Below are 95,115 nucleotides of genomic sequence, written 5' to 3'. Positions count from 1 at the left end.
TGACGCGGTCTCCAAAAGAAACATCGCAGAAACTATTGCCCCAACAAAACCATTGTGAAAAATTGATAAAAACGATCAAACAATAAAACAAACCTATACATCCAAACAAAATCAAACCCATGGGATACAGCCAACTCAAAGCATTCCACAACGTCGCAGTCCTGAAGAGTTTCTCCAGGGCTGCGGAAGCGATGCTACTGACCCAACCGGCAGTGTCGGAACAAGTGAGAAAACTGGAGCAGCACCACGACGTTCTGCTGTTTCACCGGGAGAAAAAGAAGGTCTGGCTGACCGAGGCCGGAGAGAAACTGTATCGCCTGACCAAGCAGTTCTTCGAGATCGAACAGGAAATCGAGGATTTCCTGTCGGAATCCAGTCAGGCAGTGACCGGTGAATTGCGCATCATCGCGGATTCAGCGCACCACGTCACTGCCATCCTGCGCCGGTTCCAGAAGCGGTACCCGGATATCACGATCTCGCTTCGGGTTGGAAACTCGGAAGAGATACTGGATGAACTGCGCAGTTACGACGCGGAAATCGGAGTCATCGGCAATCCTTCCCCTGGGCGTGATGTCGAAATCCTCAATCTTTCGACAACCGAGATCGTCGCGTTTGCCGCCTGCGATCTTTTGCCAGATGAGAAAACCACGCTGACGATCAAGGAACTTGCCGAGTTTCCCCTGATCTATCGCGAGCAGGGTTCCAAAACGCGGCAGAAGTTGGAAGAGACCGCCGCAGCACAAGGTGTGTCGCTGCACCCATCAATCGTGGCCGAGGGGCGGGAGGCAGTTCGCGAAGTCGTCGCCTCAGGCGCAGGTATCGGATTTGTATCCCTTGCGGAGTTTGGCAATGACGAACGTGTCCGGCCGTTGCGCCTGGTAGGAGCGGATATCGAGATGAGCGAGACACTCGTGTGCCTCAAACAACGGCAGGATGTGAAAATAATCCGGGCATTTATGGCTGTTGCGCACGAAGTCATCAGGGAAACGAACGCCTCTGCCCAATACTGAAACTGTCGAAGGCGGTCACATCTATCGGCTGCGCCAGGCCTGCGTTCGCCGCAATATGCCCCTGGACGCCATCTGGTGAATGATGCGCGCCGCCGCGTTGGTGTAGAATATCATCATACCCATCGCCGCTGCCGGGGCGATGTCTCCTGCGTCATCCATATTGAGCACCGCAATCGAAGCAAGTGACGTTTTCGGAGAATACAGGAACACGACTGCAGACACCGTCGTCATCGCGTTGACGAAGAGGTAGATCGAAATATCCAACACAGCCGGCAAGCAAACGGGAACAGTCACCCGTGCAAAAAGCTTCATTGTCGGCTGTTTCAAAGATGCGGAAACGGATTCGAACTCCCGATCCATCTGTTTCAACGCGGTAACAGCCGTAAGATGCGAAACAGTATAAAAGTGTGTCACCGAGCAGATGACCAAAATCGCCATTGTCCCGTAAATTGTGTTCAAGGGGTTTGAAGGATTGTTGAAGAAGAAGATATAGGACAGACCCAGAACCATACCGGGGATCGCCATCGGCAGCATGGCGAACATCTGAAACAGGGATCGACCCGTTCTGAACCCGTTGGATTTTTCAACCAGATAGGCGCCAAAAAACACGATCACGGTGCCAAAGAAAGCTGTCAGCAGCGCCATTCTGATCGAATTGAAATACGAGGCCCAGCCGCCGCCATCCATCCTGTTGAACTGATAGTTTTTAACGCTGAGGCTGAGGTCGTAAGGCCAGAACTTGATCAGGGCCGCGAATTGACAAACCGCCAATAGCCCGATGATGAACAGCCCGATCAGGCAACAATAGCCCAACATCAGACGATCCATTCCGGGACTCGGAGACGGCTGATACGGCACGGATCTGGCCGAGAGTAGCGCCACCTGTTTTGATTGCACCATTCGATCGATTGCAAAGGCCAGAATTGCCGGAATGACAAGTACAACCGACACCACGGCCCCCATTTCAAAGTTTTGTTGGCCGATCACCTGTTTATAGATGTCGACCGCCAGAACGTTGAACTGTCCCCCAATCACCTTGGGCAGGCCGAAATCGGTGATCACCAGGTTGAAGACCACGAACGTCGCCGAGATCAGACCATATCGCGCACCGGGAATGGTTACGGTCCAAAAAGTGCGCCACGGGGTCGCCCGCAAGCTGACCGCGGCTTCGTAGAGGCGCGCATCAGAGATGGCGAGTGCGGTGGAGATGATAAGAAAGGCATGTGGAAAAGTGAAAAACACCGATCCGATAACGATGCCAATGGGCCCATAGATACTAGCCCCAAACAATACCTCCTTGATCATTCCCTGGTTGCCGAAGAGATATACCAAGGCAATCCCAGGCAGAAGTGACGGGACAAGGATCGGCGCCATCGCAATCAGCCGGAATACACCTTTGAAGCGCATGCAGCTTCGGTTCAGAGCATAGGCAAACCAAAAGGCAAGCGACACGGTTACGACGGTACTGACGACAGAGATCCACAAGGAATTCTTGATCGAATTGAACAGGGCGGGTGTCGAGAAATAGTTGACGAAGTTGCCGACCCCCGTCGATTTCACCGGACGAAGTTGGACCCTCCGGAATGTATTGGAATCCAGCGTGATCCAGTCCGTGCCTTCCTTGAGTGTCGAACCGACAAGGAACCGTCCCGTATCCGTAGTATTGCGCACTTGGTACATGACCGGACTGCGGAAACTGAAATCGGGAAAAAACTCTGTCACGCCCACACGCCCATCTGACCCGGTGACCAGATCGGTGTCGCTGTAAACGTCAAGCTGCGTATTCAGGTCAGCCGCATTCAATATCGTTCCATCAAAAACACCGCTTTCGTCACTGACCTGGAACTCGTATTGGGACAACTCGACCCGATAAGTTGAAAAGGACTTGGACAGCATCGCATAGAGCGGAAAGGCCAGAGTCACGACAAGGTAAAGTGCGATGACCATCATGCTGGCGCGCATGATGATGTCGTCCCTGCTCAGCTTTCCTTTGACATTCGGACCTGGCGGCAGGGATTGCGTATCAGGGGAGGATAGGGCCATCAATCAACCTCCGAAGTATCAAAGGCCATCAACCGGCTTTCCGGGAGTTCGATCACCATCGCTTTCCCCTCGCCCAGTTCGAGGCGGCGCACGGCGTTGATCGAAAAATCGGCAATCAACTCGGCGCCCCCGAACCGTTGATTGTGGACCCGGCAGCGCCAGAAAGACCCCAAAAATTCCATCTCGGCCAGCACCACGTCGATGCAATTCCTATTGGCCCCGGTCTCCATATATCCGGCCTCGTGTGGAATGATGTCTTCGGGGCGGATCGCGGCAATTACCGGTGCTCCATCCGGAAAGCTGTGTTCGACACAAGCAAACGTCTTTTCGCCGATACTCAGACGACCACCGTCGCTGACCGACGAGTTGATCTGATTCATTTCACCGATGAAATCGGCCACGAACAAGTTAGCTGGCTCGCGATATACTTCGGTGGGCGAACCAACCTGCTCGATCACGCCATGATTCATGACGACGATGCGATCCGCCATGGCCAGAGCCTCTTCCTGATCGTGCGTCACCATCACTGTGGTTACGCCAAGCTTTCTTTGCAGCTCCTTGATTTCATGCCGCAAATGAACTCTCACTTTCGCATCCAACGCAGACAAGGGCTCGTCCAGCAGCAAAAGACCAGGGTTGGTCGCGATGGCCCGCGCCAGAGCAATGCGCTGCTGCTGGCCGCCTGAAAGCTGCGCAGGGTATTTCTTGCCCTGATCCGGCAGTCCGACAAGCGACAACAACTCTTCGACCCTGCTAACGATCTCGGGCTTGCTGCGCCCCGTGTTCTCCAAACCAAATGCGATGTTCTTTTCGATCGTCAGGTTTGGAAACAGCGCATAGGACTGGAAAACAATGCCGAAGTCCCGTTCGGACGGCGGCAGTTGGGATATGTCTTTCCCTGCCTGCTCAACAGTCCCTTTTGTCTGCAAGTCCAACCCGGCGATTGCCCGCAACAGCGTGGTTTTTCCGCAACCCGATGGTCCAAGAAAACAGATGAATTCACCTTCGAAGATTTCCAGCGAAATATCCTTGAGCGCCAAAAACTCACCGAAGGCTTTCCACAAATTCCGGATGCTTAGATACACCTGTCCTGACGGGGCGGAAGATTGGTCTTTGGGCACGAATTTGGTCCTTACAGCATTGAACCGAGTGCCGCAGTCCCCGAACAGCGGGTGGCACCGGTCATCATTATCACGTTTTGGCGGATGTAGCTGAGTGGAGGGGCGGCATCGCCCCTCCTTGTAAGCGCCTTATTTCGGCTCGGACTTACCGTCATAGCGGGCTTGCCATTCTTTCAGAATTTCGGCTCTGTTGTTCGCGGCAAACTCGAAATCGTTGTCGATCATCGCATCCAGCAGACCTTCCGGGAAGAACTCGACCGGCTTTGCAATGCCTGGATAGGCAACCACGGCATAGCCGGTGTTGTACATGACGTTGGCTTCTTTTGTGACAGTGAAATCGACAAGTTTTTGTGCGGCTTCCAAATCGTCGGTTCCTGCTACGATTGCAGTTGCTTCCATGTCCCAACCGACACCTTCAGAAGGCACTATGATTTCCAACGGTGCGCCGTCAGCCTTGGACTTGGCGCCACGGAAGGCAAAGGAAATCCCGATCGGCACCTCACCAGCGGCAGCAAGCTTGCACGGTTTCGAACCCGAATGCGTGTAGCGCGCGATGTTTTCGTGCAGCGCGTCCATATATTCCCATCCGCCTTCTTCCCCAAACATCTGCAACCAACTCGAGACGTCAAGGAATCCTGTACCCGATGAATTCGGGTTCGGCATGATCACGTGGCCTTTGTATTGCGGGTCCGTCAGATCCTTCCACGAAGCCGGTGGTGTAAGGCCTGCCTTCTCGGCTTCAACCGTGTTGTAGCAAACAGAAGCGACCCACGCGTCCATACCTACCCACGCCGGAGGATTGTCACCATCAACGAATTTTGGATCCAGGTTTTCGACGCCAACCGGGGAATAGGACTCCAGCATCCCCTCGGATTTCAGCAACAACAAAGAGGTAGCAGCCAGTCCCCAGATCACATCGGCTTGGGGATTGTCCCGTTCGGCGAGAAGCTTCGCGGTAATTATTCCGGTCGAGTCCCGCACCCAATTGACTTTTATGTCTGGGTGAACCTTGTTGAACTCCTCAGCATATCTGGCAAGATCTTCTGCCTCGACTGCCGTATAAACAGTCAATTCCGTCTCTGCCACCGCAGCAGTTGCGGTCACCAGACCAGCCGCCAATGCGGCAAAAGCATGTGATTTCAGCTTCATTAATTCTCTCCTCCGTTGGGCTGTTTTTGAACCGTTTTTTTGTGCCTTCTTCGAGGCCGGCTAATCTTTAGAGCTATCCACAGTTTCCCGAGTTTTCTCTCTAGGAAAAATCGATAATACCTACCATGTCATAAGCTCAACCTATGAAATAGGAATTCCTTTTACGGCCTCAGCATGGAAATGATACCTCGCAAAAATTTGTGACGCTTGGATGAAGCCAGGTGGGTAACGACATTGAACAAAAGCAAACCTTCCGGGCATGTGTTTTTTTCGGGCGCGAAAATCGGCCGGGCAAGGCTCGGTTGAGTGCTGACGGCTCAAGCTTTCGGCAGGTTCGGTTCCAGCTTTGCCGCGATTTCCTTGACCGCTATCTGCATCTTGACGTGAAGATTGTTTTCCTTGTCCATCGGAGAATAAGCCAACATCGACTGATGCAGTGCCTGCGCCAATGGTTCGATCTTGGTTTGATCCTCACCGTCATTGATGGCCTGTTCATACTTCACCAACTTGCTTTCGATGTAATCCGTCTTGCAGGATTTGTCGCTGAGCGCCGGGTCAAGTCCACGAGCGGCGGCTTTGATAATGTACCAGTTTTTTAACTTAGGCTCCGCCTCGCACGTCATCCAGTTGGCGGAGGTGGAGTGATCTCCAATAATCTCGAATTCAGAATCCATGATTCGAGCACGCAGATAGTCAATCGCGGACTGACACACGTCATCGTCGTTTTGCAGAACCTCAGGCGTCAGCCCGCAGGCTTGCATCGCGCTTCGGGCCTGAGGGTCGCCGTCGATGCAGGCGCCGTAAGCCAGCACGCACTTGCCCAGGGTCGTATTGGATCGGATTGCCTGTCGCGCCGCCCTTCGATTTTTCGGGTCTTTTTCAGCTTTCTTGAACGCATGCCACCCGTCGTGAACCACCTTTCTTTTATGGATCATGAACCAGGCATTGTTCAGGGCATGAATGGATTTTTCCACAGTTGCCGCTGAAGCAGTCGTGATCTGAGACTGGTCAACCAACTTGGCAGTCTCTGACACAACACCGGCAACATCGCCTGCGACTTTGGTCCAGTCATACCCCGTCGCTGCGCCCAATTTGTCGACCTCACCCTGCGACGCATATTCGTAGACCGAATAGTTTCCGCTCATCTTCTCGACCTGGCTAAGCCACAACCTCAGATCCTGCGTCCGTTTGGACGCCTTGCAGATATCGGCAATCAGATTGCGAACTTTGACCATCAATCCGCCACCAGGCGCAGCAGCCAAAGCAATTCCAAATACGCCTTTGGTCGATTGGTCAGCAATCTTGAGATACATCTCGGCCTGCCTGAGTTTTTGTGTCAACTCGCCAATGGCCTGAATCGCCTTCTCTCTCTCCTTCGGGCGATCTTGTTCCGGCACTGAATCCAAACGCGACAGGTCTGCTTTTTCCTTCAGCAACTCGATCTCGATGTCTGATTCACGCTGTTCCGCCTGAATGCTGGCAAGCATCCTGGAATCCTTCAGCATCTCGTCGCGGATTTTCTTGAATTCCCGCTGCACTTTCTTCGGATCGGGCGGGTTGTTGTCGTCGGCGTTGTCCAGCAGGGCGTCGAGTTTCGTGACTGACGCCTTCAAGCTGTCCTTGTCGACCACCGGGCTGAGGCGATCAATGATCTCGTTGTCGGTCTTCTTGGCGTTCTGCCGCGCAGTCTCAAGCGCATCCTTGAGCATCTGGTCCAGCTTCTTCAGAGCTTTTTCCAATTGGTCCTTGTCGATCTTTCCCCTGTCATCGACGCTAAGCCACTTCAAGAAATCCGGATCTTTGTCTTTGTTCAGACTCCGCGCGGTTTGGCGCGCTTGGGCGAGTTTCTCTTCCAACTCCTTTCTATGCGCATGCTTGGCGGACAGATCATCAATGCCTTCCACCAGATCCTGAATATCCTCTATCACGCCACGCTGATCGTTGATTGTGGCCCGGTCGCTGTTCATCCCCATATCGGTCTGGCCACCCGCGCCGCGAACTTCTTCATCCGGAGCCACCCATTGTCCGTTCTCGGCACCGTTTTCCCAGCGCTTCTCGAATTCCGAAAGCTCCATTTCAGGCCTGGTCTTGTCGCCGATGTCGCCAATGTAATACCCGAACGGAGCAGCCGAGACGGTCAGGGATATCTCGGCGACCAATGCCTTCATGTCACCTCGCTTGGCCGCGTCCACCATCTTGTCGATATTGCGGGTCGCAACTGCCGAAGATTTGAAGATCGCCCCTAAAGCGGCATAGTCATCTCGTAGGTCGCCATCGTCATCAAAGATTTTCTTGCCGCCTTCCTTGCGGCCATCTCCGTCTAGATCCGTCTGACCACCTTCAATATGACCCGAGGCTGCGATAGCCTCGCCCGATGCATCGATCATGTCAGCAATGGCATCCAGCAGGTATTCCTTGCGGCTCTTGTTCTCTCCTTGCGGGGGTTTGATCGCCTTTGACAGTTGCACGGCACCACGGGCGAACAACTTGGCCCCCAGCGCACCGAAATGTCCCTCGTGCTGTTGCTGGAGGTTTTTCGATTCCAGCGTCAAATCATCGCCGGTTTTAAGACCTAAGCTGGGACCATCCCCATCAAAAGGGTTGAGCTCGCTGAAATCGGTTACCACCACCATCTTGCTGATCGCATCCGTCAGACCCTCGGACAAATTGACCAGTACGTCCCTTTTGGCAGCGCGTTGGCGACGTTTCTCAACCGCTTCAAGCCCACTTGTGACGAGAGCGGAAGTCGCGTCCACAATCGCGTTTTTCTTGAGGTATTCGCCGTATTCGCTGACCAGAGCCGCGCCTTCATAGCCATTGATCTGCTGGGTGATTTCATCTCGGTCGGCCTGCAACTCAAGAAGCGTGGGATCCTTGGCAATCTCTTCCTCGGACAGCCCCTGTTCTTCAAGCAGTTTTATCTGATCCTCGATCTGGCCATCTATTTCATCCCTGTCTTCGGTCAGTGTCTCGATCTCGCCATCTATCCATTCGGACTTTGAAAGATTCCCACCGTTCTGCTCCCATTCTTCGTGAACAAGTTCGGCAACGCTCGTTTTGCCGACTTCATCGGATTCGGCTTCCAGAATGTCGGCGCCATCGCCGTCTTGATCCAGCGCATTCGCCATGCCTTCAAGTTTGGCAACATCCTTAAGGTAGTTCTCATGGTCGGCCATGAGCGCCTTGGCCTCATCCGGGGATTTGATGCCAAGTTCGTTAAGCTCATCTTTCTTGAGTTCGTAGAACTCTTCGCTGGTCAACTTTCCGTCGCCGTCGGCCTTATCCGCCTCCTTCGCGCTTTCGATGAGTGCGCCCACCTCCGTCATTTTTTCCTGGTTTTCAGTGCTGATATCCACCCCATTGCGAGCTGAGATGAATTTCGCAAAATCCATTCTACTGGGCGTCGACACCTCGATATGCATGTGCCGAAAAACCTCCTTGGTGGCGGTCTTGCCAATATTCACTGCGGTTTTTGCAATAGCCGCCGCCGCACCGAGTTTGTCGGATGCCATCGACGTCCCTTCTTCGCGCTCGGCAAGCTGGCGATAGGCGGCAACGCCATTGTGAAAAATGATTGCAGTTTCAGAGAACTTATCTGGAACTAAGTTGGACGGGATGATCCCCTGCCGAACCAGAGGGGTCCAAAGCTCTTTTTCAATGTCCCGGTCCGTAAACACGCGCCCGGTTCCGTCCGAACGTTGCTCATCCGCCATTTTTTGGGACATTTCGATGATCGGCTTCAGCGCTTCTCCAAGCCCCAGTACCAGATTGCGGCCTTCTTCCGTGTTGAACTTGATCTTTTTATTTTTCCCGCCTTCGCCCTTGATCACAATCCGTTTTAGCGCCCCGGCGCGATCAGCCTGGGTGTCGTATTCATCGTCCATCGTTCCGAAGTCCACCGGCTTACCTTCGGCGATGGTCGTAAGAATCGTGTTGTTGATCCCTTCCTTTCCCGACAGTTTCAGCCCTTGCAAAGCTTTTTGAACGGCAGTTTTCGCCTTTTCGAAATTCTTGTCAAAATTGGTGTCGAAAAAATCCTTCTTGTCCTGCAATGTCTGAACTTCGCCGGAAAAATCCTGCGCTGATTTCCCTGCGACCTTGACCAGCCAGTCATGGCATTCCTCGATTTTCATCACATTTTCCTCAACGCCACTTAACCAGTTCCATCAGATCACTTTCGGCCTTGGCCAGCGCCGCGACCATCACCTTGACAGGCGTGCCCTGGTCAAACGGGTTGGCGACATATGTCGCCGTAAGCGGAGACGACTCCAGAAACGTGCGGTATCGTTTCAAAGCTCTGACCGTCTCTTCGCGAATAGCAACTTCGGCCGCGGCACCTTGAGCCGCAATGAGGTTGGAGCGCAGCTTTTCGATTTCCGATTTGTCCAAAGCACCGCCAATCTGCTCGGCAAAATCCGAGATGTTCTTACCCTTCTTTTCGATCAGGCTGACAACCTCACGGGCCTTCTTGATCAACTCATCATCTCCGGGAAACTTCTTTTCCTTGTCCTTCCTTCGCTTTGAGATGGAGTCTCTTTGCTGCTTGAATTCGTCGAGGTGTTTCTTGACCCTTTTGTCAAAGAAGTTGGCCATGTCCTGTGTGAAGCCCTCGATGCTCTTGATGCATTGCTTCAACGAAGCGGCCGCACGCAGCACGTCTTTGTTTTTCCCGTCCGGCGCATCAGCCGGAACTTCGAGCTTTTTGTAGGTTTTCACAAAGGCTTCGACAGTTTTTTTCAAATCCTTGGCTTCATCTATCAGGTGTCGCCATTCAGTGGATTTTGCGATGGTTTTGGTGCGTTTTTTCAGCACGTCCCGCATCACTTTGTAGTTGCCCAAGGTCGGTTTGTAGTCCGGATCAATGGTCTTTTTTCCATCATCGATGGACGTAGTGATTTTCTCGATCAAGTCGTCGAATTCGTCATTCAAGGATTTCCGATCATGGATTTCCTTACCCGACGCGTTGTAGTCATCGATGAATGTGTTGACTTTCCTTTTGATCCTTCTTTCAGAAAGCGCGTCCTCGGCTTTTGACGGATCGTCCTTCTTTTTTGCCTTCAGGTGCGCTTTGATGTCGGTTAACAAACCACGGATCGTGGTACTTTTCTTGTCCAGGTCCTTTTCAAGGCGGTCAAGTCGCTTGCCAGTGTCTTTTCGCGACGCCGGATCGCCTGACACCAATGAGGACCGGATCATGTCCAGATCATCCGCATAACGCCCTTCATATGCTCTGAGGCCGCGGATGCGGTCGCGGAACCGTCGTGAGACTTCGGTATTGGGATCGACGGGGCTCTCTGTATCCAGATCGGTGTAGTGTTTGATCAGGTCATGCAACAGCTTGGAATACCCGTTGATCTTTCCCGTGCGCAGACCGTCCATCCGTTTTTCAAGCGCCTTGAACTCATCCTCTGCTGCCTCGAAAGTCTTGGTTTTGGCCTTGAGGTCCTTTTCTATTTCACCCAGATCATTCAGTGCATCATTAAGCTTGTTGGCGCCCGGCTTGCCAGGAGCAGGTAAATCGGAAAGCTTGGTGGACAGCAGACCTTCAGCATCGTCGATCCTCTGAAGGAAGTCGTCAAGCTCGTCATCAAGGTATTGGAATTTCGACTTCGTCAGCGTGTCACGCAAATCACCAACTTTTTCCGAAATCTTCTGGTACGTCTTCAGGTTCGCAGTGACCTTTTTGATTTCTTGCCGTGCTTCGTTGTCGATTTCCGCCATGGCGTCGTAAGTATCACCAAGCAAGCCGCCAATTTCATAGAAAGATTTTAGGGCATCCACTCGCCCGCCAATCTGGTTCAAGATCTCCTTTGGAACTCCGCGCGCCCTGCGTTTGCTCGCCACGTCCCCGCCACCATCAAAGTCGCCGCCTTTGTGTTTCAGATCATGTTTGCTGTGTTTGGCCAAATGGCCGAAATCCTCGATACGTTGTGCGTGAACCTTTTCCAGAAAATCCTTCAGTGGTTTTTCCGCCTCATCCACCAACGCCAACAACTTACCGGTGCGGTCTTGAACGCCCCGCAATGCGGCTCTGTTTTCCTTCGTCGGAAGCAGTTCACTGTGATCCTTGGCGTCTTTTTCCGGCATGGTCAGCGAAAACGCAGCCAGCGAGGCCGATTGGTAAAGATCATCGAAGCTTTTCTTTTGGGCATCAGTCATGCCCTTGTTCTGCTTCAAGGAGTTCGCAAACTGATCAAGAGAAGTAACCCGCGCTTTGGCCGCAAGCAAACGGTCGCGCGTATCCTTCCACTCCTGTGATAAATCCTGTTCTGCCGACTTTTGGGAAGTTTTATTGTCTTCAACCGTTCGCTGCCTCGTATCCTCGCGCGCGAGTTTGACATCATCAAGTTTCTGGGCCGCCTTGGCGATCCCTCCCAACGCTTGGGCAGATTCCAGAAACTCAAACCCCAACTGGTGGTTTCCTTCGCCCATAAGCTTGCGAGCCAATTTGGCATATGCCAGCCTTTCGTCGGCAAACTTCTCATTGTCGCCCTGAGCTTTCTTGCAAGCAGTCAGTTCCGTATCAATCTGCTCACTGATGTCATTTACGACCTGATCCTTGAGCGTTTCCCCCGGGCGCAGGATATGTAACGCGCGCCCCAGCCGCTTTAGACGGGAGGACGGCTTTGCCTGGCTTTCATCGATATCTGACAGCAAAATTGTGGCGGTCTCGAACAGCAGACCTCGCAAATCGTCATTAGACGCGTTGTCAAACGCATCCTCGTCTCCAAGCAAGGTCTCGACGGCTTGTCCCCGTTGATTGACAGCGGCAGAGAATTTCGGTGAAACCGCCTTACCCTGAAGCGCAAAGAACAGTTTCTCGCAATAGTCAGGGTGACTTGCATCTTTCTTGGCAGCACCGGGAGGTGCATTTTGCGGAGCCTGATCGTTGTGATCACCGGGCGGGTGGTTCTTTCGGGATTTGTGGCGTTTGCTGGGTGCCTCTTTGCGATTGTCGCGAGACTTCGAGGGCTTCTTTGCTACGTTGACCGGGCCATCGCCCTGCCCGTCGTCCGCAACGTCATCGACGCCATTGACCATCCGCTTCACCTTTCACTCTTTTCACGCCTGAAGAACCGTTTTCTCCATCTTCTTCAGAGCCCCAGCCAGAACCGAACTTAGTTCAACAGTTTCGTTCCACGGATTGTTTTCGATTGCTTCGACGGCCGGATGGAACTCCAAGAAATCGGCATAGGCACGAATTGCTTTTGCCGTTTCTTTCCGAATACCATCAGTCAATCCGTCGGGAGGCGTCCTTTCCAAGTTTAGGATCGCTACCATGAGCTTTGTTTTGGCCCCTTTCGACCATGCCGAAAGCCCCAAGCCGGTCACGCGTTGGGCCTGTTCCGAACCGTCTGCCCCGATACGCCGCAACAGGGCGTCCAATTGCCTGTCGGTTCGCTGCGCCGCCTCATCCCAGATGTCTCGCAACGAAACGGCTATTTGTTTGGGGCTTTCGCCTTCCTGATCCATACCGGCCAAGACCGACGCGGCCTTGTCCAAAGCTTCAAGCGCATCGACCGCCTGCTTGGCGCTAAGTGCTGCTTGCGCCTGCTTCAACAAGGGAAGCAGGCTGGATTGCAGTTCCGGTTTCTTCGGCAAAGTCTCTCTGGCGTCCGCTACCATGTCGCTGTAGCGCTGTCTGGCCTGTTCTAACTCGTCTATTTCCGCGCTTGCGGGCGGGGTGCGCAGCGACTCAATCAGCTTCGCTATTTTCGGAATCGGCCCCAAAGCCTCAGCATACCGTCCTGCCTGAGCCATGGTTTCGAGTTTTTCCCAAACAGCACAAATCTTCACTGCATCAGGCCGTGTGTCAGCCCGCAACTCCGCCACCATAGGGGCAATCTTGGCTGCAACCTTTTCCCATTTCGTTTTATCCGGTGAAGCTTCTTTCACTGGCGACGACGGGGGGACGACCGCTGCCGCCTCATTGGCTTTCATCAATCCCAGAAGCGACTTGGCCGCCTGAAAAGCCGACGGATAGTCCTCCGCTTCTGCCTTGTTTTTTGCCAGTTCCCATACGGATCGAACTTTGTGGCCTGCCTCTCCTCTGCCATCCGCGAATTGTAACACAACCGGATCAAGACGCGCACTGAGCGCCTGCCATTTTGCCAGATTAGGATCGTCCGCACTCTGCGGCGGCTCGGTGGGTCGTTGACCTTCGTCCGGCTCTGTCTCGTCTTCCAGTTCACTTTCCAGAATGTTTCCATCGGGATCCAAAATCTGGACACTCAGGCTGACGCTTTCCAATTTCAGGTATCGTCGGACTTTTTTGGCAAGGCCCGGCAACAACTTGTCGCACGTCAGGGACATGAGCCGACCATCAACCTTCGCAGTACCAAAAGCAACCTTTGGTCCGGGGCCTTCCTTCTTGGCAGATTTGCGCAAAACTTCGACCGGGCGCTTGCGGTCCATGGCAAGATAATGGTCGGTGTCTGTTTTGCCAGGGTTGAATGCGAAGGCGACAGGCTGATTGCGGGCGACCTTGATCATCATTCTCAGATCCGATCCACCTACCTGATATGTCCCCATGTCGCCCCCTTTGTGTACAACCAGACTGTTTACCTGACGTCACGAAAGCTTAACGACCGGATGGTTAGGCTGTAAAGTTTGAAGGTGCAAAAGGATTTGCCCACACTAGATTTCCGGATTCTTGTAGCCACAGTCCTCAAAGCCTGATTGCGAGGCTTACTCAGAGAAGAATCGAGAAACCGATGCAGTCCCGGATTGCCTCAGACAACCTTCGCAAAGTGACCCCGAAAGTGGGAAATCTTGCCGAGACTTGAGAGGCAGGCTTTCAAAGGCGCAGAGCGCAGGTTAATATCCCGAACATCGAAAAAGGGGCCGTTGGGTAACGACCGGAAAACCGGCAAACAGGGAGCAAAAATGCGACCTGAGATCAGGCAAGGGGCGAGAGAATGAATCGAGCAAACGCGAGACGAAACACCTCAGTTCGACTGGTGGTGCTGGCCTTGGTATTCGGAGCGCTGGCCGGCTGCGAAGAAGGAGCTGAGTTTTCACTTTTCAAACCGAGTGATGGGTCTGCTTCTGAAACAGAAACGACCAGACGCAAAGGCGAAACCGTAGAACGGGATGTCGAAGCACCGGAAGTATTTCAAACAGTCGAAAAAGGGCTTTGGGATGGACGTCCTTCCTTGGGAGGAGCGTGGGTTGCGCATCCAAACGTAGAAAAGGCCCAAAGGGTAAGGATTACAAATACCAAGAACAACAAGACGATCGAAGGCGCGTTATTCCGGCGGGAACGCGACTTGCCGGGGCCGCGTCTGCAAGTATCATCGGACGCGGCGGCAGAGCTTGGTATGTTGGCGGGCTCGCCGGTAGAATTGAATGTGGTAGCTCTCAAACGCGAGGTGATTGAACCTGAGCCCGAGCCGGAAATTGAGGAAGTTGCCAATGCTGAAGAGACCGACGATGCAGGCTCGGAAATTACTGCGACCAAGCTTGATCCGGTCGCCGGAGCAGCGGCGGCTATCGAGGCAGCTGACGTAGCGACGGATACAGCCTCGGCAGAGGCTCCCAAAACCGAACCCGCCTCACCCCCATTGTCGCGCGGATACATTCAAGTCGGAATATTCACTGTCGAGACAAATGCCAATCAGTCCGCGGAAAAGCTGCGCAAAGCAGGGCTGAACGCGGAAATCAAGGAAGGCTCCAAAGACGACAAACCTTTCTGGCGGGTTCTTGCCGGACCGGCGGCGACAAAGGCCGAGCGCAAGGATCTGATGAAACAGGTTCGCGATTTGGGGTATTCCGACGCTTATATCGTGAAGAACTAAGGAGGAACCCGGATGCTGACAGTGCTGCGCTCGACCGTTCTTTCGCTGGGATTTGCTATGCTGGCACTTCCCGCGATGGCATTCGATACATCGGCAAAAGCGGCCTATGTGCTGGACCAGACCACCGGTACGGTCCTTCTGTCAAAAGAGGCGGATCAACCCCTGCCTCCTGCTTCGATGTCTAAACTGATGACACTCTATGTCGCGTTCGAGGCCTTGCGTGACGGTCGTCTGACACTGGATGAAGAATTGCCGGTATCAGAGCACGCCATGAGTTACGGCGGCTCAACTATGTTCCTTAACACGCAGGATCGCGTTCGCGTCGAAGACCTGTTGCGCGGGATCATTGTTTTGTCCGGTAACGACGCCTGCGTCGTAATCGCCGAAGCGCTTAGCCCGGATGGGACCGAAGCAGGATTTGCACGATACATGACCCAGCGCGCCAAACAGATGGGGATGGATAATTCTACTTTCGCAAATTCGAATGGCTGGCCAGCTGCCGGGCACATGATGTCGGTAAAGGATCTTGCTATACTGGCGGATCATCTGATTTCGGATTTCCCGGAGTATTACCCGCTATTTGCCGAGGAAGTGTACGAGTTCGATGGGCGCGCACCGTCCAATACGCGTAACCGCAACCCGTTGCTCAAACTCGATATCGGCGCCGATGGCCTCAAGACCGGCCACACCTCCGAAGCCGGATATGGCCTGGTCGGATCAGCCAAACAGGGTGATCGTCGTGTGATTTTCGTTCTGACTGGTCTCGACAGCCAAGCCAAACGCGCCGAAGAATCTGAGGCCATCGTGAACTGGTCCTTTCGTCATTTTGTCGAAAAAACCATCGCCAGAGCCGACACTCCGATCGCAGACGCAAAAATCTGGATGGGAGCTAAACAATCGGTAGGTTTGGTTCCGCAGGGCGACCTAAACTTGCTATTGCCCATTCTCGGGGACAAAAAGGTCGAAGCAGAGGTGGTTTACCAAGGTCCGATCAATGCCCCGGTAGCTCAGGGACAGCAACTGGCTGAACTCGTGATCAACCCCGACGGTTTACCGGAAATCCGCCGCCCTCTTTTAGCAGCCGAAGCGGTACCGCTGGGTGGTTTCGTTGTCCGGATCAAGACTGTGGCAGGTATCTTGATGAAAGAGTTCATCAGTGGCCCGTTGGAGGTAATGTGACGGGCCGGGGTCTGTTTCTGACCTTCGAAGGAATCGACGGATCAGGCAAGTCAACGCAGGCACGAATGCTGGCCGAGTTCTTGCGGTCTCAGGGACACGAAGTCGTCCTGACACGCGAACCGGGAGGTTCGCCCGGGGCCGAGGAAATCCGGCGCCTCGTGCTTGAAGGCGATCCTGATCGCTGGTCGGCGGAAACAGAGATTTTGTTGTTCACAGCGGCCCGCCGGGATCATTTGGAACGTACTATTGCCCCGGCTCTGACTGCGGGAAAGATCGTGATATGCGACCGCTTTGCCGACAGTACCCGTATGTACCAGGGGCTGTCTCGAGGCAAATTGCGCTGTGTGGTCGATACCTTGCACAGCCTGATGATCCGGCAAGAGCCTGACTTGACTGTCTTAATTGACATGGACCCGAACACCGGTCTGTCCCGCGCCAAGGGCAGGCAAGGCACCGAAGAACGGTTCGAGGATTTCGGACTTGAATTACAACAGCGGATGCGAGCTGGGTTTCTGTCTTTGGCCGAGGAATTTGCCGAACGTTTTCGCGTCGTCGACGGCAATCGGGACATAGACACGGTCGCAAGGGATGTGTCAAACATCGCGATGCAGGCATTGCGATAGGCACGAATGACCGACGAAACTCCCACTCCAGACAAGGCGCCCGGCGCCCCTCATCCGCGTGACACAATGTGTGTGTTCGGGCAATCCGAAGCGGAGCTGACATTTCTGTCCGCGTTCAACTCGGAAAGGCTGCATCATGGATGGCTTCTCACTGGCCCCCGCGGCATTGGCAAAGCCACTTTGGCCTGGCGGATCGCGCTTTTTCTGCTGGCAACTCCTCCAGCAGATGACGGCTTGTTTGGCGGTCCGCCAAAGCCGACGTCATTGGGGATCGATCCGGAACATCCGGTTTCTCGCCGAATGCGAGCCGGGGCTGAGCCGGGATTGGTATCGGTCACCCGTTCGCTCAACGATCAAGGCAAGCTGCGCAACGAAATCGTTGTCGACGATATCCGTAAGCTTGGCCGGTTCTTTGGTTTGACTTCGGCAGATGGCAGGCGAAGGGTTGTGATCGTCGATAGTGCCGATGAATTGAATGTCAGCGCGGCAAATGCCTTGCTGAAAATGCTGGAGGAACCTCCGGCACGCACGACGCTCTTGCTTGTCTCACACCAGCCGTCGCGCTTGCTGCCAACTATCCGGTCGCGCTGCCGTACACTAAGGTTGAGACCGCTGAGTTCAGACGACATGCAGGCTGCCCTCGCACAGTGCGGCGCGAATATTCCATCACTGCCCGACAACCTGGTAGCACTTTCTGGCGGTTCGGTTGGTGAAGCGGTTCGGCTTTTGAACCTGGGCGGGCTGGACATATACTCAGATCTGATCGCAATCTTGGGTAGCCTTCCCCGGTTGGACCGCCAGCGCGCCCTGGCTTTGGCCGAAGCCAGCGCGCAACGAGGTGCGTCGGAGCGGTTTGATCTGCTTCTATCCCTGATCGACATTTTACTGGCCCGGCTTTCCCGAACAGGTGCGACCGGCACACCGCCTTTCCCCGAAGCCATCCCTGGCGAGGCCGAAATACTGAAACGATTGGCATCAACACCGCAATCGGGACGATCATGGGCCGAGGCCGCCGCCATGATAACCGCCCGAACCCGGCAAGGGCGGGCGGTGAACCTTGACCCTGCTGCTCTGGTCCTAGATACGGTGTTCAAAATACAGGAAACCGCCGGTAAGAGCAGATGAGCGACAGCACGCCCCCCCCTGTCATAACCGACAGCCATTGTCATTTGGATTTTCCCGATTTCGAAGGGCAATTGGCCGAAATCATAAACCGCGCCGTCGAGGCAGGCGTGACGCGCATGGTGTCGATTTGCACCCGATTGTGCAATGAACCGACGGTACGTGCCATTGCCGAGGCACATACGCCGGTTTTCTATGCAGCTGGAACTCATCCTATGAGCGCGGTTCAAGAGCCGATGGCGACGGTGGAAGAACTGGTAGCGCTGTCACAACATCCGAAATTCGTCGGGATCGGTGAGACCGGGCTGGATTATCACTACACCGCTGAAAGTGCCCAGGTTCAAAAAGTCTCGCTGCGTATCCATATCGAAGCTGCGCAACAGACAGGACTGCCCCTGATCATACATGCCCGGGCGGCGGATGAAGACATGGCCCGTATTCTCGCCGCAGAATACCGCAACGCACCTTACAGCTGTGTCATGCACTGTTTTTCGTCGTCGGCCAAGTTGGCCCGTGCTGCACTGGACCTGGGTTTTTATCTGTCCATGTCCGGCATTGCAGCCTTCCCCAAAAACCAGGAATTGCGGGATATCTTCGCCGCAGCACCCTTAGACCGCATCCTTGTTGAAACAGACGCCCCCTATCTCGCGCCGCCTCCCCACCGCGGCAAGCGAAACGAACCGGCTTATACCGCCCATACCGCTCGAAAAGGAGCCGAGATATTCGGCATCCAGTATTCCGAATTCGCGGCGAAAACGCAGGCTAATTTCGACCGGCTTTTCACAAAAGCCGCCACCTACAAGGCAATTGCATGAGGGGCGAGTTGCGCTTTACCATTCTCGGATGCGGCTCATCCGGAGGCGTGCCACGTCTTGGTGGGCACTGGGGTGATTGCGATCCATCCAATCCCAAAAACGTGCGGCGGCGCTGTTCCTTGCTGATAGAACGTGTCGGTTTTGAGGGTACCACGACGGTTTTGATCGACACGTCGCCGGACATGCGCAACCAGTTGCTGGATACCGGCACCGGTCGGCTGGATGGCGTTATCTATACCCATTCTCACGCCGATCACGTGCACGGCATCGACGACCTGCGCATGATCGTATTCAACATGCAGTCGCGTGTACCGGTCTGGGCCGACGGTGACACGCAAAACGCCCTGCTCAGCCGCTTTGGTTACGCCTTCATACAGCCCGAAGGCTCTCCCTATCCGCCGATTTTGGATCTCAAGACAATCAGCGGCCCATTCGAAGTCAACGGCCCTGGCGGACCGATCCCGTTCCGACCGTTCACCGTTGGACATGGCTCTATCGATTCTCTGGGTTTCCGCATCGAAGGTGTCGCCTATCTGCCGGATGTCGCAAAAATCTATGACGAGGCATGGAACGAGCTTAAAAACCTCGACTGTTGGATTCTGGATGCCCTGCGCCGCAAGCCGCACCCTACGCATGCGCATCTGGAGCGTTCATTGGAGTGGATTGAATTGGCAAAGCCCAAACGCGCTGTTCTCACCAACATGCATATCGATCTTGATTATGAGACGGTGGATGCAGAAACTCCAGACTATGTGTCACCCGCCTATGACGGCATGGTGATCCGGTATCCATTTTAGGCGGTATCGCTGACTCTCTGGCACCCAATAGCCATGACAAGGGCAGCCACGGCCAACCAGACAAGAGATTGGCCATGTTTCAAAGCCTGATTGACGTTATCCTGCCTGTTTTTCTGGTAATCGGCGCGGGCTATGTCGCCACTAGATCAGGATATTTCCGACCCGAGCATGTCGATGGTCTGATGCGTTTCACACAGGGCTTCGCAATTCCGTGCCTGCTGTTCAAGGCTGTTGCTACCCTGAACTTGCAGACCAGTTTCGATCCGAGACTGCTGGCCAGTTTCTTCAGTGGGGCCGGTTTGTGCTTTGCCGCCGGAATGGTTGGCGCGCATTACATCTTCAAACGCGATTGGGAGGATAGCGTCGCCATTGGGTTCTGCTGCCTTTTTTCGAACTCGGTATTGTTAGGTCTGCCGATCACTGAACGCGCCTATGGTCCGGAAAACCTGACCGGCAACTACGCGATCATCGCGTTCCATTCACCGTTTTGCTATGGCGTCGGTATCACCGTTATGGAGATCGTTCGAAACCGCGGTGGCGGTGGCCGCCGGATGATCGGTGCCGCCCTGAACGCCATGTTCCGCAACGTTCTGATCCTGGGCATCGCCCTTGGCTTTGTTGTAAACTTGACCGGCGTTCCAATTCCCGCAGTCGCCAACAACGCATTGGACCTTATCACTCTTGCCGCCTTGCCGGGCGGCCTCTTTGCGCTTGGCGGTGTACTGGTTCAATACCGCCCTGAAGGCGACCTGCGCACTATTTTCTTCGTGTGTTGCGTCTCGCTGATGCTGCATCCCTCCCTCGTGTGGCTGTTTGGAAAAACGCTGTCTTTGCCACAAGATTTGTTCCGGTCCGCGGTGCTGAACGCTTCGATGGCCCCGGGCTTCAACGCATATATCTTTGCAAACATGTACGGGCGCGCCAAGCGGGTTGCAGCATCCTCGGTGCTGATAGCGACCGGGGCTTCAATTATGACTGTGTGGGTCTGGCTGACCGTTCTGGGATAGACAGCAATCCGGCACGATTGACATTTTTAGAACGGACAACACATTTGCCGGAGTGAAAAAGGAGCCAACATTGCAGCATGCCCTGATTGTCGCCCACGGCCAGCCATCTGACCCATTCCCAGCGGAGGAGGCCTTGCGCAGCCTTGCCGCGCGTGTTGACGCTACGATTCCGGATATAACTGTCCACTCGGCCACTCTGGCCACGCCTGACCGATTGGAGAAAATGCTTGCTCAGCTTCCGGATAGCACTGCGATCTATCCTCTCTTCATGGCGCGGGGCTGGTTTGTAAACAAAGCCCTGCCCGAAAGACTGGGGAGCAGACCACTGCACATTCTTGAACCGTTGGGTACAGATGCTGACTTACCCGGATTGGTGGCAACGGCCCTGTTACAAGAACTGGAACGTTTGAAATGGGAGCCGGAAGCGACTGATCTGGTTCTGGCAGCGCACGGCTCGGGGCGGAGCCGCAATCCTGCGCGCGTTGCGACAGAATTTGCGGACAAGTTGACAAAGACCATCAGATTCAAGTCCACCCGCATAGGATTTGTGGAAGAAGAGCCAAGTATCGCTCAGGCCGCAGCGGGGATGTCTGCGCAATCGCTATGCCTGCCTTTTTTCGCCTGTGCCGGAGGACATGCCCTAGAAGATGTCCCCCAAGCCCTGAGCGAGGCTGAGTTCAAAGGAAATACCATGCCGGTGATAGGAGAACTTTCTCCAATTCCCGCGCATATCGGGCGTCGGCTGAAGGCGTATTTCTCCGTCTGAAACGGTTTCCAAAAGTGCACCGGGCGGGACCCTCCGACCCCGACCGATATTCATTGCGCCAATATCAATCGCTCGACGTCGTCGAGAAGATCGGCAAGGTCGAAGACGCTGCGCCGCCGCCCGTTGCTTCGGAAAGAACCGCCACACGTTGCGGGGTTTGTCCAAGTACCGGAGAACCGGAGTCTGCTGCGCTTATCGCCATTTGCATCCACTCCTGCGGTTGCGATCCCGCAGCCTTGGCAACTCCGATGCCCTCACGCAGTTGATGGCTGACAATTTCGGCATAGCCCTTTTGCCCCGCCGCCACGAGCAACACCGCCGACGCCAACGCCATTTCAGCATCGTCCGTACGATATCCGACACCCAAACATACCTTTCCGCCGGATGCGAGTTGATCGACCGAGTTTCCCGATTGAGTCAAAACTGCCGAAGCGTCCGCAATGACTTGATCAGGGGATTGCGAATCTATTCCGACAATTTTCGGCGCTATCGCATCGGTTAGCTGCTGGCATTGCGCCTCAATCTGGGGTGCCGTCATATTGGGGATGGCCTCTTCCAGCTTTGACGCATCGGCAATGGCCTGAATCCGCGCTTGGCAAAACTGCTCGTTCAAAGCAAGTTCCGTATTGCTGACCGCTCCGGGCTGCGTTGCACCGCCATTTGACGCGGTCTGAATACTTATGTCATTGCACAGCTCGTTCGCTGATTTTCCGCCTGGTGCAAAGCCGAAAGTTGGCAGTTGGCCGCCCGTATCGGCGCGTGCGGCCACTGTTTCACCGCCCAGAACAGGTGCTGCGATCGGCTGCGGAGCCTGTGCTTGCGGTACTGCGGCCAATTGCGGTTGGGTGGCTGTCTGTGGCGTTGCTATGCCAAGCTGTTCGTTGCGATAGCTGCGCAACAGACCTGCAGTTCCTTGGCTGGCCACAATCTGGTTGTAGGGTGCGACATGCGCGCTGGAAAGCGCCCTATTGTATGACGACAGCAGAAAATTCTGCTCGTAGTCGTCCAGATAGCCGTCGATATTGTAGCCCATGTCGGCCTGATATTGGGAAATCCCGGCACGGCTGCGTCGGCCAAGTTGGCCGTCAACAACGCCGACATTGTAACCGAAATAGTTCAGCGCGGTCTGAACTTCTCGATTTTGCTGGCGCTGTGCAGAGGAAACGCCCGAAGACGAATAGGTCGAGCGACTTGCCTGCTGTTGTTTTCGTTGCTTGCTCTTGTGCACTTCGTTGACCACCAAGCCACCGAGCAGCGCTCCGCCCAAGAATGCGGCCGCTTCATCAGATTGGGCCTGGCGTGCCGGAACCAAAGCGACACTGGCAACCATCGCTGTGGCGCATAGATACTTTGAAAACATGACTATAACCTCGCTTTTCGCCGGGCCACCAAAGGGGTTTCGCGCCCGGTTTCGCTGAATACGCTTCATTATAGCACAAGCCGAGCATTCCCCATATTATTTGTCAAGAAAGCCTCAACCCATCAGATAAAGTTGGGCGAAAAGGCGCACAGTGGTCTGGCCGTTTTATCACCGGAGAACTAGCTCATCAACGCTCCGACAGCCTCGCCAGCGGCTCCGCCAAATCAGCAGAAAAAAACCGATGATGTGCCCGCCCTCCGCGTTTGGCGGCGTATAGCGCCAAATCGGCGGCGTGTAGCAACAGATCGGGGTCAGGCCTTTCGAATTGCAGGGAAATCACCGTACCGATGCTTGCGGATATCCTGCAAATACGCTCGCCGAAAGGTAGCGGTTTTTCCAGTTGTGCAATTAGTCTCTTGGCTATGGCTTCAAGCCGGACCCGATCCACCAGCTCCCTAAAGATCAGAACAAACTCGTCACCTCCAATTCGAGCAACCGTGTCTTCCGCCCGTGTTTCTTCGACCATAATCCTCGCAACATTTTGAAGAACGTGGTCGCCGGCAGCGTGTCCCAATGTGTCGTTGATTGCCTTGAAGAAATCCAGATCAAGATGCATTAGTGAAAACGGTGTCGCCGAACTTTGGTATCGTTTCAGGATATGATCCATCGCTCTTCGGTTCTTCAGGCCGGTCAAAGTGTCCGTATACGCCTGTTCCTCTGCCGCGATTCGGGCGCCCTGAAGGCGAAGGTTGAGCGTTCTGGATGCCTCCATCGCTGCCGATTTCGCTTCGACGAGATACAGCAGCTCTATAGCCATGTCCGTGCTGGAAAAATCTGAACTGGTAAGATCATAGTCGCGAACGGCATCCGGAATCGAGATTCCAAAGGACAGGTTGACAACTGCCAACCCTGACTCCGGCAAGGGCACGATCAATCCCTTGAATACGGTCCTCGGAGCATCGTCGAACCGGAGATGCAGTTTTCCCCCGGCAACACCCAGCAATCCAGACATTGATTTCACGGATCGTGGCCTGACCAAAACGAACCGTTCAAGAAACGACTTTCCTTCAAATTTCTCGCTTGGCCGCAGCTTTTGCAGTGTCAAACCGGTGCGTAAGATTCGGCTGTCTTGATCCAAAAGAACGTACATCGGGCACAGCTTGTCCAGCAGAGCAATCAGATCTTTTTGACACATCACGACGCCCGCGCTCCCAAGACAAACTGCCGACCTTTGGAAAAAGCGGTTTCGATCAACCTTATGGAGATGATTTCACCTTTTTCGTGCTCGCCCATGTGTTGAAACACCGCCAGGACACCATAGTCATCAGCCATAGCGCGTAGCACACCGATCATTACATAGGCATATCCCGGAAGGCCGCGGTGGCAAGTCAGACGATAATCCGCCGGATCGTTTTCCCACAATTCCAAAGCCGGGAGCTCCAGATCAGAAACGGCCAACCGGACCCGATCCTCCAAATCGTCCAGAGAATGTAGAAACTCGACATAGTTGACTCCGCCAAATCGCAACAGACGCCTTAGCGCTTCGGTATTTGGGTCCGACACCAGAAATGTACCTAAATCCTCGAGGATTTCGTTCTGAGGCCGCCCAAGTTCCCGGCACATCGCCGTCAACACTCGATTTGTTAATTCATCGGGGTACACCAGCATGGCTTCGAATTCGACAAAACCCAGATTTGCCGCTTCGGCCACGTTGATCCAACGCGTTGTCCCGTAGCTATGGGTGACGAACGATTGAATCGCCTTGTTGATTAACCCGTGCATTTGTTACCTCAACTCACTGTCGAGACAACTTGCGTTGGAAAAGGTTAAGGAATCGCCAAGAACCCTACTAACCCAAAGCATTGGCACTTGATCTATTGTAGGCAACCCTGCGGCAGATCAGAAATCGGTCGGGGCGCCCCCTTCAGCCTTCCTACGGGCGACGAACTCTGCCAGTTCCTCGCGAATCGAGGCATCCATAGGCGGCGCTTCGAAACTGCCAATGATTTCCTTGAACAGGTGATGGGCACGCTCGGGCGTCCACAAACCACCCGCAGCTTCCCAGCCTTCGAAATTCTTCCAGTCGCTCAGGAACGGCTGGTAGAAAGCGGTCGCATACCGATCCTGAGTGTGCTGGATGCCAAAGAAATGCCCGTCATTTCCAACAGCTTTGATTGCATCCAAGGCAATTTCATCTGGCCCCGTCGCCATGATTTCGGGCTGCATGTAACGTTGGATTTGCTGCAGTATCTCGCAATCCATAATGAATTTTTCTGGCGATGCGATAAGGCCGCCTTCTAGCCAGCCTGCCGCATGGTAGACCATGTTCGTACCGGATTGCACCGCCGCCCATAGCGAGTTTGAGGTTTCCCACATCGCCTGTCCGTCCGGCACGTTGGCCGCACAAACGCCCGAAGACCGCATTGGTAGCTTGTAGAAGCGGGCCATTTGGCCGGTCATCTGGGTTGATCGCATGTATTCCGGCGTGCCAAAGGCAGGTGCGCCCGACTTCATGTCGACATTCGACGTGAATGTGCCAATGACACAGGGTATTCCCGGGCGCACATATTGGAACAATGCAATTGCGCACAAGGCTTCGGCCAGGGATTGTGCAACCGCGCCCGCCATTGTGACTGGGGCCATAGCTCCCGCCAAGGTGAACGGTGTGACTACGATAGCCTGACCGCGACGCGCAAGCCGCAAGCACCCGTCGATCATCGGATGGTCGTGCTTGAGCGGCGACGTGGAATTGATGTTGGTATACAAACGGGGAGACGCTTCGAATTCCTCATGGGACAGGCCGCCAGCGATACGGACCATTTCCATCACATCTTCGACCCGCTCCTTACCCAGTGAATAGGCGTGCATTACCTTGTCGCTGATCGTCAGTTTGTCATAGACCACATCGAGGTGCCGAACACTTGCATGAATGTCAACTGGTTCGACCGGATATCCTCCGGCGAAATGGATGCAGTTGAAATACTGTGTCAGTTTCAAGAGGTTTCGGCACATCTCGCGATTGCCGGGAACCTTCCGGCCAATTTCCATGTCCCAGTAATTCGGGGGGGATGAGACATTGCCAAACAGCATCGTCTTGCCACCAACCTCAATAGTTCGATCTGGATTTCGAGGTGTAATGGTGAAACGTTCCGGCGCCTTTGCGACCATTTCCATGACGAAGTCGCGTCCCATGCGCACGATATCACCGTCGACGGCACAACCGGCCTCGCGCAGGATCCCCTTAGCTTCTTCATTGTAGAACGCGATTCCAATTTCTTCGAGTATGCGCATCGCGCCTTCGTGAATCGCCTCAATTCCGTCCTGATCAAGAGGCTCGGTCGGCCGATCGATGTTGACCGGCGGGTTCCACGGCATTTGCTCGATAACAGTACCACCACGACGCGCCGCGGCACCAGAACGACCGCCACCTCGGCGTTTACGGGTTGATGTATCGGACATGGGTTTCTCTTTCGCTTGTTTCACCTCTAGCAAGGCATCAAGCAAAGGTGAAAAGCCGCTCCGTCCGCGACAACAGATGTCGCTTTCGACAGTCCAATTTCGATAAGTGAGTACGCCAGCGTCAATGTCCCAACCAAGCCGGAATGTATCCGACATTCGGAAAAATGACATCCGCGAGGTCGGCCAGATCTTCAGAACGAGCCATCCCGGTCAATACACCAACGGTTGTCATCCCCGCGGCGCGTCCGGCTTCGAGATCGTGCCGACTGTCTCCGACCATAGCGATCTTAGACGGTTCCATACCGATATGCCCGGAAAATGCCAGCAACTGCCCTGGGCCGGGTTTGCAGCCATGACCACTGTCGAAGCCGGCGATGAAATCAAATAGTCGCTGCACCCCGACCGAACCCAAATGCGCCATCGCCGGTGCGTGAGCGTCGTTCGTCGCAACCCCCAGCTTCAGTCCCTTTGCCCTCAGCCCTTCCAGGAAAGGAGCCAGCGGAACGGCTTCGTGTTGCGGTGCCTTGGATGCCTCTTCATTGATGATGGTTACCAGTTCCAAGTGGGACATGCCGGGCATTTCCGGCAGCAGAGCCTCTGCAATCTCGCCAGGGGTTCCTGCAATTACGACGCTGTCCATGCTGAATGTCTTGCTTTCATAATCGAACCCGATCACCTGCCCAAGGTAGGACGCCCTAACGTCATTGTTCGCGCCGATACGTGACAAGAATGTGTGCGCAAATGTCCCCCAGGTTGCGGCAAAATCGAACAGCGTCCCATCTTTGTCGAACAAAAGAGCTTCAATAGTCATTCGCCTACTCCGAAAACGGGCAATCAGGTTTCACGTCCAGTGCGTATTTGTCTCTCCAGTCAGCACCATGTGGGCCATGGCCGGGCGATCATATGACACCGAATGCGCGTCACAAAACGCCACAATCCAGGCGTCGTCAAGCATCAGAAAACCGAGGACAGACGTCAGAAAGTCGACATCTGTTGCCAAAGCGCGCAGATCCGCAGCCGAAGCCCCGGTTGAGCCCAGAAAAACTGACAACAACTCCTCGTTCCCGACCAACCAGGTCAAGGCATTCAAGGCCAGAGTTTCGGCCGCTTCGGCAGGAATTGGCTTCATTCGCTCTCACCAAAAGCTATTGAAAGGTTTTGTTAACCAGAATTACCGAGACTTTTTTATCGCTAGACGGAAACAGAGGAAAGGCCATGTCTGTACAGAGAACAATTCTGGTACTGGACGGCGTATCGACCAACCGGATCATGTTGAACGTTCAACTTTCGTCAGCCTGTTATCAAGTGATCCAGCGAGCCCGAGTGGAAGGCCTGGAGACTATTCTTCAGCACAATCACCCGGACATCATCCTCATGGCCGAGACTCTGCCCGACGGAAACGTGTCTTCCGTCAGGAGATTGTTAAATGGACGCGCAAGACATTCCGATACGCCGATCGTCGCAATCACTCCGCAAAACGATACAGACGCCAGAAAACGTGCCCTCAGATCCGGCGCTGATGACGTTTTGGAACAACCTTATAGTGACAGCCTTCTGCTTGCTCGGGTCCGTAGCTTCATGCGGGTGCGATCAGAAATCGACGACCTCAACTGGAACAAGGAAGCCAGTGAACTTGGCTTTGGGGATGAGGGGCAGCCGTTTCAGCCCAAAGCACCGCTCGCTTCCGTTGCCATCGTCACAAAAAACAAGGAGTGTCGCCGCAACTGGCTTCGCCGTTTGCAGCCGCTGACATCCCATTCGTTGGGAAGCTTCACACTCTGTCAGGCATTCACGCTTTTCAGAAATCCTGCGCCTGACATCTTTATTGTTGAGATACAGGAGGATGGCGAGGGCTTGAGCTTGCTTACAGACCTGCGTGCCCGGCTCGCAACACGCCGATCGGCTTTGATCGCGGTGATACAGGGTGACAACACCAATCGCACGGTGGAAGCTTTGGATCGGGGCGCGGACGTTGCAATGATCGGCCCATTTTGCGCTGAGGAACTTGCCCTTCACTTGGAAATACAAGCCAAGCGCAAAGCCCGGCACGATAGGCGCCACACGTCCGTTCAGGAAGGATTGAAAGCCGCTTACTTTGACCACTTGACCGGATTGCGTAATTCTCGGTACGCACATTCCGCACTAAAAAACATGGTCCGCAATGCGTGCAGGTCACAAAAAGATTTGTCGGTCATCATAGTCGATCTGGATCACTTCAAGGCCGTCAATGATCGATTTGGACATTTGGCTGGAGATTGCGTTCTTACCGAAACGGCGCGTCGCATCCGGCGAGAGTTGAGCGCCAGGGATTTGGTGGCCCGCTTGGGTGGCGAAGAATTCCTTGTTGCGCTGCCCGATGCCGGACCAGACAAGGCCATGCAGGTCGCAAAACGATTGCGACGAGGCATCAGTGATGCACCCTATGATCTGCCCATGTGCGGCGAAAGGGTGACCGTTACCGCCAGCTTTGGATTGCACACATCCATTCCTTTGGCCGGCAACACAGACGATGAATTCGAAGGTATGTCCGCATTTATCGACACGGCGGATCGCGCGCTTTATGCGGCCAAAAACTCGGGACGAAACCAAGTGATCATGCTGTGAACATCTTTGCGATCGGATCTCAGTCGTGCCTTCGTTTCTTCCACTTACCGCGTTTGACATAGGTATCCAGACGATCAGCATAGCTTGAGCGCTGTGCGTCCGTCATTTTTTCGACCACGACCAACCAAGCCTCGCCAAGGGATTGTTGAGTATGCACGCGTAAAGCTGTCTGCTGCTCTACTATGCCGGCCAAGGCATCGGGGTCAAAGGGAACTGCCCGCAATGCCAAAGTCAGATCCTTGAAACCTTCTTGGCGTGTTTGACGGTCGCCTCGGTCTGCCTGATGCATCCGTTCCCGCAATGCTTTGCGGTCCGCGTCGGGCAAAGCCCGGTACAAGGCCGGTCCGAAACTCGGCGGCGACCGATCGCTCTTACCGTGAAATCGCAAGGCCATTCCGGCAATCAGACCGACAACCAAAAGATTGAGGGTCAGGGATGCCCCTAGAAGAATCGCTAGCCATCTGCGCTTGGTTTTTTGATGTTCTTCTTGCATCTATTCCTCCTCGATAGGCAGGTCCAAAAGGCCCAACTCGGCCATCAGATCGCCCTCAGAATTTTGCACAAACAAATCCACCGGGTCCGGCAAGAATGCCGGCGGTGCCAGACCAATCCAGACACCTGCCGCACAGGCGGTCGCCAGGCCTCCGACACCGCGCCAACCACCCAGTATGCCCACGATCACAGATAGAATCGGTCGCTTTGGATAGAATTCGGACGCGAACCGATTACCCTGAACCTTCGAAGCATCCGAAATCATCCGCGCCATCAGGTCTTTGGGCACTACGCCTCGTCTTTGTCGAGCAGCCTGAAACAGATTTTCGAGCCTTTTTTCGTTCTCATCCATCCAGATACCCCAATTCTTCTCGTCTCCCGGACAACGCCTTGACCAAAGCCCGCTTTCCCCTTGCGGTCAGGCTCTCCACTGCCTCGACAGAGATTTCCATGACTTGCGCGATTTCGGGATTGGTCAGTTCCTCTATATGGCGCAGTATGACGGCTTCTCTTTGGCGATCCGGCAGTATCATCAAAGCCGCCTGCAAAGCATCGGCCCGGGCCGTGTCCTGCAATTGGTCAGGCGCAGTAGGCCGACCATCTTCGGGTTCGGGTACTGCACTTAGCGGTTCGGCCGATTTCTTCCGTCTCAAGTCGAAACACAGGTTTAGAGTAACGCGATAGAGCCAGGTTGACACTTTTGCCTGCCCTCGCTTCCAGTCCGGTGCCATCTGCCACAGCCGGAGCATTGCCTCTTGCGCGACATCTTCGGCTTCCGCCCTGTCCCCCAGAACCCGCAATGCCAAAGAAAAAGTACGCGGACCTAGCCGTGCCGTCAGTTCCCGGGCAGCTTGCCTATCGCCATTAGCGAACAACATCAACAACGCGTCATCGCTGATATCGCCCGCGGCCGTGTTTTCGCCGCGGGACGACTTGGACATGGGTCTCATGTCCTCAATCCTGGCTCAGTCTTGAATTTTGCAACCTTGGCGGTGTTTCTTTCCATGACTACCCATGCGGCTTCCCATGTCGGCAAACTCCTGCTCTGAAATCGAGCCGCTGTCATCCGAGTCAACCCGGTCAAAAAACCTGCTTTCTTTGCGCGGCTTCGGCATTTCGTCGCTTGTCAGGAAACCATCTTTATTAGTGTCCTGACGTTCGAACATCAACTTAGACCGTTCCTTTGCCCGCTCTACCGCAACGACCTGCATTTCTTCCAAACTCAGCTTTTCGTCACCGTCGGAATCGGCTTTATTAAACCGCGTGGTTCGATAAGCCCCCATTTCGGTTTTGCTTAATTCTCCGTTGCCGTCTGCATCCAGCTCTTGAAATGTCACCGGCGATACGCCCTGAGGCCCCATTGCCAGACCAGCGGACCCCACCACGGCAAATGTAGCAAGTACGATCCCCGAGAGAATGCCTGTGTGTTTCATATCGGTTTTCCTTGTTTTGCAGCAACCCCATGTTGCTGCCCATACTTCTGAAACGTGATGCAAAGCGTTTTCCGTCGCAGCGTAGAAAAGAAACTTACTGCGGGTGCACTTTTAATCTGACTCCCAAAGCCCTATTTTCGCGGCATCCCGACGCAATGAAGTTATCCGCAATTCCAATTTGGACATAACTGGTCCAAAAACTGCGAACCATAGTATGAGCGACCAGATGACAGACCAGACCATTGAGACCACCGTTCAGCAGGAACGTCCAACATGGCCCGCTGTGCGAAAAGGGTTTCTTGGAAAATGCCCAAATTGCGGCAAGGGGAAACTTCTGCATAGTTACCTTAAGGTCAACGATACATGCTCACATTGCAGTCAGGAGCTGTTTCACCATCGTGCTGATGACGGACCAGCTTATCTGACCATTCTCATCGTCGGGCACCTGATGGCTCCTGCTTTGCATGTTTCCTATGTGCAATGGCGTCCAGAACCATTGACCTTGTTTCTGATCTTTGCGCTTGGTTGTCTGGCTTTGTCACTCTACCTTCTGCCCAGATTAAAGGGATTAGTCATCGCCTATCAGTGGGCGCGCCGGATGCATGGTTTTGACAAGGCCGACTGACGCCTTCGAAACGAGTCGGAGAGGCAATGAGCAACGATAAGACTGCGATCAGAAACGCTGCGACTGTGATCGTCCTGCGCGATCGGGTGGAATCCCCATCCATCCTGATGGGTCAACGCGGCGCCAAAGCGGCGTTCATGCCCAACAAGTTCGTTTTTCCAGGCGGCGCTGTTGATCCTGCAGATTCTGATGTTGCACTGGCCTCACCCCTGCCAGCGGTTTGCGCAGAGCGGTTGACAGAAAAGGCCCCCGCAGACCTGCAGCACGCGCTTGCCGTCGCGGCGATCCGTGAGCTTTGGGAAGAAACCGGCCTGATCCTGGGCAAACCCGGAAACTGGGCCGGATCAATTCCTGATGACTGGCAGAGTTTCGCGGCCACCGGTTACATCCCCGCTGCCGAGGCACTGCAGTTCGTGTTCCGCGCCTTGACTCCTCCAGGACGCCCTCGTCGGTTCGATGCACGGTTCTTTCTTGTCGATGCCTGCGAAATTCAGGGAAACCTGGACGACTTCACCCATGCATCGGATGAACTGTCTCATTTGCAATGGATTCCGCTGAGCGAAGTCCGCAAGTTCGACCTGCCATTCATTACCGAAGTCGTTCTGGCCGAGGTTGCGGCCCGCGCCGCCGACCCCACCCCGCCAGTTTCAGTGCCCTATTTCCACAACAATGACGAAGCGAGCCTTTTCCTGCGCCTGCGCGGCTATCCGATGCCCGATACGCATTGAAGCACCAAACTAGCGCATGCGGCTCACGACCACGGTAACTTCCGGCTTTTTGCCGATCTCACTCTGCGCGGTCTGACGAACGATACGTCGGAGCGCTTCTTCGAGCTTGTCATCGTCTCCCAGTGTCTTGGCTTCGGCTCGCATCAGGAATTGGTTGAGGTCTTCCTCAAGAATCTCGATCAGCCCTGCTTTTGAGCTTCCTATCTCAGGCAGACCGATCACGTCACACCACGGCTCCCCTAAAGGCTCGTCCTCTTCATCCAGAATTGTTGTCACCGTGACATGGCCATTCAGCGCCATGCGGATACGGTCGCGTACTACACCATCAAGCGCGCCGATCTTAACCGTGCCGTCAAGATAAGTACGACCGGTCTCGATATATTCGGCAACCACTGGGGTATCACCGGTCAAGTCAATCTTCATCCCGTTGACCGCAACAATGCTGGTTCGCCCGCCTTCCTCTGCCAGTTTGGCGTGCTCGCGCAAGTGCCGGTGTTCGCCATGCATCGGGATAACCATCTGCGGATCAATCAGGGCGTGAATCCGCTCCAGATCTGGTCGGTTCGCATGACCCGAAACGTGATACAAACCCGTGCTGTCATCAACAACATCCACGCCTTTTTCACTGAATTGGTTGATGACACGGATTACTCCGCGCTCATTCCCCGGAATGGTTTTGGAAGAAAACAGAAACAGGTCACCTTCGGCCATCTCCAGACCACGGTACTTGCCACGCGCCAGTTGCGCACTGGCGGCGCGGCGCTCACCCTGGCTGCCGGTGACGATCAGCATCAGGTTCTGGCGCGGCATGTCCGCTGCTTCCTCTGGGCTGACCACACGCGGGAAATCTCCAAGAATACCAGTTTCCGTCGCCGCCTCAATCATGCGGCGCATCGCGCGCCCCAACAGAACCACCGAGCGTCCTGCGCGCTCACCGGCTTCGGCAAGAGTTTTGACCCGAGCTACGTTCGAGGCAAAAGTCGTCGCGACCACCATACCAGTTGCGTTCGCCACAAGCTTTGTGATTTCGGGTCCCAATTCGGATTCTGATCGCCCCGGATGCGTAGAAAACACGTTGGTACTGTCGCAGATCAGCGCCTTGACGCCGCCGCCGGCCACGCTGGCCCAGAGATCTGGATCAAATGGCTCTCCGACAACCGGTTCTGGGTCGAGTTTGAAATCTCCCGAATGCACGACGCGCCCTGCGGGTGTATCGATTACCAATCCGGCGCTTTCCGGAATCGAATGAGATACCGGCAGAAACCCGACTGAAAACGGCCCGGCGTTAACCTGCTCTGGCCAGGCGGACACCGTTTGAACGACGTCCGGAGAATGCCCCAGATCCTCCATCTTGTGGCGGGCGATATTGGCCGTAAATGCCCGCGCATAAATCGGCGCGCCCAACGTCTCATAGCAATGCGCGACAGCGCCAACGTGATCTTCGTGCGCGTGGGTGACAAATATTGCCTCAAGCCGATCCGCCCGCTCTTTCAACCACGAGATATCCGCAAAGATCAGATCGACACCGGGCGAGCTGTCCATGTCAGGGAAAGCCACCCCCAGATCGACCAGGATCAAACGCTCCTGCCCCGGTTTGCCATACCCGTAGACATAGGCATTCATTCCAATCTCACCCGCCCCACCGAGAGGCAGGTAAATCAATCTGTCACTGCTCATGCCGAAATATTTTCCTTGTTGTATTGATGGATGACCGTCAAGCCGTGCATCGTCAGGTCGTCTTCGATCACGTCAAACCCCACATCCGCCTGATCGAACAATGGTGCCAGCCCACCAGTGGCGACAACTTGCATCGGCATTCCGTATTCCGCCTTGATCCGGCTTATAAGACCTTCGATCAGACCCGAATACCCCCAATACACCCCCGACTGAATGCAACCAACGGTATTAGTTCCGATCACTTTCTCGGGGCGGCTGATATCGATATGAGGCAGCGCCGCGGCCCCCATGTGCAAGGCTTCAAGGCTCAGGTTAACGCCCGGCGCGATAATCCCGCCGACATAGGCCCCGTCAGCCGCCACCACATCGAAATTCGTGGCCGTTCCGAAATCTACAACAACGACATTGCCGCCATGCCGGTCAAACGCGCCTGCAGCATTGGCAAGCCTGTCAGGGCCCGGGTAAGTCCCTTCATCGACACGCGGGTTCACCGGCAAAAGGCAGTCAGGCTTCCCGACGACAAGCGGTCGGCAACCAAAAAACCGGTCGGCAAAAACCCTTAGATTGAACACAACACGCGGGACCGTGGACGCAATGATGACGTCCGAGATTTCCGCTTCGATCCCGTAGTGCTTCACCAGCGTCGAGTACCAGGTGAAATATGCATCCGCCGTGCGTGCGTGGTGCGTCGAGGTCCGAAGGGTGCACAGGAACTTCTCACCGTCCCAGATCGAAAAGACGGTATTGGTATTGCCGCAGTCAATCGCCAAAAGCATTGGAAAACCCTTCAGAAATACACGTCCGCCGCCGCGATCCTTGCGCGGCCCTTGGCCGTGTTTAGGACAAGGTTACCTTCGCCGTCCACCGTTTCGAACGTTCCTACGGTCTCGGACGTCGCGGTGCGGGCGGTGATAGCCTCTCCCAGCCGAGCGGCCCGAGCAAGCCACGCCGTTCGGATCGGCTCAAAGCCGTAGGTCAGGAATTGAGTCTCGTAGTGCGCAAAGGCAGCCGCCAACTCGGTCAGAAAATCCTCTGCCCCCACTTGCGAGCCGGTTTCTGACAAAAGCGAAACCGGGCGCACCGCGCCGGGTTCGATCAGGTTGCGCGGAGGCGCTTCGACGAGGTTGACACCAATGCCGATCGCCAGATGCGAAACCCCGCGGCCTTGTCCGGTACTCTCTAGCAATATACCCGCAAGCTTGCCGCCATTCAGCAGCACGTCATTTGGCCACTTCAAAGCCAGACCATCCGTTCGACCGGTGACGGCATGACAGGCATCGAAAAGCGCCAATGCCGCAACAAAACTGCGCAGCGCAACCTGTTCTGGTGGTCCTTCGGGGCGCATGACCAAAGTTGCTGCGAGATTGCCGCGTGGGTGAGTCCAGACACGGCCCCGACGCCCGCGCGCCGCGGTCTGGCGGTGCGCCATGATCCAGACCGGCCCACGTAGAGATGACGCAATTCTGGCGGCTTCGTTCAGCGTGCTATCCACTTCGTCCAGAATGTGGAGCCCGTAACCGTGTGGCCAGTCACTCACGACAAAAAGGCCCGGTCCAAAAACCGAGCCTCCTTTTTCGGATTTGCCACCCTATCAGTTGACAAGTGTTGCTGCCGCTGCCGCAGCGGCTCCTTCGACACCGAATTGATAGAACACACCAACCAGCATCAGCGCGGCCGATCCCATCAGGGCAACCCAAAGAACCGGCGACGAATGTGTATCGATCGGATCTTCGTTTTCTGCACCGAAGTACATGTAGAAAACGATCCGCAGATAGTAGAACGCTCCGATCACTGATGCTATGGCCGAAGCGATGACCAAGCCGGTCAGACTTGCATCGATACCCGCCTGCCAAACGCCAAATTTTGCAAAGAATCCAAGCATTGGCGGCACGCCGGCCAAGCTGAACATCAGGATCAGGACTGCCAACGCCTTACCCGGATCGCGGCGCGCAAACTGGCGCAACGCGTCGATATCGGTCACGGGTTTGCCGTCCCGCTCCATCATCAGGATAAAGGCGAAAGTGCCAACGTTCATGGTGACATAAATCGCCAAGTACATCAGCATCGCCTTGATGCCCAACTGAGTGCCCGCAGCCAGACCGATCAGGGCATAGCCCATATGGGCAATCGACGAATAAGCCATCAGCCGCTTGATGTCGCGCTGCCCAATGGCAGCAAAGGCACCTAGGAACATCGAAAGGACGGAAAGCAGAACAATCACTTGCTGCCAGTCTGCCACAGCGCCGCCAAACGCGTCATGCATGACACGGGCGAACAGTGCCATCGCCGCAACTTTCGGAGCTGTCGCAAAAAAAGCGGTGATCGGGGTCGGAGAACCTTCGTAGACATCCGGTGTCCACATGTGAAACGGAACCGCTGACACCTTGAAGGCCAGACCCGAGATCAGCAGGATCAGACCTATCAGCAATCCAATCGACACATCGCCGTGTTGCGCCGTCTTGATGATACCGGAAAACAGCGTCGTTCCAGAATAGCCATAGACCAATGATGCGCCATAGAGCAGAAGACCCGAGCTCAGCGCGCCAAGCACGAAATATTTCAATCCTGCTTCGGTCGATTTGGCGCTGTCCCGGCGCAGGGCCGCGACTACGTAGAGCGACAGGGACTGCAATTCGAGCCCCATATAGAGAGACATCAAATCGCCCGCGCTGACCATCATCATCATGCCGACAGCCGAAAGCGCCACCAAAAGCGGGTATTCAAAGCGCAGCAGACCACGGCGCGACATGTACTCCTGGCTCATCACCAGAACTGAGGCTGCAGCCAATAGGATCGCAACCTTGGCAAACCGGGCGAAACTGTCATCCACGAACATGCCATTGAACGCAACACGCGTCGTGCCGCCATTGGTGGCAATCCAGAACGAAAGCGCTGCCATCAGGCCCGCGGTCACCCAGACCAAAATTGGAGCCAGAGCGTCTTTGCTGGTATAGACAGCCCCGATGAGAGCCGCCATCGCGTAGACAGCCAGAACGATTTCCGGCAAAATTACAGTCAGATCAGCCTGGATCATGTCTCCACAGCTCCCTTAATGCGATGCAGCGACCTGGGTCGCGGCCTCAGCCGCGGCCAGAGCCGTGTCATAGTTCGAAATCAGTGAAGCCGTCGAGTTGCCGATCACGTCTGTGACCAGCGACGGGTAGACGCCCAGCAGAATGGTCATGACGATCAGCGGCGCAAAGACCAGTCGCTCGCGGGCACTCATGTCGGTGATCGATTTCAGGCTTTCCTTGATCAAATCACCAAAGACCACACGGCGATAAAGCCACAGTGCGTAGCCAGCCGAGAATATCACACCCGATGCCGCAACGGCTGTTACCCAAGTGTTGACGGGGAATGTTCCCATCAGGGTCAGGAACTCTCCGATGAAGCCTGAGGTACCCGGCAATCCGACATTGGCCATGGTGAACAGCATGAATACCAGCGCATAAGCCGGCATGCGGATAACCAGACCGCCATAGGCCTCGATATCGCGTGTGTGCATCCGGTCATAGATCACACCAACGCAAAGAAAGAGTGCGGCAGAGATGAAACCGTGGCTGAGCATCTGAAAAATCGCCCCATCAATCCCTTGTTGGGTGGCAGCAAAGATGCCCATGGTGACAAAACCCATGTGCGCAACCGACGAATAGGCGATCAGCTTCTTCATGTCCTCCTGCACCAGCGCGACCAGCGACGTGTAAACAACCGCAATTGCAGACATCCACAGCACGACGTCGGTCATGACCGCCGCTCCCACCGGGAACATCGGCAGGCTGAAGCGCAGGAAACCGTAGCCGCCCATTTTCAAGAGGATCGCCGCAAGAACGACCGAACCTGCAGTGGGCGCCTGAACATGTGCGTCAGGAAGCCAGGTATGAACCGGCCACATGGGCATCTTCACTGCAAATGAGGCAAAGAAAGCCAGGAACATCAGCGTCTGCACGCCGCCCACGACATAAATCCCCATCACGTTGAAGCCTTCGGACGAGAACTGATGGCTCATCAACGCTTCGATGTCGGTGGTACCGGCATCTGCATACATATAAACCATCGCAACCAGCATCAGAACCGAGCCGAGGAAGGTGTAAAGGAAGAACTTGAAGCTGGCATAGATGCGGTCCTTGCCGCCCCAAATGCCGATGATCAGGAACATCGGGATCAGACCTGCCTCGAAGAACAGGTAGAACAGCACAAGATCCAGCGCCATGAACACGCCCAGCATCAGCGTTTCCAGCAGCAGGAAAGCAATCATGTATTCCTTGACGCGGTCTGTCACATTCCAGCTGGCCAGAATGGTCAGCGGCATGATGAAAGTGGTCAGCAGCACGAACAGAACGCTGATGCCATCCACGCCCATCTTGTATTTCAGGCCCATCAGCCATTCACCCTCTTCCACCATCTGGAAGCCGGTGTTCGAAGGATCAAAGCCTGTGTAGATGCCGATTGAGACCAGAAAGGTTACCGTGGTTGCAAACAATGCCGTCATCTTGGCATTGCGCTGCGCCGCCGCGTCATCGCCCCGTAGGAACAGGCCAAGAATCAGTGCAGCAACGGCCGGAATAAAGGTTACAATGGAGAGGATATTGTCCATCAGTGCGCCCCTCCGCCGATCGACATCCAGGTGACCAGGGCAGCAAGCCCCAGAACCATCCAGAAGGCATAAGTGAAAATGTACCCCGACTGCGCCTTGCCTGCGAGGCGGGTGAAATAGGGAACAATGCCCATTGCTACTCCGTTCAGGAAGCCGTCGATTGTGTTTCCATCACCGCGTTTCCACAGGAACCGCCCAAGAGCCATTGCAGGTTTGACAAAAATCGCGTCATAAATTTCGTCAAAGTACCACTTGTTCTTCAGAAACAGGTACAGTGGACGTTGGTTCTGAGCCAGTCGCACCGGCAGTGTCGGATTCACGATATAGAAGAGATAGGCCAAGCCAAAGCCAAGCACCATTGCGACAAAGGGGGAAACCTTTACCCATTTCGGTGCGGCATGAGCGTCATCAAGAACATGGTTGTTCTCACCGATATAGATACCGCCTTCGCCCGGTTTGCCGGCAAACACATAGTGATGTTCACCCGAGATCGCTGCTTCGTCATGACCGGTATCCGTCTCGCCATGCCCCTCGTCGGTGGTTGCCGCATGAACTGCTTCTTGGCCGTGGCTGTCGCTGGCCGCGTCAGCAGTTTCCTCCCCATGATCCGTGGTGGCGGCTTGGCTGTCGGCTTCGACATGAGCTGAAGCTTCGACAACGGAAATGCCATAGAACTTGCCAACTTTATCGGCATGACCGAAGAAGTTTCCGTACCAGATCATGCCCGCAAAGATTGCTCCCAGCGATAGAATACCCAACGGAACCAGCATGACCATCGGGCTTTCATGCGCATGTTCATGCGTGTGCTTGTCGCCGCGCGGCTCGCCATAGAAGGTCAGGAAGATCAGACGCCAGCTGTAGAACGAGGTGAACGCGGCAGCAACTACCAACAACCAGAAGCCATAGCTTGACCCGCCCGCGTAGGCGCTTTCGATAATCGCGTCTTTTGACAGGAAACCGGCAAAACCAAAGGTGGTCAGCGGGATACCGACACCGGTAATCGCCAGGGTACCGATCATCATCGCCCAGAAGGTATAGGGGATCTTTTTGCGCAGACCGCCATATTCGGTCATCTCTTGTTCGTGATGCATGGCGTGGATCACGGAACCGGCCCCAAGGAACAACAGCGCCTTGAAGAAGGCATGTGTGAACAGGTGGAACATCGCAGCCGAATACATGCCCACGCCCGCCGCCACAAACATGTAGCCCAGCTGAGAACAGGTCGAATAGGCAATGACACGTTTGATGTCGGTTTGCACCAAACCCACGGTCGCGGCAAAGAATGCAGTTGAGGCGCCCAGCACGGTCACGAAACCGGCAGCCCCCGGGGCGAATTCAAATAGCGGAGACATGCGGCAGACCAGAAACACGCCTGCGGTCACCATGGTCGCGGCGTGGATCAGCGCCGACACAGGCGTCGGGCCTTCCATCGCGTCCGGCAGCCAGGTGTGCAGGATCAGTTGCGCCGACTTGCCCATCGCTCCGATGAACAGCAGTACGCAGATGACCTCGATCGAGGTCCACTCACCCCATAGGAAGGTTAGCTTGCTTTCCGCCAGCGACGGCGCCGATGCAAACACGTCGGAAAAGTTGATGCTGTCGGTCAGGAAGAACAGTCCGAATATCCCCAGCGCAAACCCAAAGTCGCCCACACGGTTGACCACGAAAGCCTTGATGGCGGCCGCGTTGGCTGTGGGCTTGCGATAGTAGAACCCGATCAGGAGGTAAGATGCGACGCCCACGCCTTCCCAGCCAAAGAACATCTGTACCAGATTGTCCGAGGTCACCAGAGCCAGCATCGCAAAGGTAAAGAAGCTGAGATAGGCAAAGAAACGCGGCTTGTAGCTTTCGCCTTCGCGCCATTGCGGGTCGTGATCCATATAGCCAAAGCTATAGAGATGCACCAGCGCCGAAACGGTCGTCACCACGATCAGCATGATCGCGGTCAGCCGGTCCAGACGGATCGCCCATTCGGTAGACAACGTTCCGCTTTCAATGAATCGAAGAACAGGTACCGAATAGGACCCGCCTGAATGGGCGGACGGGTCGAAAGTAAAGAAAACGATCCAGCTGAGAATACAGGCAAGAAACAGCAGGCCCGTAGCGGTCCAGAGCGCCGCTTTTTCACCAATGAATTTCCAGCCGAACCCGCAAAGGATGGCGCCCACCAGCGGGGCAAAGAGGATGGTTGTTTCCATGATCTCTTACCCCTTCATCATGTTGACGTCTTCGACTGCAATCGTGCCGCGGTTGCGGAAGAAGCAGACCAGAATTGCAAGACCAATCGCGGCCTCGGCGGCGGCGACGGTCAGCACGAACAGCGTGAATACCTGCCCCACCAGATCGCCAAGAAAGGACGAGAAAGCCACAAGGTTGATATTCACCGCCAGCAGCATCAGCTCGATACTCATCAGCAGGATGATGACGTTCTTGCGGTTCAGAAAGAGACCAAAGATGCCGATGACGAACAGCGTCGCCGCGACCGTAAGATAGTGTTCAAGTCCGATCATCGTCTCAAAGTCCCTGCCCCGGTTTCACGTCCTTCAGTTCCATCGCCTTGGCCGGGTCGCGCATCATCTGGCCGATGATGTCCTGACGCTTGATGTCCTGACGGTGGCGCAGCGTCAGCACGATGGCGCCGATCATCGCCACCAGCAGGATCAGGCCCGCCAGCTGGAACAGAAGGAAATATTGATCATAGATGATGAGGCCCAGAGCCTCGGTATTGTGACGGTCGCTAGGCACAGGCTGCGCAAGTTGCTCAGCTGCACCATGCGCACTTTCCCAGGCACCGAATGCCATGACGAACTGCATCAGGATCACCAGCCCGATCAGCAGCGCCAGCGGCATGTATCGCGCCATCTCAGCCTTTAGTTCGGCAAAATCCACATCCAGCATCATCACCACGAAAAGGAATAGAACCGCCACCGCGCCGACATAGACGATGATCAGCAGCATGGCGACAAATTCCGCCCCTAGCAAAACGAACAGCCCCGCCGAGGAGAGAAACGCCAGGATCAACCACAGGACCGAGTGCACCGGTTGGCGGCTGATCACCGTGAACAGCCCGCCGGTGATGGCGCTGATGGCAAACAGATAGAAGGCAAAGACGGTCATTGATCCTCATCCTCGTTGTCGCCCATGACCTCTTGCGCCAGATCCAGCGCGCGGGTCATGGCCGGGATGCCGGCAAAAACCGACATCTGACCGATCGTTTCCACGATCTCTTGTTTCTTGGCACCCGCTTCCAGCGCATGACGCACGGTCTGGCGCACGGCTGAATCCGCCTGAGCGCCCTGACAGGTCAGCCCGGCCAACGTCAACAGCAGTCGGGTCTTGGCATCCAGCCCGTCCTTGTTGACGGTGTTGCCGAACATCATCTCCATGACCTCTTTTGGCATGGTCGGCCACAGCGCTTCGAACCCTTTGGGCGAGAAGCTTTCCATCGCCGGGTTCATAGCCTTGGCCATGTCCTGAGCCTGCTTCATCATCAGCTCGAACGGATTTGTCGGCGTATCACTCATCTGTAAGGCGCGTCCATTTCCAGATTGCGGGCAATCTCGGCTTCCCAGCGTTCGCCGTTGTCGAGCAGCTTCTCCTTGTCGTAGAACAGCTCCTCGCGGGTCTCAGTTGCGAATTCAAAGTTCGGGCCTTCGACGATTGCATCCACCGGGCAGGCCTCTTGGCAGAAACCGCAGTAGATGCACTTGGTCATGTCAATATCATAACGCGTGGTACGGCGGCTGCCGTCTTCGCGTGGTTCCGCGTCGATGGTGATGGCTTGCGCCGGGCAGATCGCCTCGCATAGTTTGCAGGCGATGCAGCGTTCTTCACCGTTCGGATAACGGCGAAGGGCGTGCTCACCCCGGAAACGCGGAGACAGGGGGCCTTTTTCGTGCGGGTAATTCACCGTGGCCTTGGGGGCGAAGAAGTACTTCATTCCCAGTTTGAAGCCGACCCAGAAATCCTGCAGCAGGAAGTATTTGGCAGCGCGGGTGTAGTCGATTTGAGACATATCTTATGAATCCTCCTCGCAATGGCCAAAAGTATCTTCGAGAATAAACTGAACTTGCTCGCTCACATCTGAAGCATTTGCATCAACTGCCAAAACCCGGCGGCCGGCCTCAATCGCGTGCTTGCACTCGGCATCAGTTTGCGCTGAAAGCAAGGTCTTTACGTTGACATGGTTAGGTAGATTTCCAGCCTCGACGCTCACCTCAACGAATTCAGAAAGCCGTTCTTTGTCATCCGGCGTTATTCGCAGGCACTCTACCAGATCCAATAGTGCCATTGATTTATGGCGCACCGGGTCCGGGATAGGTTTTCGGCTCTTCAAAGCCACCATGTACGCAGCCATGTCTCCGATTTGGATCGCGTTTACTACGGATCCGATTACGTATTTGTCAAAAGCCAGATGCTGCTCTGCAGACACGAGCGGGTATTTTTGGCCCAACTCGTTTGAGAAGGATTCACGAAGACCTTCATCGAATTGGAATACTATTTTGAACTCAGGCGCACAAACTTTGTGAGCAACATCAAGCAAACTCTGAACTTCGCCCGGTTCAGTTTCGGCAGCATAGGCAGGTGCGTTCAAATAAGTGAACATAATGAGCGAGGCAAATATGTGTCGCATTTTCTGCTCCATCAACCCACGCTCCAACGGGCGAACGCGCCCCAGAACCAGTCGAATTTCGCCGCAAAAGACACGAAGACCACCCAGACCAGCGAGAACGGCAGGAACACTTTCCAGCCCAAGCGCATCAGCTGGTCGTAGCGGTAGCGCGGGGTGATCGCCTTGACCATCGCGAAGAGGAAGAAGAAGAATGCCATCTTGGCGACCATCCACAGCACGCCGTCCGGCAGGCCCGGGATCGGTGACAGCCAGCCGCCGAAGAACAGCAGCGACGTCAGCGCGCACATCAGGAAGATGGCGATGTATTCGCCTGCCATGAACAGCAGGAAGGGCGTGGCGGAGTATTCGACCTGATAACCCGCCACCAGTTCCGATTCCGCTTCGGGCAGGTCAAACGGTGGTCGGTTCGTTTCAGCCAGTGCCGAGATGAAGAACAGGAAGACCATCGGGAAATGTGGCAGCCAGTACCAGCTGAACAGGCCCAGATTGCCGTCCTGCGCTCGCACGATCTCGCCAAAATTCATCGATCCGGTCGAGATGATCACGCCGATGATGATCAGGCCGATCGAAACTTCATAAGAGATCATCTGTGCAGCAGAGCGCAGCGAGCCCAGGAACGGGTACTTTGAGTTTGACGCCCACCCGCCCATGATCACGCCATAAACCTCCAGCGAGGACACAGCAAAGACATAGAGGATCGCGACGTTGATATCCGACAGTACCCAACCATCGTTGAACGGGATCACCGCCCAGGCGATCATCGCCAACACGAACGAGGTCAACGGTGCGAGGATAAAGACGGCGCGGTCTGCTCCGGCAGGAATGACCACTTCCTTGACCACGTATTTCAACGCGTCGGCCACCGATTGCAGCAGGCCATAGATCCCCACCACGTTGGGCCCGCGCCGCATCTGAACAGCAGCCCAAATCTTGCGGTCGCCATAGACCAGAAAAAGAAGCGAGATCATCACAAAGGCAACAACAGCAAGCACCTGCGCCAGAATGATGATGGCTATTCCGCCTGGGGTGTTAAAGAAATCAGCCATTTGTCCTCACACCGTAGGTATTCCGTTTCCCGCGCTTCATGCTTTGGCCAAAGACCAGCAAGTCCTGCGGTTGGGTCGGCGCGTTGGTGTAAACAGCATCCGTCGCCGCAACGCCACCCTTATTGTTCGGTTCCATGCGCATTTGACGCACGACGACACCGCCCAAGACGGTATGCGCCATTATCGGAGATATGAAACAGATCTGGTTCATTCTGCCGCGATCTTCTCTGCAATGCGTGCTTTTGCCTGAGCCGACAGTTCAGCCATCAGTTGTGAACCACGCGCAATCGGGTTGGTCAGATAGAAGTCCTTTACCGCATTCCGGAAGCTAGCCTTACCCAAAGCCCCGGCATCAAGCAGCTGCACCTCGTTCTTGATCACTTCGTCGATACGGGCCAGATGCGGAATGGCCTCAACAATAGCCATTCGCAGTTGCGCCAGAGTGTCGTAAGGCAGGGCCGTCCCCAATTCGGCGCTGAGTGCGCGCAGGATCGCCCAGTTTTCCTTTGCCTCGCCCGGCGCAAAACCGGCCCGCATTGCTAGCTGCGGGCGACCCTCGGTGTTCACGAACAGGCCGTTTTCCTCGGTATACGCTGCCCCCGGCAGAATTACATCTGCGCGATGTGCACCGCGGTCGCCATGACTGCCCTGGTAAATGACAAATGCGCCCTCACCGATTTCGACCTCGTCTGCCCCGAGATTATAGATTACATCCGCAGCGCTGACCGCTTCCATGCCGCCCTCGTTGGTGGCATCCACATCCAACGCGCCCACGCGCGAGGCTGCCGTGTGCAGAATTATCAGACCACTTTCCGTGTTGGCGGCAATGGTCTGCGCCGCGGCAAGAACGGCAGCGCCATCCGCCTCTTGCAGCGCGCCCTGCCCAACTATGACCAGCGAGGGCTTGCTCTTGATTTCATCGTCACCCCCCATGTCCAAGACTTTTTGCAGTGCCGCGCGGTCGTCGCCCATATGATGATAGTGGTAGGTCAGATCGACCGCCGGACCCACCAGAGCCACCTCGGCCCCGTGCGCCCAGGCCTTTCGGATGCGGGCGTTCAGAACGGGCGCCTCGTCGCGCGGGTTGGTGCCGATCAGAAGAATTCGTTCGGCGGAGTCAATGTTTTCGATGGCGGCAGTACCGGCATACGCCCCACGGTTTCCGGCAGGCAATCGCGCGCCGTCGGTGCGGCATTCGACAACACCGCCCAGCCCTTCTATCATTTGTTTCAGCGCAAAGGCGGCTTCGACCGGGGCAAGATCGCCCACGATTCCCGCTGCTCTTTCCGCTCCTTTCAAGGCGTCAGCGGCTCTGCCCAATGCCTCCGCCCAACTTGCCGGGCGCAGCTTTCCGTTCTCTCGGACATAAGGCTTATCCAGACGCTGACGGCGCAGACCGTCCCATACAAACCGGGTCTTGTCGGAGATCCATTCCTCGTTCACGCCGTCATGATTGCGCGGCAGAATGCGCATTACTTCGCGCCCCTTGGTGTCGACGCGGATGTTTGAGCCAAGCGCATCCATAACGTCAATGCTTTCGGTTTTCGTCAATTCCCACGGGCGTGCTGTAAACGCATAAGGTTTCGAGGTCAGCGCCCCAACCGGGCACAGGTCGATAATGTTGCCTTGCAGGTTCGAGTCCAGCGTCTGGTTCAAATACGAGGTGATCTCGGCATCCTCACCGCGCCCTGTCTGACCCATCTGAGTGATCCCGGCGACTTCGGTGGTGAAGCGCACGCAGCGTGTGCAACTGATGCAGCGGGTCATTGCAGTCGAAACCAGCGGCCCAAGGTCCAAATCGTCAACCGCTCGCTTTGCTTCCTTGAAGCGGGTACCCGACAGGCCATAGGCCATCGCCTGATCTTGGAGATCACATTCGCCGCCTTGATCGCAAATCGGGCAATCCAGCGGGTGATTGATGAGCATGAACTCCATCACGCCTTCTCGGGCTTTCTTGACCATAGGCGAATTGGTTTTGACGACCGGCGGCTGACCTTCCGGACCAGGGCGCAAATCGCGCACCTGCATGGCGCACGAGGCTGCGGGCTTCGGCGGGCCGCCGACGACCTCAACCAGGCACATACGGCAATTTCCGGCGATCGACAGACGCTCGTGATAGCAGAAACGCGGCACTTCAACTCCGGCCTCTTCACAGGCCTGGATCAGGGTCATCGAGCCATCGACTTCGATTTCCTGCCCGTCAATATTGATCTTGCGGAGGTCAGACATGATCTAATTCGCCCTCAGTAGCGCGCCAATTGCGCTTTTGTTCTTGATTTCCAGCTGGCCGAGCCGACACAGGTCGCCCGGTTTATCATAGTTCAAGCCCAACCCAGCCATGTATTTCCGACCACGCGCCTTCATACGTTCCTTTTCCGCGTCGGAATCCAGAACCGCGCGGATTTCGGAATCGGAATACCCCAAGGCGTTCGCTTCGGCCCGCAAACGCCGGATTTCGCCGATCCCCTTGAAAATGCGCCCGTTGATATCGTCACACGTCTTGCGAATTTCATTGGCGACCACGATGGTGAAGATGCCGTCGGCGATCTGTGGAACTTCGCGCAAAGGGGGCTTAGCTCCGGCCAATGCCGGCACTGAGAAAGACAAGGCAGCGAACGCGACTGTTAGCTTCGACACAACAGATCCTTTCGATTGGGATTTCCCCAAGCGAAACCATGTCCTGACGCTATTCGATAACGTCAGCTCCCGATGGCTAGGATATGCTGAACAGTCGTTCATGGCCTCCGGCATGTCCCCGCGAAAGTCAGCTTGTTGTCCACAATGCGCAGGTTTTGTGGGTCGGTGTCAGGCCCGACTTTCCAAACGATGTCGGACGACCCATAGTTTTCGATGCAATACCGTGTTCCTGCATACCGACCGGCTTCGCGCGCACCGTCTGCAGACTGCGACGCATCAGATACGGTCACTGTGAAATCGGCAAGAGACACCTTTTTGTCCACAGCTTGCGCCTTGGTTGGAAAAAAGTGCCCATCGAACAAAACTCGGTTCGCCTTTTGCTCTCGCGCACACCCAGCAGTGACAGCAGCAATAACCAAAACGCCAGCAACAGAAAGATGCGCCCGGGACCGCGTGCAGATGGGCGACACAGAGTGGTCCGGCCGATCAAAGGCTTCTGCTACGTGATATCGAAAAAACCGGTTCAAAACAGTGCCACCAATGCCATAACAGCCAACACCGCCATGCAAGCCCAGCCAGCCACATAGAAAACCGAACGTACACCACTGTGCGGTTTGCCGATGCCGCGCAGGTGAACCACCAGCATGGCAACTCGGGCCACCAGAACCAGCGAGGCAAACAGGTTCACCCAGAACGGGCTTGCCCCGGCAAGAACGGCCGCGACCGTCACGGCCAGAAAGGCGGGCAGCGTTTCGGTCCCGTTGAGGTATGCGCGGTTCAGACGATAGGCCTTGTCCGCATAATCCTGCTCAGGCGTGGCGCCTGGAGCCAACCCCTTGCCAGCCTTAGCCAACGCCGAGAACGGCGACAATGCCAGAACAATCAGGGTGAAGATCACCAGCGAGGCAATCGCGTGCGAATATGCTTCAAAGACTTCCATCTGCCTTACTCCGCCGCCATGGCGCCCATACGACCTGTTTTCTGGGCCTTGATGCGTTCTTCAACCTCTTCGCGGAAATTCTTGATCAGGCCCTGGATTGGCCAAGCGGCCGCATCGCCAAGCGCGCAAATGGTGTGCCCTTCGACCTGTTTGGTCACATCCCACAGCATGTCGATTTCTTCCAGCTCGGCCTCACCCTTCACCAGACGATCCATGACGCGCATCATCCAGCCAGTGCCTTCACGACAAGGCGTGCACTGGCCACAGCTTTCGTGCTTGTAGAATTTCGACAGCCGCCAGATCGCTTTGATGATGTCCGTGGATTTGTCCATCACGATCACCGCAGCCGTGCCCAGACCAGAGCCCAACTCACCCCGCAGATAGTCGAAATCCATGATGGCGTCGCGCATGTTTTCTCCGCGCACGCAAGGAACCGAGGACCCGCCCGGAATCACGGCCAGCAGATTGTCCCAGCCGCCGCGAATGCCGCCGCAATGGGTTTCGATCAGTTCCTCGAAAGAAATCGACATCGCGTCTTCGACGACGCAGGGGTTGTTTACATGGCCCGAGATCGCAAACAATTTGGTGCCTGCGTTGTTCTGGCGACCAAAGCCTGCGAACCAGTCCGCGCCCCGCCGCAGAATGGTCGGGACCACGGCGATGGATTCCACGTTGTTCACAGTGGTCGGGCAGCCGTACAGTCCCGCACCCGCCGGAAACGGAGGCTTCATGCGCGGCATGCCCTTCTTGCCCTCAAGGCTTTCGATCAGCGCAGTTTCCTCTCCGCAGATATAGGCGCCTGCCCCATGGTGAAGGAACAAGTCGAAATCCCACCCCGATCCAGCAGCGTTTTTGCCCAAAAGACCGGCGTCGTAAGCTTCGTCAATCGCGGCCTGAAGCGCCTCGCGCTCACGGATGTACTCGCCCCGAATGTAAATATAACACGTATGCGCATTCATCGCGAACGATGCGATCAGGCAACCCTCGATCAGCGTGTGGGGATCATGGCGCATAATCTCGCGGTCTTTGCAGGTGCCCGGCTCGGATTCATCCGCGTTCACTACCAGATAGGCGGGGCGACCGTCGCTTTCCTTGGGCATGAATGACCATTTCAAACCGGTCGGAAATCCCGCACCACCGCGACCACGCAATCCTGAGTCTTTCATCGTCTGAATGATCCAGTCACGCCCCTTGTCGATCAGGCCAGCGGTGCCGTCCCAATGCCCCCGGGCCTGCGCACCTTTGAGCGTGCGGTCGTGCATCCCGTAGATGTTGGTAAAGATCCGGTCCTGATCCTTCAGCATCGCTAGTTTACCCTTCGCTGTCCTGGCGCATGCGCCAGAGTTGAAAAATGTTGATCACCGCATAGATGAGACCGGCAAGCGCCGCGAAATCGAAAAGCAACGCATAGCGAGCTTCCAATTTCAATGCGGGACCGATGAACAGCGACAGCGCAAGCCATGCCAGCATGGTCACCGCAATGACCAGTCCGATGTGGCGACCCTTTCGGGCAATGGCGAGTTCCTTGTCCGTGTCCATCTCGTCCGGCTCATCCCGACGCCCCCTGGAGGGAACGCCACTCATTCTCGTTTTTTCGGGCTACTCCTCGTAGATCCCGTTTTTCTTGGCGCGCTTGGCGAAATCGGTTTCCTCACCCGTCGCCAGCTTAGCTGCCTGTTCGATCCAACCATCGCGCTCGATCCGGCCCTTGAACTTGAGCCGAGCATCGACCCAGGCCACTTGTTCCGGTGTCCAGGCAGCAATCTGGTCATAGTGATAGAAGCCCAGTTCGTTGAGCGTCTGCTCCAGTTTCGGCCCCACGCCTTTCAGCAGCTTCAAGTCATCAGCCTTGCCACCCCGAGCCTCTTTCAGGATTTCAGGTTCGTCTTCCTTGACTTCGGTTACTTTGGGTTCGGCCGCCTGTTTGACTGCCGGTTTCGGTGCGGCTGGGGTCTTGGGCGGCTTGGGCGCAGCCTTGGCTCCGGCAGCCTTGCCATCTTTGCCCAGCCAAGGTGTCAGCAGTGGTACTTCAGTGCCGTCGATACGTTTGACGGTGTCCCCGATATCGCTCGCCAACTGAACGCTCGCGTTGTACTGGGTTTTGCCGCTGTCATAATCGGTCAGACTGGTCAGACCTTTGAGCGGCTCAGCCGCATAGCGACCATTCTGCGGGCCCGGCGTCGGAACTTTCCCCGCCACCAGATCATCAAGGATCCTGCCAAAGCTCTCAACGGTCAGGTCTTCGTAGTAATCCTTGCCGATCTGCGCCATCGGCGCGTTGGTGCACGAGCCGAGGCATTCCACCTCTTCCCAGCTCAGCTTGCCATCGGCGGACAGCATGTGTGGCTTGGCCGCGATCTTCTCCTTGCAGACAGCGATCAGATCCTCGGCCCCGCAGATCATGCAGGACGTCGTGCCGCAGACCTGAATATGCGCAACCGATCCAACCGGTTGCAGTTGGAACATGAAGTAGAACGAGGCCACCTCGAGCACACGGATATAGGCCATGTCCAGCATGTCGGCGACGGATTCAATCGCCGCACGGCTCAGCCAGCCCTCCTGCTCTTGCGCGCGCCACAGCAGCGGAATGACCGCGCTGGCCTGACGGCCTTCGGGGTATTTGGTGATCTGCGCTTCGGCCCATTGCTGGTTGGCAGCGGTGAAGGCAAAGCTCTCAGGTTGTTCGGGGTGCAGACGGCGGAGCATTAGCGGTCAATCTCTCCAAATACGACGTCCATGGTGCCGATGATGGCGGCGACGTCGGCCAGTTGGTGGCCTTTGGCTACGTGGTCCATGGCTTGCAGGTGCAGGAAGCCCGGCGCGCGAAGTTTGGCGCGGTAGGGTTTGTTGGTTCCGTCGGCGACCAGATAGACACCGAACTCACCCTTGGGGGCCTCAACGGCAGCATAGACCTGACCGGAAGGAACGTGGAAGCCTTCGGTGTACAGTTTGAAGTGATGAATCAGACTTTCCATCGAGGTCTTCATGTCCGAGCGCTTCGGCGGGGTGATTTTGCCACGCGCCAAAACGTCACCGGGGCAGTCGCGGATTTTGGCAATGGCCTGACGGATGATCAGCAGCGATTGGCGCATCTCTTCCATGCGGACGAGATAGCGGTCATAGCAGTCGCCGTTTTTGCCAACGGGGATCTGGAATTCGAACTCGTCATAGCATTCATAAGGTTGCGCGCGGCGCAGGTCCCATGCCAGACCCGATCCACGCACCATCACGCCCGAGAAGCCGTATTTCTGAATATCATCCTCGGTCACCACGCCGATATCGGCGTTGCGCTGTTTGAAGATGCGGTTTTCGGTCAGCAGCCCGTCAATGTCATCTAGGACATTGGGGAATTCGTGGCTCCACGCCTCGATATCGTCCAGCAGTTCCGGCGGCAGGTCCTGATGTACACCACCCGGACGGAAATAAGCGGCGTGCAGGCGGGCGCCGCAGGCACGCTCATAGAACACCATCAGCTTTTCGCGCTCTTCGAAGCCCCAGAGCGGCGGCGTCAGCGCACCCACGTCCATCGCTTGCGTTGTCACGTTCAGCAGGTGGTTCAAGATGCGCCCGATCTCGGAATACAGAACCCGGATCAGAGAGCCACGTCGCGGCACCTCGACACCGGTCAGCTTTTCGATGGCCAAACACCAGGCATGTTCCTGGTTCATTGGTGCCACGTAATCCAGACGGTCAAAATACGGCAGGTTCTGCAGATACGTCCGGCTTTCCATCAGCTTTTCGGTGCCACGGTGCAGCAGGCCGATATGCGGATCACAGCGCTCAACGATCTCGCCATCCAACTCAAGCACCAGACGCAAAACTCCGTGCGCCGCAGGATGTTGCGGGCCAAAGTTGATGTTGAAGTTGCGGATCTTCTGTTCTCCGCTCAGCGCGTCCGTGCTGCCGTCATCGTATCTTGAGCCGTCCATCAACGCCCTCGTCTGTTCTTTTTCGCATCAGCCCGTACGCGGACTTTTTTCGTCTCGACAGCCTTAACCGCAGCGCCCGCCAGCAGGACCCCAAGCACACCCAGTGCGATCAGTTCCCCCAACATCATCAGCATCTCAACGGCGCTCCAGTTCTTGCAACTTCAGGCCCATCCACCACAAAAGCGCAATCGTACCGAAGGGGATCAGGCAAGCCAGGCACCAATATTTGTTGATCCCGAAGAACGGTAACAGCTTGACCATCGGAATGATCGTCAGCGCGGAAAGGATCAGCCACCAGATGCCACCCATCACTTGCTCTCCTGTTTCTCGTCCCCCGGCAGAACATAATTGGCACCCTCCCAGGGGCTCATGAAATCGAACTGCCGGTATTCCTGCACAAGGTCTACAGGTTCATAGACGACGCGTTTTTGCGCCTCATCATAGCGGACCTCTGTGTAACCTGTGGTCGGGAAGTCTTTGCGCAGAGGGTAGCCGCGGAATCCATAGTCGGTGAGAATGCGACGCAGATCGGGATGGCCGGAAAACAGGATTCCGAACATGTCGAAGACTTCCCGTTCGAACCAGTTGGCCGAAGGGTGCACATCCACGATCGAAGGCACCATGTCATCCTCGCGGACCGACACCTTCAAACGGATGCGCTGATTCTGGTACATCGACAGAAAGTGATAGACCACGTCGAACCGCTTGCCGCGATCGGGGTAATCAACGCCTGCGATGTCCACCAGGCTGGAAAACCTGCAATTGGGGTCGGACTTCAGGAAATCGATAAAATCGACCAGATTGGAAGGGGCAACATCCACATTGAGTTCGCCAAAGCTCACATCCCAGCCCAGAACACAATCAGGGCGTTTGAGTTCGATATGGGTCCCGAGTTCGTTCAATGTTTCGCTCATCGTACAATCGTCCCCGTGCGGCGAATCTTGCGTTGCAGTTGGAGCAGACCGTAAAGCAGCGCCTCGGCAGTCGGCGGGCAACCGGGAACGTAGATGTCAACCGGAACAACCCGATCACAACCGCGCACCACCGAATAGGAATAGTGGTAATAGCCGCCACCATTGGCACAGGACCCCATCGAGACCACATAGCGTGGCTCGGGCATCTGGTCATAAACTTTGCGCAACGCCGGGGCCATCTTGTTGGTCAGAGTTCCGGCCACGATCATCACATCCGACTGGCGTGGGGACGCGCGTGGCGCGATGCCGAACCGCTCGGCATCGTAACGCGGCATCGACGTATGCATCATTTCCACAGCACAGCAGGCCAGGCCAAAGGTCATCCAATGCAGACTACCCGTACGCGCCCAGTTGATAATATCCTCGGTCGAGGTCAGCAAGAAGCCCTTGTCCTGCAATTCCGCGTTCAGGGCCCGGGTCGCGACTTCCTTGTCGACATCAGCTGTGTTCGCCCCTGTCATTATTCCCATTCCAGGGCCCCCTTCTTCCATTCATAGGCAAAGCCGATGGTCAGTACCGCCAAAAACACCATCATCGACCAGAACCCGACGTCGCTGATGTCTTTAAAGCTCACGGCCCACGGAAACAGCATTGCGATTTCAAGATCGAAGATGATGAAAAGGATCGACACCAGATAAAAGCGGACGTCGAATTTCATCCTCGCATCGTCGAATGCGTTGAAACCGCATTCATAGGCACTTACCTTTTCGGGGTCGGGGTTGCGGACAGCCAGAACGACAGCCGCGAGAATCAGGACGATTCCAAGGCCGACAGCGACGGCCAGAAAAACCAGGATCGGGAGGTATTCCCGCAACAGCTCTTCCACGAATGGCTCCTTTCCTGCACGTCCACCTTTGAACGTGCCGTCAATTTGCGAGTTGACTGGACATTCTCTACCCCTGCCGGGTCAGAGGGTCAACCAAGCGCGAACGCGACAGGCAGGTTAAATCGCCGCGTTAGGCACCGGGTTTATCGAATGTTTTCGCAAATACCGGTTTGCACGCAATAGAAGTGAAACCTACGTGATCCATGCAGGTTTTCTTTTGTCGAAGAACGCCGCGATTCCCTCCTTCGCTTCTTCGGTTTCCCACCTGTCCACCAAAGCCTGAATCGTCCGGTTGATCACATCTTCGTCGATCCGTGGTCCCAGTTGTCGAGCGAGCCGCTTGGCAGATGCAACGGCGCCAGGTGCACAGGCAAGGTATGGGGTCACCTCTCTTTCAACCGCTTCGGACAGTTTATCTCCCCGTACTGCCTTTGCCAGCAGCCCCAATTCAACAGCTTCATTGGCATCGAAAAGACGAGCCGACATGAACACCCGTCTCGCCCTCGCCTCTCCCATTCGGGCGATAACATAGGGACCGATGGTTGCCGGGATCAGCCCCAAACGCGTCTCGGTCAGGCCCATTTTCAGAATATCAACACCAATCGCGATATCACAAACCGCAGCCATTCCCACGCCGCCACCAAAGGCGTTTCCCTGCAAGGCTCCGATCACCGGCTTGGGCAATGTATTTATCGCCTGCAGCATCTCGGCCAGCTTCCGCGCCTCGACAAAGCGGGACTTTGGATCAGCCGCCATCTGGTCCTGCATCCAGCCCAGATCGCCACCGGCGCAGAATGTCTTGCCGGCCCCGGTCAGGATCACGACCCGAACAGCCTCGTCCGCCGCCAATTGCCTTGCGGCAGCCGTCAACTCGGCCAGCATCTTCGCAGACATCGCGTTATGCTTTTCTGCCCGATCCAGTGTCAGCGTCGCAACACCACGCGCATCTGTTTCCAGCGAGATCGTTTCAAACATGCTGTTTCCTCACCCTGCTCTCATCGCGCGAGCTATGCCTGCAGCCCGCTCCAATACCGAGGCATCCAGACCCGTTTCGTATCCCAGCCGTTTAAGGTGCGCGTCAACCGCTTCGGTCGCCACGTTCCCGGCGGCGCCGGGCGCATAGGGACAGCCGCCCAACCCTCCGACGGCGGCATCAAAAACCCTTACGCCTAAAGACAAGGACGCATCAATATTGTCGATCGCCCGACCTGCGGTGTCATGATAGTGTCCGGCAAGGCGCGTAACCGGTACCCTTTCCCGCACGGCCAGCAGCATCCTGGCGATTTTGTCCGGAGTGGCCCGGCCAATCGTATCGCCCAGTGAAATCTCGTAGCAGCCTCGCGAAAACAGTATATCAGCCACTTCGGCGACCTTCTCCGGCGCCGTCGGCCCGTCATAAGGGCAATCGGTCACACAAGACACATAACCGCGCACCGGCATGTCAATGTGGCGTGCAGCATCCAGAATGGGTACGAACCGCTCGATGCTTTCCTCGATCGTAGCGTTGATATTGGCCCTGGAGAACCCTTCCGACGCCGACGCGAACACGGCGACTTCGTCGGCTCCCGCCGCCAGAGCATCTTCATAGCCCCGCATATTTGGTGTCAGCGCGGCATACCGAATGCCGTTCCGCCTTGTGATGCCCGCGAGAACCTCGGCCGAACCCGCCATCTGCGGCACCCATTTGGGCGACACGAAGCTTGCAACTTCAATGCGGTTGAACCCGGCCTGGCTCAGGCAATCAACCAGCGCTACCTTATCTGTTACCGGAATTTCACGCTTCTCGTTCTGAAGCCCATCCCTCGGACCGACTTCGAATATTTCCACACGCTCCGCCATGGGCGAGCCTCCTGCTTCTTTCTGGTCACAAATTCCCAGTCCAACTGCCAAACAGGCGCGGGAACTCAGTCGGCATCGTCCTTGAGCCGGACAAGCGCCGCACCAGCTTCCACCTGATCGCCTGCGCTGGCAAGCACTTCAGCGACCACTCCATCCCGGGCGGCCAAAAGCGAATGCTCCATCTTCATCGCCTCCAGAATGGCCAGACGATCCCCTTCATTCACAGCTTGACCGGCCTTGGCAAACACGGCCTTTACCAGCCCCGGCATGGGAGCTTCTATAACATTGGTATCGCCGCTGACAGACGCATCCCGATCCAGCGGATCAATTATTTCGAAAGCCAAACCGTAGCAGTCAAACACGGTGACAACTTTTCCCGCGGTCGAGGTGTCGGGCATCGCACGCCCTCCAATTTGCCAGCGCCCATTGCGACGCTCTGCCAGCACCTGATCTTCCCCGACCTGCCATAGCTGCCGAACCGGCCCCAGAACCTGTACATCCAACGCGCGCGGCTCGTTCTGCCAGGATATCTCGACTGCGCGGTGCAAAGGTGCCCAAATCGAAAAACCAGTATGCGCCTCAGTTTCAACCAACCCCAATGCAGTCATCGCCGCCGCCACCTTGTGCCGAGGTTCGGCAATAGGCTCTTGAACTAACGCCTCCAGATCGCGACCGATCAGGCCAGTATCGACATCACCCGCTGCAAACCCCGTATGCCGGGTCAGAGCTCCGAGAAACGCCAGATTGGTTACGGTCCCGCCCACCTGCGTGCCGCTCAACGCCCGGTCCAACTTTGCCAAAGCCACTTCTCGGGTCGGACCGTGAACGATAACCTTCGAAATCATCGGATCGTACCAGGGGCTGATCGTGTCACCCGCCCGCACGCCACTGTCGGCGCGGCATTCGTCGGGGAAACGCAAGTGGGTCAATGTTCCCGTTGCGGGAAGAAAGCCCTTTGGCACATCTTCGGCATAGAGCCTTGCCTCGAAAGCATGGCCGGTAATGATCAGTTCGTCCTGTCGTTTCGGCAGGTTCTCTCCGGCGGCCACGCGCAATTGCCATTCCACCAGATCGACGCCGGTAATGGCTTCGGTCACCGGGTGCTCTACCTGCAGACGGGTGTTCATCTCCATGAACCAGAACCGGTCAGGCCGCAGACCGTCCGAGGCATCGACGATGAACTCGACGGTTCCGGCCCCCTTGTATCCTATCGCCTCGGCGGCACGCACGCCTGCCTGCCCCATCGCTTCACGCATTTCGGAGGTCATTCCGGGTGCCGGGGCCTCTTCGATCACCTTCTGGTGTCGCCGCTGCAGCGAGCAGTCACGTTCGAACAGATGCACCGCATGGGTACCGTCGCCAAACACCTGCACTTCGATATGGCGGGGCTTGGCGACGAATTTCTCGACTAACACGGCGTCATTGCCAAAGGCGGTCTTGGCCTCACCCCGCGCGCTGTCGAGCGCCGCTGCGAAATCCTGCGGGCGCTCGACCAGGCGCATCCCCTTGCCGCCGCCGCCCGCGACCGCCTTGATCAGCACCGGATAGCCGATGGTATCGGCGGCGCCCGCCAGATGTTCGGGATCCTGGTTGTCGCCGTGATAGCCGGGTACCACGGGCACGCCCGCCTCGTGCATCAGCGCCTTGGCGGCATCCTTGAGGCCCATCGCACGGATCGCGCTGGCCGAGGGACCGATAAAGGTCAGCCCCGCCGCCTCGACCGCATCCACGAATCCGGGGTTCTCGGACAGGAACCCATAACCGGGATGGATCGCCTGCGCACCGGTTTCTAAAGCGGCAGCGATGATCACGTCGCCCTTGAGGTAACTGTCGGCGGGCGCCGGGCCGCCGATATGCACCGCCTCGTCCGCCATCGCCACATGTTTGGCGCCGGCATCGGCATCGGAATACACCGCAACGCAGGACACACCCATTTTCTGAGCGGTTTCCATCACCCGACAGGCAATCTCGCCCCGGTTGGCAATTAGGATTTTATTGAACATTACTGTGGCCTCTCGCTGAAATGCCCAAAGGCATTCAGTATTGGAATCGTGCCCTCTTTTAGAGGTCGACATGGGTCGTTGGACTGCGCCGTGTTACAGATCTGCCCGTAGTTTTCGCTGATGCTAACAAAAGTGCTTGCGGAGCAACCAATCGCGAACTGCGCGCGTTCAATACCGTTGTATCGCAAGCTGTAATCGGAGTAAGCCCCGGCTCCGCACACCCCTCTGGGAGAAGGCACTTTTAGGCTGACACGTATTATTTCAATTTTCTGTGCCTTTCCAAGTTCGCACGTTAGCACCGGGACTTCTTCTTTCGGACTATCCCAACCCTTTGCCATCGGAACATAGAAACCATCTCTTGTGGCAGGCATCTGATTGTTAGCGTCAAAATAAATTGTATATGCAGCGAAGTGCCGAGCCTTCTCATCGCAATTCCAACCCAGTGCCGGCCACCACTGAGCCGCGAGCACGCCGTGGTTCCAACAAATCACCAAGAAAGCAATGAAACTCGCCCTTGGCATCCTAGCCCTCACATCCTGAACACGCCGAAACGTGTCTCTTCAATCGGGGCGTTCAGCGCGGCGCTCAGCGACAAGGCCAACACATCGCGGCTTTTGCGCGGGTCGATGATGCCGTCATCCCACAGACGGGCCGAAGCATAGAGCGGGTGCGATTGTTCTTCGAACATCTCCAGCGTCGGGCGCTTGAACTCGGCCTCTTCCTCGGCCGACCAGGTGCCCCCCGAACGTTCAATGCCATCCCGCTTGACGGTCGCCAGAACGCCCGCCGCCTGTTCGCCACCCATCACCGATATTCGGGAACTGGGCCATGTCCACAGGAACCGCGGCTGATAGGCCCGGCCCGCCATGCCATAGTTGCCCGCCCCGAAGGAACCGCCGACAAGCATGGTGATCTTGGGCACGTTCGTCGTCGCCACAGCCGTCACCATTTTGGCTCCGTGACGGGCAATGCCCTCGTTTTCGTATTTGCGACCCACCATGAAGCCGGTAATGTTCTGCAGGAAGACCAGCGGGATCTTGCGCTGGCTGCAGAGTTCCACGAAATGCGCGGCCTTTTGCGCCGCCTCGCTGAAGATCACGCCGTTGTTGGCGATAATTCCGATTGGGCAGCCCTTGAGATGGGCAAATCCACACACGATGGTCTCGCCAAAGCGCGGCTTGAACTCGTCGAAACGTGAGCCGTCGACCAACCGCGCAATTACCTCGCGGATGTCATATGGCGTCTTCAGGTCCGCGGGAACCACGCCAAGGATTTCCTCGGGGTCAAAGGCAGGCTCTTCGGGGCTGGCCCAATCCACCGTCAGCGGCTTGCGACGGTTCAGTGATTGCACCGCGCGTCGCGCCAAAGCCAGAGCATGTGCGTCATCCTCTGCCAGGTAATCGGCCACGCCCGAAAGGCGCGTATGCACGTCTCCGCCACCGAGGTCTTCGGCGCTCACCACCTCACCCGTCGCCGCTTTCACCAGCGGTGGCCCCGCAAGAAAGATGGTGCCCTGTTCCTTGACGATGATCGTCACGTCCGACATCGCTGGCACATAAGCGCCGCCAGCCGTACATGACCCCATCACCACGGCGATCTGAGGGATACCCTTCGCGCTCATCCGGGCCTGATTGTAGAAGATACGGCCAAAGTGGTCGCGGTCCGGGAACACCTCATCCTGATTGGGCAGGTTCGCGCCGCCACTGTCGACCAGATAGATGCAGGGCAGATGGTTTTCCTCGGCAATCTCCTGCGCCCGCAGGTGTTTCTTGACCGTCATCGGATAGTAGGTGCCGCCCTTCACGGTGGCGTCGTTGCAGACTACCATGACCTCTTGCCCGTGCACGCGGCCAATACCTGCAACAACACCAGCACTCGGGGCCGCGCCATCATACATCCCATGCGCCGCCGTAGCTCCGATTTCCAGGAACGGAGACCCCGGATCAAGCAGGTTCGCCACCCGCCTGCGCGGCAACATCTTGCCGCGGCTTTCATGGCGGGCACGGGATTTCTCGCCGCCGCCCATGCGCGCGGCCTCCGCCGCCTCGCTGATCTGCGCAAGAGCCGCCAGATGCGCCTCGCGGTTTCGCTTGAAGCCGTCCGAGGAGGGCATCGCCTTGGATGTGAGTTTCATTTTGCGCCTCCATCAGCCTTGATTTCAAACTTGAACTTTTGTCGTTGAACCTTGTGCCCGGTCTTGAAGCCTCTGGGAACTTCTACTGCCTCACACCCATCACCTGCACAATTTTCTCTTCGAATTCGACAAACTGCGTCCATAAAAAGAGCGGAAGCAAAAAGTCTTTCTTTGTCGCCGTGCGGGTCCAAAACTTCAGTGCAAAAAGCAATTGATAGTCCCTGAGATCTTCTTTCAAACCAATCCACCCAGTTAATTCCTGACAAAACCTCATTTACAGGCAAATACTGTTCATCATCGTTCTTTAGCTCCAACCGAATTCCGTCACCAAAAGAGGTCGGCTTACCATGCTTGTACGCGCTAATGGCGCCTCGCTCAGAAAGCAGCTCCGCTTCTTCTTGAACCAAGCAAACCAAATCCAATGTTTCGGTTTCCTTGAGATGGGAATGATTGCCGAAAGCTCTGTACGAAACCCATTCGTCAAAGGACAAACAACGATCCCCGACCTTAGCCTCATATCCAACTGGCACTCGTCCGTTCGAAATTTCGCGAACCGGTTTTAGCAGAGTGTCACCACGCATTACTGAAGCTACCCTTGCAAAAGGGTTTTTCATTGGTTGAGCAAACAGCAGAAGCAAGAGAGTTTCCGATGAAAAATATCGCAGAGCTCGCAAAGTGTAGGATGCGTAACTCTCGTAGTTTTCTCTAGATCTTTGTAAACGTTCTAGCAGGGGGTGATCTTCCAGGACTTGGCCACTCTCCTGATCAACCAATCGCAGTGCTGATGGTTTAGCAGCATGTACACAGTCCGCCATTGTCCAAAAATAAAATGGATCAAAGGTGCGATAAAAATTTACGTCAACTGAGTCGATCATAGCAAGGAGCGTTTCACCTGAGGGTTTATGGTTGGACCTCATATGCTTCCCTCCCCCGCCGCCCGCGCCTTCAATTCCTTCCGAATGACCTTCCCCGTCACCGTCATCGGCAACTCGTCCAAAAACGCCACCTCGCGCGGATAGGAATACTGCGCCAGACGGTCCTTCACCCAATCCTGCAACTCCTGGCATGAGGCCTCGATCCCAGGCTTCAATACCACGTAGGCCTTTACGATCTCAGTCCGCAGGTGGTCGGGTTTGCCGACCACCCCCACCGTCGCCACTGCCGGGTGGGTCAGCAGGCAATCCTCGATCTCGGCTGGGCCGATGCGATATCCGGCTGAGGTGATCACATCATCATCGCGACCCACGAAGCGCAGATAGTCGCCCTCCCACACGCCACGATCACCGGTGATCAGCCAATCCCCGCGGAACTTCTCAGCGGTCGCGTCGGGCCGGTTCCAGTATTCCAGCAGCATCGAGGCCGAGCCGCGCCGGATGGCCACGTCGCCCTCTTCGCCGGTCGGGTTGCCGTCCTCATCGACAACTGCAATCTCATGCCCCGGCACCGGTTTACCGATACAGCCCGGGCGCACAGGGAAATCTTCGGCGCAGGATGATACGACCATGTTGCATTCAGTCTGGCCGTAAAATTCGTTGATCGTCAGACCAAATGCCTTCTGCCCCCATGCCAGCATTTCGGCCCCCAGCGGTTCACCCCCGGACGCGACCGAGCGCAGACCGAGGATTGCCTGATCCGCCGCCTTGAGCATTCGCAGCGCCGTTGGAGGGAAAAAGACGTTCCGCACTCCGCCGCGCGCGATGATGTCAGCGCAGGCATCGGGGGTGAATTTCTCAAGCCGCGCGGCAACGACGGGAATGCCCAGCGCAAGACCCGGCATCAGCACATCGAAGAGCCCCCCGATCCACGCCCAATCGGCGGGGGTCCACAGGCAGTCGCCGTAGCGCAGATGATTGTGGCTGATCGAGACACCTGGCAAATGCCCGGTCAGAACCCGATGGCCATGCAGCGCGCCCTTGGGGCTGCCGGTGGTGCCCGAGGTATAGATCAGCACCGCCGGATCCTCGGGGCCGGTATCGGCAAAGGGCACTGGCCCGCCATCCTCGCCGGTTTCATCGACCATAAACGGGGTGGCCAGATCGCCGAGCAACGCTGCCCCTTCGGCGTCGGTCAGCACGATCCTCGCCCCGGCATCCCCCACGCGGGTGCACAGCGCATCCCTTTTGAACAGTTTGAACAGTGGTACCGAGATCGCGCCAATCTTCCAGATCGCGAGATGGGCCGCCGCACACCATGGGGACTGACTGAGCAGCACGCCGACCCGGTCACCCGGCGCAACCTCGTGCAGAAGGCGGCGGGACAGGCGTTCGACCATCTGGCGCAGGTCGGCAAAAGAGATTTCGACCCGTTCTGAGCCGGTCAGGTCGATGATCGCGGTCTGATCATCGGCGCCTTGCAGACATTGCCGCGCCATGTTGAGACGAGGTGGAATATCCCATCCACCTCCTAGATGCATACCCGGTATGCGCATCACGAAACGACCTCCGGCCGATGCTTGTTCATACCCTTGTTTGCAAGGGGCGTAGCCAACGCAAACACTTCACGGTTGCCTCGCAAACGCCTCCACCACAGATGAATTTGATTCAAATCAGAGAACTTCGCAGAACACATGCGGAAAACGGCATTAACGCGCGAAATCAAACGGTTTCTAAAGGAGTCACCATGAAACGCACAGCCGCCGTACTGGCATTGACCACGGCACTGACCGCCCTCGCCGCTCCCGTTTTCGCCCAATCGCGTGGCGACTGGACAGTGGGTGTCGGTTTCGGCTACCTGGACCCCAAATCCGACAACGGATCGCTTGCTGGCTTCAGTGCGTCGATCGATGATGACACGCGCCCGATCTTTACTGTCGAGTATTTCATCCGCGACAACCTGGGGATCGAGTTGCTGGCAGCCACCCCCTTCGAGCACGATGTTACCCTCGGTGGAAGCGTGGACGCGGGCAGCGTCAAGCACCTGCCGCCAACCCTGTCGCTGAACTACCACTTCCCGACCAACAGCGCCTGGAAGCCCTATGTCGGCGCAGGCCTGAACTATACCGTGTTCTTTGATGAACAATCGCCGTTGGGCGACCTCAAGGCCGACGATTCCTTTGGCGTTTCTCTGCAGGCTGGCCTTGACTATCAGATCAGCGACACCGGTGCTGTCCGCCTGAACGTGCGTTGGTTCGATATCGACACTGACGTAACCTTGGACGGCGCCGGTATCGGCACTGCCGAAGTCGATCCGTGGCTGATTGGACTCACCTACGTTCATCGTTTCTGATCCTTGCACCGCAATGCCCCGTCACCTCAACCGTGGCGGGGCGATCCGTTTTCAGAGCATAGTATTCATCAACTCGCGCCCGATCAGCATCCGGCGAATTTCGCTGGTACCTGCGCCGATCTCCATCAATTTGGCGTCGCGGAAAATACGGCTGACGGCTGCATCCGAAAGGAACCCGGCCCCACCCATCGCCTGTACGGCCTGATGCGCCTGAACCATTCCCTGTTCAGAAGCATAGAGACAGCAGGCCGCCGCATCCTGCCGGGTCACGTCACCGCGGTCGCAGGCCTTGGCCACCTCATAAACATAGGCACGCGACGAATTCATCGCCGTGTACATATCCGCAATCTTGCCCTGCATCAGCTGGAACGTGCCAATAGGTTTGCCGAACTGCTTGCGCTCGGCCAGATACGGCATGACCTCATCTAGGCAGGCCGCCATGATACCCAGCCCGATACCCGCCAGCACAACCCGTTCATAGTCGAGACCAGACATCAGGACGGCAACTCCCTTACCCTCCTCGCCCAGCACGTTTTCGAACGGCACTTCGGCGTCCTCAAAGATCAGTTCAGCGGTATTCGAGCCACGCATTCCAAGTTTGTCGAAATGGTTAGAGGTCGAGAACCCCTTCATCTCCTTCTCGATCAGAAAGGCAGTAATCCCTTTCGATCCCGCCTCGGGATCGGTCTTGGCATAGACGACCAAGGTATCCGCATCCGGACCGTTGGTGATCCAATACTTGTTGCCGTTCAGGCGATAATGATCGTTCCGCTTTTCGGCACGCAACTTCATCGACACCACGTCAGACCCTGCCGAAGGTTCGGACATCGCCAGAGCGCCCACATGTTCTCCCGAGACCAAGCGCGGCAGGTACTTGCGTTTCTGCTCCTCGGTACCGTTCAGCTTGATTTGGTTCACGCACAAATTCGAGTGAGCGCCGTACGACAGGGATACCGAGGCCGAGGCCCGCGCGATCTCTTCAACGGCGACTGTGTGAGCCAGATACGACATTCCCGAACCGCCGTACTCCTCGGGCACGGTGATGCCCAGCAGGCCAAGCTCACCCATCTCCTTCCAAAGATCGTTGGGAAATTCATTGGTCTTGTCGATATCTGCGGCCATCGGCTTGACCCGTTCCTGGGCCCAGCGATGCACCATATCACGCAGGGCGTTCACATCTTCGCCCAGATCGAATTGCATGGTCGCGGTGAACATCTGCGCTCTCCTCTCGCAATTATTGAACACTTGTTCAATAATGAGATAACAGCGAATCTCTTTTCGGTCAACGATTGTGTTTCCCCGCGACCCCACGTCGACCGGAAACTAAAAAAACGGCGCCCCGTCTCCAGAACGCCGCTTCAAAATGTGTCGGACGCTGCCTGTGTTTGTTCATTCAGGATTGAAACACCGCACCGACTTCGGCCCGAATGATGCGTGCGATCAAACGGCAATCGTCCAGCGAGAATGTCAGAGGAACACGCATGTCAATGACCCCAGCCAGAATGCGGTCGGTTTTTGGCAAGCGCTCACAATCGGCATAGCGCCAACTGTCATACCGCGAAGTGAAGCCACTGGGTTCCGTTCCGCCGAACCACTTCAGATCAACCCCGCGCTCGGCACATCGGCGGATCACCTCGCCGACGCGTTCGGCGGACCAGTCGAGCAGAAGAAACTGAATGGACGATCCGACATAGAATTCCGCCTCGGGTCGCTCGACAACGGTTAGGCCCGGCGTGTCACGCAAGCCTGCCTCGATCTCGCGATAACGATCGTTCCAGCGCGCCACCTGTGTTTCCAGATCGCGCAACTGGGGGCGCAGGATCGCGGCCCGCAAATTGTCCATCCGCCCCGAAATGTTCGGAGTATGGTACTTGATGCGCTCAAACACTTCCGGTCCCGGCGCCGCCACATGACGTTCGTATAGCATGTATGAACCCGACATCATCACCGCTCGCGCCGCCAGTTCCTCGTCATCGGTGATCAGCAAGCCACCCTCACCCGAGTTTACGTGTTTATATGTTTGGCAAGAATAGCACCCTATGGCGCCCTGCCGTCCCGACAGCGTACCGTTCCAGCGCGCGCCCATCGTATGCGCGCAATCTTCGATCACCCTAATTCCGGCTTCATCACAAATCTGCATCAACCGATCCATGTCGCACAGATGGCCGCGCATATGGCTAAGCATCAAAACTTTCGCCTGACCTGCCTTTGCCGCGAGATCCTCGAGGTCAATCGTCAATCCCGCGGTGACACCAACAAAAACCGGTCGACCACCCGCCGAAGCAATCGCGCCGGGAACCGGAGCCAACGTAAAGGCATTGGTCAGCACTGGATCTCCGGGTTTTACACCAGTAGCGCGCAATGAGGTTGCAAGCGCATAACCGCCCGATGCAACAGCGACGCAGTATTTCGCGCCCATCTGGGCTGCGAACTCCTGCTCGAGCAACGCCGTTTCACTCATCTCGCCCGGGACAACGTTGTAGCGATGCAACCGCCCATGGCGCATAACCGCAACTGCGGCCTCGATGGCATCATCGGGGATCGGCTCCTGTTGGGTGAAGCTGCCTGAAAACTTCTCGGTCATGTCTATTATGCTCCCAGCAATACTACGGGCAGAGGTTGGAAAGCTGGCTACAACCCGACTGGCTCTGGTTGCCCGATCAACTCCGCGACCAAGGCGGGCAAGTGATCGAAATGATGCAATAACGCCTCAGGACCAAGCGCAGCCATGTCGTCGCCAGATGGTCCAAATGTTACCAGAACAGACGGAACCCCGGCAGCGCGCGCCGTGTTCCTGTCGGTGTCGGAATCCCCGACCAAAATGCACCGGTCCGGATCACCTCCGGCGCGGCGAACAGCCTCGCGCAATGGTTCAGGATCGGGTTTGCGCACAGGCAGGGTGTCAGCTCCGATCAGCGAGTCGAAAATGTCACGCGCGCCCAGGCGCGTCAGCAGCAGATCGGCCAAGGCTTCGGGCTTGTTGGTGCAGATGCCAACCTTGTATCCTGCTGCCCGCAACGCATCCACCGCAGCCAGCGCACCAGGGTAGAATTGCGTGTGGTGGTCGATGGCCTCTCCGTAAGCTGCCAGCAGGATCGGATAGTATTCATCGACCGTGGCAGCCTGATAACAGTCCAGACGTTCCAGACCATGTGTCAGCATCTTTTTTCCACCACGCAGGGCAATCCCGGCATCCTCGCCGGGCACTAGAATATCACCATGCCCCATCAGCCGAAAACAATGGTTTGCGGCCGCCAGAAGATCACCCGACGTATCTGCTAGGGTTCCATCCAGATCAAAGATAACCGTGCGCATTCCGTCTCCATGCTCGGCGGGATTTCGCCTTGTCGTGTTGCAATCGGCAATTTTGTTTGATCACCGAACTGCTTGCGCCTTTGGACATAGCGGATAAAACGGTCAGCAACAAAACGAAAGAGAAAACCTATTCATGAGCACTGCATTGGTCATCCTCGCGGCCGGAAAAGGCACCAGGATGAATTCGGAATTACCAAAAGTTCTGCATCCGATAGCACAGGTCCCCATGCTAATCCACGCAATGCGGGCAGGCGCGGTACTGAACCCCGAGCACACCATCGTGGTTGCCGGTCATGGCGCGGAAGCCGTGCGCCAAGAGGCCTGCGCGGAAGACGAACGAGCGAGGATAGTTGTTCAGGACGAACAGTTAGGGACGGCCCATGCTGTCAATCAAGCTCGAACCGTGCTGGACGGGTTCCACGGCGACGTTGTGGTGCTGTATGGTGATACGCCCTTCATTCGACCAAACACTCTCGAAAGAATGATTGAGGCTCGGAGGGGGAACGATCTGGTCATTCTCGGCTTCGAAGCCGCCGATCCGGCGAGATACGGTAGATTGGTAATGAATGGCGATATGTTGGAGCGTATTGTCGAATTCAAAGACGCTTCGGCAGATGAACGTTGCATAACCTTTTGCAACTCAGGTCTGATGGCCTGCGATTCACAACTATTGTTTTCACTCATTTCAAGTGTCGGCAACGACAACGCATCGGGTGAGTACTATCTGACTGATTTAGTTGAGATCGCCCGGGATCAAGGCCTGAAGGTCACTGCCATTGCCTGTGATGAGGAGGAAACGCTCGGGGTGAACTCGCGCACAGATCTGGCGGCAGCCGATGCCGTGTTCCAATCGAGGGCACGAGAAGAGTTGCTGGAACTTGGCGTCACATTGATGGCACCTGAAACTGTCTACCTGGCGGCGGACACCGTGATCGGCCGCGATACTATCATTGAACCCCATGTCGTGTTTGGGCCGGGCGTCACCATAGAAAGCGGTGCCACAATCCGAGCCTTTTCACATCTCGAGGGCTGCCACGTCAGCCAAGGCGCGATTGTCGGGCCATATGCCCGTTTGCGACCCGGCGCCGAATTGGCCGAGAACGCCCGAATTGGCAATTTTGTGGAAATCAAGAACGCCGAGATCGGCGAGGGCGCCAAGGTCAACCACCTCAGCTATATCGGTGATGCCACGGTTGGAGCGTCGACGAATATCGGCGCTGGCACGATTACCTGCAATTATGACGGCGTGATGAAGCACTACACGAGCATTGGGGATAACGTCTTTATCGGCTCGAACACCATGTTGGTTGCGCCTGTCTCTTTAGGTAACGGGGCGATGACGGCAACCGGAACAGTCGTCACTCGTGATGTTGAACCGGATGCATTGGCGGTCGCGCGCGCCAAACAGGAAAACAAACCCGGTTATGCGCGTAAATTGTTTGATATGTTGAAGGCGAAAAAGGCTCGCCGCGATAAAGGATAAGTTTCTATGTGCGGAATTGTTGGGGTTTTAGGCCATCACGAGGCGGCGCCGATCCTGGTGGAAGCGCTCAAACGGCTTGAGTATCGCGGTTATGACAGCGCCGGGATTGCCACAATCAATAATGGCACACTGGATCGTCGCAGGGCGGTGGGCAAACTGGTCAATCTCAGCGATCTGCTGGTACACGAGCCCTTGGCCGGCAAGTCGGGCATTGGACACACACGCTGGGCCACGCACGGCGCACCTTCCATCAGCAACGCGCATCCCCATCGCGCCGGCCCGGTAGCAGTTGTCCATAACGGCATCGTCGAAAACTACCGGGAACTACGTGCGGAACTGGCTGATAACGGTATCAAGTTTCAAACCGAAACGGATACCGAAACCGTCGCGTTGATGACGGAACATCATATGCGGGGCGGTCTGGATCCGGTCGCAGCCGCCTTCAAAACAATTGACAGACTCCACGGCGCATTTGCTCTCGCCTTTCTTTTTGAAGGCGAAGAGGACCTGATCGTTGCGGCGCGCAAAGGGTCGCCGTTGGCCATCGGTCACGGCGAGGGCGAGATGTTCGTGGGGTCCGATGCCATCGCCCTGGCCCCATTGACCAACAGCATCACTTATCTGGAAGAAGGAGACCGAGCGGTCGTAACTCGGTCCTCCGTAGAAATTCGGACGGAAAGCGGAGAGTTGGCGAACCGCGAAATCCGAGAAATCAAACTCGATCACGCCCGAACCGGCAAGGATGGCTACAAGCATTACATGGCCAAAGAGATCAATGAACAGCCGGTGGTCGTTGCCGATGCCATTCGGTCTTATCTGCCATCCGGAAGTGAGCAGGTAAGCCTTCCGGAAGATCTGGATTTTTCCAAGATTGACCGTTTGACCATGGTCGCCTGTGGCACAGCCTTTTATGCTTGCCTGACGGCAAAATACTGGTTCGAACAGCTGGCGAAAATTCCGGTCGAGGTCGATATCGCGTCCGAATTCCGTTACCGCGAACCGCCTTTGGTGCAACGAACGCTTGCCCTGTTCGTAAGCCAATCGGGCGAAACCGCCGACACTCTGGCGGCGTTGCGATACTGCGAAGGAAAAGCAGACAGGATAGTATCCGTCGTCAACGTCCCCGAGAGCTCGATCGCGAGGGAAAGCGATATCGCCCTGCCGATTCATGCAGGTGTTGAAATCGGTGTCGCATCTACCAAGGCCTTCACCTGCCAATTAACGGTGTTGCTGTTACTGGCTTTGAAAGCTGCTGCAGATCGCGGAACTCTGACCCACGACCAACTATCGGATCACTTCTCTGCATTGCGAGGACTGCCATCGGCGCTTAACGCCGCTCTGGATCAGAATGACGCGATCCGGGTCGCCGCGCAGCAACTCAGCGAAGCGCGCGACGTCCTGTTCTTGGGCCGCGGACTTATGTATCCTCTAGCGCTCGAAGGGGCGCTAAAGTTAAAGGAAATCAGCTATATACACGCCGAGGGCTACGCGTCTGGCGAGCTCAAGCATGGCCCCATAGCCCTGATCGACAAACACATGCCTGTGGTGGTTCTGGCACCGCACGACGGGTTGTTCGACAAGACGACGTCGAACATGCAGGAAGTCATGGCACGCAAGGGCAAGGTCATTTTGGTGTCAGACGATGACGGCATTTCGGATGCCGAAGATGGCGTCTGGTCGACGATCCGAATGCCACATATCCACAACAGCCTTGCGCCGATCCTCTACGCTGTTCCCGCGCAGTTATTGGCCTATCACACGGCAGTTGCAAAAGGCACGGATGTCGACCAACCGCGCAACTTGGCGAAATCCGTAACGGTGGAGTAAGACATGTCCAAACAGTTTCCGGCGCTGGACGAAGTGCACCGCAAATTCATTGAAGGCCAGCATATCTTCTTTACTGGTTCGGCTGGCCCCGAAGGGCGTGTCAACATATCCCCCAAGGGAATGGATTCCTTGCGGGTAATGGACTCGAATCGCATCCTTTGGATGAACCTGACCGGTAGCGGCAACGAAACCGCCGGGCATCTGCTTGAGGCCAACCGTATAACGTTGATGTGGTGCTCTTTCACAACGCGACCGATGATTTTGCGCGTATACGGATCTGCTCGCACGGTCCAGGTAGCTGATCCCGACTGGGGAAAACTGTCCTCTCAATTTCCCTCTCATCGCAGCGCGCGTCAGATCTTCGACGTTAGCGTGGACATGGTTCAGACCTCATGCGGCTATGCAGTTCCGTTCATGGATTATCGATCCGAGCGCGACACGATGCAAAAATGGGTGGATGGAAAATCCGACGACGACATCCGCTCCTATTGGGTCGAAAAGAACCAAAAGACGATCGATAAGAAACCCACTGGCGTGCCAATCTGATCCGGTCATGCTGGGCTCATTTCTAGATCAAATCAAGGCACATGCCGATCCAGAACGATCGGCCCAAATGGCAGCTTATCACAAGGCGGATCGTCCCTATCTGGGCGTGGCCAATCCGATTCTCAACGAATTGGCCAAGACGTGGCGTCAGGAATTGGCGGTTGGCACACGGGTGGAACTGGCCAATGCTCTGTGGCAAACAAACATACACGAAGGCCGTCTGGCCGCCGCGAAATTGCTGACTCAGGCCCGTATCGGATCTGACGAGGCAGTTTGGGCTTTACTGCAAAGCTGGGTTTCCGATTTTGACGCATGGGCCGTCGCCGACCACGCCTGCATGGCGATGCAAAGACGCCTGACCGCTGATCCCGAGCGTCTGGATCAGGTCGAAGGCTGGACTAGATCCGAACATATGTGGACGCGCCGCGCCGCATTGGTCGCAACCCTTCCCTGGACCAAGCAGAACCACCCCAAGCCCGAGGATCTGCACCGGCGGGAAAGGGTTCTCAGTTGGGCAGCAGACTATGTCACGGATCGCGACTGGTTCATCCAGAAGGCCGTCGCCTGGTGGTTGCGTGACCTGTCCAAACATGACGCGCCGCGCGTCACGGCATTTCTGAGCGAACATGGTGCAACCATGAAACCGTTTGCCCGAAAAGAAGCCGGCAAATACCTGTCAGATCAGTTGGAATAAACGTTCAACTCGACCAACTGATCCAGCGGCAACAACATCGACTGCATTGCTTCCAAGGACAAACGGCTTCCCGCACCTTGGGGTCCCGGTGCAGGGATTAGCAGAACATAGACCTGAGCGCCGGTATCCCGTGTTACCACACGCCCGTTGATCTCGGTTTTCACCAATGGTGTCTCCAGCCACCGCCCCGGTCGCGTCGGATCGCCAAGTCCTGCAATGGTCTGCCTGGCCCCATTCCAGCCCGGATCGGCTGCGATTGGCGTCTGTGCCACCTCTTCGGGGGCTTCGGCGGAAACATCGGTGACAACGGACTCCGACAACGTTTGATTCTCTCCGAAGAGACGGTCTTTGGTCGACCGTATGGCCGAACACCCCGCGAGCGCGACAAGTATAACCAAGGCGATGTATCTCATGCCTGCGACCCTATCCGCGCCCACAAAGACATGCCAGTCAAAACGCTGTTGGCCCTTGCCGACGCCCATCACCCGCTTTACCTATGGCGCATGACTGCTCCGCTGATCGACCCGTTTGCCCGCGCCATCACCTATCTTCGCGTTTCCGTGACGGATCGCTGTGATTTCCGCTGTGTGTATTGCATGTCGGAAAACATGACCTTTCTACCCAAGAAAGAGCTTCTGACGCTGGAAGAGTTGGACCGCATGTGTTCAACCTTCATTCGCATGGGAGTAGAAAAACTGCGCATTACGGGCGGAGAGCCCTTGGTGCGGCGGGACATCATGACATTTTTCAACGCCATGACCCGCCATCTGGAAAGCGGCACGCTGAAAGAACTGACATTGACCACCAACGGCTCGCAACTGTCGCGCTTTTCGGATCAGCTCTATGCCGCTGGGGTGCGTCGCGTGAATGTGTCGCTGGATACGCTAGACGAGTCGAAATTTTCCGATATCACCCGCTGGGGTCGGCTGCCGCAGGTCTTGAATGGCATCGATGCAGCGCAAAAGGCAGGACTTCGGATCAAGATCAATGCCGTGGCCCTGAAAGGTTTCAACGAGGAAGAACTGCCCCGCATTACCGAGTGGTGCGCCGAGCGCGACATGGACCTGACCTGGATCGAGGTCATGCCAATGGGTGACATCGGCAATGAAGATCGTCTGGATCAGTACTGGTCACTGAAAGACGTGCGCTCGGATTACGAAAAACACTATCAGGTGACCGATTTAGCCGAACGCACGGGCGGACCAGCCCGGTATGTGAGGCTAGAGGAGACTGGCCAAAAAATTGGGTTCATCACTCCGCTCAGCCACAATTTCTGCGAAAGCTGCAACCGAGTGCGTCTGACCTGCACAGGCGAGTTGTTCATGTGTCTAGGGCAGGAAGATATGGCCGATCTGCGCCAACCCCTGCGCGATCATCCGAACACGGAGGAGGCACTGGAGGCGGCCATTCGCGCCGCGATCCATCTGAAGCCCAAAGGGCACGATTTCGACTATTCGCGGCAACAGGTGGATGGCCGAATGACCCGGCATATGAGCCACACAGGCGGCTGAGGTGTCTGGCAATTCAGGCAAGGCCACGTTGCTCTATGCGGCATATTGCGGCGCAACTGCTCTGTTGGCTCCAATTGCGTGGTTGGCGGTTCGCCGCAAGCTGGACCGTGCCGGTGTTTCCAGGATCCGACAACGGGAACGTCTGGGCCACGCAAGCCAGCCCAGGCCCGATGGCCAGTTGATCTGGTTTCATGCGGCCAGCGTCGGAGAAAGCCTTTCTGTTCTCGGCCTGATCAAACGTTTGGGTCTACGCCTGCCCCGCGCAGAGTTTTTGATCACCTCCGGCACCCCCACCTCGGCCGCTTTGATCGAAAAACGCATACCTCCTCGTACCCGCCACCAGTATCCGCCGCTTGACACACCAGGGTCCGTGCGCAGGTTTCTCGCACATTGGAAACCAGATGCCGGAATATTCGTGGAAAGCGAAATCTGGCCGCGGTTGGTGGTGGAAAGCTCTTCACGCGGCATCCCATTGGCCCTGCTGAACGCACGACTATCCGAGAAATCGGTGCAGGGTTGGAAGAAGCGCCCTGATACTGCTCGGTTCATACTGGATCAGTTCCAACTGTTTCTGACCCAAAACGAAAAGACGGCCGTAAATCTAATCGAAATGGGGGCCGAAGCCGCCCGTGTGCAGCCCGGAACCAACCTCAAGGCGATGTCTGATCCTTTACCGATCGATAACATTACCCGAGACGAAATTCAGGCGCAAATTGGTGATCGCCCGATCTGGGTTGCAAGCTCTACACACGCTGGGGAAGAAGAAACCGTTCTCGCGGCCCACACTGAACTGTTAAAAAAATGGCCCAACCTCTTGCTGCTGCTTATCCCACGCCATCCCGAACGAGGGGACGAGGTCGCACGCCTCATCTCTAAAGCCGGGCTTCAAATGGCGCGCCGAACGTCGAAGGACCTCATCACGTCGCAAACGCAGGTCTATATGGCAGATACTCTGGGTGAGACCGGGACTTGGTACGCCCTCTGCCCCTTGGTTTTTTTGGGTGGCTCCCTGAAGGAGATCGGCGGACACAACCCGTTCGAGCCGGCTCAGGCCGGGGCGGCGATAATTACCGGGCCGGGCTATTTCAACTTTGCGGAAACGTACAAACCGTTGATCAGGAATGGCGGTGCAATCGAAGTGCGCGCTGCTCGGGATCTGATAAAAGCCATCACGCGATGGTTGTCCGACGAACCTGCACTGAAAGCAGCCCGAGAGGCTGCGCAAAGCTGCGTGTCCGATCAAAAACAGGCATTGGACGCCGTCATTGATACATTATGCACTCAGCTTGATCCGGCTTGAAAGATCGTCAGGGCACGAGAGTTGTTCGCCCGCGCCCATGGCGGATCACGCCGCTGGCATGCGTTTTTCGACAATCTCGGCCCACCAGCTGCACCCGGCAGGGATTGCCTCGTCGTTGAAGTTATATTCCGGGTGATGCACCATTGCCGTATCGCCATTGCCGACAAGGATATAGGCACCCGGTCGTTCTTCGAGCATGAAGGCGAAATCCTCGCCCCCCATCACCAGAGGCGCTTCCTCGCAATCGCCGGACACCGCGCGTGCCACTTCGGCGGCAAAGCCTGTCTGCTCATCGCTGTTGACCATAACCGGATACCCGCGGATGTACGTTACGTCCGCCGTACCGCCAAAGGTCGCCGCAACGCCGGTGCAGATTTCCTTGATCCGTTTTTCGGCCAGATCGCGCATTTTTTTGCTCATGGTGCGCACGGTGCCTTTGATCTGCACTTTCTGCGGGATCACGTTGAATGCCTTGGAAGATGTCTCAAACGAGGTAACCGATACCACCACCTGATCGATCGGGTCGGCATTGCGCGAGGCGATGGTCTGCAGCGCCAGTACCGCCTGCGCTGTCATCACAGTGGTGTCCACCGTCTCATGCGGTTTGGCGGCGTGGCCGCCTCTGCCTTCAAAGGTGATGTCGAATTGGTCGGTTGCCGCAAAAAACGCGCCGGGCCGGATCGCGAAACTGCCGACCGGCTTACCCGGCCAATTATGCATCCCATAGACTTCCTGAATATTCCAGCGATCCATCATGCCGTCTTCACACATCTCGCGACCGCCGCCGCCACCCTCCTCAGCGGGCTGAAAGATCACAACGACTGTACCGTCGAAATTACGGGTTTCGGACAAATACTTGGCAGCCCCCAGCAACATCGCCGTATGGCCGTCATGACCGCAGGCATGCATCGCACCCGGCGTCTTGGAGGCATAGTCCAGCCCTGTCGCCTCGTGAATTGGCAAAGCGTCCATATCGGCGCGCAGACCGATCACCTTGCCCTTGCTGTCACTCTTGCCTTTGATAACGCCGACAACGCCGGTGCGGCCAATACCCGTGACCACATCGTCACACCCGAATTCTTTCAGCTTTTCCGCCACCAATGCGCTGGTGCGATGCGTTTCGAACAAGATTTCCGGGTTCTCGTGGATGTCGCGCCGCCATGCAGAGATTTCCTCCTGCAGCTCCGCAAATCGGTTTTTCACTGGCATATCTGTGTACTCCTTGAGTTTCTCAGGCCGCCGGCATCCGGCGTTCGACCATTTCAGCAAACCACGAGCACCCAAGCGGAATGATCTCGTCGTTGAAATCGTATTCCGGGTGGTGCAATCCGGCGCTGTCACCATTTCCCAGAACGATGAACGCACCGGGCCGTTCCTGCAGCATGAATGAGAAGTCCTCACCCCCCATCACCATCGGCGCCTCGACGCAGCTACCGCCGACCACAACCGCAGCTTCGGTGGCAAAGCCGGTCTGCTCTTCGGCGTTGATCGTAACCGGAACTCCGTGGCTGTAGCGAATATCGGCTGCTCCTCCGAACGCTGCAACGGTCCCGGCAACAACCTCCTTCAGACGGTTTTCGATCAATACACGCGCATCATTCGAATGGGTTCGGACAGTGCCGCGCAACCTGGCGGATTGCGGAATCACGTTAAAGGCGTTGGACGAGGTTTCCACCGAAGTCACCGACAGGACAGCTTGCAATGTCGGATCCACGTTCCGCGATACCACCGTTTGCAGCGCAATGATGACCTGAGCCAGCATAACCGTGGTGTCTACCGTGTCATGCGGCTTGGCCGCGTGGCCACCGCGCCCGGTCAATTGAATGTCAAACTCGTCCGCCGCCGCCAGCAAAGGCCCGGAACGGATGGCAAACTGACCTGTCTTCAGACCCGGCATGTTGTGCATGGCATAGACTTCCTGAATGCCGAACCGGTCCATCAAGCCGTCTTTGACCATCGCCTCGGCCCCGTTGCCGCCCTCTTCGGCAGGTTGGAAAATCACAACGGCTGTGCCATCGAAGTTACGGGTTTCCGCCAGATATTTCGCTGCCCCCAAAACCATCGCTGTATGGCCATCATGACCGCAGGCGTGCATGGCACCCGGTGTTTTCGAGGTGTAGTCCAGCCCAGTCAGCTCATCCATCGGGAGCGCATCCATATCGGCCCGCAATCCGATTGAACGCCCCTTTGTATCCGTCTTTCCCCTAATAACGCCGACTACACCTGTGCGGCCAATACCAGTCACCACCTCATCACAACCGAACTCCTTCAGCTTGTCGGCCACCAGCGCACTGGTGCGGTGCGTGTCGTAAAGAATTTCAGGGTTTTCATGAATGTCACGCCGCCAGGCCGTGATCTCGTCATGCATTTCAGCGAGCCGGTTTTTGATCGGCATGCCATTCCCCCCTTTTCACGCCACAGGCATTCGTCGTTCCACCAACTCTGCAAACCAGCTGCAGCCGGCTGGAATGGCGTCATCATCAAAATTATAGGCCGGGTGATGACACATGGCCGTATCCCCGTTCCCAATGAAGATGTAGGCCCCGGGGCGTTCTTCAAGCATGTAGGCAAAATCTTCTGACGGCATGATCGGATCGGTTTCGTCGTTTATCTTACCTGCCACCGCCTTTGCGGCCTCTGCGGCAAACCCCGTTTCGGCTTGGGTATTCATCGTGACGGGGTAGCCGGGTGTCCACGTCACCTCGGCTTTGGCGCCAAAAGCCGAGGCGGTATCTTCGGCGATCCGACGAACACGTTCTTCCGCAATCGCACGGTATTCTGGATCGAGCGTCCGAACCGTTCCTTGAAGCCGGGCGGTATGCGCGATGACGTTGGATGCCACGCTGTCGGTTTGGAATGTGCCTACGGTCAGCACCACGCTCTTGATCGGATTGACCGTTCGGGAAACGACCGACTGAAGGGACACCACGGTCTGCGCGGCGACCAATGTCGTATCTACGGCATCATGCGGAGCCGCGGCGTGGCCACCCTTGCCGGTCACGACGATCTCAAACTCATCGGACGACGCCAGAAGCGCGCCGGGGCGTATGGCAAACTCCCCTACCGGGAGCCCCGGCATGTTGTGCATTCCATAAACCTCCTGAATGCCCCAGCGATCCATAAGACCGTCCTGGCACATCGCAAGCCCGCCCGCCCCTCCTTCTTCCGCCGGTTGGAAAATCAGCACCACTGTCCCATCGAAGTGCCGCGTCTCAGCCAGATATTTCGCGGCCCCTAGCAGCATCGACGTATGCCCATCATGCCCACAGGCATGCATCTTGCCGGGCACGGTCGAGGCATAGTCGACCCCAGTTGCCTCTTCGATTGGCAAGGCATCCATGTCTGCCCGCAGCCCGATCACACGGCCCTTGGTGTCAGATTTGCCCTTGATTACCGCAACGACACCCGTCTGACCGATACCGGTCGTGATGTCGTCGACACCGATCTCTTTCAGTCGCTCCACCACAAATGCTGCAGTCTTGTGCACGTCGTACATGAGTTCCGGATGAGCGTGCAGGTGACGCCGCCATTCAGTGATTTCCTGATGCATTTCTGCGAGCCGGTTCTTTATCGGCATTTCCAACTCTCCCCTTTTGGTCGCTGGCCCGGTCAGGCCGTCAGCCTGTCCAGCAAACGCTCCATGAATGTATGTCCCGCGCTGAATTGTGCCACGGTAATGTATTCGTTGGGTTGATGTGCCTGCGCGATGTCGCCGGGACCACAGATGACCGCCGAGTACCCCGCCTCCTGAAACTGACCCGCTTCGGTGCCATAGCTTACGACATGGCGGGCGTTGTCACCAGTGAGGGCACGCACCAGCGTTTCGGCCTCACCATCCTCTTCGGGCAAAAGCGCGGGAACGGCAAAGTTCTCGGAAATCTCGATACACGCTTCCGGATGAACAGCCTGCATGCTGGCCTCGGTGCGACGCACCTGTTCCAGAAAGGCATCACGCCACATGCCTGCATCTTCCCCCGGCACCACTCGGAAATCCATCATAAAGCGGCAATCCTTGGCGGTGATGTTATGCGCCGTTCCACCTTCGATCATGCCTACATGACAAGTCGTCCATGGCGGATCGAACAGTGCCGCCACTTCAGACGGCTCTGCAACCATGTTTTCGGCATTGCGGGCATTCGCCCAGTCGATCAACGGCGCTGCAGACATGATTGCATTGACGCCAGTATGCATGATCGAACTGTGCACCTCGAACCCGACGACATGCGTGTCATATCCAAAGCTGCCCTTGTGCCCGGTCACAGCCTGCATCATCGAAGGTTCACCCACAATCACGGCGCCGCCCTTTGGCAGCACCCTTTGCATCTCGGCGATCATTGGAGGCGCACCAGTACAGCCGACCTCTTCATCAAAACTCAGAGCCAATTGCAGCGGGCGGGTCACGTTGCGGTACTTTGCTTCGACCATCGCCCAGATCGCAAGCGCGTCGAACCCCTTCATGTCGCATGTGCCGCGCCCGAAATACTTGCCGTCACGCTCGGTTACTGTGAAAGGATCGCTATCCCAGGGCTGGCCATCGACCGGCACCACATCAGTATGACCGGACAGAACAACGGCCCCCTCTTCCCACGGCCCTACATGCGCAAACAGCGCCGATTTGTGTGGTTGTCCGGGATCCGGCCAGCGATGAGCCTCGATCCCGTGGCTGTAAAGATAGTCTGCGATCCAATCGACCAAAGGCAGGTTGGTATCACGACTCACTGTTGGAAACGAGATCAGTTTGGTCATGATCTCCAACGGCGACAGACGTGTGGGCATATGGCTAGTATCCGCTGTCAGTTGTCAGGATAAAATGCCCCGGTTCTACCTCGCGGTATTGCGACGGTTCCGGCTTGTATCCGATAGGATGAATTGGCGACGGGATCGGTTTGAAGTTCAGGTCTTTTTCAGATTTTCGCCTATTGGGATCGGCAATCGGAACCGCCTTCATCAAGGCCTGAGTATAAGGATGCTGCGGGTTCTCGAACACGCGGGACCGCGGCCCCAGCTCGACGATACGGCCAAGGTACATGACACCGACATGATGGCTAACGCGTTCCACAACCGCCATGTCATGGCTGATGAACAGATAGCTGAGCCCAAGCTCGGCCTGCAATTCCATCATCAGGTTCAGAACCTGTGCCTGTACCGACACGTCCAACGCCGATACGGCCTCATCCGCTATGATCAGCTTGGGGTTCAAAGCCAGCGCCCGTGCGATGGCGATACGTTGTCGTTGGCCACCCGACATCTCGTGCGGGAAGCGGCGCATGAAGCTACGGGGCAGTTGAACGCGGTCGAACAGGTTGGCGACCCGATCATGCAACTCCGAGCCAGTCGCCACATTGTAGTTGCGCAACGGCTCAGCCACCTGGTCCACAAGTTGCATCTGCGGATTGAGCGAGGCGAACGGATCCTGAAAGATCATCTGCATGTCCAGACGCGCCTTGCGCAGACCGGTCTGGTCAAGTTTCATGATGTCTACACCATCGAGACTGATCTCGCCTGTCATCGGCTCGACCAGGCGCAGAATCGATCGCCCCGCCGAAGACTTTCCGCAACCGGACTCGCCCACTAGGCTGAGCGTTTGGCCCCGGTTCAAGTTGAAAGACACATCCTCAACTGCGTGTACATTGGCCACGGTGCGGCGGAGCAGCCCGCCTTTTACGGGGAATCGGGTGGTCAGGCCTTTGACACTCAACAGCACCTCTTCGGTGCCGGGAATGGGCGCAATGTTTTGGTTTTCAACCCCCATCAGTTTCATCGGCTCGGGCGCTGATTTCCCACGCATTTCGCCCAGCTTTGGAACCGCGGCCAGCAATGCCTTGGTGTAGTCGTGCCGAGGGTTTTCAAAGATCTCGCTAACCGTGCCCTCTTCGACCTTGTTGCCTCGATACATGACCACGACTCGGTCCGCCATCTGCGCCACGACCGCCATGTCGTGCGTGATGAACATCACCGCCGTCCCGGTCTCGCGCTTCAGCCGGTCCATCAGCGCCAGGATTTCGGCCTGAATGGTCACGTCCAACGCCGTTGTCGGCTCGTCCGCAATCAGCAGACGCGGCTCACAGGCCATCGCCATTGCGATGACCACCCGCTGACGCATGCCGCCCGACAACTCGTGTGGATATTGCTTCAACCGCCGCTCAGGTTCCGGGATGCGCACCTGCCGCAGCAGTTCCAGCGCCCGCTCCTCGGCCTGCGCCTTGGACATGTTTCTGTGAATCCGAAGCCCTTCGGTCAATTGTCGTTCTACCGTGAAAACCGGATTCAGCGCCGTCATCGGCTCCTGAAATATCATTCCGATCTCGTTGCCGCGAATCTGTTTCATCAAATCCTGGTCGGCTTTCGACAAATCGAACTCTTCGCCGTCGCGCCGGTCGAACAGCAACTGGCCACCCGCGATTTCACCGCCCCCGAACTCGACCAACCGCATCAGAGACAGAGATGATACGGATTTGCCCGAACCGGATTCGCCAACGATACAAACGGTTTCCCCGGGATGCACCTCAAACGAGACATCTTCCACGCCCACCACCGGGCCGTCCTTGGTTTGAAACTCGACACGAAGTTTCTTGATCTGTGCAATGGGCTGATCCAGCACGAGTGCGCTCCCCTTGGTCACCCTTATGTGTTGTGTGTCAAACGCTATGTCCGGGGGCCGGTAAAAGTCAAACCCATTGGAAACTTTCCCAACGGCAAGGCTTGCATTTTTTAAAAACTCTGTTTCGATACGTCTCGTAACCGTTCCTGGGGAGAGAACGAAAACGGCGCAGCGTAAAAAACGCTACATTAGTTTTCAACAACTTACCCGACATACGGCAACGCCAAACCCGCAGGCAATGCGGAGATAATCGAGACACGCTCGTGTCCAACATGGAGTGTAGAATGAAAACCAAAGCCCTTTTACTTGGTGCGATTGCAAGCACGGCGCTGGCTCAAACAGCCTTTGCCGAGCGCGGATCGGATGGCAATGTCAGCATCATTTATTGGCAAGCCCCATCGATCCTGAACCCATTCCTTTCGGGCGGCACGAAGGACGTCGAATCCTCGTCACTGGTGATCGAACCCCTCGCGCGCTACAACGAAAACGGCGAAATGGTGCCCTATCTGGCAGCCGAGATTCCGACCGTCGACAATGGCGGTGTCAGCGAGGACCTGACCTCGATCACCTGGAAAATCGCCCCGGGCATCCTGTGGTCGGACGGCACACCTTTCACTGCTCATGACGTCAAGTTCACCGCCGACTATTGCATGCACCCCGAAGGCGGCTGTGCGCAGTTGACAAAGTTCGAAGGCGTGACCTCGGTCGAGGCACTGGACGACATGACCGTCAAGGTGACCTTTGGCGAAGCCACCCCGTTCCCGTACGGCCCGTTCGTGGGCGGCGAAAGCCCGATCATCCAGAAAGCCCAATTCGAAAACTGCATAGGCGCAAAGGCTCCGGAATGCACCGAGCAGAACTTCGGCCCGATTGGCACCGGCCCATTTGTCGTGGATGAGTTCAAACCGAACGACGTGATCACCATGTCGGCCAACCCGAACTATCGTGATCCGAACAAGCCTGCGTTTGCGACCCTGACCTTCAAGGGCGGAGGTGACGCAACGGCAGCAGGACGCGCGGTGATGGAAACCGGCGAATTCGACTATGCCTGGAACCTACAGCTTGCACCGGAAGTAATTGCGCAGATGGAAGCAGGTGGCAAAGGCGTTCCGGTTGCTGGCTTCGGCCCGCTGGTCGAACGCATCATGTTGAACCAGACCAACCCGTCGCCTGACCTGCCCGAAGGCGAACGCTCGACCGCCAAGCATCCACATCCGTTCCTTCAGGATCCTGCGGTTTACAAGGCAATGTCGTTGGCTATCGACCGCCCGCTGCTGGTGGAAATCGGATATGGCAAAGCCGGTCAGGTAACCTGTAACTGGGTTCCGGCCCCGGCGGCCGTGAATTCAGACACCTTCACCTGTGACACGCAGGACATCGAAGGCGCGAAGAAACTGCTGGATGACGCAGGTATCGTTGATTCCGATGGCGATGGCGTCCGTGAAAAAGACGGTGTTCCGCTGAAAATCGTCTACCAGACCTCGACCAACGCCGTCCGACAAGACTTCCAGGCGCTGATCAAGGAGTGGTGGGCCGAGATTGGTATTGAATCCGAACTGCGCAACATCAACGCCTCTGTCTTCTTTGGAGGCGACCCGGGTTCACCCGACACCTTCCAGAAGTTCTATGCCGACGTCGAAATGTACGCCAACACCTTCAACGGCACGGACCCGCAGTCCTATCTGGGCAACGGCCTGTGCGACAAGGCGCCCAAACCGGAATCTCAGTGGCAGGGTGAAAACATCAGCCGTTTCTGCAACGAAGAGTTTGACGCACTGCACGCGGAGCTCACAAAAACGGCCGGTGCGGACGCACGCGCGGAAATCGCCAAGCGCCTGAACGACATCATGGTCGAGAACGGTGGCATGATCCCGCTGGTTCACCGTGGCCGTCTGTCGGCACATGCCAACACCTTGGGCGGCGTGGTCCTGAACGTGTGGGACAGCGAGCTGTGGAACGCGGCTGACTGGTACCGCATGACCGGCTCCTAAGCGTCTTGCTTGCTCAACCGCGTCCCGATCTTTTCGGGGCGCGGCATTGGGCAGGTGACTTCATGAAAAGACTAATAAACCAAGGCGCACCTGAATGCTGACCTTCACCATACGCCGCCTGATTCTGGCCGTTCCTACGCTTTTGTTCATCAGTCTTGTGATTTTCCTTCTCCTCGAACTCGCCCCCGGTGACCCGATGGCGCAGGTTCCCCTGACAGTTCCGCCGGAAGTAAAGGAAAAGATGCGCGAGGCGCTTGGCCTCGGCCAGCCGATGCACATCCGGTTCTGGAAATGGATCGTGCAGTTCTTCTGGATCGAACCGCAGGTGCTGATCGACCACTATCTCGGCACCAGCTTTTCCGAAGGTGACCTGCGTGTAATCTCGTGGCAGACCCGCTCGCCCGTCATGGACATCGTGGTTCAGCGCATTCCGCAAACCCTGTGGGTCGTCGGCACGGCCTATATTGTCGCAATCATCATTGCCCTGCCTATCGGCATCTACTCGGCCTACCGCCAGTACAGCTGGTTCGACCAGATGGGAACGTTTGTCTCGATGGTGGGCTTCTCTGTCCCGCCTTTCTTCTCAGGCGTTCTGGTGATCGTGATCTTCTCGGTTCAGTTGGGCTGGTTCCCGTCGATCTATGACACCACCCACGTCGTCAACAGTTGGGACAGCTTTGTCGTCCAACTGAAACAAATGATCATGCCGGTGATGGTGCTGGCGTTGCAAATCACCGCGCAATTGTCCCGTTTCATGCGCGCCTCGATGCTGGACAATCTCAACCAGGATTATGTACGCACTGCCCGCGCGAAGGGCCTCAGCGAATACACAGTGGTCATGGTTCACGTCCTGCGCAACTCGATGATCCCGGTGGTGACAGTGATCGCGCTGGGGATTCCATCCATCTTTGGCGGCGCAATCATCACCGAGCAGGTGTTCAAGGTAAACGGCATCGGTCAGCTATTGATCGGCGCCATTCAGGCCAACGACCTGCCGATGGTGCAAACGCTCACTTTCATCTTCGCCGTGCTGATCGTGCTGTTCAACCTGATCGCCGACGTTCTCTACGGCATTCTGGACCCGAGGATCCGCTATGACTGACAAGGATCGCACAGACACCCTGGTTCCGGACGAGGGGCTGGCACCTGCCTCGACTGCATTGCCAACGTCCGACGTGATGGAAGAGATATCCACGCCCCCGCGTAGTCAATGGCGGGAAGTCTGGGATCAGTTCAAGACCCACAAGGGCGCCATGATCGGAGCGATTTTGTTCATTCTAATCGTCGCGGCCGTTTATTTGGGTCCATACTTTTGGGATATCGACGCCACAAAAACCGCCATCCGCGAACGCAATCAAGGGCCAAGCTTTGCGCACCCGTTCGGGACGGATCAGCTTGGCCGCGACATCTTGGCCCGGATGATGGCGGGTGGGCAGACCTCTGTTTCAGTGGGCATCACAGCGATGCTGCTGGCGCTTTTTTTGGGATCGTTGATCGGGGTCGTCGCCGGGTTCTTCAAACGACTGGACGGGCCGCTGATGCGCCTGACCGACCTGTTCCTCGCCCTGCCCCTGTTGCCCCTGCTGCTGGTCATGATGCTTCTGTTCCGCGAGCCGCTAGCGGCCGCATTCGGGTTGGAACGCGGGATCTTTATCCTGATTGTCTCCGCCATCGGCGTCACCTCGTGGATGCCCACCGCGCGGATCGTGCGGGGCGACGTGCTAGCCATCAAGGAGCGGGAGTTCGTTCTGGCGGCACGATCGATCGGAACGTCCAACCGGCAAATTATTACGCGTCATATCCTTCCCAACGTGCTGTCTCCGATCATGGTTTCGGCAACGCTGGGTATCGCCACGGCGATCATCACCGAAAGCGCCCTGTCCTTCCTTGGGTTGGGCTTTCCACCCGACTTTCCGACTTGGGGCCGCTTGTTGTTCGATGGAGTTGACTATCTTCAACAGTATCCGGAGCGTGTGTTCTGGCCCGGACTTGCGATCTCGCTGACTGTTCTGAGTGTCAATTACCTTGGCGACGGCCTGCGCGACGCGTTGGATCCGCGTATTCGAGGACGCTGATTACAACGCCTTAACGAAGCCACGACCGCGCAAGATTGGGCGGTCGTCTTTTTTCGAAGGTCAACGTGTCAGGCCGGTTTGTGCTCGATCCTCCGTCGAATCCTTCGAACGGACTGCCAGACAAGAATGACCACCGGCAACGTGACAAGCGAGGTAAGCATCCCCTTGCTGATCCCTGCCGCAGTCAGCGGATAAAGCAGATATCCGGCAAGTGAGACAGCGTAATAGCTGATAGCTACCACCGACAGCCCTTCGACCGTGTGCTGCAGGCGCAGCGTAAGATCGGCCCGCCGATCCATGCTTTCCAGCAACGCCTGGTTCTGTGCGCTGCGTTCCACGTCCACACGCGTACGCAACAATTCACCCGCCCGGATCGCCCGGTCCGATAAGGCCTCCAGTCGCCTTTCGGTAGATTTGACCGTTCGGATGGCCGGGTCGTAGCGCCGCATCATGAAATCGGCAAAAGTCTGTCGTCCTTCAAAGCGCTCTTCACGCAGGATCTCGATCCTCTGATTTACGATGGCTTCATAAGCACCGGTCGCGCCAAAGCGGAATGCACAGCGCGCAGACAGTGTTTCCAGTTCGGTCGATGTCGAAAGGAGCTGCGGCAACAACTCTTCCGCGCTGGCTTCACCGACCGTCATTTCAGTCATCAAGGCCGTCAACTGTCCATCCAACTCGCCAATGCGAGGGATCAGCTTTTTGACCCGGGCAAAGCCAAGCATCGACATGGCCTTGTAGGTTTCGATCTCGCACAGGCGCTGAATGATCCGTCCTGTTCTGCGACGGCCCAATTCCTTGGACACGAAAACCGCCATCCGCATGTGACCCGCCGGATCAATACGAAAATCACTGGCGACCACCGCAGCATCGTCCAGCACGCGCGAGACGGCCAGACTTTCAGGTTCAAACCATTCACTCAAAGCTTCGTCGATTTTTCCACCTCCCGGATGGTCAACGACACGCAGCATTGCCGACGTCACTCTCTGCCCCGGGCTTTTCATCAGCCAATCCGGTGGAAAAACCTCGAAATCCGCCGGGTTGAAAGCCCGCTCGCTGACGTTCTGAGAAATGGCCGTATAGGTCACGAACTCGGTGTGCTGCTCCCATTTCAGCCAGTGCCGTCCGATCTGGCCCGCATAATGTGTAGCACCCGGTTGGGGATGTGGCGCACCGTGCCTGTCCAGCAGGTTGATCAGGTGGGAGACATCAAGCGCCTTGTCCCGTGCCACAGCTTCGACGGACTGCTTGATCGCCAGAAAAACGACTGTGCAGGGCGCCGACGTTGTCGGAAAAGGTCGCGCATGTAACTCGTTCGCCAATACATAGCGGAGAGGGTGATCCTGGATGGGCGTCATGAAAGGCTCCTGCAATTACAGGCACTATAAGCAATAGGCGAGATACATCAATTATCTTTTTATTTCATACACTTACGTGAATACCATTGTATGCACGTCTGCTAAACCTCTAATTCGGCTGCCATAATTCGATCGGGTTACCCTCGGGGTCGTGAATGCGGGCGAATCGCCCCGCCTCGCTGTCCCAGTCGGCGCGAGTTTCAACATCGATTCCGGCGGCACGAAGTTGCCCGACCATGGCGCCCAGATCATCCACCCGGAAATTGATCATCCACTGCTGACCGGCCTTGCCAAAATACTCCGTATCCCGCGCGAAGGGGGCAAAGACGGTATAGCCTTCGCGCTGTTGCCACGGCAGCGGGTTCAGCCGGTTTACTCCCAAATGTGTTTCATACCACTCAGCCAGAGCATCAGGATCTCTGGCGCGAAAAAAGAAGCCGCCGATGCCGTTCACCTTTTCCATCGTAACCTCCGCTCTATTCAGCTCATGCCAGGCAGCACCATTCACAAAAAAGGGGCGCCCGCATGGGACGCCCCGATATTGTAGCAATTGAACGAATTAGTCGATCATCGGCAACAGCTTATCCAGCGACTGCTTGGCGTCCCCATAGAACATCCTCGTGTTCTCTTTGAAGAACAGCGGGTTCTCGATACCAGAATAGCCGGTGCCCTGACCACGCTTGGACACGAACACCTGCTTGGCCTTCCAGCATTCCAGAACCGGCATACCGGCGATGGGGCTGTTGGGGTCTTCCTGTGCTGCAGGGTTCACGATATCGTTCGAACCGATCACGATGGCTACATCCGTATCCGGGAAATCGTCGTTGATCTCGTCCATTTCCAGAACGATGTCATACGGCACTTTCGCCTCTGCCAGCAGAACGTTCATGTGTCCTGGCAAACGCCCGGCAACCGGGTGGATGGCAAAACGCACGTTCTTTCCCTTGGCGCGCAGTTTGCGCACCAGTTCACTGACCGATTGCTGCGCCTGCGCCACGGCCATGCCATATCCGGGGATGATGATCACGCTGTCAGCGTCGTTCAAGGCTGCGGCAACACCATCCGCCTCGATGGCGATCTGCTCACCCTCGACCTCCATTTGCGGGCCTCCGGTATTCCCAAAACCGCCCAAGATCACGCTGACAAAGTGACGGTTCATCGCCTTGCACATGATGTAGGACAGGATCGCACCCGAGGAACCCACCAGCGCACCGACAACAATAAGAAGGTCGTTGCCCAACGAAAAGCCGATCGCCGCAGCCGCCCAGCCCGAGTAGCTGTTCAGCATCGACACAACCACCGGCATGTCCGCGCCACCGATGCCCATGATCAGGTGATAGCCGATGAACAGCGCCGCCAGCGTCATCAGGAACAGCGGAAAGAAACCGCCCGAGTTGGTGTACCAGATCAGACAGATCAACGACAAAGCCGCGGCACCTGCGTTCAACGCATGTCCCCCGGGCAGCTTTGTCGCCGCCGAAGTCACTTTGCCCGCCAGCTTGCCATAAGCCACAACCGAACCGGTAAAGGTGATCGCACCGATGAAGATGCCCAGGAACAACTCGACGTGCAGAATTGCCAATTCAGCCGAGGTCTTCTTGGCGATCAGCTTGGCAAATGCGCCCAGATCGGACAGGTCCGCTTCTTTCGCGCTGTCGGCGATGGCCATGACCTGCGCCACGTTGCCGATCTCAAAGTGTGCGTTAAAGCCAACGAACACAGCCGCCAGACCAACTAGCGAGTGCATTGCGGCCACCAGCTGTGGCATCTCGGTCATCTGCACGCGCTGCGCCACGTATTGACCGATCAGTCCGCCGCCGATGATCAGCAGGATCGACAGCAACCACAGGCCAGAACCGGGGCCAACCAGCGTGGCAAAGACGGCCAGCGCCATACCGACGATGCCGTACCAGACCGCGCGCTTGGCGCTTTCCTGGTTCGACAACCCGCCGAGGGAAAGGATGAACAGAACAGCCGCAACAACATAGGCGGCAGTAGTGAAGCCATAATCCATTTACCCGGCCTCCTTAAGATTTCTGGAACATGGCGAGCATGCGCCGGGTTACGAGGAAACCGCCGAAGATGTTGATCCCCGCCATGAAGACGGACAGCGCCGCCAGCAAAATGACCAGGAAAGAACCCGATCCGATCTGCATCAAAGCCCCAACGATGATGATCGACGAAATCGCGTTGGTGATCGCCATAAGCGGAGTGTGCAGGCTGTGCGAGACGTTCCAGATCACCTGGAAGCCCACAAAGATCGCCAGCACGAAAACGATGAAGTGCTGCATGAAACTGGCCGGAGCGACGAGGCCCACCAACAACATCAGTACCCCACCGACGCCGAGCAGGGTAAACTGCTGCTTGGTCTGGGCCTTGAACGCCGCAACTTCCTGCGCGCGTTTTTCCTCGGCTGTCAGCTCCTTTGGTTTTTCCTTGGGCTTTGCCGCAATCGCCTGAATTTTCGGCGGCGGCGGCGGAAAGGTGATCTCGCCCTGATAGGTGACGGTCGCGCCGCGGATTACGTCGTCTTCCATGTCGTGATTGACCTGCCCGTCCTTTTCGGGCGTCAGGTCAGTCATCATATGACGGATATTCGTGGCATATAGCGACGAGGATTGTGCCGCCATTCGGCTCGGGAAGTCCGTATATCCGATGATGGTAACACCGTTTTCAGTGACCACTTTCTCATCCTTGACGGTGCCTTCGACGTTGCCGCCGCGTTCGGCCGCAAGATCCACAATGACCGAACCCGGTTTCATTGCCGCGACCATGTCCTCAAGCCACAGCTTGGGTGCGTCGCGGTTGGGGATCAGTGCCGTGGTGATCACGATGTCCATCTCTGGTGCCAGTTCGCGAAACTTGGCCAGCTGCGCCTCGCGGAACTCCGGGGATGAGACGGAGGCATAACCGCCGGTAGCGGCGCCGTCCTGCTGTTCTTCCTCGAAATCCAGATAGACGAATTCGGCGCCCATCGACTCGACCTGTTCGGCCACTTCAGGGCGCACGTCAAAGGCATAAGTAATCGCACCCAGCGAGGTCGAGGTACCGATGGCGGCCAATCCGGCAACACCGGCACCGACGATCAGCACCTTGGCCGGCGGCACCTTGCCTGCCGCCGTCACCTGACCTGTGAAGAAGCGGCCAAAGTTGTTGCCCGCCTCGATCACCGCGCGATAGCCGGCGATATTGGCCATCGAGCTCAGCGCATCCATCTTCTGCGCGCGGCTGATACGCGGAACCATCTCCATCGCGATCACATTCGCGCCCTTGGATTTGGCCAGTTCCATGCCGTCTTCGTTCCCCGCCGGGTTGAAGAAGGAAATCAGCGTTTTGCTCTTGTTCAGCCGCTTCAGTTCGGTTTCGTTCGGCTGGCGGACTTTGGCGATGATGTCGGCCGACTTCCACAATGCCGCTGGCGTCTTGACGATTTCGACACCTGCCGCTTCATAAGCCGCGTCCGAAAACCCTGCCGCGGCACCCGCGCCACTTTCGATCACGCAGTCATAGCCGAGTTTCTGCAATTGCAGCGCCGAGTCGGGCGTCATCGCGACCCGGTTCTCGCCTTCAAATATTTCTTTTGGTGTGCCTATCTTCACCAGTCAGGTCCCCCTTTTGTGTTCGCCAAGCTCAACCGGGCCTCGGTATTGTTTGCAAAGCAAAGATGTATCTTGCGCAACATTATTTCGCAAGTGCAGCATTATTGACGTGATGTCAAATGTTCACTCCCATCCGATCCACCTGCCGGTTTTTCGTTCATACCGAGCAAAATCCATTCGGAAAGTTCGGCGCAACCTGTCCTCTTCCGGCAGAATGAAGTGTCGTTCGAGAAGCCAGAAGAAAACCGGAACCAGCGCCAGCGACAAAACCGCGTCAAACCGCAGGATCAACCCGGTCAAGATCAACACATCCCCCAGATAGATCGGATTGCGGCTGCGCCGATAGATGCCGGTCTGCACCATCGCCGTGGGCGTCTCGTGTGGGATGATCGTGGTGCGGTGGCGACGGAACTCCATGGCCGCGAACACGATCAGCAACACGCCGCCGCCAATCAACAGGCCACTGATCAGGTCAGTAAACCCACTGTCCAGCGATAGCCCCAAGGTCATATGCCGAGACTGGATCCACGCCAGGGCAGCAAAGCCTAACAGCCAGACGGGTGGCACGTCGATTCGGCGCATTTGAATTCCTTGCTCGCGACAAAGTTGTTGGGTCGGTTTTCCTTCGAAATATGTCGTAAACCGTTCCCATCGCTTTAGCAAAGCTTGTCGGTCGAAAAACGCCAAAAAGAACGTATATGCCGCAGCGACGAAAACACGGGCACGATGGCCCGGAAATCACGCTGATTGCAGGGCTTATTCCCACTCCATTTCTTCGAAGACGCGCCCTGCATTCTTGGTCGCCAACTCCTCGAAGGTATCCAAAGCTTCCCAGCGCGACTGGTCTACGTAATATGCGCTGGCCAGATCGCCGCCCTCATCAATGTGCACACCGATTTTTTCGCGCAAATCCTTGAGATATTCGACTGTGTACCGCCGAACCTGAGCGAAGTTCGTGGGGTGCCCGTGTCCTGGAATGACGTAAGTCGGAGCGATGGGTTCCAGCTTGGTTTCCCAAGTCTCTATCCAACAACTTGTACAGGTATGTTCGAATATCGGCAGCATCCGCTCATGAAACGCGATGTCGCCAGTGATCATGATACCCCATTGCGGAATCCAGACCTGACTGTCACCGGGGTCGTGGGCAGGCCCGAGATGAAGAACCTTGATCTCCACTCCACCTAGAGAAAGCGCATATTCATCTTCAAAGGTAAGGTTTGCATGCTCAACCCGGGTGCCTTCAGCGCGATCCTTGTTGTATCGCTCCATTCCCTGCAGGATGAAATCGCCGTTTTCAGTGGTCTCGGTCACGGCATCGACATGCGCCAGGATATCGACCCCTTGATCACGCCAATACCCATTACCCAGCATCGCATGGCCCTGCCCGTTTTCATTGATGACCAGAACCACGGGTTGATCGGTTATCGCCTTGATTTCCTGATGCAAGGCCGCCGCCAGACGGCTTGACGCACCCGAGTTGACGACGACAACCCCTTCATCCGTCACGACAAAGGACAGGTTATTGTTGTGACCGGCATTCTCGTAGGTCGGCGGTGCAGTTGCCCCGATGGCGGAAAAAACATGCGGGATGACCTCGACCGGCTTGGAATACAGCTCGGATTGCGGATATTGGTCCGCGATGTCCTCGCTCGCGGATACTGAAGATGCCGCCAACGCGGCGACATAAGTATAGGTCATGGATTTCTGAAACATCTGCCCTCCGCACTACAGATTCACATTCGCATTCATGCATAATAATTCAAGTGACGGGACGGCGCGTCTTGTCACAGGCAAAACTCGCGATAGGCTTTGTGGCAATAGGGAGGATTGCACGTGACGCTTAACGGAAAACATGCGCTTGTCACCGGCGGTGGTACCGGAATCGGATTGGCCATCGCCCGGGCGCTGGCCAGCGAAGGCGCAGCGGTGACAATTACGGGACGTCGCCAAGAAGTGCTGGATCAGGTCGCCAATGATCGCATTTTCGGATCTGCAATGGATGTCCGGGACGAGGAAGATGTCGTGAGATGTGTCAACCAGTCCGTCGATGCACGCGGCCCGATCCAGATATGTGTCGCCAACGCAGGTATTGCCGTCGGCAAGAAGTTGCAAAAGACGGATATGGCGTTCTGGCGGGACATCATGGCAACCAATCTCGATGGTGCTTTCCTGACGATTCGTGAAAGCCTGCACTCCATGGTGGAAACTGACTGGGGTCGGGTCATTACGATAGCGTCCATTGCCGGGCTTCGCGGAGCGCCGGGAATTGGAGCTTATGCCGCATCGAAACACGGGCTGATCGGCTTGACTCGCAGCTTTTCCGAGGAATTCATGGGAACGCCCTTTACCTTCAACGCACTGTGTCCCGGCTATGTCGAAACGCCTATCGTGGAGCGCAACAAGGCGTCCATTTCGCAACGCACCGGAATCAGCGAGGACGATGCACTGAAGGTCATGGTTGACCAGAACCGCCACAAGCGGCTGATTGCACCCGACGAAGTTGCTGCTGCAGCCTTGTGGCTGGTGCGGCCGGGCTCGGAAAGCATCAATGGGCAGTGCATCCAGATAGCCGGTGGGCAAGTTTAAGCGGGCTTGCTGGACAAATCCCGACAGAAGCTATATCCAACACATACTTCAAGCTTAAAACAATTCGCGAGACCACAATGACCGATTTTGCCGCGACCAAGGCGATGTTCGATCTGCCCGAAGGCATCCTGTATCTTGATGGCAACTCGCTGGGCCCGGTGCCAAAAGCAGCAAAGGTACGGGTTCAGAGCATGATGTCCGACGAATGGGGCGACATGCTGATAACCGGATGGAACAAGGCGGACTGGATGGGCTTGCCGACCGGGTTGGGCGACCGGATCGGCAGACTGATCGGGGCTGAACCCGGCTGCACGGTCGTCGGAGACACCCTGTCGATCAAGGTTTATCAGGCGGTCGCCTCGGCGTTGGAGTTCAACCCCGGCCGCAAGGTCGTCTTGTCGGATAACGGGAATTTCCCGACCGACCTTTATATGGTCGACGGTCTTTTGCGGTCACTTGGGGCTGACTACGAGTTGCGAGTGGTGGACCCCGAGGCTATCGCGGATCACATCACCGAAGAGGTCGCGGTGCTGATGCTGACCGAAGTGGATTATCGTACCGGTCGCATGCACGACATGAAAGCGCTGACCGAACTGGCTCACGCCAATGGAGTTGTCACTGTCTGGGATCTTGCCCATTCCGCCGGGGCCATTCCGGTCGATCTTGTCGGATGCAACGCCGATTTCGCAGTGGGGTGCACGTACAAATACCTCAACGGTGGTCCTGGCGCTCCTGCTTTCATCTACGTTGCACCACGTCTGGTTGGCAGGGTACGCCCGGCTCTGTCGGGGTGGCTGGGGCACGAGGCACCATTTGCCTTCGATCTCGACTACCGCCCTGGAACCGGAATCGAACGGATGCGTGTCGGCACTCCGCCGGTCATCCAGATGACGGCCCTTTCGGCCGCAATGGACGTGTGGGACATGGCCGATATCGCGGATGTGCGTGCAAAATCAGTAGAGTTGACCGAGCTCTTCATTCGAAAAGTCGAAGCCACCTGCCCCGAGTTGACGCTGGCCAGTCCGCGCGACCCGAGCCAACGCGGCAGTCAGGTGTCGTTTCGCTTTTCCGACGGATACGCGGCCATGCAGGCCCTGATCGCGCGCGGAGTGATCGGTGATTTCCGCGCCCCCGACATCATGCGGTTCGGCTTCACCCCGCTTTATATTGACGAACAAGACGTGACGCGCGCCGCCGACATTCTTGCCGATGTGATGCAGAACAAATTGTGGGACATCGCGGAATACAAGCTTCGCCAGCGCGTTACCTGACTTCCAGCCCCGCCCCAATCAAGCCCGCCAGTTGGTCGACGCGCGCAACAAAGACGCGATAATCCGGCGCCGTTGACTTGATCCCTTTCAGTGCTGACGTGATCGTCGCAGCGACGTCAGAGGCGTCGGCGTTCAAATGCACGACTCCCGCCTCAGCCATTCGCTGCAGCCAGTTGGCATAAAGGGCGCTCAATCGTGCCTCACCTTCTTGCACGATATCGGGCGCGGTCGATGTTCCTGCATCCAGCAACTCAAGACCGTGCGGAGAGTTTAAAAGCGCTTCCATTCCTTCGCCGTGGGCGGCCATGGCGGCCGCCATAGTTTCCGCGACCGACCTGCTTCCATTCAGGGCTTCCCTCACAGCGGCGGTCTTGCTGGCATAGTGAAGCTCAACCAGACTGCGAAAGATCGCTTCCTTGTTCTTGTAATACAAATAGACCGCAGGACGGGAAATCCTGGCGCCGCGTGCTATGTCATCCATCGACGTCTTGCGAAACCCATAGGTCGCAAACGCCTGCCAGGCTGATTCGAGTATCGCCTTTTGCCGGGGATCAATGTCTGCGTCTTTCATAGATTGACCTGTGACAGTTTTTGCAAATTTTGTCAATTGACACCATGACATTATTAGCCCATTTTGTCAGGAACCGGAGCAAGAGCAATAGCGAGATCCGACATGGCAACTTCCCTCATCATCAACGGCCAAACCCATCAGGTCGACCTGCCCGACGAAGTCCCTCTGTTGTGGGTGCTCCGCGATGAACTCGGTCTGACTGGCACCAAATTCGGGTGCGGTGTCGCTGCTTGCGGTGCCTGTACCGTCCACATCGATGGCGAGGCCGTACGCTCCTGTCAGGTGCCTCTCTCGGATGTTTGGGGCGAAGTGACTACGATCGAAGGTCTGGGCACACCTGATGCGATGACCGCCATCCAACAGTCATGGGTCGATCACCAGGTGGCGCAATGTGGTTATTGCCAGTCAGGGCAGATCATGCAGGCCGCATCACTTTTGGCGGCAATCCCCGCCCCCTCGGATGCCGAGATTGACGAAGCCATGCAAGGCAATCTGTGCCGCTGCGGAACCTATCCGCGAATTCGCGCTGCAATCCATGACGCGGCAGCAAAACTGAAAGAAGCGTAAGAGATGGCAAGCATCGGAAAAATCCTGCGCCGCACCTTCCTCATCGGTTCCACAGCCATTGTCGGTGGCGTTGCATTTGGCGCCTACTACGTTAACCGACCAGCCCCGAACCCGCTGAAACCCAAAGATGGGCAAGCTGCTCTGAACCCCTTTGTGCTGATCGACCAGAACGGCGTTACCCTGTTCGCCCCACGTGCCGAAATGGGACAAGGCGTCAAGACCACATGGGCCGCACTGATCGCAGAAGAACTGGATGTCGATCTTGATCAGGTGACCGTGTTGCACGGCCCCGCCGCCGCCGCTTACTACAACTCGGCGATGATTGGTGAAGGTCTGCCCAACAAGGGATATGACGTGTCGAACTTCCAGCACAGCCTGGGCGAGGCGCTTGGCGTCGTCGGCAAAGTGTTGAGCTTGCAGGTGACGGGTGGTTCAACGTCGATGAAAGACGGGTTCGAGCGTATGCGAGAGGCTGGCGCGTCGGCCCGGGAGACACTGAAACAGGCCGCAGCAGACCGGCTTGGCGCGGAACGCAGCCAACTCAAAACCGAAAGCGGACACGTCATCGCACCGGACGGCACCAAGCTGAGCTATTCCGAACTGGCGATGGATGCCGCTCGGCTTGAGCCGATCGAAACCGCGCTACGCGATCCGTCCCAATGGCGCTATCTGGGAAAATCCCTGTCGCGTCTGGATATGGTTGAAAAGGCCACCGGCACCGCGCAATTTGGCATTGATGTGCGTTTGCCGGGGATGAAATTCGCCAGCGTGCGCATGAATCCGAAACTCGGCGGCAGTATGAAGGACTTCGACGACAGCCTCGCCAAGTCCATGCCGGGCGTCGAGAAAATCGTGAATTTGGGCACCGGCGTCGCGGTGATCGCCAACAACACATGGCTGGCCATTCAGGCCGTCGAAGCGATTGCAGTTGAATGGGAAGACGCGCCCTATCCCAATGAAACCGAAGAGATTTTTGCCAATATCTCCAAGGCCTTCGACGAGAACCCCAACTCGACCATGCGCGACGATGGCGACGTCAGCGTGATGTCCGAGGGCGCCACCGAATTCACCGCAGAATATACCGTGCCCTATCTGGCTCATGCAACGATGGAGCCGATGACGGCAACCGCCCTGTTCTCGGGTGACAAGCTGGAATTCTGGGGCGGCAATCAGGCGCCAACTATCATGCAGATGAAATGCGCCAGCGCCGCCAATCTCGACACCGAGGCCGTA

At 56.5% G+C, this 95,115-nt stretch carries 89 protein-coding genes; 26 read left to right on the top strand and 63 right to left on the bottom strand.

Annotated features, from left to right (window positions below; all coding sequences use genetic code 11):
• Positions 1–119 precede the first annotated feature (119 nt).
• Positions 120–1,010: a LysR substrate-binding domain-containing protein gene (locus AC2FMY_RS16975; RefSeq protein ID WP_480749332.1), complete on the top strand. Its 891-nt coding sequence runs from the start codon at positions 120–122 to the stop codon at positions 1,008–1,010.
• 21 nt (positions 1,011–1,031) lie between these two features.
• Here the strand turns inward: AC2FMY_RS16975 and AC2FMY_RS16970 are convergent, their stop codons facing one another.
• The 6 genes from AC2FMY_RS16970 to AC2FMY_RS16945 all read right to left on the bottom strand — a co-directional run bounded on the left by AC2FMY_RS16970 (position 1,032) and on the right by AC2FMY_RS16945 (position 13,855).
• On the bottom strand, positions 1,032–3,053 hold the full coding sequence (locus AC2FMY_RS16970; RefSeq protein WP_480749331.1) for a putative 2-aminoethylphosphonate ABC transporter permease subunit: 2,022 nt from the start codon (positions 3,051–3,053) through the stop codon (positions 1,032–1,034).
• Positions 3,053–4,174, bottom strand: coding sequence for a putative 2-aminoethylphosphonate ABC transporter ATP-binding protein (locus AC2FMY_RS16965; protein WP_480749330.1), 1,122 nt, complete (start codon positions 4,172–4,174; stop codon positions 3,053–3,055). The genes AC2FMY_RS16970 and AC2FMY_RS16965 overlap by 1 nt, the downstream gene beginning before the upstream one ends.
• A gap of 129 nt (positions 4,175–4,303) precedes the next feature.
• Positions 4,304–5,323, bottom strand: a complete 1,020-nt coding sequence (locus AC2FMY_RS16960) for a putative 2-aminoethylphosphonate ABC transporter substrate-binding protein (protein WP_496747831.1) — start codon at positions 5,321–5,323, stop codon at positions 4,304–4,306.
• 317 nt (positions 5,324–5,640) lie between these two features.
• Positions 5,641–9,456, bottom strand: coding sequence for a hypothetical protein (locus tag AC2FMY_RS16955; protein WP_496807754.1), 3,816 nt, complete (start codon positions 9,454–9,456; stop codon positions 5,641–5,643).
• A gap of 10 nt (positions 9,457–9,466) precedes the next feature.
• Positions 9,467–12,364, bottom strand: coding sequence for a hypothetical protein (locus AC2FMY_RS16950; RefSeq protein WP_496807753.1), 2,898 nt, complete (start codon positions 12,362–12,364; stop codon positions 9,467–9,469).
• 21 nt (positions 12,365–12,385) lie between these two features.
• Positions 12,386–13,855 (bottom strand): hypothetical protein, encoded by a 1,470-nt coding sequence (locus AC2FMY_RS16945; RefSeq protein WP_496807752.1) that lies wholly within the window; start codon positions 13,853–13,855, stop codon positions 12,386–12,388.
• A 386-nt stretch (positions 13,856–14,241) separates the two neighbouring features.
• On the opposite strand from AC2FMY_RS16945, the gene AC2FMY_RS16940 reads away from it, so the two are divergent.
• The 8 genes from AC2FMY_RS16940 to AC2FMY_RS16905 all read left to right on the top strand — a co-directional run bounded on the left by AC2FMY_RS16940 (position 14,242) and on the right by AC2FMY_RS16905 (position 21,429).
• A complete protein-coding gene (locus AC2FMY_RS16940) occupies positions 14,242–15,120 on the top strand; it encodes an SPOR domain-containing protein (protein ID WP_480749325.1) in 879 nt (292 codons plus the stop codon).
• A gap of 12 nt (positions 15,121–15,132) precedes the next feature.
• On the top strand, positions 15,133–16,299 hold the full coding sequence (locus AC2FMY_RS16935; protein ID WP_480749324.1) for a D-alanyl-D-alanine carboxypeptidase family protein: 1,167 nt from the start codon (positions 15,133–15,135) through the stop codon (positions 16,297–16,299).
• Positions 16,296–16,922 carry a dTMP kinase gene (gene tmk, locus AC2FMY_RS16930; protein ID WP_480749323.1) on the top strand — a complete coding sequence of 209 codons (627 nt, stop codon included), beginning with the start codon at positions 16,296–16,298 and terminating at the stop codon, positions 16,920–16,922. Before AC2FMY_RS16935 ends, tmk begins: the two co-directional genes overlap by 4 nt.
• Positions 16,923–16,928: 6 nt before the next feature.
• Positions 16,929–18,047, top strand: coding sequence for a DNA polymerase III subunit delta' (locus AC2FMY_RS16925; protein WP_496807751.1), 1,119 nt, complete (start codon positions 16,929–16,931; stop codon positions 18,045–18,047).
• Positions 18,044–18,859: a TatD family hydrolase gene (locus tag AC2FMY_RS16920; protein WP_480749321.1), complete on the top strand. Its 816-nt coding sequence runs from the start codon at positions 18,044–18,046 to the stop codon at positions 18,857–18,859. The genes AC2FMY_RS16925 and AC2FMY_RS16920 overlap by 4 nt, the downstream gene beginning before the upstream one ends.
• Entirely contained in the window at positions 18,856–19,656 is an 801-nt protein-coding gene (locus AC2FMY_RS16915; protein ID WP_496747845.1) for an MBL fold metallo-hydrolase, read from the top strand. The genes AC2FMY_RS16920 and AC2FMY_RS16915 overlap by 4 nt, the downstream gene beginning before the upstream one ends.
• A 74-nt stretch (positions 19,657–19,730) precedes the next feature.
• Positions 19,731–20,663: an AEC family transporter gene (locus tag AC2FMY_RS16910; RefSeq protein ID WP_496747847.1), complete on the top strand. Its 933-nt coding sequence runs from the start codon at positions 19,731–19,733 to the stop codon at positions 20,661–20,663.
• 52 nt (positions 20,664–20,715) lie between these two features.
• Positions 20,716–21,429, top strand: a complete 714-nt coding sequence (locus AC2FMY_RS16905) for a CbiX/SirB N-terminal domain-containing protein (protein WP_496807750.1) — start codon at positions 20,716–20,718, stop codon at positions 21,427–21,429.
• A gap of 64 nt (positions 21,430–21,493) precedes the next feature.
• Here the strand turns inward: AC2FMY_RS16905 and AC2FMY_RS16900 are convergent, their stop codons facing one another.
• From AC2FMY_RS16900 to AC2FMY_RS16875, 6 genes are all read right to left on the bottom strand, one after another.
• Positions 21,494–22,789 (bottom strand): peptidoglycan-binding domain-containing protein, encoded by a 1,296-nt coding sequence (locus tag AC2FMY_RS16900; protein ID WP_496807749.1) that lies wholly within the window; start codon positions 22,787–22,789, stop codon positions 21,494–21,496.
• Positions 22,790–22,976: 187 nt separating this feature from the next.
• Positions 22,977–23,987 (bottom strand): GGDEF domain-containing protein, encoded by a 1,011-nt coding sequence (locus AC2FMY_RS16895; RefSeq protein WP_480749316.1) that lies wholly within the window; start codon positions 23,985–23,987, stop codon positions 22,977–22,979.
• Positions 23,984–24,571 (bottom strand): heme NO-binding domain-containing protein, encoded by a 588-nt coding sequence (locus AC2FMY_RS16890; protein ID WP_480749315.1) that lies wholly within the window; start codon positions 24,569–24,571, stop codon positions 23,984–23,986. Before AC2FMY_RS16890 ends, AC2FMY_RS16895 begins: the two co-directional genes overlap by 4 nt.
• Before the next feature lie 117 nt (positions 24,572–24,688).
• Positions 24,689–26,248 (bottom strand): trimethylamine methyltransferase family protein, encoded by a 1,560-nt coding sequence (locus AC2FMY_RS16885; RefSeq protein WP_480749314.1) that lies wholly within the window; start codon positions 26,246–26,248, stop codon positions 24,689–24,691.
• 121 nt (positions 26,249–26,369) lie between these two features.
• Entirely contained in the window at positions 26,370–27,059 is a 690-nt protein-coding gene (locus AC2FMY_RS16880) for an HAD family hydrolase (RefSeq protein WP_480749313.1), read from the bottom strand.
• A 30-nt stretch (positions 27,060–27,089) separates the two neighbouring features.
• Positions 27,090–27,377 carry a DUF3572 domain-containing protein gene (locus AC2FMY_RS16875; RefSeq protein ID WP_480749312.1) on the bottom strand — a complete coding sequence of 96 codons (288 nt, stop codon included), beginning with the start codon at positions 27,375–27,377 and terminating at the stop codon, positions 27,090–27,092.
• An 86-nt stretch (positions 27,378–27,463) separates the two neighbouring features.
• On the opposite strand from AC2FMY_RS16875, the gene AC2FMY_RS16870 reads away from it, so the two are divergent.
• Complete coding sequence (locus tag AC2FMY_RS16870) at positions 27,464–28,852, top strand: diguanylate cyclase (protein WP_496807755.1); 1,389 nt, start codon at positions 27,464–27,466, stop codon at positions 28,850–28,852.
• A 19-nt stretch (positions 28,853–28,871) separates the two neighbouring features.
• Here the strand turns inward: AC2FMY_RS16870 and AC2FMY_RS16865 are convergent, their stop codons facing one another.
• The 4 genes from AC2FMY_RS16865 to AC2FMY_RS16850 are packed head-to-tail and all read right to left on the bottom strand — an operon-like array spanning position 28,872 to position 30,777.
• Positions 28,872–29,345 carry a periplasmic heavy metal sensor gene (locus tag AC2FMY_RS16865; RefSeq protein WP_480749310.1) on the bottom strand — a complete coding sequence of 158 codons (474 nt, stop codon included), beginning with the start codon at positions 29,343–29,345 and terminating at the stop codon, positions 28,872–28,874.
• Positions 29,346–29,696, bottom strand: a complete 351-nt coding sequence (locus AC2FMY_RS16860) for a hypothetical protein (RefSeq protein WP_496747857.1) — start codon at positions 29,694–29,696, stop codon at positions 29,346–29,348. It lies immediately after the preceding gene.
• Complete coding sequence (locus AC2FMY_RS16855; protein WP_496747860.1) at positions 29,689–30,285, bottom strand: RNA polymerase sigma factor; 597 nt, start codon at positions 30,283–30,285, stop codon at positions 29,689–29,691. The genes AC2FMY_RS16860 and AC2FMY_RS16855 overlap by 8 nt, the downstream gene beginning before the upstream one ends.
• Before the next feature lie 24 nt (positions 30,286–30,309).
• Complete coding sequence (locus AC2FMY_RS16850) at positions 30,310–30,777, bottom strand: EF-hand domain-containing protein (protein ID WP_480749307.1); 468 nt, start codon at positions 30,775–30,777, stop codon at positions 30,310–30,312.
• Positions 30,778–31,003: 226 nt separating this feature from the next.
• Here AC2FMY_RS16850 and AC2FMY_RS16845 point away from each other — a divergent pair, with 226 nt between their 5' ends.
• Together AC2FMY_RS16845 and AC2FMY_RS16840 are read left to right on the top strand one after the other, a co-directional pair.
• Entirely contained in the window at positions 31,004–31,402 is a 399-nt protein-coding gene (locus tag AC2FMY_RS16845) for a DUF983 domain-containing protein (RefSeq protein ID WP_480749306.1), read from the top strand.
• A 26-nt stretch (positions 31,403–31,428) separates the two neighbouring features.
• Positions 31,429–32,130 carry an NUDIX hydrolase gene (locus AC2FMY_RS16840; protein WP_480749305.1) on the top strand — a complete coding sequence of 234 codons (702 nt, stop codon included), beginning with the start codon at positions 31,429–31,431 and terminating at the stop codon, positions 32,128–32,130.
• Positions 32,131–32,139: 9 nt separating this feature from the next.
• Here the strand turns inward: AC2FMY_RS16840 and AC2FMY_RS16835 are convergent, their stop codons facing one another.
• From AC2FMY_RS16835 to AC2FMY_RS16685, 31 genes are all read right to left on the bottom strand, one after another.
• Entirely contained in the window at positions 32,140–33,807 is a 1,668-nt protein-coding gene (locus AC2FMY_RS16835) for a ribonuclease J (RefSeq protein WP_496747862.1), read from the bottom strand.
• Positions 33,804–34,583 (bottom strand): type III pantothenate kinase, encoded by a 780-nt coding sequence (locus AC2FMY_RS16830; protein WP_480749303.1) that lies wholly within the window; start codon positions 34,581–34,583, stop codon positions 33,804–33,806. The genes AC2FMY_RS16835 and AC2FMY_RS16830 overlap by 4 nt, the downstream gene beginning before the upstream one ends.
• Positions 34,584–34,594: 11 nt before the next feature.
• On the bottom strand, positions 34,595–35,344 hold the full coding sequence (locus tag AC2FMY_RS16825; RefSeq protein WP_496747865.1) for a biotin--[acetyl-CoA-carboxylase] ligase: 750 nt from the start codon (positions 35,342–35,344) through the stop codon (positions 34,595–34,597).
• Between the two features lie 54 nt (positions 35,345–35,398).
• Positions 35,399–36,841: an NADH-quinone oxidoreductase subunit NuoN gene (nuoN, locus tag AC2FMY_RS16820; protein ID WP_480749301.1), complete on the bottom strand. Its 1,443-nt coding sequence runs from the start codon at positions 36,839–36,841 to the stop codon at positions 35,399–35,401.
• A 15-nt stretch (positions 36,842–36,856) separates the two neighbouring features.
• On the bottom strand, positions 36,857–38,401 hold the full coding sequence (locus tag AC2FMY_RS16815) for an NADH-quinone oxidoreductase subunit M (RefSeq protein ID WP_480749300.1): 1,545 nt from the start codon (positions 38,399–38,401) through the stop codon (positions 36,857–36,859).
• Complete coding sequence (nuoL, locus tag AC2FMY_RS16810; RefSeq protein WP_480749299.1) at positions 38,401–40,599, bottom strand: NADH-quinone oxidoreductase subunit L; 2,199 nt, start codon at positions 40,597–40,599, stop codon at positions 38,401–38,403. The genes AC2FMY_RS16815 and nuoL overlap by 1 nt, the downstream gene beginning before the upstream one ends.
• A 6-nt stretch (positions 40,600–40,605) precedes the next feature.
• The gene (gene nuoK, locus AC2FMY_RS16805; protein WP_005984024.1) at positions 40,606–40,911 is read right to left on the bottom strand and encodes an NADH-quinone oxidoreductase subunit NuoK; all 306 of its coding nucleotides are present in this window, start codon (positions 40,909–40,911) and stop codon (positions 40,606–40,608) included.
• A gap of 4 nt (positions 40,912–40,915) precedes the next feature.
• Positions 40,916–41,518, bottom strand: coding sequence for an NADH-quinone oxidoreductase subunit J (locus AC2FMY_RS16800; protein WP_496747869.1), 603 nt, complete (start codon positions 41,516–41,518; stop codon positions 40,916–40,918).
• A complete protein-coding gene (locus tag AC2FMY_RS16795) occupies positions 41,515–41,925 on the bottom strand; it encodes a carboxymuconolactone decarboxylase family protein (RefSeq protein WP_170325667.1) in 411 nt (136 codons plus the stop codon). Before AC2FMY_RS16795 ends, AC2FMY_RS16800 begins: the two co-directional genes overlap by 4 nt.
• Complete coding sequence (gene nuoI, locus AC2FMY_RS16790; protein WP_496747870.1) at positions 41,922–42,416, bottom strand: NADH-quinone oxidoreductase subunit NuoI; 495 nt, start codon at positions 42,414–42,416, stop codon at positions 41,922–41,924. Before nuoI ends, AC2FMY_RS16795 begins: the two co-directional genes overlap by 4 nt.
• A 3-nt stretch (positions 42,417–42,419) precedes the next feature.
• Positions 42,420–43,046 (bottom strand): hypothetical protein, encoded by a 627-nt coding sequence (locus AC2FMY_RS16785; protein ID WP_496807748.1) that lies wholly within the window; start codon positions 43,044–43,046, stop codon positions 42,420–42,422.
• Entirely contained in the window at positions 43,046–44,080 is a 1,035-nt protein-coding gene (nuoH, locus tag AC2FMY_RS16780; RefSeq protein WP_496747874.1) for an NADH-quinone oxidoreductase subunit NuoH, read from the bottom strand. Before nuoH ends, AC2FMY_RS16785 begins: the two co-directional genes overlap by 1 nt.
• Entirely contained in the window at positions 44,073–44,291 is a 219-nt protein-coding gene (locus tag AC2FMY_RS16775) for a hypothetical protein (RefSeq protein ID WP_496807747.1), read from the bottom strand. Before AC2FMY_RS16775 ends, nuoH begins: the two co-directional genes overlap by 8 nt.
• Positions 44,288–46,309: an NADH-quinone oxidoreductase subunit NuoG gene (gene nuoG, locus AC2FMY_RS16770; RefSeq protein ID WP_496807746.1), complete on the bottom strand. Its 2,022-nt coding sequence runs from the start codon at positions 46,307–46,309 to the stop codon at positions 44,288–44,290. Before nuoG ends, AC2FMY_RS16775 begins: the two co-directional genes overlap by 4 nt.
• A gap of 3 nt (positions 46,310–46,312) precedes the next feature.
• Complete coding sequence (locus AC2FMY_RS16765) at positions 46,313–46,717, bottom strand: DUF5333 domain-containing protein (RefSeq protein ID WP_480749293.1); 405 nt, start codon at positions 46,715–46,717, stop codon at positions 46,313–46,315.
• A gap of 523 nt (positions 46,718–47,240) precedes the next feature.
• Positions 47,241–47,657: an MAPEG family protein gene (locus tag AC2FMY_RS16760; RefSeq protein ID WP_496748557.1), complete on the bottom strand. Its 417-nt coding sequence runs from the start codon at positions 47,655–47,657 to the stop codon at positions 47,241–47,243.
• Positions 47,658–47,662: 5 nt separating this feature from the next.
• Positions 47,663–48,961 (bottom strand): NADH-quinone oxidoreductase subunit NuoF, encoded by a 1,299-nt coding sequence (nuoF, locus tag AC2FMY_RS16755; RefSeq protein WP_496748558.1) that lies wholly within the window; start codon positions 48,959–48,961, stop codon positions 47,663–47,665.
• Between the two features lie 7 nt (positions 48,962–48,968).
• Positions 48,969–49,196 (bottom strand): DUF5337 domain-containing protein, encoded by a 228-nt coding sequence (locus tag AC2FMY_RS16750; RefSeq protein ID WP_496748563.1) that lies wholly within the window; start codon positions 49,194–49,196, stop codon positions 48,969–48,971.
• Positions 49,197–49,256: 60 nt separating this feature from the next.
• Complete coding sequence (gene nuoE / locus AC2FMY_RS16745; protein WP_496748559.1) at positions 49,257–50,363, bottom strand: NADH-quinone oxidoreductase subunit NuoE; 1,107 nt, start codon at positions 50,361–50,363, stop codon at positions 49,257–49,259.
• Positions 50,363–51,586 carry an NADH-quinone oxidoreductase subunit D gene (locus AC2FMY_RS16740; RefSeq protein WP_496748560.1) on the bottom strand — a complete coding sequence of 408 codons (1,224 nt, stop codon included), beginning with the start codon at positions 51,584–51,586 and terminating at the stop codon, positions 50,363–50,365. Before AC2FMY_RS16740 ends, nuoE begins: the two co-directional genes overlap by 1 nt.
• A complete protein-coding gene (locus tag AC2FMY_RS16735; RefSeq protein ID WP_496807745.1) occupies positions 51,586–51,720 on the bottom strand; it encodes a hypothetical protein in 135 nt (44 codons plus the stop codon). Before AC2FMY_RS16735 ends, AC2FMY_RS16740 begins: the two co-directional genes overlap by 1 nt.
• Position 51,721: 1 nt before the next feature.
• Positions 51,722–51,895, bottom strand: coding sequence for a hypothetical protein (locus AC2FMY_RS16730; protein ID WP_480749287.1), 174 nt, complete (start codon positions 51,893–51,895; stop codon positions 51,722–51,724).
• Positions 51,895–52,500, bottom strand: coding sequence for an NADH-quinone oxidoreductase subunit C (locus AC2FMY_RS16725; protein WP_496748561.1), 606 nt, complete (start codon positions 52,498–52,500; stop codon positions 51,895–51,897). Before AC2FMY_RS16725 ends, AC2FMY_RS16730 begins: the two co-directional genes overlap by 1 nt.
• Complete coding sequence (locus AC2FMY_RS16720) at positions 52,497–53,030, bottom strand: NuoB/complex I 20 kDa subunit family protein (protein WP_480749285.1); 534 nt, start codon at positions 53,028–53,030, stop codon at positions 52,497–52,499. The genes AC2FMY_RS16725 and AC2FMY_RS16720 overlap by 4 nt, the downstream gene beginning before the upstream one ends.
• Positions 53,021–53,386 carry an NADH-quinone oxidoreductase subunit A gene (locus tag AC2FMY_RS16715; RefSeq protein ID WP_480749284.1) on the bottom strand — a complete coding sequence of 122 codons (366 nt, stop codon included), beginning with the start codon at positions 53,384–53,386 and terminating at the stop codon, positions 53,021–53,023. The genes AC2FMY_RS16720 and AC2FMY_RS16715 overlap by 10 nt, the downstream gene beginning before the upstream one ends.
• 192 nt (positions 53,387–53,578) lie before the next feature.
• A complete protein-coding gene (locus AC2FMY_RS16710; RefSeq protein ID WP_496807744.1) occupies positions 53,579–54,361 on the bottom strand; it encodes a crotonase/enoyl-CoA hydratase family protein in 783 nt (260 codons plus the stop codon).
• A 9-nt stretch (positions 54,362–54,370) separates the two neighbouring features.
• On the bottom strand, positions 54,371–55,225 hold the full coding sequence (locus tag AC2FMY_RS16705; RefSeq protein ID WP_496748425.1) for a hydroxymethylglutaryl-CoA lyase: 855 nt from the start codon (positions 55,223–55,225) through the stop codon (positions 54,371–54,373).
• Between the two features lie 65 nt (positions 55,226–55,290).
• Positions 55,291–57,228, bottom strand: coding sequence for an acetyl/propionyl/methylcrotonyl-CoA carboxylase subunit alpha (locus AC2FMY_RS16700; RefSeq protein WP_496748426.1), 1,938 nt, complete (start codon positions 57,226–57,228; stop codon positions 55,291–55,293).
• A gap of 529 nt (positions 57,229–57,757) precedes the next feature.
• Positions 57,758–59,362 carry a carboxyl transferase domain-containing protein gene (locus AC2FMY_RS16695; RefSeq protein ID WP_496748427.1) on the bottom strand — a complete coding sequence of 535 codons (1,605 nt, stop codon included), beginning with the start codon at positions 59,360–59,362 and terminating at the stop codon, positions 57,758–57,760.
• Positions 59,359–60,279 carry a hypothetical protein gene (locus AC2FMY_RS16690; RefSeq protein ID WP_496807743.1) on the bottom strand — a complete coding sequence of 307 codons (921 nt, stop codon included), beginning with the start codon at positions 60,277–60,279 and terminating at the stop codon, positions 59,359–59,361. The genes AC2FMY_RS16695 and AC2FMY_RS16690 overlap by 4 nt, the downstream gene beginning before the upstream one ends.
• Positions 60,276–61,790 (bottom strand): AMP-binding protein, encoded by a 1,515-nt coding sequence (locus AC2FMY_RS16685; protein WP_496748431.1) that lies wholly within the window; start codon positions 61,788–61,790, stop codon positions 60,276–60,278. Before AC2FMY_RS16685 ends, AC2FMY_RS16690 begins: the two co-directional genes overlap by 4 nt.
• Positions 61,791–61,981: 191 nt before the next feature.
• Here AC2FMY_RS16685 and AC2FMY_RS16680 point away from each other — a divergent pair, with 191 nt between their 5' ends.
• Complete coding sequence (locus tag AC2FMY_RS16680) at positions 61,982–62,587, top strand: OmpW/AlkL family protein (RefSeq protein ID WP_480749277.1); 606 nt, start codon at positions 61,982–61,984, stop codon at positions 62,585–62,587.
• A gap of 51 nt (positions 62,588–62,638) precedes the next feature.
• On the opposite strand, the gene AC2FMY_RS16675 is transcribed toward AC2FMY_RS16680, so the two are convergent.
• From AC2FMY_RS16675 to AC2FMY_RS16665, 3 genes are all read right to left on the bottom strand, one after another.
• Entirely contained in the window at positions 62,639–63,802 is a 1,164-nt protein-coding gene (locus AC2FMY_RS16675) for an isovaleryl-CoA dehydrogenase (protein ID WP_496748430.1), read from the bottom strand.
• 178 nt (positions 63,803–63,980) lie between these two features.
• Complete coding sequence (locus AC2FMY_RS16670) at positions 63,981–65,171, bottom strand: DegT/DnrJ/EryC1/StrS family aminotransferase (RefSeq protein WP_480749275.1); 1,191 nt, start codon at positions 65,169–65,171, stop codon at positions 63,981–63,983.
• Positions 65,172–65,218: 47 nt separating this feature from the next.
• A complete protein-coding gene (locus AC2FMY_RS16665) occupies positions 65,219–65,902 on the bottom strand; it encodes an HAD-IA family hydrolase (RefSeq protein WP_496748395.1) in 684 nt (227 codons plus the stop codon).
• Between the two features lie 133 nt (positions 65,903–66,035).
• Here AC2FMY_RS16665 and glmU point away from each other — a divergent pair, with 133 nt between their 5' ends.
• The 4 genes from glmU to AC2FMY_RS16645 are packed head-to-tail and all read left to right on the top strand — an operon-like array spanning position 66,036 to position 70,452.
• Positions 66,036–67,385 (top strand): bifunctional UDP-N-acetylglucosamine diphosphorylase/glucosamine-1-phosphate N-acetyltransferase GlmU, encoded by a 1,350-nt coding sequence (gene glmU / locus AC2FMY_RS16660; protein ID WP_496748396.1) that lies wholly within the window; start codon positions 66,036–66,038, stop codon positions 67,383–67,385.
• Between the two features lie 6 nt (positions 67,386–67,391).
• On the top strand, positions 67,392–69,212 hold the full coding sequence (glmS, locus tag AC2FMY_RS16655; RefSeq protein ID WP_496748397.1) for a glutamine--fructose-6-phosphate transaminase (isomerizing): 1,821 nt from the start codon (positions 67,392–67,394) through the stop codon (positions 69,210–69,212).
• Between the two features lie 3 nt (positions 69,213–69,215).
• Positions 69,216–69,758, top strand: a complete 543-nt coding sequence (locus tag AC2FMY_RS16650; protein WP_496748398.1) for a pyridoxamine 5'-phosphate oxidase family protein — start codon at positions 69,216–69,218, stop codon at positions 69,756–69,758.
• Positions 69,759–69,765: 7 nt separating this feature from the next.
• The gene (locus AC2FMY_RS16645) at positions 69,766–70,452 is read left to right on the top strand and encodes a DNA alkylation repair protein (protein ID WP_496807742.1); all 687 of its coding nucleotides are present in this window, start codon (positions 69,766–69,768) and stop codon (positions 70,450–70,452) included.
• Here the strand turns inward: AC2FMY_RS16645 and AC2FMY_RS16640 are convergent.
• The gene (locus tag AC2FMY_RS16640; protein ID WP_496748400.1) at positions 70,440–70,772 is read right to left on the bottom strand and encodes a hypothetical protein; all 333 of its coding nucleotides are present in this window, start codon (positions 70,770–70,772) and stop codon (positions 70,440–70,442) included. The two genes, AC2FMY_RS16645 and AC2FMY_RS16640, sit on opposite strands and share 13 nt — an antisense overlap.
• Positions 70,773–70,955: 183 nt before the next feature.
• Between AC2FMY_RS16640 and moaA the strand changes: the two genes are divergently transcribed.
• Both moaA and AC2FMY_RS16630 read left to right on the top strand, forming a co-directional pair.
• Positions 70,956–71,963: a GTP 3',8-cyclase MoaA gene (moaA, locus tag AC2FMY_RS16635; RefSeq protein WP_480749338.1), complete on the top strand. Its 1,008-nt coding sequence runs from the start codon at positions 70,956–70,958 to the stop codon at positions 71,961–71,963.
• 1 nt (position 71,964) lies between these two features.
• Positions 71,965–73,263: a 3-deoxy-D-manno-octulosonic acid transferase gene (locus AC2FMY_RS16630; protein WP_496807741.1), complete on the top strand. Its 1,299-nt coding sequence runs from the start codon at positions 71,965–71,967 to the stop codon at positions 73,261–73,263.
• A gap of 45 nt (positions 73,264–73,308) precedes the next feature.
• Here AC2FMY_RS16630 and AC2FMY_RS16625 read toward each other — a convergent pair whose 3' ends face one another.
• From AC2FMY_RS16625 to AC2FMY_RS16605, 5 genes are read right to left on the bottom strand one after another with little or no spacing between them, the layout of a single operon-like run.
• Entirely contained in the window at positions 73,309–74,472 is a 1,164-nt protein-coding gene (locus AC2FMY_RS16625; protein ID WP_496748402.1) for a M20 aminoacylase family protein, read from the bottom strand.
• A gap of 22 nt (positions 74,473–74,494) precedes the next feature.
• Positions 74,495–75,658 (bottom strand): M20 aminoacylase family protein, encoded by a 1,164-nt coding sequence (locus tag AC2FMY_RS16620; protein ID WP_480749266.1) that lies wholly within the window; start codon positions 75,656–75,658, stop codon positions 74,495–74,497.
• Positions 75,659–75,673: 15 nt separating this feature from the next.
• Positions 75,674–76,840 carry a M20 aminoacylase family protein gene (locus AC2FMY_RS16615; RefSeq protein ID WP_480749265.1) on the bottom strand — a complete coding sequence of 389 codons (1,167 nt, stop codon included), beginning with the start codon at positions 76,838–76,840 and terminating at the stop codon, positions 75,674–75,676.
• Positions 76,841–76,872: 32 nt separating this feature from the next.
• Positions 76,873–78,039, bottom strand: a complete 1,167-nt coding sequence (gene argE, locus AC2FMY_RS16610) for an acetylornithine deacetylase (RefSeq protein WP_496746425.1) — start codon at positions 78,037–78,039, stop codon at positions 76,873–76,875.
• Positions 78,040–78,043: 4 nt separating this feature from the next.
• The gene (locus tag AC2FMY_RS16605; protein WP_480749263.1) at positions 78,044–79,864 is read right to left on the bottom strand and encodes an ABC transporter ATP-binding protein; all 1,821 of its coding nucleotides are present in this window, start codon (positions 79,862–79,864) and stop codon (positions 78,044–78,046) included.
• A 284-nt stretch (positions 79,865–80,148) separates the two neighbouring features.
• On the opposite strand from AC2FMY_RS16605, the gene AC2FMY_RS16600 reads away from it, so the two are divergent.
• The 3 genes from AC2FMY_RS16600 to AC2FMY_RS16590 all read left to right on the top strand — a co-directional run bounded on the left by AC2FMY_RS16600 (position 80,149) and on the right by AC2FMY_RS16590 (position 83,930).
• Complete coding sequence (locus tag AC2FMY_RS16600; protein ID WP_496746423.1) at positions 80,149–81,855, top strand: peptide ABC transporter substrate-binding protein; 1,707 nt, start codon at positions 80,149–80,151, stop codon at positions 81,853–81,855.
• A gap of 94 nt (positions 81,856–81,949) precedes the next feature.
• Entirely contained in the window at positions 81,950–82,957 is a 1,008-nt protein-coding gene (locus tag AC2FMY_RS16595; RefSeq protein ID WP_480749261.1) for an ABC transporter permease, read from the top strand.
• The gene (locus AC2FMY_RS16590; RefSeq protein ID WP_496746421.1) at positions 82,950–83,930 is read left to right on the top strand and encodes an ABC transporter permease; all 981 of its coding nucleotides are present in this window, start codon (positions 82,950–82,952) and stop codon (positions 83,928–83,930) included. The genes AC2FMY_RS16595 and AC2FMY_RS16590 overlap by 8 nt, the downstream gene beginning before the upstream one ends.
• Before the next feature lie 68 nt (positions 83,931–83,998).
• Here the strand turns inward: AC2FMY_RS16590 and AC2FMY_RS16585 are convergent, their stop codons facing one another.
• The 6 genes from AC2FMY_RS16585 to AC2FMY_RS16560 form a co-directional block, all read right to left on the bottom strand.
• Positions 83,999–85,288, bottom strand: coding sequence for a DUF3422 family protein (locus AC2FMY_RS16585; protein WP_496746420.1), 1,290 nt, complete (start codon positions 85,286–85,288; stop codon positions 83,999–84,001).
• A 109-nt stretch (positions 85,289–85,397) separates the two neighbouring features.
• Positions 85,398–85,751, bottom strand: coding sequence for a VOC family protein (locus AC2FMY_RS16580; protein WP_480749258.1), 354 nt, complete (start codon positions 85,749–85,751; stop codon positions 85,398–85,400).
• Positions 85,752–85,847: 96 nt separating this feature from the next.
• Complete coding sequence (locus AC2FMY_RS16575; RefSeq protein WP_480749257.1) at positions 85,848–87,302, bottom strand: NAD(P)(+) transhydrogenase (Re/Si-specific) subunit beta; 1,455 nt, start codon at positions 87,300–87,302, stop codon at positions 85,848–85,850.
• Positions 87,303–87,315: 13 nt separating this feature from the next.
• Positions 87,316–88,887 carry a Re/Si-specific NAD(P)(+) transhydrogenase subunit alpha gene (locus tag AC2FMY_RS16570; RefSeq protein ID WP_496746416.1) on the bottom strand — a complete coding sequence of 524 codons (1,572 nt, stop codon included), beginning with the start codon at positions 88,885–88,887 and terminating at the stop codon, positions 87,316–87,318.
• A 123-nt stretch (positions 88,888–89,010) separates the two neighbouring features.
• Positions 89,011–89,469, bottom strand: a complete 459-nt coding sequence (locus AC2FMY_RS16565; RefSeq protein ID WP_480749255.1) for a methyltransferase family protein — start codon at positions 89,467–89,469, stop codon at positions 89,011–89,013.
• A 174-nt stretch (positions 89,470–89,643) separates the two neighbouring features.
• Positions 89,644–90,600 (bottom strand): MBL fold metallo-hydrolase, encoded by a 957-nt coding sequence (locus AC2FMY_RS16560; protein WP_480749254.1) that lies wholly within the window; start codon positions 90,598–90,600, stop codon positions 89,644–89,646.
• Positions 90,601–90,720: 120 nt separating this feature from the next.
• On the opposite strand from AC2FMY_RS16560, the gene AC2FMY_RS16555 reads away from it, so the two are divergent.
• Together AC2FMY_RS16555 and kynU are read left to right on the top strand one after the other, a co-directional pair.
• On the top strand, positions 90,721–91,473 hold the full coding sequence (locus AC2FMY_RS16555; RefSeq protein ID WP_496746414.1) for an SDR family NAD(P)-dependent oxidoreductase: 753 nt from the start codon (positions 90,721–90,723) through the stop codon (positions 91,471–91,473).
• A gap of 77 nt (positions 91,474–91,550) precedes the next feature.
• The gene (gene kynU / locus AC2FMY_RS16550; RefSeq protein WP_496746412.1) at positions 91,551–92,744 is read left to right on the top strand and encodes a kynureninase; all 1,194 of its coding nucleotides are present in this window, start codon (positions 91,551–91,553) and stop codon (positions 92,742–92,744) included.
• On the opposite strand, the gene AC2FMY_RS16545 is transcribed toward kynU, so the two are convergent.
• The gene (locus AC2FMY_RS16545) at positions 92,737–93,315 is read right to left on the bottom strand and encodes a TetR/AcrR family transcriptional regulator (RefSeq protein ID WP_496807740.1); all 579 of its coding nucleotides are present in this window, start codon (positions 93,313–93,315) and stop codon (positions 92,737–92,739) included. The two genes, kynU and AC2FMY_RS16545, sit on opposite strands and share 8 nt — an antisense overlap.
• Positions 93,316–93,417: 102 nt before the next feature.
• On the opposite strand from AC2FMY_RS16545, the gene AC2FMY_RS16540 reads away from it, so the two are divergent.
• Both AC2FMY_RS16540 and AC2FMY_RS16535 read left to right on the top strand, forming a co-directional pair.
• The gene (locus AC2FMY_RS16540; protein WP_480749250.1) at positions 93,418–93,882 is read left to right on the top strand and encodes a (2Fe-2S)-binding protein; all 465 of its coding nucleotides are present in this window, start codon (positions 93,418–93,420) and stop codon (positions 93,880–93,882) included.
• Positions 93,883–93,885: 3 nt separating this feature from the next.
• Positions 93,886–95,115: molybdopterin cofactor-binding domain-containing protein (locus tag AC2FMY_RS16535; RefSeq protein WP_496807739.1), on the top strand; the 1,230-nt coding region annotated here is incomplete at its 3' end.

Source organism: Ruegeria sp. YKSE079 (genome assembly GCF_059612845.1).
The sequence above is the reverse complement of the archived record's forward strand: the minus strand, read 5'-3'. Positions and strand labels throughout refer to the sequence as shown.

Bases quoted from the DNA above. Each gene is read 5' to 3' on its own strand.
- AC2FMY_RS16975 (WP_480749332.1), top strand. From the start codon at position 120: ATGGGATACAGCCAACTCAAAGCATTCCACAACGTCGCAGTCCTGAAG.
- AC2FMY_RS16970 (WP_480749331.1), bottom strand. From the start codon at position 3,053: ATGGCCCTATCCTCCCCTGATACGCAATCCCTGCCGCCAGGTCCGAAT.
- AC2FMY_RS16960 (WP_496747831.1), bottom strand. From the start codon at position 5,323: ATGAAGCTGAAATCACATGCTTTTGCCGCATTGGCGGCTGGTCTGGTG.
- AC2FMY_RS16955 (WP_496807754.1), bottom strand. From the start codon at position 9,456: ATGAAAATCGAGGAATGCCATGACTGGCTGGTCAAGGTCGCAGGGAAA.
- AC2FMY_RS16950 (WP_496807753.1), bottom strand. From the start codon at position 12,364: ATGGTCAATGGCGTCGATGACGTTGCGGACGACGGGCAGGGCGATGGC.
- AC2FMY_RS16945 (WP_496807752.1), bottom strand. From the start codon at position 13,855: ATGGGGACATATCAGGTAGGTGGATCGGATCTGAGAATGATGATCAAG.
- AC2FMY_RS16940 (WP_480749325.1), top strand. From the start codon at position 14,242: ATGAATCGAGCAAACGCGAGACGAAACACCTCAGTTCGACTGGTGGTG.
- AC2FMY_RS16935 (WP_480749324.1), top strand. From the start codon at position 15,133: ATGCTGACAGTGCTGCGCTCGACCGTTCTTTCGCTGGGATTTGCTATG.
- AC2FMY_RS16925 (WP_496807751.1), top strand. From the start codon at position 16,929: ATGACCGACGAAACTCCCACTCCAGACAAGGCGCCCGGCGCCCCTCAT.
- AC2FMY_RS16920 (WP_480749321.1), top strand. From the start codon at position 18,044: ATGAGCGACAGCACGCCCCCCCCTGTCATAACCGACAGCCATTGTCAT.
- AC2FMY_RS16915 (WP_496747845.1), top strand. From the start codon at position 18,856: ATGAGGGGCGAGTTGCGCTTTACCATTCTCGGATGCGGCTCATCCGGA.
- AC2FMY_RS16910 (WP_496747847.1), top strand. From the start codon at position 19,731: ATGTTTCAAAGCCTGATTGACGTTATCCTGCCTGTTTTTCTGGTAATC.
- AC2FMY_RS16900 (WP_496807749.1), bottom strand. From the start codon at position 22,789: ATGTTTTCAAAGTATCTATGCGCCACAGCGATGGTTGCCAGTGTCGCT.
- AC2FMY_RS16890 (WP_480749315.1), bottom strand. From the start codon at position 24,571: ATGCACGGGTTAATCAACAAGGCGATTCAATCGTTCGTCACCCATAGC.
- AC2FMY_RS16885 (WP_480749314.1), bottom strand. From the start codon at position 26,248: ATGTCCGATACATCAACCCGTAAACGCCGAGGTGGCGGTCGTTCTGGT.
- AC2FMY_RS16880 (WP_480749313.1), bottom strand. From the start codon at position 27,059: ATGACTATTGAAGCTCTTTTGTTCGACAAAGATGGGACGCTGTTCGAT.
- AC2FMY_RS16875 (WP_480749312.1), bottom strand. From the start codon at position 27,377: ATGAAGCCAATTCCTGCCGAAGCGGCCGAAACTCTGGCCTTGAATGCC.
- AC2FMY_RS16870 (WP_496807755.1), top strand. From the start codon at position 27,464: ATGTCTGTACAGAGAACAATTCTGGTACTGGACGGCGTATCGACCAAC.
- AC2FMY_RS16865 (WP_480749310.1), bottom strand. From the start codon at position 29,345: ATGCAAGAAGAACATCAAAAAACCAAGCGCAGATGGCTAGCGATTCTT.
- AC2FMY_RS16860 (WP_496747857.1), bottom strand. From the start codon at position 29,696: ATGGATGAGAACGAAAAAAGGCTCGAAAATCTGTTTCAGGCTGCTCGA.
- AC2FMY_RS16855 (WP_496747860.1), bottom strand. From the start codon at position 30,285: ATGTCCAAGTCGTCCCGCGGCGAAAACACGGCCGCGGGCGATATCAGC.
- AC2FMY_RS16850 (WP_480749307.1), bottom strand. From the start codon at position 30,777: ATGAAACACACAGGCATTCTCTCGGGGATCGTACTTGCTACATTTGCC.
- AC2FMY_RS16845 (WP_480749306.1), top strand. From the start codon at position 31,004: ATGACAGACCAGACCATTGAGACCACCGTTCAGCAGGAACGTCCAACA.
- AC2FMY_RS16840 (WP_480749305.1), top strand. From the start codon at position 31,429: ATGAGCAACGATAAGACTGCGATCAGAAACGCTGCGACTGTGATCGTC.
- AC2FMY_RS16835 (WP_496747862.1), bottom strand. From the start codon at position 33,807: ATGAGCAGTGACAGATTGATTTACCTGCCTCTCGGTGGGGCGGGTGAG.
- AC2FMY_RS16830 (WP_480749303.1), bottom strand. From the start codon at position 34,583: ATGCTTTTGGCGATTGACTGCGGCAATACCAATACCGTCTTTTCGATC.
- nuoN (WP_480749301.1), bottom strand. From the start codon at position 36,841: ATGATCCAGGCTGATCTGACTGTAATTTTGCCGGAAATCGTTCTGGCT.
- AC2FMY_RS16815 (WP_480749300.1), bottom strand. From the start codon at position 38,401: ATGGACAATATCCTCTCCATTGTAACCTTTATTCCGGCCGTTGCTGCA.
- nuoL (WP_480749299.1), bottom strand. From the start codon at position 40,599: ATGGAAACAACCATCCTCTTTGCCCCGCTGGTGGGCGCCATCCTTTGC.
- nuoK (WP_005984024.1), bottom strand. From the start codon at position 40,911: ATGATCGGACTTGAACACTATCTTACGGTCGCGGCGACGCTGTTCGTC.
- AC2FMY_RS16800 (WP_496747869.1), bottom strand. From the start codon at position 41,518: ATGACCGTCTTTGCCTTCTATCTGTTTGCCATCAGCGCCATCACCGGC.
- AC2FMY_RS16795 (WP_170325667.1), bottom strand. From the start codon at position 41,925: ATGAGTGATACGCCGACAAATCCGTTCGAGCTGATGATGAAGCAGGCT.
- nuoI (WP_496747870.1), bottom strand. From the start codon at position 42,416: ATGTCTCAAATCGACTACACCCGCGCTGCCAAATACTTCCTGCTGCAG.
- AC2FMY_RS16785 (WP_496807748.1), bottom strand. From the start codon at position 43,046: ATGGAGCAGAAAATGCGACACATATTTGCCTCGCTCATTATGTTCACT.
- nuoH (WP_496747874.1), bottom strand. From the start codon at position 44,080: ATGGCTGATTTCTTTAACACCCCAGGCGGAATAGCCATCATCATTCTG.
- AC2FMY_RS16775 (WP_496807747.1), bottom strand. From the start codon at position 44,291: ATGAACCAGATCTGTTTCATATCTCCGATAATGGCGCATACCGTCTTG.
- nuoG (WP_496807746.1), bottom strand. From the start codon at position 46,309: ATGTCTGACCTCCGCAAGATCAATATTGACGGGCAGGAAATCGAAGTC.
- AC2FMY_RS16760 (WP_496748557.1), bottom strand. From the start codon at position 47,657: ATGGAAGTCTTTGAAGCATATTCGCACGCGATTGCCTCGCTGGTGATC.
- nuoF (WP_496748558.1), bottom strand. From the start codon at position 48,961: ATGCTGAAGGATCAGGACCGGATCTTTACCAACATCTACGGGATGCAC.
- AC2FMY_RS16750 (WP_496748563.1), bottom strand. From the start codon at position 49,196: ATGGACACGGACAAGGAACTCGCCATTGCCCGAAAGGGTCGCCACATC.
- nuoE (WP_496748559.1), bottom strand. From the start codon at position 50,363: ATGCTCCGCCGTCTGCACCCCGAACAACCTGAGAGCTTTGCCTTCACC.
- AC2FMY_RS16740 (WP_496748560.1), bottom strand. From the start codon at position 51,586: ATGGACGGCTCAAGATACGATGACGGCAGCACGGACGCGCTGAGCGGA.
- AC2FMY_RS16735 (WP_496807745.1), bottom strand. From the start codon at position 51,720: ATGCTGATGATGTTGGGGGAACTGATCGCACTGGGTGTGCTTGGGGTC.
- AC2FMY_RS16730 (WP_480749287.1), bottom strand. From the start codon at position 51,895: ATGGGTGGCATCTGGTGGCTGATCCTTTCCGCGCTGACGATCATTCCG.
- AC2FMY_RS16725 (WP_496748561.1), bottom strand. From the start codon at position 52,500: ATGAGCGAAACATTGAACGAACTCGGGACCCATATCGAACTCAAACGC.
- AC2FMY_RS16720 (WP_480749285.1), bottom strand. From the start codon at position 53,030: ATGGGAATAATGACAGGGGCGAACACAGCTGATGTCGACAAGGAAGTC.
- AC2FMY_RS16710 (WP_496807744.1), bottom strand. From the start codon at position 54,361: ATGTTTGAAACGATCTCGCTGGAAACAGATGCGCGTGGTGTTGCGACG.
- AC2FMY_RS16705 (WP_496748425.1), bottom strand. From the start codon at position 55,225: ATGGCGGAGCGTGTGGAAATATTCGAAGTCGGTCCGAGGGATGGGCTT.
- AC2FMY_RS16700 (WP_496748426.1), bottom strand. From the start codon at position 57,228: ATGTTCAATAAAATCCTAATTGCCAACCGGGGCGAGATTGCCTGTCGG.
- AC2FMY_RS16695 (WP_496748427.1), bottom strand. From the start codon at position 59,362: ATGAAACTCACATCCAAGGCGATGCCCTCCTCGGACGGCTTCAAGCGA.
- AC2FMY_RS16690 (WP_496807743.1), bottom strand. From the start codon at position 60,279: ATGAGGTCCAACCATAAACCCTCAGGTGAAACGCTCCTTGCTATGATC.
- AC2FMY_RS16685 (WP_496748431.1), bottom strand. From the start codon at position 61,790: ATGCGCATACCGGGTATGCATCTAGGAGGTGGATGGGATATTCCACCT.
- AC2FMY_RS16680 (WP_480749277.1), top strand. From the start codon at position 61,982: ATGAAACGCACAGCCGCCGTACTGGCATTGACCACGGCACTGACCGCC.
- AC2FMY_RS16675 (WP_496748430.1), bottom strand. From the start codon at position 63,802: ATGTTCACCGCGACCATGCAATTCGATCTGGGCGAAGATGTGAACGCC.
- AC2FMY_RS16670 (WP_480749275.1), bottom strand. From the start codon at position 65,171: ATGACCGAGAAGTTTTCAGGCAGCTTCACCCAACAGGAGCCGATCCCC.
- AC2FMY_RS16665 (WP_496748395.1), bottom strand. From the start codon at position 65,902: ATGCGCACGGTTATCTTTGATCTGGATGGAACCCTAGCAGATACGTCG.
- glmU (WP_496748396.1), top strand. From the start codon at position 66,036: ATGAGCACTGCATTGGTCATCCTCGCGGCCGGAAAAGGCACCAGGATG.
- glmS (WP_496748397.1), top strand. From the start codon at position 67,392: ATGTGCGGAATTGTTGGGGTTTTAGGCCATCACGAGGCGGCGCCGATC.
- AC2FMY_RS16650 (WP_496748398.1), top strand. From the start codon at position 69,216: ATGTCCAAACAGTTTCCGGCGCTGGACGAAGTGCACCGCAAATTCATT.
- AC2FMY_RS16645 (WP_496807742.1), top strand. From the start codon at position 69,766: ATGCTGGGCTCATTTCTAGATCAAATCAAGGCACATGCCGATCCAGAA.
- moaA (WP_480749338.1), top strand. From the start codon at position 70,956: ATGACTGCTCCGCTGATCGACCCGTTTGCCCGCGCCATCACCTATCTT.
- AC2FMY_RS16625 (WP_496748402.1), bottom strand. From the start codon at position 74,472: ATGCCAGTGAAAAACCGATTTGCGGAGCTGCAGGAGGAAATCTCTGCA.
- AC2FMY_RS16620 (WP_480749266.1), bottom strand. From the start codon at position 75,658: ATGCCGATCAAAAACCGGCTCGCTGAAATGCATGACGAGATCACGGCC.
- AC2FMY_RS16615 (WP_480749265.1), bottom strand. From the start codon at position 76,840: ATGCCGATAAAGAACCGGCTCGCAGAAATGCATCAGGAAATCACTGAA.
- argE (WP_496746425.1), bottom strand. From the start codon at position 78,039: ATGCCCACACGTCTGTCGCCGTTGGAGATCATGACCAAACTGATCTCG.
- AC2FMY_RS16600 (WP_496746423.1), top strand. From the start codon at position 80,149: ATGAAAACCAAAGCCCTTTTACTTGGTGCGATTGCAAGCACGGCGCTG.
- AC2FMY_RS16595 (WP_480749261.1), top strand. From the start codon at position 81,950: ATGCTGACCTTCACCATACGCCGCCTGATTCTGGCCGTTCCTACGCTT.
- AC2FMY_RS16590 (WP_496746421.1), top strand. From the start codon at position 82,950: ATGACTGACAAGGATCGCACAGACACCCTGGTTCCGGACGAGGGGCTG.
- AC2FMY_RS16585 (WP_496746420.1), bottom strand. From the start codon at position 85,288: ATGACGCCCATCCAGGATCACCCTCTCCGCTATGTATTGGCGAACGAG.
- AC2FMY_RS16580 (WP_480749258.1), bottom strand. From the start codon at position 85,751: ATGGAAAAGGTGAACGGCATCGGCGGCTTCTTTTTTCGCGCCAGAGAT.
- AC2FMY_RS16575 (WP_480749257.1), bottom strand. From the start codon at position 87,302: ATGGATTATGGCTTCACTACTGCCGCCTATGTTGTTGCGGCTGTTCTG.
- AC2FMY_RS16565 (WP_480749255.1), bottom strand. From the start codon at position 89,469: ATGCGCCGAATCGACGTGCCACCCGTCTGGCTGTTAGGCTTTGCTGCC.
- AC2FMY_RS16560 (WP_480749254.1), bottom strand. From the start codon at position 90,600: ATGTTTCAGAAATCCATGACCTATACTTATGTCGCCGCGTTGGCGGCA.
- kynU (WP_496746412.1), top strand. From the start codon at position 91,551: ATGACCGATTTTGCCGCGACCAAGGCGATGTTCGATCTGCCCGAAGGC.
- AC2FMY_RS16545 (WP_496807740.1), bottom strand. From the start codon at position 93,315: ATGAAAGACGCAGACATTGATCCCCGGCAAAAGGCGATACTCGAATCA.
- AC2FMY_RS16540 (WP_480749250.1), top strand. From the start codon at position 93,418: ATGGCAACTTCCCTCATCATCAACGGCCAAACCCATCAGGTCGACCTG.